Origin of the sequence: Duganella hordei (assembly GCF_040369125.1) — a bacterium.
Taxonomy (GTDB): domain Bacteria; phylum Pseudomonadota; class Gammaproteobacteria; order Burkholderiales; family Burkholderiaceae_D; genus Rugamonas; species Rugamonas hordei.
Genome location: NZ_BPWI01000018.1, coordinates 1 through 99,059, shown reverse-complemented (window position 1 = coordinate 99,059; position 99,059 = coordinate 1). Strand labels below are relative to the sequence as shown.

Below are 99,059 nucleotides of genomic sequence, written 5' to 3'. Positions count from 1 at the left end.
CGCTCCAGGCGCGCCGGCCGGCGGCCCGCGCACCGGCAACGGCGGCGCCCCGCGCTCGGCAGCCCAGCACCGCTCAGGCGGCCGCGGCCGATAAGCTGTTCCAGAAACCACCTTCGGGTGGTTTTTTTTCGTGCCTCACCGGCATCGAATATGGATTACGATAGCAGCTCCGCAATATTTCCACCGGAGCCGCCATGCCCAAGTTCGCCGCCAACCTGTCCATGCTGTACGCCGACGCGCCCTTCCTGGACCGCTTCGCGCTGGCCCATGCATCGGGTTTCGACGCCGTCGAATTCCTCTTCCCCTACGCCTACGAAGCCGAACAGCTGCAGCAACGCCTGCGCCGCCACCAGCTCAAGCTGGTGCTGTTCAATCTGCCTTGCGGCGACTGGAACGCCGGCGACCGCGGCATGGCCTGCGACCCGCGCCGCATCGAGGAATTCCGCGCCGGCGTGCAGTCGGCGCTGGACTACGCGCGCGAACTGGACGTCACGCAGCTGCACTGCATGGCCGGCAAACTGCCGGCCGGACTGGAGCCCGAACGCGCCCGCGCCACCTACGTCGACAACCTGCGCTACGCCGCCGCCCAACTGGCGCCGCACGGCATCAACCTGCTAATCGAGCCGATCAACTACTACGACATCCCCGGCTACTTCCTCAACCACAGCAAACAGGCGCTGGACATCATCGCCGAGACCGGCAGCCCCAACCTGTTCCTGCAGTACGACATCTATCACATGCAGCGCATGGAAGGCGAACTGAGCAATACGATCCGGGCCAACCTGCCGATGATCAAGCACATGCAGATCGCCGACACGCCGGGCCGCCACGAGCCGGGCACCGGCGAGATCAATTACCGCCACCTGTTCCGCCTCATCGACGAGATCGGCTACGACGGCTGGCTGGGCTGCGAATACAACCCAGCCGCCGGCACCGACGCCGGCCTCGGCTGGCGACAAGAACTGAACCGCTGAGCCACCGGTCTGCGCTGGCGCAACACGGAGAGATTCGCCCGCAGCAACAATACCCCTTCACGCCTGGGAGCGCCCATGAAACTGCCTCGTCTGTTCCTGATGCTCGGCCTGTTGGCCATCCTCGCCGGCTGCGCCAGCAGCACGCCACGCATGGCCGAAGTGCGCGAGTTCGCCGCGCAGTCGCCCAAGCTCAACGCCTACCACGAGCTGACCGAGCGCTACCGCAACACCTACCAGCGCGAGCAGCCCTTCCTGTCCGGCAGCGCCGATACCCGCGAACACCTGCTGGACGCCCGCCGCCAGGCCGCCTGCGACGATTTCGTCAAGCTGCAGTACGGCGTGCAGGCGTATCTGCAGGCGCTGGGCAGGCTGGCCGGCGACAGCCAGTACGACCTCGAGGACCAGGTCAAGTCGCTGAGCGGCGGCATCAAGGCCTGGCCCGATTCCGGCCTCGACGACCGCCACGTCAACGCCCTGTCCGGCATCACGCGGCTGGTCACGCGCGCCATCACCCGGCCGATGCAGGAAAACGCCGTGCAGGAGCTGATGCGCGACGGCCAGCAGCCGATGCAGGACCTATTGGACGCCATGCGCACGCTGTTGCGCTTGTACGATAAGACCAGCGACAACGAGGAGAAGATCGTGCTTGGCATGCTGGAAACGGAAATCCCCTTCCTCGATCCCAAGCGCGACCGCCTGCTGCTGGCGTTGGCCAGGTCGCAGCAGCAGGAAAAACGCAACGAATACCGCCTGATCGGCCTGCGCTCCACGCTGGCGCAGAAGAACCTGGCCGCGATCGAGCAAAGCCATCGCGCGCTGCTGAACCAGATCCCGCCGAAATAAGGAGCCGCCATGAGCAACCCACATACCCAGGCCGATATCGAAGCGCTGGCCGACAACCTGTCCGCCTGCGCCGACGCCCTGCACACCCGCCTGATGCGGGCGATCCGCCAGCAGGCCCCGGGCAGCAGCGAGCCGAAGATCACGCAGGCGGCGGCGCAGGCGCTGTTTGACAACGAGGTGACGCTGCGCCAGCGCGCCAACAGCCTGTACCTGGATGCCGCCACGCTGGCCGCAAGCGGGCTCGGCGCTGCCCAGCAGCAGATGCTCGAACTGACCGCCCGCGCCCAGGATCACATCCGCAAGATCGACCGACTGAAGGACCTGGTCGACATCACCGCCGAGCTGCTGGCGCTGGGCGCGGCGGTGGCCGCCGGCAAGCCGGAGCACATCGCCGCGCCGCTGGAAAAAATCAAGCACCACCTGGCGGCGCTGAACGCGCCGCCGCCCTGATCCCGGCCGAACAAAATCGCGCCGCGCCGGTCCAATAACCTAAGGAGCGTGCGGCATGAACGGACTGGACGATGAACAATGGGCGGCCTTGCGCGGACGGCTGGAACAGGCGCGTACCGCACTGCTGAGCCAACTGGCGGATGACCTGGACCGCAACGCCGACGTGCGCGTGCCGCTGCCGCACGAGGCGGAGGCGTCGCCGGCCGACAACGCCAGCCAGCGCACCCTCAACGCGCTGGTGCTCGAGACGGCCGAGCACACCGCGCGCCAGCTCGACATCGTGCGCCACGCGCTGGCCAAGTATGACGACGGCAGCTACGGCCTGTGCGAAAACTGCGGCGAGGAAATCGGCTACTCGCGCCTGAACGCGCGGCCGGAGGCGCGGCTGTGCATCGCCTGCCAGACCCGCCACGAACAGCGCCGCCGCTAGTGCGCCGCTGCTGGTCCTCAATCGCCGCTGGTCCACGGCTGGCTGCGGATCTTGGCCACCTGGCGCTGCGCCAGCAGCCGCCACAGCTGCAGCGCGTCGGCCTGGGCCAGCGAGGTCATGGTGCGCGGGCTGGCCAGCGCGATCTCGCAATCGCGGTCCGACCATTCGGCAAAGCGGATGTCGCCGCCGCTCGACACCTCGACTTCATACATCAAGCCGTCGTCGTAGCCAAAGCGCAGCACCGCGCTGCCGGGAGCGCCATCGGGGGCGGCCGTCTTGCCGCTGTAGACCTCGGCCAGCGCGGCCGCCATCTGGGCTTCGGAAGGCGCCGTCACATCGCGGCCGTCCGGACGAGTAAGCACTACCCACGCCTGTGCCATTGCCGCATCCCCCTATCCAAACGCGTTAGTCCGACGGGTGCTGTTTTTTCGATTGTAGCAACTATCATACCGAAAATTACTTCGGCAACAGGCATAGTCTCGAATATGCAACAACGGCAAGGACGACGGGCTCAGGCCGGCACCGGCAGCGAATTCGGATCGAAGTCGCGCCAGTCGCCGCCGACGATGTCGCCGTCGGCGCGTTCGATGCCCACGGCGCCGAGACGGCGCAGCACTTCCAGCGCCGCCTGCTGCTGGGCGGCATCGGCCACCGCCACCGCGATCATCATGCCCGATTTGCGCGGCGGCACCAGGTTCTCGCCGCCCGCCTCCGCTTCGCCGGCTTCCTTCATTTTCGCAAAGCTGTACAGCGAACCGACATGGGCGCCGACCAGCGCGCCGACCACCGGCCCCAGCGGACCGGTGACGGGAATGGTCGCGCTGCCGATCACGGCGCCGGCCACCGCGCCGGTGGCGCCGCCCTGCACCACGCCCTCGTCGCTTTCCTTGGCGCCCGGCGACTTGTCATGGTCGCCGCCCAGCTCGTACATATCGTGCTGCCCCGGCGGGTTGACGTAGAAAGAGCTGATGCGCTCGGCCGCGAAACCGGCGGCAAGCAAGGCGATGCGCGCATCGGCGATCTGGTCCTGCAACTGCAAATGGCCTGCAATAATCGTAGTCATCGGATACTCCTTTTGGTGCCAGCAATGGCGTTGGCTCCAGTGTGCCGCGCGGCGGCGGCTGATTCCGTACGCTTACGCACCTTGCGGGCGGACAATTTTAATCTTCATGTCCAGTGCGACCGCCTTCGCCATATATAATGATCCGCATCGGGATTTTGCATACAGCCAGCTTCCATAAAGATAGGAACGCAGATGGAGACAGCAGAGCAAGCGAACGAGGTGGCACGGCACGACGCCGGCGCGGCGCTATTCCTGTCCCGCCTCGAACAGGCGTTGCGCCGCGCCGAGCACCATGGCAACGCCGTCGCGCTGCTGTGCATCGGCATCGAGCAGGACGGCCCGCCGGCCGACGACGATCGCGCCTGGACCGGCGCCGTGGCCGAGCGGCTGCAGGCCCACATGCGCGCGCACGACACGCTGGCCCAGCTGGAGCCGGCGCAATTTTTCGTCATCCTCGACGACGTCGAGCGGCTGGCCGACGTCAGCCTGCGCTGTGAAGACCTGCTGGCGGCGCTGGCGCCGGCGCTGCCGTTCAACGGCGGCGAGCGGCGCGCCAAGGCCAGCATCGGCGTCGCCCTGTATCCGCAAGACTGCGCCGACGCCGAGGCGCTGCGGCGCTGCGCCGGCCACGCGCACCAGCTGGCCGTGGCGCGCGGCGGCGGCACCTACCAGTTCCTGTCGGCCGAGATGAACCGGCGCCTGCTCGACCGCATCCACGCCGACGCCGAACTGCGGCTGGCGCTGGCGCGCGACGAGCTGTTGCTGCTGTATCAGCCGCTGGTCGACCTGCAAAGCGGCGCCGTGGCCAGCCTGGAGGCGCTGGTGCGCTGGCAGCATCCCGAGCAGGGCCTGCTGACGGCGCACCGCTTCCTGCCGATGGCCGACGACGCCGGCCTGACGGCGGAGATCGGCCTGTGGGTGTTGCGGCGCGCCTGCCGCGACCTGCGCGCCTGGCGCGACGCCGGCCGGAGCGAGCTGAAGGTGGCGATCAACGTAGCCCCGGCCGATTTCCGCGATCCCCGCTACGGCGCCGCCGTCGGCGCCATGCTCGACGAATACGGCCTGACGCCGGCCTCGCTGACGCTGGAGATCACCGAAAGCGCGCTGACCGAGGCCGGCGCCGGCTGCGACGCCGCGCTGGCCGCCTTCAAGTCGCGCGGCCTGAGCCTGACGCTGGACGACTTCGGCACCGGCCACTCCTCGCTCAGCAACCTGAAGCGCTTCCCGTTCGACGCGCTGAAGATCGACGCCAGCTTCATCCGCCACGTCGTCACCGACACCAGCGACGCCGCCATGTGCCAGACCGTGATCGCCATGGCCCACCACCTGGGCATGCGCGCCGTGGCCGAGGGCGTGGAAACGGAAAGCCAGTGCGAATTCCTGCGCCGTAACATGTGCGACCAGATCCAGGGCTATCTGTTCGCGCCGCCGCAAAGCGCCGCCGAAGTGAGCGCGCTGCTGGCGGCCGGCCATGCGCTGGCGCCGCACCTGCTGCGCCAACAGCAGCAGCGCCGGCGCCGCCTGCTGCTGGTCGACGACGAAGCCAATATCGTCGCCGCGCTCAAGCGGCTGCTGCGTCCCGACCACTACGAAATCTATACCGCCAACGATGGCCCGCAGGGCCTGGCCGTGCTGGCCGAGCACGCGGTCGACGTCATCGTCTCCGACCAGCGCATGCCCGGCATGCTGGGCGCCGACTTCCTGCGCAAGGCCAAGCAGCTGTATCCGGACACGATACGCATCATGCTGTCCGGCTACACGGAGCTGCAGTCGGTGACGGACGCCGTCAACGAGGGCGCGATCTACAAGTTCCTGACCAAGCCGTGGGAGGACGAGCTGCTGCGCGGCCATATCGCCGAAGCCTTCCACCTCAAGGAGATCGCCGACGACAACGAGCGGCTGCACCTCGAGGTGCGCAGCGCCAACCAGGAACTGGCCGCCGCCAACCGCCGCATGGAGCAGCTGCTGCATGAAAAGCAGCGCCAGATCAGCCGCGACGAGATCAGCCTGAGCATCGCGCGCGAGCTGCTGCAGCACCTGCCGCTGCCGGTGATCGGTCTCGACGACGCCGGCATGATCGCCTTCGTCAACGGCGCCGCCGAGCAGCTGTTCCGCCACAGCGGCGCGCTGCTGGGCAACGAGGCCAGCAGCGTGCTGCCGGAACTGTTTCCGCCGCCGGACGCAAGCCAGGCCGGCGCCCGCTATCGTCGCCACGTCGCCCGCATCGACGGCCAGCGCTACGCCGTGGTCATGTATCCGATGGGCGAGCAGTCGGCGTCGCGCGGCAGCCTGATTACACTCAGCCGTCACGAGGAGATCTTATGAACGCCACTACCGCCCACGAAATCGGATTGGACCAGGCCGCCGCCGGCATGACGCTGGCGGCGGCGCTGCTCGACGCCCACGGCGGCGTGCTGCTGCCGCGCGACGCCGCATTGACCGACGCCACGCTGGCGTCGCTGCGCCGCCGCGGCATCGAGCGCTGCGTGGTATGGGCCGAGGCCGAAGCGGAGTCGCCGGCCGACGCGGCGGCGCGCGAGCGCGACCGGGAGCGCCAGTTGCAGCGCCTGGAGCGGCTGTTCCGCCACGGCGGCGACGACGCCAGGCCGGAACTGATGCAGCTGCTGGCCGACTACCGCAGCCGGGAGCAGCCATGACCGGCGTGGACGACGTCATCAAGCGCGTGCGCGACCTGCCGTCGCTGCCGGCGGTGGTGGTCGAGCTGATGGCCAGCGTCGAGCAGGAAGACATCGACACCCATGCGCTGGCCTCCAAGATCACGCTCGACCAGGGCCTGGCGGCCAAGACGCTGCGGCTGGCCAATTCCTCGTTCTACGGCATGCCGGCCAAGGTCACCACCATCCACCAGGCCATCTCGGTGCTGGGCTTCCACAGCATCCGCACGCTGGTGACGGCGTGCTCGGTGACGGCCAGCTTCGCGCCCGGCAAGGACGCCGGCTTCGACCTCGAGGCGTTCTGGCGCCATTCGATCGGCACCGCCGTCTGCGCCCGCGTGCTGGCGCCCTACTTCAAGCTCAACCCGGATACCGCCTTCACCGCCGGCCTGCTGCACGACCTCGGCACGCTGGTGCTGGCCACCGGCTATCCCGACGAATACCGCCAGGTCGGCGCGCACCGCCAGCAGCACGACTGCCAGGCGGCCGAGGCCGAGCAGGCGGTGTTCGGCATCGACCACACGGCCGTCGGCAGCGCGCTGGCGGCGCACTGGAAATTCCCGCTGGCGATACAGCGCGCCGTGGCCGGGCATCACCAGGCCGACGCCGCCGGCGCGGCGGCGACGCCGGCCACCGTGATCTTCCTGGCCAACGTGCTGGCCCATGCGCTCGACCTGTCGGAGCAGGAGGACGACCAGGTGCCGCCGCTGCCGCTGGAGCTGTGGCGCTCGCTGACGCTGAACAAGGCCGACTGGTACACCGTGTTCGAGCGGACCGAGCTGACCTTCCACGACATGTGCCAGGTGTTGACGCCATGAGCCTGACCCACCTGACCGGCGCCGGCGCAGCCGCCGACGACGCCCCCTACCACGCCATCGCGCTGTCGGAATTTTTCGACGGCCACCCGGTGCCCACCTTCGCCATCGACACGCGCCACGTGATCACCCACTGGAACAAGGCCTGCGAGCAGCTGCTGGGCTGGAGCAAGCTCGACATGATAGGCACCGGCAACCACTGGCAGGCCTTCTATCCGCGCCAGCGCCCGCTGCTGGCCGACCTGCTGGTGGCCGGCCGCCTCGACGAGCTCGAGCACCACTATCCGGGCAAGTGCCGGCGCTCGACGCTGATCCCCGGCGCCTGGGAAGCCGAGGACTTCTTCCCCAACATCGGCGCCAGCGGCCACTGGCTGCAGTTCACCGCGGCGCCGCTGCGCGACGGCGACGGCCGCATCGTCGGCGCCATCGAGACGCTGCGCGACGTCACCGAGCGGCGCGTGGCCGAGAACGCGCTGCGCAAGGCGCACGACAACCTCGAGCACGTGGTCGCCAGGCGCACCGCCCAGCTGGCCGAAGTGAACGCCCAGCTGCAGGAGGACATCCAGCGCCGCCACGAGGCCGACGCCGAGCTGCGCCGCCGCAACCTCGAGCTGACCGAGCTCAACGACCAGCTGCAGCGCGCCCAGCAGCAACTGGTGCAGGCCGACAAGCTGGCCTCGATCGGCCAGCTGGCGGCCGGCGTGGCGCACGAGATCAACAATCCGATCGGCTACATCTTTTCCAACTTCAGCACGCTCAACACCTATCTGGAACAGCTGTTCGCCATGCTTGACGCCTATCGCGAGGCCGAGCCCGGGCTGCCGGCCGACAGCGCCGGGCGGCTGCGCGCGCTGCGCGACGAAATCGACCTCGACTTCCTGCGCGGCGACATCCCGGCGCTGATGGCCGAATCGCGCGAGGGCATCGTGCGGGTGCGCCACATCGTCCAGGACCTGAAGGATTTCTCGCGGGTGGACGCCAACCAGGAATGGGTCTGGACCGACCTGCACCGCGGCATCGACTCGACGCTCAACATCGTCAGCAACGAGGTCAAGTACAAGGCCGACGTGGTCAAGGAATATGGCGACCTGCCCGACATCGAGTGCCTGCCGCTGCAGATCAACCAGGTGGTGATGAACCTGATCGTCAACGCCGCCCACGCCATCGGCCCCGAACGCGGCCGCATCACCGTCAGCACCGGCCGCGAGGGCGACGCCATGGTCTGGATCGACATCGCCGACAACGGCAGCGGCATCGCGCCGGAAACGCTGTCGCGCATCTTCGATCCCTTCTTCACCACCAAGGCGGTCGGCAAGGGCACGGGCTTGGGGCTGTCGCTGGCTTATGGTATCGTGCAAAAGCACAGCGGCCGCATCGAGGTCGATACCACCCCCGGCCAGGGCACACGCTTCCGCGTGCTGCTGCCGGTTTGCCACAGCGACAACCCGCCCGCCGAGGCCCACCAGGAGGCGCAGACATGAACCAGCCGGCGCTGCAAGCCATGCCCGAGATCAACAGCGGCGCCACGCTGCTGTGCGTGGACGACGAACCGAACATCCTGTCGGCGCTGCGGCGCCTGTTCCGCGCTCACGGCTACCGCGTGCTGACGGCCGAGAGCGGCGCACTGGGGCTGGAAGTGCTGGAGAAGGAGCAGGTCGACCTGGTCATCTCCGACATGCGCATGCCGGTGATGGACGGCGCCCGCTTCCTGGCCCAGGTGCGCGAGCGCTGGCCCGACACGCTGCGCCTGCTGCTGACCGGCTATTCGGACATCCAGTCGATCCAGGACGCCATCAACTGCGGCGAGATCTACCGCTACATCACCAAGCCGTGGGACGACAACGACATCCTGCTGCTGGTGCGCCACGCGCTGGAGCGGCGCCAGCTCGAGCTCGACAAGCAGCGGCTGGAAGCGCTGGCGCTGCGCCAGAACGAGGAGCTGAAGGCGCTCAACCAGAGCCTGGAAGCCAAGGTCGAGGCGCGCACGCGCCAGCTCAAGGTCGAGGCCGAGGCCACCATCGTCGCCAACGCCAAGCTCAAGAAAAACTTCATCACCACCATCAAGATCTTCTCGACCATGATCGAGCTGCGCGCCCACAACCAGCCCGGCCACGCGCGCCTGGTGGCCGACCTGGCGCGCCGCATCGGCGTGCAGCTGCAGCTCGATGCGCGCGAGGGCCAGGACTTGTTCGTCGCCGCGCTGCTGCACGACATCGGCAAGATCGGCTTCAAGGACGACATGCTGCAGACGCCGCTGACCATGCTGCACGGCGAGGCGCTGGGCCTGTTCCGCAAGCATCCGGCGCGCGCCGCGGAGCTGCTGATGCCGCTGGAGGAATTGCGCGGCAGCGCCGCCATCCTGCGCGCCCAGCTCGAGCGCTTCGACGGCAACGGTTTTCCGGACGGCCTGGCCGGGCTGGAGATCCCGCTGGGCGCGCGCATCCTGGCGCTGGCGGCAGACTACTACAACCTGCAGCAGGGCGCGATGGTGCAGCGCCACCTGCGGCCGGAAGAGGCCAAGTCGCTGATACTCGACGCCGGCGGCAAGCGCTACGATCCGCACGTGGTGGCCGCGTTCCGCCAGGTGATGGACGGCGACGCCGGCGAGAACCTGGGCGGGGTCGAGGTGCTGTCGGGCGAGCTGACGCCGGGCATGGTGCTGGCGCGCGACCTGGTCAGCCGCGACGGCCTGATGCTGCTGTCGACCGACCACGTGCTGGACGCGCGCATGATCCAGCAGGTGCAGGACTTTGAGACCAAAAGCGGCGGCCGCCTGTCGATCTGGGTGCGCAACGCCAGGGAGGCGACGGGATGAATACGGGCACGAACACAGCTAACAGCGCGGGAGTCGGCAAGATCTTGCTGGTGGACGACGACCCCAATGTGCTGAGCGCGCTGCAGCGCGAGCTGCGCCAGCACTTCGGCGCCGACGCGCTGCAGGTCGAGGCCTTCGGCAACCCGTTCGACGCGCTCAACCGCATCTGCGTCTGCGAGTTCGACCTGGTGATCTCGGATTTCACGATGCCGGAAATGAGCGGCGGCGACCTGCTGCGCACGCTCAAGGAAGTGGCGCCTTCGACGGTGCGCATCATGCTGACCGCCTCCACCGCGTTCGACACCGCGCTGACGGCCATCAATCAGGCCGAGGTGTTCCGCTTCGTGCCCAAGCCATGGGAGAGCGAGGAACTGGCGCAGACGGTGCGGCTGGCGCTGGCGCACCGGGCCGCGCTGCTGGCCGCGCCCACGCCGCAGGAGCTGGAGGCGCAGCGGCTGGAGGCCGAGGAGCCGGGCATCCTGGACGTGCGGCGCGACGCCGACGGCGCCATCATCCTTTGACGGCCGAGGGCGGCTGCACCGGCAGGTGCACGGTGAAGCGCGTGCCCTGCCCGACCACCGAGGCGACCTCGATGCGGCCGCCGTGGCGGTTGACGATGCCGTAGGACAGCGACAGCCCGAGTCCGGTGCCGCTGCCGACCGGCTTGGTGGTGAAGAAGGGCTCGAAGATGCGGTTCAGGTTTTCCGGCGCGATGCCGCTGCCGTTGTCGCCGACCTCGACCCAGACCCATTCGCCTCCATCGCCGGCGGCGGTGCCGGTACGGATGGTGATGACGCCCTGCTCGCGCAGCGCATGGGCGGCGTTGACCAGCAGGTTCATGAACACCTGGTTCAGCTGCGACGCCAGGCAGGTCACCGGCGGCAGCACGCCGTACTGCTTGTCGACCCGCGCCTTGTACTTGATCTCGTTGCTGACGATGTTGAGCGTGCTGTCCAGGCCGTGGTGCAGGTCGGCCACCTGCCACTCGGTTTCGCCGACGTGGGAAAAATCCTTCAGCGCCTGGACGATGTCCTTGACCCGCTTCAGGCCGTCCATCGATTCGCGCACCAGGTCGGTGACGTCCTCGCGCAGGAATTCCAGGTCGGCCTTCTTGCGCAGCGCCGCCAGCTGCGCGGCCAGCGCCGGCTGGCCGGCGGCGGCCTTGTCGTACTGGTCGATCACGTCCAGCAAGGTGACGACATAGTTCTTCAGCGAACCCATGTTGGAGTTGACGAAGCCGACCGGATTGTTGATCTCGTGCGCGATGCCGGCCGCCAGCTGGCCGATCGAGGCCATCTTCTCCGACTGCAGCAGCTGTTCATGCGCGCTGCGCAGTTCGCCGATCAGCTGCTGCTGCTCGATGCCCTTGGCCTGCAGCGCCTCCTCCATGTGCTTGCGCGCGGTGATGTCGGTCAGCGAGCCGATCACCTCCAGCGGCGCGCCGTGCTCGTCGCGTATCAGCCGCAGCGTGTCGTGCATCCACAGGTAGCTGCCGTCGTGGCTGCGGAAGCGGTATTCGTAGGCGCGCTGGCCCTCGGTGAACACCAGCGCCAGGCTGGAGAAAATGCTGGGCGCGTCATCCGGGTGGATATGGTCGAACCAGAAGTTCGGATCGGCGGTCATCTGCTCGGGCCGGTAGCCGAGCACGTGGAAGGCGTTGTTGCTGACAAAGGTCATCTTGAAGTCGCCGCTGGGCACGGTGCAATAGATGATGGCCGGGGTATTGTCGATCAAATACTGCAGGCGCACCAGCGGTGAAGCCGCCTCGGCGGGCGGTGGCGCGGACGCGCCCGGCGTATCCGACGAAAAGAATTCGAATTCTTCAAATTGCATATCGATAGCCTCGCTGCGGCGCACACCGCGGATGCGCGCAGCGCGGAGGCTGCGTTCGCGACTTTACCGATTATGCCTGAATTCCGTGGCCGCCAGTGCAAGCGCGCGCCACCGTCGTCACCAGGGCGCGCCGAAGGCGTAGTCGACGGCGGCCGGCAGCGGCTCGGGCGGCGGCGCCTCCATCCAGTCGCGCGGGTCGACGCGGTAGTATTTTTTGAATTCGGCAAACAGCTCGGCGTGGTGCGCGGCCATCTGATAGGGCTTTTCAAAGAAAGTCTCGGTGGCGACAGCGAAGAATTCGGCCGGATTGGTGGCGCCGTAGTGGTCCATCACGCTGTGCTGGCGGTACATGGCGTTGTGCCGCAGGTTGTTGAAATCGCGCGACAGTACCTCCGCCCACTCGCGGTAGCTGCCCGGATTGCCAAGGTAGGGGGCGCCGTTGGCGCGGCCCGATTCGCTGTCGAGCTGATGGGCGAATTCGTGCAGCACGATGTTGTGGCCGCGGCCGGGGCCGTGCGACACATCTTCCCAGGACAGCACCACGCGGCCGTCGTCCCAGGATTCGCCCAGCATGCTCTGGTGCGCCGGCGTGATCACGCCGCCCGGCCCGACCTCGGCGCGCGGCGCGACGAAGGCGCCGGGGTAGACCAGGATGGTGTGCAGCGCCGGATACACCTTGCTGGGCCGGTTCAGCAGCAGCAGGCAGGCCTGGCCGGCGATGGTGACGGCCATTTCATCGGTCACCTCCAGCCCTTCGCAGCCGACGAACTTCTTTTGATGCAGGAATTGCACGACCAGCCGCTGCAACTGCTGCTGCAGCTCGGGCGCCATGCGGCGGTAGGCGGGAATATTGCGCGACAGCACCGCCTGCGCCTCGGCCGGCAGGGGCCGGGCCAGGATGCGCCGCAGGCGCCAGCGTGGGTAGTAGAAAGGCAGCGCGATACCCAGCGCCGTCAGGCCGATCCAGATCAAAGCTTCCATGTGCGGCGAGTCCGTATGATGTCCAGTGCAGGCTAGGTGGGGTGCCTTATGAACATTTCAATATGCAAACAGCCGGGCATGGCCGGCTGTTTATCATACTACTGCATCATACTACTGCGACTGTCGCACTGACGGAAACGCTCAGGCCTGCTCTTCCTTCTGCTGCGATGGTGCCGAGCCGAACAGCGCGGCCACCAGCGGATCGCGCATCACCGGGCCGCGGTTGACGCGGATCGCGTAATGGGTGTCGTCGGCCAGGATGTGGAAGTGGCGGCCGCTGCCGGCCATCGCCTGTTCGCGCAGGCCCGGACGCTCCTTGCGCGGCGGCGCGCCTTCGCGCTTGGGCTGGACGATGGCGGCCAGGAAGGCGCGCACGCGGTCCGGGTCGGGGGTCAGCTGGTAGACCGCCTTGCCCAGATAGGTGGCGGTGCCTTCGACGTAGCGGGCCAGCTCGATCACGCCGGCTTCGCGCAGGTCGCGGATGTATTTGCGGGCGCCGGACGGGGAAAACTTGAGGAACCAGGCGATTTCGTCAGCCAGCATTTCATGCAGCTGCAGTTCGCCTATCAGTTTTTGCATGTTTTCGATGCGGCGCAGAGTGGCCGAGGTCGAGCGTACGCGCTCGATAGAAGCCATCGACAGCGCAGGCTTCCGGTCCAGAGGCGCAGGCGCCGGGCGCTCCACCAGCATCAGCTTGGCGGTGGTGGCCTGCATGTCCGACGAGGCTTTCATCTCGTTCTGAACCAGATGTTGAGGTTGTCTAACTGCATGCATTTGAACACTCCTTATAACAACAATTGCCGAGATTAGTGGCAGCGGATGACGTGGCGCGGTTGAAGTCGCTACAGTCTCTGCATCTGGGCTCAAGAATGCCTTTTCGCAGCGCACCAGTCTGTGCGGCAACGAACATTAGTGGCAGAACTTTGCATTAAAGGTGAGACAAGTGGCGGGGAAGTAAGTTTCACCAAGTTTCAACGAGTGTGACAAATTTGATACAGCACAAGCTTTGGTGCGCTAACGTACAGTGCGCGGGCACGATCTCCCCTACTCTTCGGTCCAACAGCGGTGCTACAACATTGCTGGCAACGAAACACCTATCAACAATCGGGAGCTAACCTGTGAATAAATCTAAGAACATCGCCATCGCCGCCGCAGCCCTCTGCGCGTCGTTCTCCGCCCTGGCTCAGGATGCGGTCATCAACCCATCGTGGTATATCCAGCCCAGCATCAACGCCATGAAGCCCGACTCGGACTTCGGCGTGGACAAGCGCGGCTACGGCGCCGGCCTCAAATTCGGCAAGGCCATCAATGAATTCTGGGACGTCCAGGCCGGCACGACCTATGCCCGTTCCCGTGAAAACGGCCAGCGCTACCAGCAGAACACGCTGGGCGTCGACGGTCTGTACATGTTCTCGCGTAAAACCTTCCGTCCATTCATCCTGGTCGGTATCGGCGCCGAGCGCGACAAGGCCAACCTGATCAATTACGCCGTGGTCAATGGCATTGAACACACCAAGACCTCGCCGTACCTGAGCGCCGGCTTCGGCTTCCAGGCCGACATCAACGAGCGCGTCGCCTTCCAGGCCGACATCCGCAACGTGCACGGCTTCATCCGTGGCAACGACTTCCCTAACAGCAAGAGCAATAACTACTATGCAACCGTCGGCCTGAACATCGCGTTCAACGCGCCGCCGCACGCGGCGCCACCTCCGCCACCGGCACCACCGCCAGCGGTCGAGCCGCCGCCACCGGCGCCCGTGACCCCGCCGCCACCACCGCCACCACCGGCACGCTTTGAAAAAGTGACGATGTCGGCCACCGAGCTGTTCGGCTTTGACAGCGCCAAGCTGAATCCGAACCAGCCCAAGCTGGACGACATCGCCAACGTGCTGAGCACCAACAGCAGCATCGACAACGTGGTCATCACCGGCTACGCCGACCGTCTGGGCAGCGACAAGTACAACCAGAAACTGTCCGAACGCCGCGCCAACGCGGTCAAGGACTACCTGGTCGGCAAAGGCATTGCAGCCAACCGCCTGAACGCGGTGGGCAAGGGCGAAGCCAATCCTATCGTTCAGTGCAACGATAAGAAAATGAAACGTGCGGACCTGATCAAGTGCCTGGAACCTAACCGTCGCGTCGAGGTTGAGCAGATCACCATCGAACGCCGCGTGCAATAAGCTTTGCGCACCAGCCCCGCCACTAACCTGGCGGGGCTTTTTTTTTATGCAAAATAAAAACATCGTCTCGGTACTGAGCTGTACCGTGTCCGAATGGTTTGAACACCGCGCCAGCAGCATGGGCGCGGCGTTGGCGTTTTACACGCTGTTTTCGCTGGCGCCCATCCTGGTGCTGGTGCTGGCCATCGCCGGCTGGTTCTACGGCCCGCAGGCGGCGCAGGGACAACTGTTCGCCGAACTGCGCGGCCTGGTCGGCGCGCAAGGCGCGGAGGCGATCCAGCTGGTGTTGGCCGGCGCCCGCAACAAGGAGGAAGGCCGGCTGGCGACCATGATCGCCGGCGCCCTGCTGCTGTTCGGCGCCACCAGCGTGTTTGCCGAGCTCAAGGCCAGCCTCGACGCCATCTGGCAAGTCCCTCCGCTGACGCGCGGCACCGCCTGGGATGTGATCCGCACCCGCTTGCTGTCGTTCGGCATGATCCTGGTGCTGGCCTTCCTGCTGATGGTGTCGCTGGTGGTCAGCGCGTTGCTGACCTTGCTGGAAAAGTTCTGGGGCAGCCACTGGGGCGACGCCGGCATGGTGTTGTCGGCGCTGAATTACGTCATCGGTTTCGTCGTCATCTCGGCGCTGTTCGGGGCCATCTTCAAGCTGCTGCCGCGCATCAAGCTGTCGTGGCACGACGTGACCATAGGCGCGATGGGCACGGCGGCGCTGTTCAGCCTGGGCAAGTACCTGATCGGCGCCTACATCGGCAACAGCGGCGTCACCAGCAGCTTCGGCGCCGCCGGCTCGATGATCGCGCTGCTGCTGTGGGTCTACTACTCGGCGCAGATCTTCTTCCTCGGCGCCGAATTCGCGCGCCAGTACGCGCTTCAGCTGGGCAGCTTGCGCCGCTGAGGCAGCGACCATGTGCCGGCCCGACGGCTTCGCCGCGCATCGTCATGTCTGCATGTTATATTGAAAGTATTGATACCAAACTCCGCAACAATATGTCGAAACCGATACGCGCGTTCGCCGCCGGCCTGGCGCTGAGCTTGTGCCCCACGCAGGTTCAGGCCGGATGCAGCCGTCCCATCATCGTGCCGCTGGCGCCGGTCGGCATCAGCGTGATCGTCAATGAAGACAAACTCAGCGGCATCTATCCCGAGGTGCTGCGCAAAATCAGCGCCCGCACCGGATGCCAGCTGAAGATGACGGCGGTGCCGCAGGCGCGCCTGGAGGCGATGTTTGAAATGGGAACGGCGGACTTGATGCTGCCCGCCATGGGCACCGCGCACCGCGACCGCTTCGGCGAGTTCGTGCCGCTGGTCGGCGCGCGCGCGATGCTGCTGTCGGTCGACGCCAAACGGCCGGCCGTGGCCGACCTGAAGGCCTTGCTGCAGCGGCGGGAACTGCGCGTGGCGGTGGTGCGCGGCAACGACTACGGCGACGAGTATCGCGCCGCGGTGGCCGAGCTGGAGCGGCAAGGCCGGCTCTTTTACGAGACCGATCCGCTGCAGGTGGCGCGGCTGCTGGACAAGGGCATCGCCGACGTGACCATCCTCACGCCGATGAGCCTGGCGTACGAGATGAAGGAAGACCGGCGGGTGCAGCATCTGCTGGAGCGCCTGCGCATCGAGGAAATGCCCGAGCTGCCGTGGGGCTACAGCGGCGCCTATATCTCGACCAGGTCGCTGTCGCCGCAGGACCAGCGCTATCTGGCGGCCCAGCTGCGCGAAAGCTTCAAGACCGACGCGGTGTGGGCCGAGTACCGCCGCTACTATCCGGCCAACGTGGTGGCCGCCAGCAGAAGGCCGCGCTAGCGCGGGGCGCGGGACAGCCTCACTCGCCCAGCAGCTCGGCCACCACTTCCATGCCCTCGACCCGCTCGGCCACCACCTTGACGATGACGATCAGCGGCACGCCCAGCAGCAGGCCAGCGACGCCCCACAGCCAGCCCCAGAACAGCAGGCTGACGAACACGGCGGCCGCGTTCATGCGGGCGAAGCGGCCCGTCATCCAGGTCGCCACCACGGTGCCGACCAAGGTGGCGATCGCCAGCGACGTGCCCATCACCAGCAGGCTCATCTGCAGCGATTCAAACTGCAGCAAGGCGACGATGCCGGTCGCCAGCATGATCAGCAGGGGGCCGAAGTAAGGCATCACATGCAGCAGCCCGGCGACGATGGCCCAGGCGCCGGCATTCTCCAGGCCGATCCAGCGCAGGGCGCCCCACATCAGCAAGGCCAGCAGGCCGTTGGTGACCAGCAGCATCAGCATGTATTTCTGGATCGACGAGTTGATGTCGTCGAGGATGTGCACGGTGATTTTCTTCTTGCTCAGCGACGGCCCGGTCAGCTTGACCAGCTTGCGCTTGAAGGTGTCGCCCGACAGCAGCAGGAAGAACACCAGGAAGATCACCATCGTCGCCTGGCTGAGAAAGCCCAGCGCGCCCAGCGAACCGGCCCAGATCCAGTCCATGACCGGCAGGGTGCCGCTGTCGGAGGCCGGCGCGGCCCTGCGCGCGGCGCGGCGGTCCTGGGCGCCGGAGGTGGCTTGCTGCAGTTCGGTGGCGACGGCCTGGATGCGCTGTATGGCGCTGGGGCCGTTGTGCATGCGGTCAGACAGCAGCTTCGACAGCTTGTGGCTGGCGCTCGGCAGTTCTTCGACGATGGACTGGAATTCGCCCTGCACCTTGTCGATGATGACCGCCGAGCCGAACAGGATGGCGCCGGTGACCAGCGTGGCGCCGACGATGCGCGGGATGCGGATGCGCTCCAGCCAGCACACCAGTGGGCTGAGCATGTAGGTGATCAGGATGCCGAGTAACAGGGGGACGAGAAAATCGCGCGACCATTGCAGCGCATAGAGAAACGACACGGTGGCGATGACGCCGAGCGCGAGGCCGCGGGCGTGGACATGCAGGGGAATGCGGGTGGTGTCGCCATCGGCGGCCACTGCGTTGATCGGAAGGTCGACTGGCTGCTGGCTCATGATGGCTCACAAAAAACTTCCGGCGCGGCACGCCCGACAGATCGGGCATGGCGCGCCGGCAGGTACTGCTTACTTGACGTGGAGGTCGTTCTTGACAGCGGTCACGCCTTTGACGCCGCGGGCGACTTCGGCCGCCTTGGCGATGTCTTCAGGCTGGGCCACGAAGCCGCTCAGCTGGACCGTGCCCTTGAAGGTCTCGACGTTGATCTCGGTCGATTTCAGGGTAGGCTCGTTGAAGATGCTGGCTTTGACTTTGGTGGTGATGACGGAATCGTCGACATATTCGCCGGTGCCTTCCTTGGTGGAGGTCGATGCGCAACCGGCCGTGGCCAGCAGCGATACGGTGAACAGGGCAGTAGCGATTTTATGTGCGATTTTCATGGCGATTCTCCTTGGAGTGATTAAACAGTGAGTTTGTCAGCCAGCAGTACTGCGAGGTTTCTGCTACCGATGTAGACGTTTTACGCGCCTTCCCCAGTGACATCTGTACGGTACCGTACACACAAATAAAATCACAACAGCGTGGCACATCGCGCTTGGTGCGTAAGCGCACAGACCCTCCAAAGCACGCTGTCTATTCTGAACTTACACTTTTTCGGGAGGACAATATGAAACACTCAACGACCTTGGCAGCACTGGTGATCGCCGGCACAGCGGTCCTCAGCGGCTGCGCCAGCACCAGCCAGGCACCCGCCTCGCAGGGCTATTACCCCAGCCAGGCTGACAACACCACCTACGGCACCATCGATTCGATCCAGGTAGTACAAGCCAAATCCGGCACCAGCGGCGCGGGCGCCGTCACAGGCGGCCTGGTCGGCGCCCTGCTGGGCAACCAGGTGGGCTCGGGCAGCGGCCGCACCGCCGCCACCGTGGCCGGCGCAGTCGGCGGCGCCGTGGTCGGCAACAAGGTGGAAGAAGGCCGCAACCAGCCGCACGAGCAGTACCAGATCAGCGTGCGCATGGATAACGGCGACTACCGCATCATCAACCAGGACAGTGTCTACGACCTGCGCGTGGGCAACCGCGTACGCCTGGTCGACGGCCGACTGTATCGTTATTAATCGCAGCAAGTCAGGTGCATAGGACCAGCACTTTTTTTAAAAAACTCAAAAAGGGGAATACAACATGGGTACCATCATTCTGATTATTCTGGTCCTGGCCTTGATCGGCGCGCTGCCGGCCTGGCCGCACAGCCGCAACTGGGGCTATGCGCCCAGCGGCATCACCGGCCTGATCGTCGTGATCCTGCTGATCATGCTGCTGACCGGCCGGCTGTAAGAGACAACTCAACCGGAGAACCATCATGACTCACTTCCACCGCACCGTCGTTGGCGTGATGATGGCCTGTGCCGCGATGCTGGCACAGGCGCAAAGCAAGACCACGCCGCCGGAAAACATCCAGCTGCAGAAGCAGGAAATGGCCAAGGGCGACCCCGCCCGCTGGTACCAGGACGACGCCAGCGTCACCGCACAGATGCGCACCTTGCGCAAGGAAATCGCGGCCGCGTTTGCCGAGGCGAATGTCGCCTGCAAAAAAGGCCCCGCCAGCGAACGCAATGACTGCCTGAAGGACGCCCGCTCGACCTACAAGCAGGACATGGCGAACGCCGCGCAAATCCGCGCGGAGAATCACTCGCAATAAAAGCCGCCTAGGCGGCCCGCTCCTGGTCGCGCATGTCGCTCCGCGCAGGCGGCAGTTCGTGCACGACCAGCGGCGTATCTTCCGTCACAAAGCTCAGCCAGCCCGCCGCATTCAGCGCGCGCAGCGCGTCCTGATAGCCCTGGTCCCAGCGCCATTCGATCGAGCCCTTGGAGAAGTTGATGTCCTTGGCCGCCATGTTCCAGTCCCGCCCGGCATAGGCCAGCCGCACCACGTGCAGCGTGCTGCCCACGCCCAGCTCGGCCAGGTCCTGCTCGCCCCGCTCGGTCTTGGCCTGCTCCGGCAATGCCGTGTACAGTTCGCGCAGCTTTTGCTGCAGCTTGTGGGTGGCCACGTAGTCGTCCAGGTGGCGCTTGGACCGCGAGGCAAAGGTCACGTCTTTCTGGCGCGTCTGCACTTCGTCCAGCGTGGTCGGCTCCTCGCCGTCGGCGCTCCACAAATCGACCATGAAACACAGCGTGTCGACGTGGTCGCTGTCGTCGAGCACCGTTTCCAGCGGCGTGTTCGAATACAGGCCGCCGTCCCAGTACAGGTCGCCGTCGATGCGCACCGCAGGAAAGCCCGGCGGCAAGGCGCCGCTGGCACGGATGTGATCGGCGTGGATGGTCAGCTGGCGGTTGTCGAAGCTGCGCAGGCTGCCGCAGGTGACCTTGAGCGCGTTGACGGTCAGGCGGATGGCGTCGGGCCCGTTCAAGTAGTTGAAATCGATCAGCCGGTTCAGCGTATCGCCCAGCTCGGCGGTACTGTAAAAGCTGGCCTGCTCGGGATCGACCGCGATGCCGGCGGCGAACGGACTCAACAGGCGCGGGCGGAAGAAGCCCGGCACTCCGCGCAGCACCGTATCCCAGGTCTGCAGCAGGATGTTGGAGCGGCGTTGCGCGTCCGGCACCTGGCGCATGTCGTAGCTGTCGCGATGGGCCACGCCGTCCCAGAATTCCTTCAGCCTGGCCAGCCGCGTTTCATGCGGATTGCCGGCCAGGATGGCGGCGTTGATGGCGCCGATCGAGGTGCCGACCACCCAGTCCGGCGCGAGCCCGTGTTCATGCATCGCCTGGAACACGCCGGCCTGGTAGGCGCCCAGCGCACCACCGCCCTGCAGCACCAGCACGACCCGCAAGCCTGCGGGATTCAATTCGGGAACTTTGCCACTCATCAGCCTACTCCAATAAAAAAACGCCGCATCGGCGGCGTTTGGGATTAATCCGGTTCCTGCTCCGGCGCGGGTTTGCGCCGCAGCAGCCAGGCCACGCCCACGCCAGCCGCCAGCGCGATGCCCAGCGCCGGCTTGACCAGGCGCTTGCGGGCGATAAACGAACCCAGGGTCAGCGCATACGGCATTAAGGTCTTGACGTTGATGCCCTTCAGCCCGCCCGGCTGCAGCAGGCCGCCCAGGCGCGCCTGGGCCATGCCCAGCGCATGCTCGACCGCACCGTGGAACATCGCATCGGGCTGCAGTGCGTTGCCGACCAGCGCCTTCGCGTGCACCACCTTGATCCGATACAGCTCGCCTTCGCGTATCAACCGCTGCTTCTCGGCATTGAACGCCGCCAGTTCCGCTTCTTTGCTCATCTGCTCTCCCGGTTACAACAGCATGTCGCGGTCGGACTTGAGTTCCGCCATGGTTGCCGGCATCGCCAGCTTGCCACTGCGGATCACGCCGCGCGCATACACCACCAGGCCGATGGCGATCAGCAGGAACACGCCGGTCAGGATCGGCAGTATGGTCCAGCCGATCGATTGCCAGGCCAGGTAGGCGACGGTCACCGAGCCCCAGGCCAGCGCGAAGCAGCAGGCCACGACGGCCAGCGCGAACGCCAGCACCAGCCGCAGCAGGTGATTGCGCACCTCCCCCAGTTCCAGCGCGGCCAGCTCCAGCCGCGTCAAAAGCAGGCCGAGGCTGTTGCGGCAGATGTTGCCCAGCGACGCGATCAGCCCCGGCGGGCGGTTCATCTCATCGGACACGATGGATTACTTGCGGCCGATGATCACACCGATCAGCAGGCCGACGCCGGCTGCGGCGGCGATCGAACGCCATGGGTTTTCCTTGACATACACGTCGGCCTGCTTGGCCATTTCCTTGCTGGCGGCCACGGCGCTTTGCTGCGCTTCATGAGCCTTGGCCAGTGCCGTGTCCAGCGCCCGCATGCCGCGGCCGCGCAGTTCTTCGGCCTTTTCGCCGGTCAGGGCGGTGGCGGCGGTAAACAATGCTTGCGCATCTTTAACCAGAGTTTTCACGTCGTTGTTCACGGTACTGATGTTTTGTTCCAGCATGATGAGGCTCCTGTTATGGTTGTGTGAAGTGAAAACTGTACAGCAAAATCACGAATATGCCTTAATCCAGCAAATCGCGCATATCGTCCGCGTGCTCTTCTTCGACGGCCATGATCTTGATCAACAAGTGACGCGTCGTCGGGTCCGTGTCGCCTATCCGTTCCACCATCTGCCGGTAGGACTCGATGGCGACCCGCTCGGCGATCAGATTGGCCTTGACCATCGATTGAACGTCGTCAGATGCATCATACTCGGCATGGCTACGTGCGAGCAATGTTGCCGGATTGAAATCAGGCTGGCCGTTCAACTGAATGATACGCTCAGCCAGCCAGTCCGCGTGTTCCTGTTCCTGGGTAGCGTGCTCCAGGAACTCGGCCTTGGCCGAGCCGTTGGACTTGCCGCTGACCGTGTAGTAGTGGCGCTTGTAGCGCAGGACGCACACCAGCTCGGTCGCCAGCGCGTCGTTGAGCATCTTGATGACGGCGCTGCGGTCGCCCTGGTAGCCGGCCGTGACCGGGCCGTCCTGCAGGTTGCGGGCGGCCGCGCGGATGGCTTCGGTATCGATGCCTGCCGCTGTGGTGGGATTGGATTCAGCCATGATAGTCCTTCCTTGGTGAGAAATTAGTGGCGGTTGGCGATCGGCGCGCCGTTTTGCGACAGCACGATCTCGACCCGGCGGTTCAGCTGGCGGCTGCCGGCGTCGGCATTGCTGGCGACCGGATAGGCTTCGCCGTAGCCGCGGGTGGCGATCTTGTCGGCCTTGACGCCCAGGCCGATCAGCGCGTTACGCACCGATTCGGCGCGGCGCTGCGACAGCTCCAGGTTGTGCGACGAGGTGCCGGTGCTGTCGGTAAACCCTTCGATCAGCACGGCGCTCTGAGGTTCCTGCAGCAGCACGTCGGCCATTTTCTGCGCGGTGCGCATGCCTTCGGCGCTCAGCTCGGCGCGGTCGACGTTGAACAGCACGTCGCTCAGCGTGATGACCAGGCCGCGGTCGGTTTGCTTGGCCTGCAGATCGGCCAGCTGCTGCTGCAGCGCGGCGTTCTTGGCTTGCTCGTCGCGCGCGCTGTTGGACGCGGCGTCGGCCTGCATGCGGGCGGCGTCGGCGTCAGCCTTGGCCTGGTTGGCGGCCGAGGTGGCTTCATTGGCCTGCATCTTGGCCGTGTTGGCTTCGGCGGTGCGCGCTTCCAGGCGGATTTCGTCGCGCTGGCGGCCCGAGTTGGCCACCTCAGCCTCGGCCTGTTTCTGTTTCGCGACTTCGCGCGCGGTGGCGATCTTCTGTTTGGCGATATAGGCCAGCTTGTCGATCTCGTCCAGGCTCTCCTTCTTCGCGGCGGCGGCGTTGGCGCGATCCAGCGCGTCGGTCGCGGCCTTGAACTCCAGCGGCGCGTTGGCGGCCACCGACGGATTGCTTTGCGCGGCCATGAAGTCGCCGCGGGTTTGGTCGAGCAGGCTGGTGGTGGTCGGCGTGGTGCTGCAGGCGGAGAACATGATCGCCATCGCGAACACGGTGGGGACGGCGTACAGTTGTTTCATGCGCAGTGTATTCATGACGTGCTCCTTATTGTTGGGTGGTGGTGCCGGCGCGGTTCAGTTCCTCGCGCAGGGTGCGGATGCTTTGCTGCAGCTCGTCGGCGGCGCTGGTGGCCTTGGCGGAATTGGCCTTGCTCTGCGCCAGCTGCGCGTCGGCCGAGGCCTGCGTGGCCAGGTCCTGCGCCGTCTTGTAATCCTTGGCGGCCAGCGCCTGGTTGGCGCGCATCAGTTTTTCGCGGGCCGATTGCATTTCGGCCGGGGCCAGGTCGGCGGCGCCGGCGCTGGTGGCATTGGCCACGGCGGCGCGCGATACCGCGACGTCGGCGGTGGCGGGGGTTTTCTCGCTGGCGCAGGCGCTCAGGCCCAGTACCGCGGCAATGGTGCACAAGATGGCAAGGCGGTGATGGATGATAGTACTCATTATTGTTCTCCTCAAAAATTCATTCGGTAGGATGATGTTATAAGCTCATGCCTAGCGGCCTTCAGTACGGTGCCGCACATTGAACGTGCGCTGCTCCCCGTACTTGGTACCGCAGCGTACAATCGAGGATTCAGCGCCCACCAGACATTCACATGACACCGCCACGCCTCCGCCGTACCCGTATCGCCCTTGCCGCCGCCGGCGTGCTGGTCGCCGTTCCCGTCGTCGCCGTCATCGTGTTGATGAACTACGACTGGAACCGGGCGCGCCCCTGGCTCAACGACAAGATCGGCGAAGCCATCGACCGTCCGTTCGCCATCCGCGGCGACCTGGCGCTGACATGGCAAAGCCAGGGTCGCGGCGATGCCGACCGCAGCTGGAGCGACTACCTGCCGCTGCCGCACCTGATGGCGCAGGACGTGCACATCGGCAATCCGGCCGGCATGCAGGCGCCGGCGGAAATGGCCGGCGTCGGCCGCTTCGCCTTCTTCATCGAACTGCTGCCGTTGCTGCAGCACCGGATCTCGATCCCGGTGCTGCGCTTCGACCAGCCGGTGGTGCTGCTGCAGCGCGACGCCGATGGCAAGAACAACTGGACCTTCAAGCCGGCCGACAAGCCGTCGCCGTGGCAACTGGATTTGCAGCGCGTGGTGTTCACCAAGGGCACGGTGCACTACATCGACGCCAAGACCCACGTCGACGCGGTCGCCGAGGTCGACACCATCAACGCCGATCCGACCTACGGCGTGTCATGGAAGGTGCGCGGCAAATGGAACGGCCAGAACATCAGCGGCGGCGGCAAGGCCGGCGCGGTGCTGTCGCTGCGGCAGCAGTCCGTGCCCTACCCGCTGGCGGCCAACCTCAACGTCGGCGGCACCAGCATCGCCGTCGAAGGCACGCTGACCAAGCCGTCCGCGCTGGCCGCGATCGACATGCGGCTCAAGATCTCCGGCCCCAGCATGGCGCGCCTGTACGGCCTGACCGGCGTGCTGCTGCCGGAAACCCCGCCGTTCGCCACCGAGGGCCACCTGACCGGCAACCTCGGCGCCCACGCCAGCCACTGGCTGTACGACCGCTTCACCGGCCGCGTCGGCAACTCCGACATCGAGGGCAGGCTGGACTTCAAGACCGGCCAGCCGCGTCCGCTGTTGACGGGCGCCGTGCAATCGAAGCTGCTGCAGTTTTCCGACCTCGGCCCGCTGATCGGCGCCGATTCCAACGCCAGCAAGCAGGCGCGCGGCGTCGAAGCGGTGCAGCCCGGCAACCGGGTGCTGCCGGTGGAGAAGTTCCGCACCGAACGCTGGACCGCGCTCGACGCCGACGTCGGCTTCAAGGCCCAGCGCATCACGCGCGACAAGGACCTGCCGATCGCCAACCTGGACACGATGATCCACATGAAGGACGGCGTGCTGTCGCTGACGCCGATGAACTTCGATGTCGCCGGCGGCCGCTTCACCTCCAACATCAAGCTCGACGGCAGCGGCAGGCTCAATCCGGACGCCATCCGCGCCGAGCTCAAGGCCAGCGCGCGCAAGCTCAAGCTCAAGCAGCTGTTCCCCCGCATCGAAGAGATGCAGGCCACGGTGGGCGAAGTCAATGCCGACCTGTCGCTGTCGGCCACCGGCAATTCCGTGGCCGGGCTGCTGGGCTCGTCCAACGGCGAGCTCAAGGGCGTGATCAACGAAGGCAGCGTCAGCAAGCTGCTGCTGGAGGAAATGGGCCTGAACATCGGCAACGTGGTGCTGACCAAGGTCATCGGCGACAAGCAGGTCAAGCTCAATTGCATGGTCACCGATTTCAGCGTGACCAACGGCCTGATGCGGTCGCGCCTGTTCGTGGTCGACACCTCGGACGCCACCATCAGCGTCGCCGGCACCGTCAACCTCGACAACGAGAAGATGGACTTGACGCTGCGCCCGGACGCCAAGGGTCTGCGCGTGATCTCGCTGCGCGCGCCGATCTATGTGCGCGGCACCTTCAAGGATCCCGACGTCAGCGTCGACAAGGGCGTGCTGGCCTTGCGCGCCGGCGGCGCGCTGGCGCTGGCGGTGATGGCGCCGGTGGCGGCCATCCTGCCGCTGGTCAATGCCGGACCGGGCGAGACCACCGGCTGCGAAGCGCTGCTGGCCCGGCAAGGGGGCAAGCCGGTGGCGCCGCCGCCGGGCCAGACGCTGCGGCAAAAACCGTCAGGCAAGGCGAAAAATTAACTTCCGCTCTGTGTGCGTTGTCGTACGGATCGACTCCGGCTTCTTCCGTAATCTGGCCTCATTGGTGCAGGCGCTACCTGCCGCGCCTTAATCAGCTAGTGAGGAGAACATCATGAAGAACATCAAGCACATCGCATCGACCGCCGCCATCCTGGCGGCCACCCTGGGCCTGAGCGCTTGCGCAGGCATGTCGAATCAGGACAAGAGCACGGCGGTCGGCGCCGGCGTTGGCGCAGTTGCCGGCTCGGTACTGACCGGCGGCAGCGCAGTGGGCACCGTCGGCGGCGCTGCAGTGGGCGGCGTGATCGGCAACCAGGTCAGCAAGCCACCACGTTAAATCCGTAAATCCGGGGTCAGATCTGACAATTGGACACGAGCTCTACCGTAGCAACCGCTACGGTAGAGCTCGTGTCCAATTGTCAGATCTGACCCCGGATTTACAGGAACACGCTGGCCATGCCGATCGCGCCGTTGTCCTTGACCAGCTCGTAGCAGCGGCAGGACACGGCTTCCAGCCCGGCCGAATCGAGGATCTCGATATTACCGCGGCTGTAGGTGATCAGCTTCTGGTTCTGCAGCGCGCTGGCGGCCTTGGTCACGCCGACGCGGCGCACGCCCAGCGCGTGCGCCAGGAACTCATGCGTCAGATGGAATTTTTCCGACTGCAGGCGGTCGCGCGTGATCAGCAGCGAACGCGCCAGCCGCGCCTCCAGCACGTGAAAACGGCTGCACACGGCGATCTGGATCGCCTGCGCCAGCAAGGTGTCGGTGTAGCGGTACAGCAGCCGCTGCAGCGACGCGGTGCGGCGGAACTCGGTACAGAAATCGGCGGCGGCAATGCGGCTGGCGCGGCCGGCGCGCTGCACCACCGCGCGCACCTGGGCCTGCTCGTGGCCGAGCGCCACCGACGCGCCTATCATGCCCTCCTGCCCCACCGAGCCCACCTCCAGCGTCATGCGGCCTTCGGCCACGGCCAGCAGCGAAATCAGGCTGTCGACGGGAAAGTAAATATGGCGGATGGTCTGGCCCGGCTCGTACAACACGTCGCCCACTTCGATCCGCACCGTGTCGCACAAAGCCAGCAGCGTGTGCTGATCGTCCTCCGGCAGGCTGGACAGCAGGCGGTTCAGCACTTGCCTGGACGGTGCATGGTCTTCATCGGACGGAGTGGAGTGAGAGGTATGCATGGGACCAGCGTAATGGCAATGATTTGCTCTGTATGTACGCTGACGCACGGAAGCAGAACATGTCTTGAGGGAAAATCCAGATATTAATCCATCATAAAAAAGGACGCCTCATGGACACCCCAACCCACACCTCCAAACAATCGCTGCACCCTGTCATGGTCATCGCCGCCGTCGCGGTGGTGCTGTTCTGCGGCGTGGGCAGCGCCGCCATCATGGGCTGGCTGCCGACTTCCAGCGCCACCGTGCCCGGCGCCGCGCCGATGCAGGGCCAGCTGTCGTCGGTGCCGCCGCCGGAACAACAACCGCAGCGGCAGCCGCAACAGCAAGCCGGCTATGCCAGCAATCTCAACAACGCCAACAACGCAGCCCCGGCCCAGGGCCAGATGGAGGAACCTGCAGCGCAACACGCGCCCGCCGTGTGCAACAGCTGCGGCGTGGTTGAATCGGTGCGCTCGATTGAACATCGCGGCCAGGGCAGCGGCGTCGGCGCGGCCGGCGGCGCCATCCTCGGCGGCCTGCTGGGCAACCAGGTCGGCAGCGGCCATGGCCGTCAACTGGCCACGGTGGCCGGCGCGGTCGGCGGCGCGGTGGCCGGCAACCAGGTCGAAGGCAATATGAAGACCACGCACAGCTGGGAGATCACCGTGCGCATGGACAACGGCAAGAAGCGCGTGCTGCACCAGTCGTCGCAGCCGCAATGGCGCTCGGGCGATCAGGTCAAAATCGTCAACGGCCAGTTGCGTTCTGTTTAAGTACGACAGCGTACAGAAGGACTGCAGTCGGCAGAAGATAATGAACTCGCATAACAACCTGAGGAGAGAATCATGCTGTATACCATCGCTGTAGTCTTGCTTATCCTGTGGCTGCTGGGCCTGGTCACTTCGTACACCGTAGGCGGCTTTATCCACATCCTGCTGGTAGTTGCTATCATCATGGTGCTGCTGCGCCTGATTAGCGGACGCGGCGTGTAGCGCCTCTCCGCCAGCATCTGAAGCGGCGCTCCACCCGACGGTGGCGCGCCGTTTTTTCATTTTCAGGAGATAACATGAAGCGTGTATTGATTTCGCTGGCCTTGCTGGCCGCGGCCCAGGTCCAGGCCCAAACCCCGGCGCCGACCATCAAGCCCGGCCTGTGGGAATTGAATAACAAGGTCAAGACCGGCAACGCGCAGACCGACCAGGCGATGGGCATGGCGCTCAAGCAGCTGGCCAACATGGCGCCGGAGCAGCGCGCCCAGATCGAGGCGATGATGAAGCAGAACGGCGTCTCGATGCCGCAGTCGGGCAGCGATGGCGGCATGGTGCTGACGGCGTGCGTGACGCCGGAGATGGCGGCGAAGAAGGAACTGCCGCTGAGCCAGAAAGGCAAGTGCACGTCGAAGCAGGAGCCGGTGGCGGGCGGCATGAACATCTCGTTCAGCTGCACCGATCCGGCCTCCAGCGGCCAGGGCACGATACGCTTCAACGGCGACAGCAGCTACACGATGAACATGAACGTCACCACCGCCGCCAGCGGCCAGCCGCAAAACGTCACGGTGGAATCGACCGGGCGCTGGCTCAGCGCCAGCTGCCCGGCCAAGTAACAAAGCTGATTGATTACTGGCTGTCCGAGAACGCCATGTAGCGGTCGCGCGCCAGCGTGGCGATTGGTCCCACCGGCAGGCTGCGTCCTTCGTAGCGGATGCACGGCGTGACCTTGCCGTAGTTGCCGGTGTTGAAGATCTCGACGGCGCTGTCCAGTTCCTCGGGACGCACGGTGCGCTCTTCGACCTGCACGCCCTCCTTCGCCAGCAGCTCGATCACGCGGGCGCGCGTGATGCCGGACAGGAAGGTGCCGTTGGCCACCGGCGTCACCACGCCACCGCCCGGCGTGACCAGGAACAGGTTGGCCGACGCGAACTCGGCCACGTTGCCGGCGCTGTCGCAGACCACGGCGTTGTCGTAGCCGCGCTGCTGCGCTTCGCGGATGGCCTTGGCGGTGTTGGCGTACAAGGCAGAGGCCTTGGCGTCGGTGGGCGCCATCGAAGGCTCCGGCCGCAGCAGCCCCGACAGGCAGGCCGAGAAGCCGGTGAACGGTGGCATCGGCGCGTCGAACAGCGTCAGCGCGAACGCGCTTTTTTCCGCCACCGGGATCAGGAAGCCGTCGGTGCCGAACACCAGCGGCCGCACATACAGCTCGGCATCGGCCGGGAATTTGGCCACGCCCTCGCGCACCAGCGCTTCCATCTCATCCACGCTCAGCGGACAGGCCAGGCCGACGCGCTCGGCGGAATTGATCACGCGCTGCAGGTGCGGGCGCAGATCCGGCAGATGGCCGCGGATCGCGCGGGCGCCATCGAACACGGACGATCCCAGCCATACGCTGTGATCCATCGCGCCATACAGTGGGGTGTTGCCTTCGCTCCAGGCGCCGTTGAAATAGGTCAGATACATGCTCGTTCCTGATGTTAGTGAGTCAGTGGAACGGGCAATTTATCACGTTTGTTCAGAATGCATGTCGCAGGCCGATGTTGATCGCCTTGTCGCCCTGTCCGGCGCTGGTGGCGTTGCCGACCGTGTAGCCGGCGCCGTTGCGGTTCTGAATCCTGGCGAAGGCGGCGTAGAAGTCGGTGCGCTTCGACAGCGCGTAGCTGGCGCCGACGGCGATCTGGTTGGCGTCGCGGTTGGCCAGGCCGCGGTCGTCCTTGTGGATGTACGAGGCCAGCCAGGTGAGCGCGCCCCTGGGCACGGCGATGCCGACAAGCACGTCGCGGCTGTCGTTGGACGGCGTGCTTTGCACCACCGCGCCGTAGGGATTGTTCATGTCCCACGGCGAACTGCCGTCGCCCTTGCTGTGGCCGTACGCGGCGTAGCCGACGAAGCGGCCGAAATTGAAATTGGCCGCCACCAGCGTGTTGCGGGCCGACTGGTCGACCGCCGGCATGGTGCCGGTGGCGTCCAGCAGATTGTCCTTGCGCTGGTGGCTGACGCTGATGTTGGCGGCGCCATGCGCATAGCCGATGGTGGCGCCGTACGCGCGGTTGACCCGGCTGTTGTACGGCGACTCGCCGAAGCTGTAGATCGCCGCCCCGCTCCAGCCGGCCTTGCTGCGCGGCGTCGCATACCTGATGGTGTTGTCGTAGCGCTTGGTGGTGTAGCCGACCAGGTTGGCGGCGCTGCCGGCCATGCCGCCGTGGAAAGGATCGGCCACGTCGGTCAGCGCTTCGTAGACCAGGTTGTACTGGCGGCCCAAGGTGACCATGCCCAGCGGGCCGTCGAGCCCGACATAGGCCTGGCGGCCGAACAGCTTGCCGTTCTGGTCGGAGGCGCCGGTATCGTTGAGTACGCCAGCCTCGAGCGTGTAGACGGCCGCCGTGCCGCCGCCCAGGTCTTCGCGACCGCGCACGCCCAGCCGCGAAGGGGAAGCGATGCCGCTGTCGACCTTGGTCCGCGTGCAGTCGCCATTGCAACCACGCTCGGACACCACGCCGGCGTCCAGCAGCCCGTAGACCTGGACTGAAGACGGCGCCTGCGCCGCCGCGGTCAGGGGCGCGATGACTGCCAGCGTGAACAAGGTGGTTTTCATAATGGCACCATGGTAGGCCACAGCCGGGTCCACCTCTGTGCGTTCGACCACTTTTACACCCATATTTGCAGCTACTTGGTTTATAGTGACATTTCATCATGCGAAAGGCGGACCGCTATGCACACGCAATATGACGACAAACGGTGTTCCCCGGGAGAGGCCATCGAACTGCTGAAGGACGGCGATTTCATCATCGTGCCGTCCGGCGCCGGCGAACCGCCCACGCTGCTGCACGCGCTGTCCGAGCAGCGCACCCGTTTCCGCGACGTCAAGGTCGCGCAGATCCTGGCGATGCGCAAATACGGCTACTTCGATTGCGACACCGTCGAGCACGTGCGCCACGTGGCGCTGTTCTTCGGCGGCGCCTCCCGCTCGGCCGGACAGGCCGGCTGGGCCGACTTCATCCCCGCCTATTTCTCCGAACTGCCAAGCCTGATCGAGCGCGGCATGGTGCCGTCCGACGTGGTGTTCTCGATGGCCTCGCCGATGGACGAGCACGGCAATTTCGCGCTCAGCCTGGGCGCCGACTACACCATGGCGGCGATCCAGAAGGCGCGCGTGGTGGTGCTGGAAGTGAATCCCAACGTGCCGTACGCGCACGGCCAGTGCCACGTCCACATCTCGCAGGTGACGGCGCTGGTGGAGAGCAACGAGCCGGTGATCGAAGTCGGCCTGCCCAAGATCGGGCCGGTGCAGGAAGCCATCGCCGGCTACGTGGCGGAGATGATCGAGGACGGCTCGACCCTGCAGATCGGCTACGGCGGCATTCCCGACGCGGTGGTGATGCAGCTGACCTCCAAGCACGACCTCGGCGTCCACACCGAGATGATAGGCGACGGCATCCTCAAGCTGGTCGAATCGGGCGCCGTCAACAACAGCCGCAAGACCTATTTGCCGAACAAGATGGTGGCCACCTTCGCGCTGGGTTCGCGCAAGCTGTACGACTTCATGCACCGCAATCCGATGCTGGAAATGCACCCGGTCAATTACACCAACGATCCCTACCTGGCCGGCCAGAACAACCAGCTGGTCGCCATCAACGCCAGCCTGCAGGTCGACCTGCTGGGCCAGTGTGGATCGGAAAGCATCGCCCACCTGCCCTATTCCGGCACCGGCGGCCAGGTCGATTTCGTCCGCGCCGCCAACCGTTCGCGCGGCGGCAAGGCCTTCATCGTGCTGCCGTCGACCGCCAAGGAAGGCAGCATCTCGCGCATCGTCTGCACGTTGACGGCGGGCACCCATGTCACCACCGGCAAGAACGACGTCAACTACGTGGTGACCGAATACGGCGTGGCCCAGCTGCGCGGCAAATCCGCCCACCAGCGGGCCGAGGCGCTGATCGCCATCGCCCATCCGGACTTCCGCGCCGAGCTGCGGCAGGCAGCCAAAAAGATCTTGCTCTGTTAAGAGACGAGTTTCCTGTTGGACATTCGTATGTACGGCAGCGTACATACGAATGTCCGACAGCTGGCTATACTGCGTTGCATGATAGATATCCTCGAACGCATCGACGCACAAAGCAGCGATATCGGCCTGATGGTCGCGCTGTTCGACACGCTGCGTCCTCCACGCCCCAGCGACGGCGCGCGCGCCACCGCCAATGTGCGCACGCTGTGCCAGCTGTTGAAGGGCAACCCTGCGCACGCGCTGGCGCTGCGAAATTACGCCCGCACGCTGCTTGCCAGCCGCCGCCATGCCAGCCTGTACACCGAAATCGGCGTGCTGTCGAATGACGGTTTCTTCACCGAGCTGAAGCGCCGTATCGCCTTCCGCATGCTGCCGCCGGCGCTGGGCGACGACTACCTCAGCGACGCGCTCGACCAGGTGGTCTACCGCCGCACCGACCACATCTGGATCGCCGCCGTGCCGGCCGCCGACTGGCTGGCCCTGGTCGACGTGATCGCCATGGCGCATGACGAGGACGAGCCGGACGGCAACCTGATGCTGCCCGGCCTGCTGGAAGCGATACGCACGCTGTCCTACCGCGTGTGCGCCATCGGCCTGGAGCCGAAGCTGACCAACTTCCACACCGAGATGGAGACCTACGAGTCGCCGTTCATGGTGCAGAACTTCGAAGTCAACGCCTACCTCGACAGCTACCAGCGCATGCTGGCCGGCGAAACGGTGGCGCTGGAAGACGCCCGCCACCTGCTGGTGATGCTGGACCAATGCGACGAGGTGATCGCCAGGATCCGCAAGAAGGCGCTGAGCCAGGGCACCAGCATCGCGCTGACCTACCTGCTGGTGGCGCTGACGCAAAGCATAGACCGCCTGCGCAAGCTGCTGTTCCTGGTCGACGTCAGCGGCGAGCTGCCGGCCGCGCCGCAGCTGGAAGCGCAGTTGCCTGTAAACCTGCTGGCCGCGACCCACGTTCCGCATCAGCAGGAAGGCCCGCCGAGTCCGCGCCGCAGCGCCGCCGTGGCGCTGGCGCAGGAACTGATCACCGCGCACAACAACAAATACATGGTGCGCGATCTGCTGGGCGACAATATCGACCTGCTGGCGCGCAACATCACCGACAACGCCAGCCACACCGGCGAGCACTACGTTGCCGACTCGCGCAAGGAATTGCGCGGCATGTTCGTGTCGTCGGCCGGCGCCGGCCTGGTGATCGGCTTCATGGCCTTGTTCAAGATATTGGCCTCGTATCTGCGCGCCGCGCCGCTGGTCGAAACCTTTTTGTTCAGCATGAACTATTCGCTGGGCTTCATGTTCATCCATTTGCTGCATTTCACCGTCGCCACCAAGCAGCCGGCGATGACCGCCTCGCGCATCGCAGCCGGCCTGCAAAGCAAGGACGGCCGCAACATCGACCTCGACAGCATGGCCGAGCTGTGCAGCAAGGTGATACGCACGCAAAACATGGCGGTGCTGGGTAACCTGGCCACCGCCATCCCGACCGCGTGGCTGATCGCCATGGCCTGGCCGTGGCTGACGGGCCACCACCTGGTGTCGCCGGACAAGGCCATGCACCTGCTGCACGATATCGATCCCATCCACGGTCCGACGCTGATCTACGCGGCCATCGCCGGCGTCTGCCTGTTCGTGGCCGGCCTGATCTCGGGTTACTACGACAACAAGGCGCTGTACACGCGCTGGGCCCGGCGCGTCGCGCAGCTGCGCGGCCTGCGCTGGCTGCTGGGGCAGGAGCGGCTGGACCGGCTGGGCGTGTACATGGAGAACAACCTGGGCGGACTGATGGGGAATTTCTTCTTCGGCATCCTGCTCGGCGTGATGCCGCTGCTGGGCTTCCTGCTGGGCATGCCGCTGGATATCCGCCACGTGACGTTCTCATCGGCCAACTTTGCGACAGCCATGGTGGGACTCGACCACAATGTCAGCTGGGAACTTGTGTTGACGTCCGTGGCTGGTTTCCTGGCCATCGGCACGGTCAACCTGCTGGTCAGTTTCGGACTGGCGCTGTGGGTGGCCCTGCGCTCGCGCCAGGTGCATTTCAAGCACGGCTGGCAGCTGCTGAAGGCGCTGGGCCGCAAGTTCCGGCAGGCGCCGGTGTCGTTCTTCTTCGGCTCGGCGGAAGAAGAAGCGGCGCCGCTGGCATTATCCGACGAATCGAAAACCGCTGAAAAGGCTACAAGATGAAATCTGCACGCATGCGTTACTGGCTTCCCCTCGGCCTGATGTGCTGGGGTTTGCTGGGCGCATGCGCCTCGCTGCCGAACGTGACGGCGATGAGCGACAAGCTCGAGCCGGGCGCCGTGCCCAGCGTCAAGGGCGCCAACGGCACGCTGAGCGACGGCCGCGCCAAGGCGCTGCTGGCCAAGCGCTGGCCCAAGGCCACGTTGGACCAGCAGGCGCAGGCCGCGCTGGAGGAAGCCGCCACCGGCGTGCCCCTGATCGCCGGCAACAAATGCACGCTGCTGTTCGACGGCCCGCAAACGATGGCCGAGATGCTCAAGGCCATCAATGCGGCGCGCAACAACATCAACCTGGAAACCTACATCTTCGACCAGGATGAACTGGGCCTGAAGTTCGCCGACGCGCTGATCGACAAGCAGCAGCAAGGCGTGACGGTCAACATCATGTACGACAGCGTGGGCACGCTTGGCGTGCCGGCCGAGTTCTTCGAGCGCATGCGCAAGGCCGGCATCCACCTGATGGAATTCAACCCGGTCAATCCGGCCAAGCTGAACGGCGACAGCTGGAAGGTCAACAACCGCGACCACCGCAAGGTGCTGATCGTCGACGGCAAGATCGCTTTCACGGGCGGCATCAACATCAGCGCCACGTATGCCAAGAGCTCGCTGTTCCGCTCCAAGTCCAGGCCCACCGACAAGTCCGACGTCGGCTGGCGCGACACCCACATCAAGGTCGAAGGTCCGGCGGTGCAGGCGTTCCAGTGGCTGTACGTGCGCCAGTGGGCCACGCAGGACAAGGCCGACCTGCCGGACGCCGACTACTTCCCGCAGCCGGTGATCGCCGGCGACAAGGTGGTGCGCGTGCTGGGCAGCGACCCGGGCAGCCAGTTCGAGATCTACAAGGCCTACAGCCTGGCGTTCCAGGAAGCCAAGAAGAGCATCCACCTCACGTCCGCCTATTTCGTGCCGGACCAGCAGACGGTCGATGCGCTGAAGGCTGCGGCGCAGCGCGGCGTGGACGTGAAGATCGTGCTGCCGGGCGTGTCCGACAGCGGGCTGGTGTTCTACGCCGGCCATGGCTTCTACGACCAGCTGCTGGAGAGCGGCGTGCAGATCTACCAGCTGAAGCTGGCGGTGCTGCACGCGAAGACCGCCGTCATCGACGGCAACTGGTCGACGGTGGGCTCGACCAACATCGACACCCGCAGCTTCCTGCACAACAGCGAGCTGAACGTGGTGGTGCTGGGCGACGCCTTCGGCATCGAAATGGAAAAGGCCTTCCAGGAAGACCTGCGCGACTCGACCCGCATCACGCTGGAAGACTGGCGCCACCGTCCGTGGGCCAGCCGCGTGAAGGAATGGGCCGCCCGCTTGATGGACTACTGGCTCTAAAATACGGGGTCAGATCCTAATGCCGTTAAGTTAAGGCGATATCGCTCATCGTCATTCCCCCCACTGGGGGAAATGACTTCCCGCGAAAGCGAGAATCCATGCAGCGAGTCCGGGGCAAACTCAGTATGGGTTCCCGCTTTCGCGGGAACGACGCGCCTTAACTTAACGGCATTAGGGTCAGATCCGACATTTGGACACGAGCTCTGCCGTACTAGCTGTTACGGCAGAGCTCGTGTCCAAATGTCGGATCTGACCCCGGGTTATGGATTACGATTCGCCGGTGAGGGACCAGACGTCGCCTTCGCGGCGGAAGCGTTCGGTGTGCACCGGCTCGTAACTGGCCGTGCCGGCGATCCAGCTGTAGCGCTCCACCTGCACCATGCCGTGCTCGACGCGGATGACGTTGAAGGAATTCGACTCGCCCCTGCCGCGCGTGGAGGTGGCGGTGCCGGCCTGCACCACCAGCGCCGCGTAGCCGCTGATCTTGTAGCGCTGCGCGCTGTTGCCGGCGTGGCTGGCGTGCAAATGCCCGGCCAGCAACAAATCCACGCCGCACTCGGCAAACGCCCGCATCGCCATCGGCGCGCGGTCGACCAGGTCGTCCTGGTCGAAGTGCTCCGGCAAATCAAACGGGTGGTGGGTGACGACGATGCGCGTCAGGTGCTGATCCACCGCCCCCATGCGCTGGCGGATCTGCGCCACCTGGTCGTGGTTGATGCGCCCATCCTTGAACGTCAGCGAACGCGCGGTATTGATGCCCAGCACGGCGATCTCCTCGTCCACATATTCCGGCGCCAGGTCCAGCGTCACGTAGCGCGTGTATTTGCGCAGCGGCGTCAGGAAGCGGCTGGCGACGTTGTACAGCGGGATGTCGTGATTGCCCGGCACCACGATCTGCGGCCCCGGCAAGGTGTCGAGAAACGCCCGCGCGGCCTTGAACTCCTCGGTCTTGGCGCGCTGCGTCAGGTCGCCCGACACCACCACCACATCCGGCGCCAGCCGCGCGGTCAGCTCTTGCAGCGGCCGCAGCAAATCCTGGTCGACGCGGCCGAAATGCAGGTCGGACAAATGAACGATGGTACGCATGCTGATCTCCTCAGGCGGCCGGAACGATCACGCTCAGGGCCGCCGCCCGTGAACGATAGCACAGCGGCGGCTGCATATGCGTGACCTCGCCGTCGGTGGCCACGCGCAGCCGGTGGTGCCGGGTTTCGATCACCAGTTCCGGCGCCGACAGCACATCGAAGTCGCGCGCCTCCGCCAGCTTGCCGAACAGCGCATGCAGCGCATAGCGCAGCAACCCCAGCCGGGTCGGGTTCTGCGCGACATACAGGCACAGCTTGCCGCTGTCGAGCCGCTCGCGCGCGCCCATGGTCAAGCCCTGCAGGTATTCGTTGTTGCCGATGAAGACGAACGGCGTGCGGCGCAGATGCGCGTCGCCGTTGATTTTCAGCCGCACGCTCATGAACGGAAAACGCCGCAGCGCCGCAAACAGCGCATGGCCGAACGCCAGCCATTTGCCGCGTCCCAGCTTCTTCTGCTGCTGCTCGCGGTCGCGCACGATGTCGGGATACATGCCGAGGCTGGAATTGTTGAGGAAGATGCGGCCGTTGACTTCGCCGACATCGATCTGGCACGCCCTCCCCAGCACCGCATTGGCCACCGCTCCATCCAGGTCCAGCGGAATCTTCAGGTCCTTGGCGAAGTGGTTCAGCGTGCCCAGCGGCAGCACGCCCAGCCGGGTGCGGCTGCCGACCAGCACCGACGCCACCGCGTTGATGGTGCCGTCGCCGCCGCCAGCGACCACCAGCGGCGCGCCGTCGGCCACGGCTTTTTCGGCGCGGGCGATCATCTCGTCGCCGCTCCTGGCCAGCGTGATGTCCGGCGCGACGCCGTGACTGCGGAATTTTTCCTCCAGCGCGGCGGTCCAGCCGCCGCAATAGCCCAGCCCCGCGCTGGCATTAACGATCACCACTATGCTGTCCAGCGCATTCTCCTCGAAACGGTTTATAACGTTTTAGCTTCCCGCCGCCGTCGCAGCGTGGAAATGGCGGTGATGCAGACCGCCAGCCATGCCACGCTCTCGGCCATCGCCGCCAGCACGTCGCTGAGAAAATGGGCGCCCAGGTAGACGCGGCTTAACGCCACCAACAATACCATTGTTACGCAGCCGGCCGCCGTGCCCAAACGCACACTCCAGCCCGACCGCCCCATCATGGCGTAGCTGGCCAGCAAGCCATAGAACAGGGTCGCCGCCGCCGTGTGGCCGCTGGGGAAGCTGTAGGTCATCAGGCTCACCAGCGGGGTGTCGAACACCGGACGGCTGCGCTGGAACACATACTTGAACAGCACGTTCAGCAGCATCCCGCTCGGCACCGACACCAGCAGCGCCAGCAGCCAGTAGCGGGCCTGCGCGCGCCAGAGATACCAGCCCGCCACCGCCACCAGCAACACCATGCCCGCCACGCTGTGCAGCGCCGACACGCCCAGCATCAGGCTGGTGGCCGGCTCCGCCCCGTGCAGGTTGAACCAGTGGGAAATCCGCTGGTCCAGCATGACGATCGATTCCTGCCCCATCACATCCTCGGCCAGGTCGCCGAACACCGAGGCGGCCGCCACCAGCAGCGCCAGCCCCGCCGTCAGGTGCAGGCCGAATTCGCCGCCGGGTGACAGTCTTGCTTCGATGAAACGGATGAGTTTGCTGAAAATTTGGTGCTCCAGCCGGCTTTGCCGATGAAGTTGGGGGAAAAACCACGAAACAACGAATTTACTGTTTATTTACACAGTACCTGTTTATTCATACAGTAGTTATGCTATTCTGAACTCCTCGTTAAACGCTTCTCCCCAAAGGAAATGTCATGACAACAGTAAATAGCAGCTTCGCTTCCCGCTTCGGCATGGAATATATGCCTACCTCGTTCCTGGTGCGCATGGGCAAACGCGAAATGCTGGTGTGCCGCGACTTCCGCAAGCGTTACTACGCTGTGAACCCGATTATCGAGTGCGACACCGGCGTGCAGGCCGGCCATCTGGAGGTGCTGCTGTGCCGCCGCTGGCTGCTGATCCTGTCGAAGGCGCACTAATGGTTGCCGGTGCCAGTTGCCCGATCCAGTCGCAAGACAGGCCGGCAGACGCTGCGACCTCGCTTGCGCTCCTCACCTGGGTTTGGCAACTGGCGAGCCGTCATCAAACAGATTCGCCTCGTACCAAAGCGTCACAAACAGAACCATCACGACCGGACCAATAAACAGTCCAACCAGGCCCAGGGTTTCCACCCCGCCGAGGATACCGAACAGTACGGCCAGGAACGGCAGCCGCGTGGCGTTGCCGATCATCCCTGGCCGTACAAAGTGATCCGCCACAAACAGCACAATGGTGCCCCATACCGCCACCGCGATCGCGGCCGGTGCCGCGCCGTTGAAGGCCAGCATCGCGGCCGCGCTGACGAACGCCAGCGGCGCGCCAAATGGAATGATAGCCAGGATACCCGTCACCGCCGCCCACAGAGCGGGGGACGGGAGACCTGCAATCGCATAGCCGATGCCGATCAACACACCTTCCGCCAAGCCCACCAGCACCAGCCCGTTGACGGTGGCGCGGATCGCGGTCGGGATTTTTTCGGCGTAGCGCGCCCAGCGCTGCTCGCTGAAACAATGGCTGCCGATGGCGGTGATCTGACGGTTCAGCGCTTCGCCATCCTTGTAGAAGAAGAACAGGCACAGGAAGGCCAGGCCGAAGTCGACCAGCCGGTGCATGAAGCCGACGCCGGCCACCTTGATCATGTCGCGCGCCGAATGCAGGCCGTTGATTTCGCGGTCGGACAGCAAATGCGCCAGGCCGTGCGGTTGGCTCAGCGTGGCTTGCCACCAGTCGCTGATCCAATCGCCGACCAGCGGCAAGTGCGCCACGAAAGCCGGCACCGGTATGCCGTCGGTATTGGCGGTGACCAGATAGTTGGCCAGCTCCGGCGCCTGCCGCGCCGCCTGCGTGACACCCAGCAGCACCGGCACGATAAAGGCGGCGGCGCAGATCAAGGTCAGCACGGCGGCGGCCAGCACATCGTGGCGGCCGAAACGGGCGCGCATGCGCTGGTACAGCGGCCACGTCGCCACGCACAGGATGCCGGCCCAGATCAGCGGCAGGAAGAAACGGTGCATGACGAAGGCCGCCAGCGCTATCAAGGTCAGGGAGAATGCCGCACTGAGTAGGTCACGCTGGGTTTCGGTCATCGGAGTATCTCCTGGTAAATATTGGGGCTATGGTAAGCGCATTTCGCGCTGCCGCAAGCGGATTGCTTGCTTTTTAATTATTTTCTAAGCCTTCTCAAGCCTTCTCACACTGCGCCCGCAGGAAGTCCCGCAATTGCAGCACCGTCGGCGTAATGTGCGCGCGGTGCATGCACAGCATGTTCAGCGGCACCGGTTCGCCCAGTATGTCCGGCAGCAGGATGTGCAGCCGTCCGCTGCGGATGTCGTCGGCCAGGTCCAGCCGCGACTTGTTGGCGATGCCCAGTCCCGCCACCGCCCAGCGCCGCACCACGTCGGCATCGTCGGCGCTGCGGTTGCCGTTGACGTGGATCGTTGTCGGCTCGGCCGCGGCATCGCGATAAAAGCTCCATCGGTCATGGATCACCTCGTCCAGCATGAAGCGCAGGCAGTTGTGGCGCAGCAGGTCTTTCAACTCGCTCACTTTGTCGTGCCGCTTGATGTACTCCGGCGACGCCACCAGCACGCGGCGGTTGTCCGGCGCCAGCGGCAAGGCGATCAGGCTGGAATCCTCCTGCCTGCCGTAGCGGATGGCGATATCGACCGGCTGCCGGTACAGGTCGGACACGCGGTCGCTGATGCTGAGCTGGAAACTGACTTGCGGATACTGCGCCTGGAACTGGTCGAGCCAGGCCACCATCATATTGCGGCCCAGGTCGGACGGCAGCGATATCTTCAACATCCCGCCCAGCGTCTGCTGGCCCTGGATCAGCGCGTCGTGGCCCTCCTTCAGCAAACGCAGCGCCTCACGCGCGTGGCGCAGGTAGTGCTCGCCCTCCTCCGTCAGCCGCAAGGAGCGCGTGGTACGGGCGAACAAGCGCAGTCCCAGCTCGCCTTCGAGCCGTTTGACGGCGGCGCTGGCCAGTGCCGGCGATATCTCCAGCTCGCGCGCGGCGGCCGACAAGCTGCCCCGGTCGGCGGTACGCACAAAGACGTTCAAGTCATCTAGCCTCAGCAATTTTCGGCATTCCTTTGAAAGTGTTTCGGTGCGAGGCCTCTTTTTCTTCCCCGCGAATTAAATGATGATACTCCCATACCAACATTACCGGAGCCTTCCATGAAAGCCGTTGCCTACCGCAAGTCCCTCCCCATCACCGACGACGACGCGCTGATCGACATCGAACTGCCCGACCCGCAAGCCACGGGCCGCGACCTGCTGGTGGAAGTCAGGGCGATCTCGGTCAATCCGGTCGACGTCAAGATCCGCGCCAACATGGCGCCGGCCGACGGCGACGCCAAGGTCATCGGTTGGGATGCCGCCGGCGTGGTCAAGGCCGTCGGTCCCGACGTCACGCTGTTCAAGCCGGGCGATGAAGTCTGGTACGCCGGCGCGCTGATGCGGCCCGGCACCAACAGCGAATTGCACCTGGTGGACGAACGCATCGTCGGCCACAAGCCGAAGAAGCTGGACTTCGCCAAGGCCGCCGCCATGCCGCTGACCGCCATCACCGCATGGGAGCTGCTGTTCGAGCGTCTGGAAGTGAGCCGCGACAAGGGCGTGCAGGGCAAGTCGCTGCTGGTGATCGGCGCGGCGGGCGGGGTCGGCTCCATCCTCGTGCAGCTGGCGCGCCAGCTGACCGGGCTGACCGTCATCGCCACCGCATCGCGTCCCGAGACCGTCGAGTGGGTCAAGGAACTGGGCGCGCATCACGTGATCGACCACGGCAAACCGCTGAACGAAGAGATCGCCCGCCTCGGCCTGCCGCCCGTCAGCTATGTCGCCAGCCTGAACCAGACCGACCACCACTGGAACGCGATAGCCGAGCTGGTCGCGCCGCAAGGCAAGGTCGCGCTGATCGACGATCCGGCCGCCATCGACGTGCGCCTGTTGAAGCGCAAAAGCGTTTCGCTGCATTGGGAGTTCATGTTCACGCGCTCGATGTTCGACACGGCGGACATCCAGAAGCAGCATCACCTGCTGAACGACATGGCGCAACTGGTGGACACCGGCGTCATCAAGACCACGCTGGCCGAGCGCTTCGGCAAGATCAACGCCGCCAACCTGAAGCGCGCGCACGCGCTGATCGAAAGCAACCGCTCCAAAGGCAAGATCGTACTGGAAGGCTTTTAAGAAGCCGCCGGCGGCGCTGCGGCCGCACTCAACGCCGCGCGCTCGCGCGCCTGCTGCGCGCGCAGCAGCGCCAACGCCCGGCTGTCGTGATCGGCCAGCTCCTGCTGCATGGTGCTGGCCGACACACACGAGGTCTCCAGGATCAGCAGGAACTGCGCCTGCCGCCGCCGCAAGCCCGGCGAGCGGTAGCCGAGCTGCTCGAACATGCGGCCGATGTCGATGCAGTAGCTGCGCAACTCCCACATCGTTTTCTTGGTGACTTCGATATCGTCGCGCATGCTGAGATCGATGTCGATGAACTCGCCATGGTCCGAAAGATTGCGTATCGCCGGCAACCATTGCTCGAACTTGCCGGCGATGCGTTTGATGCGGACGATTTTCTGGTCCAGCATGCGGCAGTAGTGCCAGCACAGCCAGCACACCGGCAAGCGCGCCAGGAAGCGCGGCAGGCCTGCGGTGCGCAAGGTGGTTTCGAGTTTGCGGACGGCCTCGAGCAAACGGCGCGTGCTGTCGCTGGCGGGCGGAGAAGACATGATGTGCACTCCCGAGAGAATTCAGGAACACAGTAGCCGCCGCATCAAGCATGGCACTTGATGCGGCGTAAAGTCGCGGCAGATTTATCCGGCTTTGCGCAGCATCGCCTTGATGCCGCGAAGTCCCTGACGGATGCGGGCTTCGTTTTCGATCAGCGCGAAGCGCACGTACTCATCGCCGTACTCGCCAAAGCCGATGCCGGGCGACACGCACACCTTGGCCTCGGCCAGCAGCAGCTTGGAAAATTCAAGCGAGCCCAGATGGCGATACGCTTCCGGTATGCGCGCCCAGATGTACATCGACGCCTTCGGCTTGTCGACCGGCCAGCCCGCTTCGCACAAGCCCTTATGCAGCACGTCGCGGCGGCTCTGGTAGACCTGCACGATCTCGCTGACGCAGCTCTGGTCGCCTTCCAGCGCGGCGATCGCCGCCACCTGCACCGGCGTGAAGCTGCCGTAGTCGTGATAGCTCTTGATGCGCGCCAGCGCCGCCACCAGTTCCTTGTTGCCGACCATGAAGCCGATGCGCCAGCCGGCCATGTTGTAGCTCTTCGACATGGTGAAGAATTCCACCGCGACATCGCGCGCGCCTTCCACCTGCATGATCGACGGCGCTTTCCAGCCGTCGAAGGTGATGTCGGCGTAGGCCAGGTCATGCACCACCAGGATGTTGTGCTGGCGCGCCAGCGCCACCACGCGCTCGAAGAATTCCAGCTCCACGCATTGCGCGGTCGGGTTCGACGGGAAGCCCAGGATCATCATCTTCGGCTTCGGGTAGGTCTCGCGCACCGCGCGCTCCAGCTCGTCGAAGAAATCCACGCCGGGCGTCATGCGCACCGAGCGGATATTGGCGCCGGCGATCACCGCGCCCCAGATGTGGATCGGATAGCTGGGGTTCGGCACCAGCACGGTGTCGCCCTGGTCCAGCGTGGCCAGCATCAGGTGCGCCAGGCCTTCCTTGGAGCCGATGGTGACGATGGCCTCCGAGTCCGGATCGAACTCGACTTCGTAGCGGTTCTTGTACCACTTGGTGATCGCGCGGCGCAAGCGGGGTATGCCCTTGGAGGCCGAGTAGCCGTGCGTATCGGGACGCTTGACGGTATCGACCAGCTTGTCGACGATGTGCGACGGCGTGGCGCCATCGGGATTGCCCATCGACATATCGATGATGTCTTCGCCGCGACGGCGCGCCGCCAGCTTGAGCTCGGCGGTGACATTGAAAACGTAGGGAGGCAGGCGATCGATGCGCGAAAAGCTGCGCGGAGTTTGGGTGTCAGTCATGGATGTCTCACGTAAGCGCCCGGAACCGTCCGAGCGACGTCGATGCAATGTTGCATCGGGATCCATACTAGCCGAAGAGTTCAGCTTTTTGCAATACCCTTTTTTATACGCTGGCTTCCTTTTCCTGTTCGCTGAACCACTCGAACAGGATCAGGCCGACGATGGAGGCGATCGGCAGGAAGCACAGCGCCACGATCACCCACAAGACTGCCGAACGGCCGAGGCGCTTGGCGGCCATGCCGATGAAGATCAGGTGCAGCACCAGGCTGACCGCGATGCCGAGGCCGGCGATGATCACCAGCGGCACCGAGTCCTTGATGTATGTATTCAGCGGCGGCAGGAAGGCCGCGACGCAGATCACCCACACCACCAGCGTGACGGCGGCGGCTGCGATCGGTTGTTGGGCGCGTGCTACTTGCATGGGTTCTCCTCCAGTAGGCAAGCATGCTGCCATGAACTGATCACAAATGCAACATGGGGCTATCTGGATGGGGGAAGCTGGATGACGATGGGAGCCGGATTCAGCGCAACGAGGTCAGCGCGGAGGCCACCACGATGCTGGCGATGGCCAGCCATTGCGTCGGCGTCAGGTGTTCGCCCAGCACCGCCATGCCGGCCAGTGCGCTCAGCGCCGGCGCACCGCTGCTGAACATGCTGAAGGTGCGCGACGACAGCGTGCGCATCGACAGCATCTCCAGCGTGTACGGCAAGGCGCTCGACATCACCGCGATCGCCAGTCCGATCAGCATGTACATCGGCGTCAACAATAACGAACCCGCATACCAGGCGCCGACCGGCACGATGAACAGCGACGCCGCCAGCATCGCCCACGCGACCGACTGCCCGCCATGCATGGCCGATACCCGCTTGCCGTAGACGATGTACAAGGCCCAGCACACCGCCGCGCCGGCCGCGTACGCCACGCCAACCGGATTGAGCTGGTCGACATGGCCATGGATCGGCAGCAGGAAATACAGGCCAACGACCGCCAGGCACACCGCCGCGAAATCGCGCGGGCGGCGCGACGACAGCACCGCCACGGTCAGCGGTCCAGCCACCTCGATCGCCACCGCGACACCCAGCGGTATCAAGCTGAAGGAGCGATAGATCAGCAGGTTCATCAGGCCGATGACGCTGCCGTAGATCGCCACGTTGACGCCCTGCCGCCACGTCAGCGGCGTGCGCCACGGACGGAAGATCAGCAGCATCAGCACCGCCGCGATGCCGACGCGATAGGCCACCACGCCTTCGACGCCGATCAGCGGGAACAGGTGCTTGGCGATCGCCGCGCCGAGGTTCAGCGACAGCTGGCTGGCCAGCAGCGCAAACCCGGCCAGCAGCGCGCTGCCGCCGGCATGTTTTTTCTCTTCGATCATCTTATTTTGCCGACAGCCCCAGCTTGAGCGCGACCGGCTTGCCGGCCCCTGCGTCGGTCTTTTCCGGTGCGGCGGCGTGGGCGGCGGCGGAGTCGACACCCTCCTCCTTCAACGCGGCCAGGATCGCGGCGGCGCGCCTGGAGCCCAGCTGCGGCAAGGCGTCCGCCGGCAGCGGCTGGTTTTGCTCCAGGCGTTCCTGCAGCTTGCCGTAGAAGGCGCTGGCGTCCGCCACCTGCGGTTCGCCCTGCACCATCTTGCCCAAGCGCTGCAGCACCGGCAGTTTCTGCTGGGCGCCCGCATCGGCGGCGCCGGCGCTTTCAGCGGCCTTCTTCTGCTTGTCCAACTCGGCGGCGCCGAAGCGCTCGGCGTACAGGTCGCGCAAGGCGCCGCGCACCTTGCGCTGGCCGAGATCCAGCGGGCCGGGCTGCTCGCCCGGCGCCAGCTTGATCTCGGCACGCGTGACGATGGCGCGGCGCACGGCCTGCTCGCGCAAGGCAGCGCCATCGGCGGCCTCGCTGTACTGGCCGGGCACCGACAGTTTCAGCTGGCTTTTCTTCGCCAGGATCTGTGCCACTTGCTTGAGCTTTTCACGCTCCGGCGGCAGCACGGTGTCGCTGCCGGCGTCGAAGTCGATCGATTCCAGCTTGTCGCCGCTGACACCGAACAGATTGCCCAACGCGCGGAACGGCGATGTGACGATCTTGCTCATGATGTTGCCGATCGCCTTCCACACCACGGAGCCGTAGCTGAATTGTGGATCGTTCATATTGCCCGACACGGGCACGCCGAGGTCGATGCGGCCGTTGCTGTCCTTCAGAATCGCCAGCGCCAGCTCCAGCGGCAGCTTGAGCGCGTCCGGACTGTCGATGCGCTCGCCCAAGGTCAGGTTGTCGAGCACGATCTGGTTGTTGCCTTCCAGCTGACTGTTGCGCACCTTGTATTGCAGGTCCAGCGAGATCTTGCCCTGCGCGATCTTGTAGCCGGCGAACTTCATGCTGTAGGGCGAGGCCGACACCATGTCGACGTTCTTGAACACGACGTTGACGTCGGTGTTGTCGGCCGGGACGAACGGGTTCAACTGGCCGCGTATCCGGGCCAGGCCGAACTCGTCGACCCGTCCGTCCAGTTCGATCTGGCTGCGCGCATCGCGCTTGGATGACAGGCCGGTGATCACGCCGCCCAGCTCATAAATCTTGGCGCTGAACTGGGGACGCAAGCTGAGATCGGTGAAGTCCAGCTTGGCGTTCTGGAAGCGCAGGCGGCGCACGCGCACCGGGAACGGTTCGCTGCTTGCCGCGGCGGCCGGCTTGGCCTCCGGCGCCGGCGCCGGCGCCGCGCCCTCCTGCTTCACCAGCAGGCGCGAGGCGTTGAAGCTGCGGTCGTTCTCGATGATCAGCGTCGCATCCGGTTCCACCACGCGCAGCTCGGCGACATCCAGCAGATCCGGCGCCAGGCTGAACGCCAGCTTGTCGGCACGCACCAGTTTCCAGTGCGCGAAGCGGTCGTTGTCTTCCTCGTTCAGCGTCAGGCTGGCGACTTCGAGCGAGCCGTCGTAGCGCATCTTCGGATCGGTCTTGCCGCCGGCGCCCGTATGCAGGCGCCCCTCGCCGGAAATGTTGCCGTCGGCGATCTTCAGCTTCAGGTATTTGGACAGCAGAGGCTGCACCGGCGCGATCGCCAGCTTGCTCAGCTTCAGGTCGGTATCGACGGCGCCGGTGGCTGGCACGAGCTTGCCTTTGGCGGTCAGCTGCCCGCCTTCGCGCAGGCCCACATTGCCATGGAACGCCAGCGGCTTTTTCAGGTCGGTGCTGGCATCGGTCAGCGTCAGGTTGAAGTCTTGCAGGTTGGCCTTGATGCCGCTGCTGGCATCGTCATAGCGGGCGCCGAATTTGGTCAGCTCGACGCTCTTGATGCTGGCCGCCCAGGGCGATTCGGCCTTGGCGGGAGCCGGCGCGGGTGCAGCCGCCTTCGCGGATGAAGCCGCGCCCGAACCCGGCAAGCGGCTCAGGAAGATGAACTGTCCTTTCTTGTCGCGCGACAGGTCGAGCTGGCCGCCGTCGGCGTACCAGCGCCCGAACGTGGCGCGATGTCCGGCCAGGTCGATCGCGCCGTCGTCAAAGCCCAACTGCGTCAGCTTGAACGGCGTCATCGAGCCGCTGGTCAGCGCCAGGTTGTCGACCGAGAACGCGGCATCGGCGATGTTCAGCTTGAGAACGTCGGCGGCCGTTTCGGTTTGCAGCTGCAGGCGCAGCTTCAACTTGTCGGCATTGAATTTCAGCGCCGGGCTGACGGTTTCGTCGATGCCGGCCAGCGCGATGTCGTCCAGCGCGATCTGCTTGAGCTGCACCTTCCAGACCGGCGACGGCTCCGGCTTGGCCGCCGTTGGCGCCGCCGCTGGTGCCGGCGCTGGCTTCGCCGGCACCATCAAGCCCGCCACATCCAGTTCGCCCTTCGCATCGCGGCGCAAGGCCAGCGCGCCGCCATTCACATGCAGGCCGCCGACGACTACGCTGCGCTTCAGCAGATCCACGCCGACGTCGCTGACATCGAACAGCTTCAGCTTCACGAACGCCTCGGCGGCGCCGTCGCGCCTGATCACCAGGTCGTTCAGCGCCAGGCCGGCGCCGGCCAAGCTTGCGTCCAGCTTGCCGTCCTTGTAGGAAAACTTGTACGGCAGCTTGGCCGACAAGCGTCCATCCGCCACCACCACCCGCATGAACGATTTCAGATAAGTCGACACGCCCGGCAAGGCCACATTCTCCAGCGACAGCAAACCGCTGCCGCCGATAGGATTCAGCGCGGCCGTGCCTTTCCAGCGCAGCTTGCCGCCCAGCCCGGCATCGGCGCTCAGCGTGTAGTCGCCGTTTTCGTCCGGCAGCGTGCTCAGGTTGTTGAGCGCGAAGGCGATCGGCGCGTAGGTGTCGCTGTAGCCGGCGTGGCGGTCGTGCATATCGACCTTGCCCTGCTCCAGCGCGAAATGCTCGACGATCAGGCGCGGCATGCCGGAGTCGTTGTCGTCTTTCTTGCGTTTTTCCAGCGTCGCCATGAACTCGGCGATATTGAACTTGCCGTCCGGGGCGATGGCCAGCTGCACGGTCGGCGCGACCACGCGGATGTCGGCAAAGCTCCACGCGCGGCGCAGCACGGAGCGCCACTGCATCTCCACCTCCAGCCCGCCCACGCCGAACAGCGGCGCGCCGTTGGCCTCGGTCAGATGGAAGTCGCGGGCGACGAAGCGCAAGGTGAAAGGATTGAAGCTGACTTCACCGATGGTAGCCTTGCGCTCGAGTTCAGTCTCAACAAACTTTGGAAGCTGGCTCTTGATCACCTGCGGCAGCAACCATCCGCCTGCCAGCGCGTACACGCCCACGGCGCCCGCCACGCCTATGCCCCACCGCTTCCATCGTTTGTTCATTGCCCGCAAAACTTTTCCCCTGAAGATTTAATATTCCACAGGCAACAGTATAGCAAGCCCTTGCAGAGCTCAATTGAAGAGTGAGCAGTACTGCGTGTTGCTTTCGATATTCTGGCCCGGCGTGCCATCGGCGGCGATCACCTTGATCCAGCCGTCCGGCTTGGATGGCTTCGGCTTCTTGCCGCAATTGGTGTGCACCCAATGGATGCCGACGCCGCCATGCGTGTACAGCTGGCCGCAGGCTTCCACCCGGTCGTTGACGCGGATGCCGCTCAGCGAACCCGGCACGGTCTTCTGGTTAGGTTCGAAGCCGCTGGCAAAGACGTTGTCGATGGCGACGTCGTATTCCTTGCCATCCTGGTCGGCTTTCATGCGAATATGCGTGTGCGACAGCTCCACGCCCTTGCGGAACTGCCCGTGAGAGAACTTCGGCGCCTTGACCACCGTGCCGGTACGATAGACGCCGGCGGCGGCGCTGCACATCGCCGCTTCATCGGCGTGGGCGGCCTGCGCGGCGAACGCGGCCATCAGCAAACAACTGAGTAAAATCTGTTTCATGCAAGCTCCTTAACTGTTCGGTTCAATCATCTTACATGATCTCTATTTTTCGCTCCGTGACCTTGGCCGCGCTGCTGGTGGGCTGCGCCGCCGCTCCTCAACGCGGTCCGACCGTCGATGCCGAAATACAGCGTCTGATGACGGCGGCCAAAGTGCCCGGCTTGGCGCTGGCGGTCATCGACCACGGCCAGGTGGTCTACAGCCAGGCCTACGGTTACGCCGACGTGGCGGCCGCAAAGCCGCTGCGCACGGACACCATCATGTACGGCGCCTCGCTGACCAAGGCCGCCTTCGCCTACATGGTGATGCAGCTGGTCGATGAAAACGTGCTGTCGCTCGATGCGGCGCTGCCGGCCCTGCTGAAAAAACCGCTGCCCGACTATCCCGCGTTTGCCGACCTGAAGGACGATCCGCGCTGGCAACAGCTGACGCCGCGCATGCTGCTGTCCCACACCAGCGGCCTGCTGAACTGGCGCTTCATCAACGACAACGGCAAGCTCGATTTCAAATATCCGCCCGGCAGCCGCTACGTGTATTCGGGCGAAGGCTTGCAGATCCTGCAGATCGTGGTCGAGGAGCGTACCGGCACGCCGCTGCAAACCCTGATGCGGCAGCGCGTGTTCGAGCGCTTCGGCATGCGCGACACCAGCATGGTATGGCGCGACGATTTCGCCGGCCGCGAGACCACGCACTACAGCCGCGACGGCACGGTCATCGCGCACAAGCGCCGCAGCGGCGCCCGCGCCGCCGGATCGATGGACACCACGCTCAACGACTACGCCAGCTTCATGGCCGGCGTGCTGCGCGGCGACGGCTTGTCGGCCAAGGCGCGCGCGGAAATGCTGTCGCCGCAATTGGCGATCGTCTCGCCGCAGCAGTTCCCGTCGCACTGGCCGGGCGAGACCACGGTCAATCGCGGCATAGCGCTGTCGATAGGATTGGGCTGGCCGCTGTACAACTCGCCGCTGGGGCCGGCGTTCTTCAAGGAAGGCAACGACGACGGCACCAATAACTTCGCGCTCGGCTTCGTCCGGCCGCAGAGCGGCATCGTCATGCTGAGCAACAGCTCCAACGCAGAACGCATGTTTTTCCCCGCGGTTGAACATGTGTTCGGCAAGACTTGCCTGCCGTGGTTCTGGATGAGCTACATTCCCTACGACCGGCCCGAACTGGCGAGGTCGGGAGCACGCGAACATCCGGTCGTCAGCGCGGGCTGCGAAGGCTAAGGTTCCCCGGGAATCTGCCGTTAATTACAGGTATATTCCCAGCAGGAACTTTTCATCATGAGCGCCACCACCACGGCCATTCCCGCCTACCGGCCATCGGCATCAACCGAAACCACCACGGTGCGTTCGGCCATCATCAAGCAGATCGCGGTGCTGCAGAAACAGGAGGCCAAGCTGGGCGAGGAACTGGCCAAGCTGACCGGCAATCTGAGCACCGGCCAGATCCAGCAAAAGATCGCGCTGATGCAGCAGATCCAATCGATCGAAGACCAGATCAGCGCGCTGCAAACCGCGCTGCTGCAAAAGGAAGCCGATCGTCAGGTCACCGTGACCAGCGCAAGCAACAAAGCGCCGGCGAAAGAAAGCGCCGCAGCCGAGCCGCAGAAAGAGACCGACACCATCGGCACCGTGATCGACACCGTCGCCTGACGCGCTCAGTTCACCGGATTTTTCATCCAGTCCGCCATCAGGTCCACCACTTCTTTTTCCTGGCCGATGAAGCCGTGGTAGTGCATGGCTTCGCAAGGGTCGCCGCTCGGATTGGCCCCACCGGTGACCATCACCAGTTTCTTGACCGGCGCGTTTTTCAAACCCTTCATGATCCAGTCCACTTCGTGCGGCTGGGTAATCACACAGGCATCGCTGGCGTGGTGCACCACCAGCACCGGCAGCTTGAGCGCCGCCAGGTTCTGCGTCGGTACCGCGCCTTGCTTCTTGAACGCGACCACGCTGGAAGTCAACACCAGGCCGGCGATGCCCGCATCCTGCGTACTGCCGATCGCCACATAGGTGGCCGAGATGGTGCCGCGGCTGGTGCCCACCAGCCAGACCGGCGCCGGACTCTTGCTGCGTACAAAATCCAGCGCGGCGCGCACGTCGGCAAGATGTTTTTCGTTGACGCGGTCGCTGTAATCCAGCGCCGGCGTATCGCTGGGCAGGCCGAAGATGGCGACATTAAAGCCGTCCGCCAGGAACAGCGCCACGCTGCGCGCGAGGAAGTTGCGGCTGGTAGGCTTGCCATCGACCACTTTGCCGTAGCCGCCATTGCCGCCGGTGAACAGGAACACGGTGGCCTTGGCGCCCTCCTGCGCTTCCCAGTAGACGCTGGTTTCAACGCCCGGACGGGTTTGCACCTTGAAAGTCTGCCCTTCCGCCTGCACCGCAACGCTGCAGACCGCCAGCACGCATCCCACCACCGAACGGACCCAAGCCATCATCGCGCCTCCGAGAAAAATTGTAAAAATAACACATCAATTAATTACATGGTGTATCTATTAATTTTCCGTTTAGTGGATTTATCAACCTATGCGACATAAGTATAGTGTTTCATCGCTGGCGATTTGGCGCCAGCTCAACGATGAAAGATGAGAACGATGAAACTGATCTATGTTGCCGACCCCATGTGCTCCTGGTGCTACGGCTTTGGCAAGGAAATGACGGCGCTGATGGCGGCGCATCCGGAACTGCCGCTGGAAATCATCGTCGGCGGCGTGCGCGCCGGCGCGACCGATGTGCTCGACAACGCGGGCAAGCAGTTCCGTCTCGGCCACTGGGAGCGGGTGGAACAGAACAGCGGCCTGCCGTTCAACCGTGTAGCCTTCCTCGCGCTGGAGAACTTCGTCTACGATACGGAGCCGATCTGCCGTGCCGTCGTCACGGCGCGCCGGCTCGCGCCCGAGGCGGATTTGCTGGCCGTGTTCCGCGCGCTGCAGCGGGCTTTTTATGTCGACGGACGCGACACCACGGACGGCAGTGTGCTGGCCGGCGCCGGCGCCGCCGCGCTGACGGCGGCAGGACATGCGGTGCAGGATGAGCGGTTCTATAGCGAATGGAATTCCGCCGAAGTAGTGGCCGAGACCGCTGCCGATTTTGCCAGGGCACGGGCCTTGGGTGTACGCAGTTTCCCGGCGCTGCTGCTGGAAACGGACAAGGGAATCTTCCCGGTCAGTCCGGGATATGCCCCTTACCGCGACGTCGAACAGCAGTTGGCCACACTGCTGACCCAGCATTGACCGGCGCTGGCACGGGGGCCTCCGTCCCTGCATGGCTGAAACCTATTGCGGTTTTTCTGGATTAAGCGCTCGCAAGCGCTCGGTAGCATGGCTATTCTGGGCATTGAGTGCCAGCGAACGATTGTAGTTCTGTACGGCCAAGTCATGCTCGCTCGCGGCCTCATATGCCTCGCCCAGACTATCGTACACATTGAAACTGTCCGGATACAGCCGTGTTGCCAGGCGCAGCACCGCTATCGCTTGCGCCTTCTTCCCCACGCTCAGCAAGCCATAACCCCAACTGTTCAAGTCATCTTCCGACGGCTGGGCGATGCCCAGCTGCTTTTTGAGCTGCGCCAGTGTTTCGTCCAGATTTTCAAACCCGCTCTTTTGCGTCTGTTCGCGCAAGCGATAGGCGGCATAGCCGCCGCTGACACTTCTCAATCCGGGTAAAAAATAGCTGGCGACGATATCGATCATTTGCTCAGGTGCGGCGCCGGCAAGGTTGGTTAGTATGACGACCGCCAGATCATTTTCCGGATAAACATAGAACGCGGACCGCATGCCGCCGATGCCGGCTCTCGCCCGATACGCGTTGTCGCGGATAGCGGGCCAACCCAAGGACCATGGGCCGGCCTTGCCGTCGTTGAAGTGACCGCGCTGCCACATCTGCGTCAAGCCTGCGGACGACACCAGCGTACCTTTTTGAAGCGCAATAATCCATCGGGCCAGGTCTTCCGCCGTGCTGTTGATCCCGGCCCCGGTCCTCAAAAATGCGGGAAACTCGTCGGCCACCTGCTTCAGCGTCTTGCCGTCCGCATCGAATCTGTACGACGGCGCCTTGTCCGGAATAACGTCAAACATGTCGCCGAATCCGGTTTGCCGCATGCCCACCGCATCGAATTGCCGGGTCTGTATGAACCGCGTGAAGGGCTGGCCGCTCAGTTGATCGATGATTTTGCCGAGCAGCAGATAATTGGTCTGGTTGTAGCTATACCGTTCTCCAGGCGCGAAATCCATCGGCATGGTCTGCACCTGCCGCCATGCCGCGTCCGGACCGCCGCCAGTTGCCAGCCGCGAAGTCTGCTGGCTGATGATGTCGGGAAGGCCCGACGTATGATTCAGCAATTGGGTGATCGTCACCGCCTGCCAAGGCACCGGCAAGTCGCTGAGATACCGCGACACCGGCGCCGCCAGGTCCAGCTTCCCTTGCTCCACCAATTGCATGATCGCGACACCGGTAAAGGATTTAGTCGCGGAGTTGATGGAGAAAACACTGCGCGAGGTCACCGGTATGGAATGAGGCAATTCCGCCAAGCCGAAAGACTTCAGCATGACGATCTTGCCGCCTTTAACCACGGCAAGCTGCAAGCCCGGTATGCGCCGCTCGCGCATTTGTCCTTGCAGGTAGCGGCTGACTTGATCCTCTAGCGACTGCCCCGTCTCGGCAGCTCCGGCGGCGGCGGCCCCTCCCAGCGATGCGATAACGAAAACCGCAACACTCAAGAAGCCTTGTATCATTCTTTTCATGGAAATCCTCTTTCGCCTATGACATTTTTGTCAGCGTCGACGCGAGTGTAAATTAAGTAGAACAAAATATCTACTTAAACATCGAACAGCAGTTGAGCGGATGCTTTCTTCGCTAAGACTGCCGTTTCGTTATCGCCGGTCTCGATCGTTTTCTTCAGGAGAGTGATATGAAATACCAGGGAAGCTGCCACTGCGGTAATGTGAAGTTCGAGGCCGAAGGCGAGATCGCTTCGGCTATGTCGTGCAACTGCTCGATGTGCCAGCGCAAGGGTTCGCTGATGTGGTTCATTCCGCGCGACGCCATGCATTTGCTGACGCCGGAGGAAAACGCCAGCACCTACCTGTTCAACAAGCACCTGATCAAGCACCGCTTCTGCCCGGTCTGCGGCACGGCGCCGTACAGCGAAGGCACAGCGCCGAACGGCGACGCCATGGCCGCGATCAATATTCGCTGCATCGATGGTATCGACCTGGAGGCCATCCCGGTCCACCACTACGACGGCCGCTCGCTGTAAATAGAAAGCAAAAAACGGGAAGCCTTCGTCGGGTGGTCCTCTGATAATCGGTCATCGATTATCAGAGGACAAACACATGAGCAGCATCGCCTACACCGTTCAACCGTTATCGGCGGAATTCTCGTCGCGCGTCCGCAAGCAGGGCTTGGACGATCAGCAGCAAGCTGTGGAATACCATATCGCACAAGGAGGAGAGCCCTGCCGCGACGTGCTGCGCCGGGCCATGCCAGGTGAACGCCTGATATTGGTCAGCCACAGCCCCTTCCACCGCGCCGGTCCGTATCGCGAATATGGGCCTGTGTTCATGCTGGCGGACTCCGAAGCGCCGCCGGTGTTGACGGCGTTGCCCATCACGGGAGAGATGCCCTATCTCGGCCAACAGTTTGTGTTGCGCGCCTACTCGGTGGACGAACGCATCGTCGATGCCGCTGTGGTTACGGCAACGGATGCCGAAGCACAGCTGCAGGTTTTTCTGGCGCGGGAAGATGTGAGTGCAGTCTTCGTACGCTTTGCTGCCTACGGATGTTATGCCTGCCGTGTAGTCAGGGACAATTGATCGGCTAGCGGCCGACCGGGACGGACTTTCGCGCCGATAGCTAATATTTGAAGATTACCCGCGTGACAGGTCTATGGCAAATACGCGTACTGCAAGTGCTGACACTGGGCGATAAGGTGTGGTTCTTGGCTTATCTGCGGAACGTAAAAATGGTAAGGAACGCGCGCCTTCGGCGCGCGAGGCTGGGCGCAAAGCGCCCAGCAGTTGGACGATTCGGAGCGGGATGGCCCTGCAGGGCCATGCCCTTCGAATCTCACACTCCGCCAAGAAATAAATAAACCGCCAGATGGCGGTTTATTTTGTTTCTTGGCGGAAGCGGTGTCCGTAGGACTCTCCTATGGGAATTGGCTTAATTCTTGACTCTACCCCCGCTTTTACCCCCGTCGCCTTGTCCGCACGAGCCGAAATATTGAAACGGCTCTACAAGCCGCTGTGGCGCCATAGCACTCAGCAAGTTACAGGTGTTAAGAGCTCAAAACGCCCTTACCGATTTGGTGATCAGTATTAGTCAATCCGAAAGAAGGTTGGCTCAGAATACGAGGTGATTAGTAGGCGCGATCAGGCTTGGTGCCGCTCCGAGATGAATTATTGTTGCGCGGTATTGGGGGCAAGGCCGCGGGTAGTCGGGTCGCAGGGCCTTCTTGCGTGTGCCGGGCAGCGACTCCCTGGCACTCTGAAATGATTGACGAGATGGCACGTTTTCAATATCCAGTCAAATTGCATGTAGAGAAGTCGCGAGCCGTACATAGCATCGTGTCAAGGTTCGCAACTGTAGCGGAAGCTGTCGTCCAATGCGCGTGGCAACACTAGCGTATGGAATTGGCGTGCGCTTGCGTCGGCGCACAACGTGGCGCGTGCCGTAGGATTGCTGCTGTAGGACGCAGCATATTCCGCATTGAACACTGGCTTGCCGTTAGCGATGAAAACCTGATAGCCATCGCATTCGGCATATTCATGGCACTGTTCGTTGACGGCGAAATCGAAATCGCCGACAAGGTCGCTTAATTGTCCGGTATCGTTTTTCAATGCGACGGTCAATCCTCGATTGTGGGCTTCGCTTGCCAGGAAGCGGTTGTAATCGAGTTGCGTAGCGGCGGTAAGGGGGAAGCCACTGTTGTTCGCATAGCCGTCCACATTGTCCGGCTCGACGCCATTACACCCCTTGGTAACCGCCAGATCTAACCGTATCTGCATGATCCGCCGCACATTGGCGGAGCGCGCGTCGAGCCAACGTTCCCCCGCCCATCCGCTCAAGGCATTGCCCATGTCGGATGCCTGGAAACTGGAAAAATCGGAGCGCCAGTCCTCCGAGCTGCCAGCAGAAAAATAGCAGACTACCTTTCTTCCGCTGGCTCGTAATGCCTGGATGGTGGCAACCGGTGTGTCGAACAGGTCGATGTCATATACCGCTACTGCATAGGAAGTATTAGCCGTTCCTTTCAACTGCCACTGCCAGGTATTGGTCAGAGCTGGCTTCCAGTAGGACGATGGCAAGGTTGAAGAGGTAGCGGTGCTCGTGTTACCAGCACTTGTATTGCTGTTGTTGACGTTATTGGTGGCTGTGCCTCCACCACCGCATCCGGATATGGATGCCGACAGCAGGATCGCCGATGTGAACACGGCCGATCGTTTGCCAAGGGCTGCATATTGATCATCAGAGTTTCTGATAAACGCGAACATAATCGACCTCCATCTGTACAGGAAAAATGCTGTTGTCCACCGTGCCACCCATATCGCTGCCGATCGCCAAGTTCAGCAACAGGTATTGCGGATTGTCGAAGGGCCAACTTGCGCTCCGACTGACATTTTCGCCGCTTCCGCCACCGCCGCCGCAAGAGAACAGGCTGAAGATGCCTATCGACAGCAGGAATCGAACACGTGGTCGCATCTATTTATCCCCGGGAACAACGGGGCCAATTGTTGCATAGCTCGCTTACAGCAAGCTTGCTTGGCGAAACCGGCACCGCCATCGCTCCGCGCGGACGCAGCGCCACTGCAAGCAACGCGAACCAGGACCGTCGCCAATTGACATGCTCGCTTGAGCCCTGATGCGGACAGGGAAAAATGGGGCGCCACAGCAGCAAGGGCCCGTCTACTGTCGTGCCTGACTCATTGCCGGCCAGGTCCGCACTGCCGGTCGTTGCACTGCGGGCCGGATCGCGCGGGCGCCGGCGATACAATTCCGGCGTCTCCTGACGAATGCCTGGTACGCGCATCGACGCGATCTTTACCCTGCATGCGCAGATAACTGCCGTCGCCGGCCAGCTTCTCTATCACTTTCAGAACTGTCTTTCCATCATCGGAAGTTCGGAGCTTGTGTGTAAGAAACATCCCTGCCGCAACCGAATCTAACCCCTTCAGCTCGGAGAATTCCAGCTGGTCCAATAGCGCCATTTTTTCTGCGGCGTCTAAAAAGTTCGAGCTTGGAATTAATACGGCATGCATTCTTCCGGCAACAAGCTTACGCGCAAGCATGTCCGGATCATTGTCTTTCCACGCCCGCTTATTCAGCATCAGACGTTCGATCAACAAATCGTAACTCGGCCCGTAGTGGTAGCCGCGCACGGTATCGAGCGTCACTGAGCTGTCGATCAGTTCCTCCACAGAGCGCAACTTGATTCCAAGCGCACGCAGCGAGATCAGCATCGGCTTAACAAAATGGGTCTGGACAAATTCACCCGACCCGAGGTCGACGTCGAAACGCGTCACGGACGGGATGACATCCACGTCCCCCGAGCGGAACATGGCAAACGCGCGGGCACGCGAGACGACAAGATACTTAAAGCGGCATCCCGACCCGTGCGCGACCGCGTCGAGAAAATCGCGCGTGGTGCCGCTAATCTCGCCGGTCGGCGATATGGTCACATCGCGCCCAATCGGGCTCACCGCCACCCGGATGGCACGGACGCACCCGGTCAATTGCGTTGCTGGCGCAGCGTGAACCGGTGCGTGCGTCATTGCGATGCCGATCGCGAGAAGCGGCACACGGCACGCAGATGCGAAGACCGTCAGGCGACTACTACCCGCCTCGCTCTCAAGAATATCCATCGCTGCCACCTCACCTTCAAGCGCGCATCAACTGCAACGCCGCGACCGTCGTGGCCGATACGACTTGCGGCTCCAGAACGGCCGCGTCGTATTTTGCGAACAAGGGCTTGTTGATATTTCCCTCGGCGGTGTAATTCACCAAATAATTGCGTATTCCCGCCCAATCTCCTGTCGATGCAGGAACCGTCTGCGCGTTCACGCAGGCCGAAACACTACCATTTAAAACCAAAAGCAGTAAAGCTGCCACATTTCGGCTGTTACTCCATCTATGCAATTTCATGATCACCTCAAGAAAAGTCGGTTTGATTTTTTACTTCGAACAAGGGGGCGCCCCAGCATCGCCAGCGGCCGCCCCACAAAATAAATCGGCTCATTTTCAGAACCGGGTGCTATCGGGCATGGCCCGTGTCTCTAGAACTTCGCGCTCAGCCCGGCGACATATGTGCGGCCCCAGGTTTCAAAGCCATATATTGCATCCGGGCGTCCCAGTGCAGACCGCGTTACCGCATTCGACAGATTTTTTCCTTCAACGAAGACGGTCATGTTCTTCGCGAATTCATACGAGGCCGACGCGGTCACCCACAGGACCGGCGCAACCACGTTGGGGAAGCCCGCGACTGCATTGGACGTCTGCGTATAGCGGCCCGTATAGTCGAAGGAAATCTGGGCATTGATGCCGCGCGCCTCGTAAAGAAGGGCAAGCGACGACGCTGCCGGCGCCACGCCTTCCAGCTGGCCCGTATAGATCCCTTTCGAATAGGCCTTGGTGTTGGTTTTCGTGAACTTGGCATTGACGCCGAAACCGTTGGCGAAGAAGTGCTGCACCCCGAGTTCCAGTCCCATGACCTTGGCGTTGTCGCCGTTGACCGGGTGGGTCACCGAGTACAAGTAGCCAGGGACGCCGATGTCGACATTCGCATCGGTTTGGTAAGTGATGAAATTCTTAACCTGCTTTGCGAACAGGGCTGCCGAGAGCATCGATTTTGGCTGGAAATACCACTCGACCGACAGATCCTGCTGGACTGCTTCGGTCGGCTTCAACTTCGGGTCGCCCGTCACGCTGATTTCGTACCTCCGGGTCAGCGTATTGTCCGTTTGTGTCGGCGCCAGCTTGTCCAGCGATGGACGTGCCATCACCTTTGCGACCGCTACGCGCACCGCCAGATTCGGCTCCACCATATAGGTCAGGTTGGCCGACGGCAGCAGCTTGGTGTAGGAACCGTCTTCAGACACGGGAGAAGCGGCGCTGTACGTCACAGTCGGGCTGCTGGTGGCGACGTCTGGGGTCGGATCGACGATCGACACGATGCGATTGATCGCGCTCTTGGACGTGGTCGCGGTATGCACCAAGCGCGCACCGACGTTGCCCGACCATTTATCTCCCGAAAGGTCGAACTGCGCATAAGCAGACGAGGTCTTCTCCGTCACGTCATAGGATTGGATCGGATCGAGAACCGGCTGCGACTTGCTGGAATCGAAGATCTTTCCCGTAGGCAGACCATCGGCGCCGAGCTTCGGCTTGCCGTCGAGCCCCTTGAGGCCGGCGAAATAGGCCGGCACATCGAATTTGATGAACGTGGTCGGGAAATTTCCACCGGCGTCACGCATATAATTCGGGACCGTCATGGCACTGACGACATTCGCCCCCATCGACGCGAATGTGGTGCCGTACATGCCGCAATACTGGCACGAACCACCCGTCTGATCGTTGCCGATGAAGTTGCGCACCTTCGCACGCGACGTGCCGTTGAGACCGAAATTCAAGCCGTCCACATGCCAATCGCCGCTCAGCGCCAGGCGCCCTTCAAGCGATGCGCCGGAGATCTTATCCTTGACGTTGGTGCCGGACAGCCCGGCATAGTGCGGACCATAATCGGCATTGCCCAACTGACCGGCCGCCAGCGCGGTGGCCAGATCGCGCCCATCGGCCAACTGCACCCGGATATCCGGCAATGCGTTGTTGTTTGCGCTCCAGAAGCCGGTATTGTGGCCGGCGATGCCGGCGACGACGAAGGAATCCTTGCCACCCGAATTGCGGACCGACGTCGAACGGTACACATCGCCGACCAGTCGGAGATCGTTCGTCACGCGCCAGTCGCCCTTCCACCCGACCTGCTTGGTGTCCACGACCCGATCGGCCGTGATATTGGCCACTTCCGGAATCAAATCCTTCACCGTCATCTTCGTGACCAGGTGATCATGGATGACGACATCGGACCAGCGACCGGCAGTGCTCTTAACGTAGTAAGCCTGGTTGTAGCCGACTTGCGGCGAGTCGAGACGGGTGGCCACGAAATCGGCCGCCATCTTGAAGTTACTCGACGGCTTCCACTCGAACACGCCTGAAATCGCTGCACGCTCTTTTTTCTCGAACACGGAACCGAACGCAATGCAGCACGACGCCAGCAAATGACTCTCGTCCGGACCGATCGTGCCGTCGCCATTGGCGTCGAAGCTGCCGGGTGAATTCGCATCGAATGCGTTGTAACTCATCGAGTCAGTGCGCACTTCCCTGTTCGAATAGACGGCGCCCAGCATCACGCCCATCGTATTGTCGGCGAAGGTCTTGCTAAATACGCCAGAGAGCTTCTTGCCGTTCTTGCGCGACAGATCGTTGTGATCGCCCTCGACCCGAACCGAGCCGTGCATGCCGGGGAAATCCAGCGGCCGCGCCGAGCGCAGGTTGACTGAACCGCCAATGCTGCCCTCGATCTGGGATGCCTGCGCCGACTTCATCACGTCGGCACCGGAAATTACTTCCGACGGCAAGACGTCGAACGCGAAATCGCGGCCGTCGCCGTCGGTGGCGAGGATGCGATTGTTCAAGGTAACGATGTTGTAACCGGATCCGAGTCCGCGCACGTTGATGTACTGGCCCTCGCCACCCTTGGTGCGGGAAATCGAAATGCCGGAAATGTGCGCGAGAGAGTCGGCAACGTTGTCATCCGGAAAACGGCCCAACTCTGTGGCAGAGATCGAATCCTGGATGATCGCAGAATTGCGCTTCAAGTCGAGCGACTTGGCCAGCGCGGCCCGGGTGCCGGACACGTTGACGGTGATCAGCGGCCCTTGGCCGGCCGTTGCCTGTTGGGTCTGGTCGGCATCCGCTTTCCCGGCCACTGACGCGACCGGGACAGCCTCTTGCGCAAACGCGGCACCTAACATGGCCAGCTCGATCGCTACCGCAATGACTGTCTTCTTGAAATGCCTATTGATACTGTGCTTCATGATATCCCCTAATTATTTATTGATGTTTTGGCGCTACTAAGTTCATCATATTTCAGCACTTTCGCAATTGCAAGAAGATTTCGAAATCTTATGTTGTATTTCGATTACTTACGAATTGTGAAAACACGCTCGGCACACAATTGACGTCGCCCGGTGCCGGCATCGCCCAGCGGAGACAGGCGACCCCGTACCGCACCGCCAAATTGAAACAGAGGCGGACTTTCGTTAAATCGAAAAACGAAACGGAGACGGGGCCCTGGGCGCGCCCTTGCCGCCTGCGGCAGCATTGAAGGTTTGATGGTGCATGGTCAGCAGCGAGCAATGAGGCTACCGGCATGGGGGCACAGCGCACCCGCAGTCTGGCGCGGAAAGCGGCTGAGCGCACGCAAGCCTGCCTGGCGCGGCGGCGGCGCGCCTCGCCAGGCCCATGCCGGTGATTAACTGAAAGTATTGATAATGAAGCTTACATTTTCCTTACGCTACGAAAGTCCTCAGTATCGAAAGCATACGAAAAGCCGGGCGCCGGTCCGGCGAGCAGCCCATCATCGAAGGCGTACCGCCTCGATCAACAGCGCGTGCGCGAACGAAACGACAATCCGGTTCTTTGCCGCACTGACCTGCCCCAGAGCGACGTCGTTGACATAGTCGCGCAGCGCATAGCTTCCCTCTGACAGGCCGCGGATGTCGAGCTGGCCGGACCAATGCGTCGCGAAAAATGCAAAGTACAGCGTGCCGCCCGCTTCGATCACGTGCGCTTCCGGCTTGTCGAAACCGATGTCGTACAGCTCGCCGCGATAGATCCCTTTTGACAGCATCTTGTCGTTATAAATGGCGATCCACTTTCGCCACGCGGCCTCCTTGGCCGGCGTCAGCACGAAATTCCTGCCCGGCTGGGCGTCGGCCGGCCACGTGAATTTGGTCGACAGCACGGCACCGACGCCCAGACTGGAGGCGAAATCGTCGCCATGGTCGCTCAATTCGACATGGTCGCCCGCGTATGGCGCCGATGGCCCCATCAGCGCCTTGATGGTCTTGCCCTTGTGCCGTACCTGCCATGAAGACAATGGATCGGACGCAGGCGCCTGGTTCATATATGGCATGTTGTGGAAGGCGTAAGCGGTACCGCAGGGGCATAGTTCCATCACGGCATGCGGATTGACTTCCAGCGCCGTATCATAGATCGCCTTCCAGAAATCCGACAGCTTCTCCACCGACTCTTCCGGCCGCGCATGGTGATGCGCCGGGTTGTAGCACGGCGCCACGCCGTTCAGATGCTGCCCATCGAGCTTGATGCCTTGATAGCCCCATTCGCCTAGTATCTTGCGCACCATGTCTTTGGTGACGTCAATGGTCTTCGCGTACGCCGGACACAGGTAAAAGCTGTTCCACCACGTGATCATCTGGGGCGCGCCGTCCTTGTCGAGCAGCAGCATGTCCGTGTGATCATGCAACAGGTCGGTGCCGGGCGCGACCGCAAGCGGGGTGAACCACAGGCGCGGCTTCAAGCCCGCATCCTTGACCGACCTGACAAGCGCGCGCATGTCCTCTTCGCCGCGCGGAAACTTCTTGCGGTCGATCTTCCAGTCGCCCTCGCTGGTTTGCCAGCCATCGTCGAGCACGGCCCACTCCAGTCCGATGTCCTTGGCTTTTTGGAGCGTGCCCTCCATCAAGGCTACCGTAAAGTCACGCTCATAGCCCCAGGCGCACCAAATTGGCTGGTACGACTCTGCCGGGATGTCCGGGGCTTGCAGGCCGCGCTCGGCCATCACGCGCCGATAGCGGTCGAGCGCAGCAAAATAGTCGCCCGTATGCAATGCCAGGAAGGTATCGAACGTACTCAGCTGCTCGCCCGGCAGCAGCGTCACGGCCCGCTCGTACTCGACTGCAAGCTCGGCGCCTCCGGCGACCGCGCGCACCGGCAAGGCAACCAGCTTGGGAACGGTCTCGAGATGGCCGACGGCCAGTCCGCATTCCCGATGCCAGACGTCGGCGGCAGGCGTCCCGCCGCCGTAATCGGAAGCATTCATCCCCATGAAATTACGCTGGAAAAATCCCGCTTTCAGCGGCTGCACCCAGTCGCGCCGGTCGGCATGGCTGGCCCCGGAAAACGTCCAGAATGCAGCTTGGCCGTGTCCAGCCGGCTTCAACGTATGCGCACTGTTGGTCCAGGCCTCGACCGCGACCGGCTGCGCCCCCTGGTTCCGATACGCCACCTTCAGGACGGCAAAACCCGGATGGCGCGCGAAGAAACTCAGCTGCACGGTCTTTTCGATGCCGTTGTGCGCCAATCCGGTCAGACGATGACGCACGCCAGGGCCGTGCTGGCCGTCCACGGTGTCGACCGCCTGCCCGCTCAGCGCAAAGTCGAGCAATTGTACGGCGCCGGCCAGGCGCAGCTGCTCGCTTGGTCCGAATCCTGTCACCGCTGCGGGGCGCGCCCCGCGTTTCGAGATCACGCGGCAATGCATGCGCTCGTCGAATTCGAGCGCCATGGCCGCATCGCCGATGCGTGCGACGTGGCGCCCCTGCGGCGCGGCCGGGGCCGCCGCCGCGCCGCCCAGCTGCGCCTCGAGGGCCGTGCCGGCCAACAGTTGGAGCAGCGTGCGGCGCCGAATACCATGCCCATCGTTCATAGCAAATCCTCGTCAAGATGTCATCAAAATAGCGCGCACGCAGGTGCCGCCCTAAAGTAGTACGCACATCACACGCCTGAACCGTCGTCACGGACCATGGCACGCGCAAGGCGGCTGCAGCGTGCAGCCCGGTTCACACGAGCACGACGTCGACCCCGCGTTCACGCAGCGCGGCCACCATGTCCGGATTGGCGCCGGTATCGGTGATGATCTGGTCGATCTGCTCAATCTTGGCGATCATGGACAGGTTGCGCCGCCCGATCTTCGAGCCGTCTCCCACCGCCACCACGCGCCGCGCCACCGCGATCATCTGGCTGTTGAGGCGCGCTTCGAGCAAGTGCGGCGTCATCACGCCGATCTCCGGATCCAGGCCATCGAAGCCGAGGAACAATATATCCGCATGCAATCCCTGCAAAGCGAGCTCGGCCTGCGGGCCGCACAGCGAGTACGAACTGGGCCGCAATACCCCCCCCAGCATGATCAGCGTCACATGCGGTGCGTTGGCGAGCAAGACGGCAATATTCAAGGCATTCGTAATGACGTTGATCGACTGCAATTTCAAGGCCCGAATCTGCTTGGCGATCTCTGCCGTCGTCGACCCCGAATCGAGCACCACCGTCTGCCCTTCGCCGATGAGCTTGACCGCCGCCGCCGCGATGCGCATCTTTTCCGCGCGGTGCAGCGTCTGCTTGATACTTACCGGCATATCTTCTTCTACCCGCTGTGCCAGTGCGCCGCCCCGGGTCCTGACCACGGCCCCGATCTCGGCCAGTGCATTCAGGTCGTTCCGAATCGTCACCAATGAAATATCAAACATCAAGGACAGTTGCTCGACCGTCATCCGCTCGCGTGTTTCCACCAATTCACGGATACGCCGCCGCCGCTCCTCGACCAGCAAATCTTTTTCCTGGCCCGCGATTGCAGGTTGCGTTTCTTCGCTTGCTGAAACTTTCGATGTCGACTTCTCGATTTTCTTCATTCTTGATCTTTCCTCAGGGCGGACGGTTCCGCGCCAATTTCATGAATCCGCTGTCGAATGACAACGGGGACCGCACGACGGTCGCACCGCAAGGATGATACAGGATTGCCCCGGCGGCGCAGCGATTGCGAAAGCAATCTCCATGAAACGAAAGAATCAAAACCGGCGTCAGCGGTCCGGTTTTCGCGCCGCAGCGAGCAGCGCCTTCTGCGGCCCCCATGCCTGCGGATATTGCTTGCGCGCGTTCAGATAGAACAGCTTGTCGACGACCGGCTTGGGCAAGGCCAGACCCTGCACCGGCGCGTCGAGCTCGGATACCGTCATCATCTCGGCGGTATTGAAGTAGCGCCAGTCTTTGAGCCAGACCTTGTGAACCGCGGCCACGAAATCCGCGTCGGCCTGGGCCGCCGATTGCGCCATGTCGGAGCCGTACATGATGCGGTCCTGATACTTGATGAAAAAGCTGCGCACATGCTCACGCGCGCGGTTCGACTGGTATTGCAGCTGCCCGACCCGGGCCGCCAAGTCGACGTTGGCGCCGGGGTTGCGGTCGAGAAAATGGGCCAGAACGTCCACATCCCACTCGAGCGAGGCCAGGTGCACGCCGACGAAGCGCATGCCCGGGTGCTTTGCAAGCATGGCATCGCGCGCCGCCATCTGCTGTTCGTAGCTCGGCATTTCGGGATGCAGATACATATGATATTGCGGGTGCGCACGGAAGTAGTCGCGGTCGTTGTTGACCGTCATCCGGTCCAGCGCAAGCCAGCAGTTCTTGGGCTCGCCCTGATGCCCGAGCAAGGTCTGATGGTGCCGTTCCAGGTAGGCAAACAGCGGGTCGAAGCGTGCGTCGTCGATCATCACCAGCTTGCCGTCGGCGCCCTTGAGCTCCATGCCGATGTTCTTCCACAATTTGATGCCGACCGCGCCATCGGCGAAGGCGGCGTCGACATCGCGCAACATCGTGGCGCGCCAGCCCGGCTGCCCGAAACCCTGAGTCGACACGGTCGCGGCGAAAGCCACGTCTTGTGGGAATGCGTGGTGGAGCGCCGTCGCAACGCGTTGCTGCAGCGCCACGGGCGGAAAATCCCGGTAGTCGACATTGATCGTCAGTACCTTGAACCGGTCCCTGTGTGCCAAGGCCATGAAGGCGCTGGCACCGCTGTGCAGATGCATATGAGCGTCGATTTTTTGAACAGCATAGAAATCCCTCATCGTGTAATTGTCCGCGCCGACAGCATTCAACGGCAGCGCCAGCAGCGAAGCCAGTCCAAGGACGCGCATGGTAAATGTCATAGGTATTCCTGTTCAAATCAACTGCGGTTGGGATGGGGCCGGGATACTTGTGCCGATTCGACTGCAAGACGCGCCAGCGCATCCGGGCCAAGCGGCATCATTGCGCAGCGCGCCGCATACAGTGCCGCGCCCAGGGCGGGCGAAAATGCAGGGGGGCTCAACTGGTAGCGCGCGCCCCTCGCCGAAAGCGCCATCTTGAACGGCACCAGCAGCAATTCCTCGCTGTCGAACACGCCCCCCGAATATGACACGCGCGTGGTCTCGCCGCGCGGCACATGGAGCGCATTCCACACCGCGTCAACCAGCTCAACGAGCTCCCCGGCAGCGGCGCCGAAAATCGTGCGCGCCTGCCAATCGCCGCCCAGTGCAGCTTCGCTGACCAGGCGGGCAAGTTGCGCCACCTGACTGCGCTCGCTGTTCATAGTGCCGTACACCTCACCGCACAGATCGAGGTCGTCCGCCAGCGCGAATTGTCGACGGAACAATTCATACAACAGGGTGCGGCTGGCGCGCCCATCGCTCATGCGCGCGTACAGAGTCAGGCCGGCGCGTCCTATCCAATAGGCCGAACCCTCATCGCCGAACAATTCGCCCCAGCCGCCTGCCCGCGCGCCCAGTCCGCCCGATTCGCCGTAGGCCATGGAACCGGTTCCCGCGATCACGCTGATGCCATCCTCGCACCCAAGCGAGCCGGCCCAGCTGCAAATCATATCGTTGCCGCAACGATAGCGTGCATGGCCGAGTATTGCGCCGGGCAGGGCGTCAAGCGTACCTTGCAGCGCGCTGTCTTCACCGTAGGCCGGCAAACCGAGGAACACGAAATCGAGCGCATCGCGATCCACGCCAGCCGCGGCGAGCACGGCGGCGCTACCCTTGGCCAGATTCGCCGCGACGCCGTCGAGTCCGACTTGAAGGTGGTAAAGACTACCCTCGCTGTGCACGCCCAGAATGCGGCCAGCTGCATCGATCAAGACGAACTCGGTTTTTGTTCCGCCGCCATCAATCCCGAGGAACATAAGCGCCCTCACTTTCGTATGGATAAATCGTCACACCGCTAACGACGCGGTTGACGGTACCGGACACGCTCGGGGTATCGGGACGGATACCGAGCGCGAGCGATTGCAGGAAGGCGAACATTTGGCCGAACACAATCAACGGCAACGCCAGCTCGACGTCGCTGGCCGCGCTCACATGACGCAACAAGAAACTGTCGTCGCACTCGCGCAGGTCATCGCGCGCGCTCAGCGCCAGCACCTGGCCGGCGCGGCGGTCTGCCCTCAATTCGCTCAGCAGATCGAGATCGTAGCGACGTGCCAGCGGGTCGTTCGACAGCATGACCACGACCAGCGTGGAGGCATCGATAATGCACTTGGGACCGTGCCGGAAGCCGAGCGTCGAATCGAACAACGCGACGACCTGGCCGTCGCTCAACTCGAGCAGCTTGAGTGCGGCCTCGCGCGCCAATCCCTTCAGTTCGTTGCTGCCGAGGTAGACCACGCGCTGGAATCGCCGGGCCACCAAAGCATGGAGCAGCGGGAGTGCGCGTCCGATCATGTCGGTGACACAGGCTTGCAGCGCCGATGCCGCTTGGGCGCCATCCTCGATCACGCCGAACGCGAGCGCCGCCGCCAGCAGCATCGAGGTAAAGCTGGTCGTCATCGCAAAAGCACGGTCGTGGGTCTCGTCCGGCAGCAGCACCGCCAGCGCATGTGACTGACCCTGCGTCAGCCGGTACAGCATGCCGTCCGCATTGCAAGTAAACACCAGGTGGTAGATCTGCGTGACGCACTGATCGGCCAGCTTGACTGCAGCCACGCTCTCCGGGCTGCTGCCCGAGCGCGCGAACGACACCAGCAGCGTCGGCACATTTTCTTGGAAGAAGCGCTCCGGCCCGGACACCAGGTCCGTGGTCGGCACCGCCTCGACACGCAAGCCGGTCTGCTTGAGCATGGCCGGCGCCAGACAGTCGCCGATAAAGGCAGAACTGCCGGCGCCGGTCAGCACGATGCGCAACCCCGGCAGCGCCAGCAGCGGCGCCAAGAATTGCGCCACTGCGCCCCGGCGCCAATCGGTCAAGTTTTCTATTTTCCCCCACACGATGGGCTGCTGCAGGATTTCGCCCGCAGTCAGCCGCCCGCCTCGTGCGGCCAGGTCGGCGGGATCGATTCCCAGGATGTCGCGGTTTGTATCTAGCATGCTTCCAGCTCCATTGAAACCGCGTTCGCGGTACAGGCGTTCATATACTGGCGCAGCACAGTCGCTACGCCCTCTCTCAGCAAGTCGCGCGGCGCATTGTGCAGACGGCCGTCGCGCACGGCCCGGTATTGATCCGGCATGTATTGACTCAGCAGCGACAACGGCGGCGGCGCCTGCTCCAGGTTGGCCAGCAGCAGCGCCTGCGCTTGCTGGATGGCCGGATGCGGCCAATAGTAGCGAATGCGATCGCTCAGGCTGAACTGCTGATCGAAACGCTCCCTGCTTGGATCGCAATAGTATTTGCGCCAGGATTCCGGCTGCGCCTGCATCACGCCCAGCACCACGTTCTTGAAGTCGGCGCCCCGGCCCGGCCCGAGCATTTCGCGCTCGATGTCGGCCAGCGCCCACAGCGTTTCACGCAGCGCAAACGTGACGCCCGGCCCCACTTTCAGGATCGCGAAATGGTCGCGCACCAGCGCGCGCAGGTTGCGGGTGGTCTGATAGTCGGTCGAATGCGCTTCGTACACCAAGGTCGGCTCCGATTCGATGAATCGGCTCAATTGAATGGCGCGCTCCGGACGGTAGTCGATCACCTTGTCGTGGTCGAATTCGACGCCTGGCTGCACCACCAGTCCGATCACACGCGGCCACACCGCATCCAGGCCGGCGAGCGCGAACGCCGCGCGGTGCGCGGCGATGGTCGCCGCTGCCGCGCTCGGAGTGGTCAGCGCCAGTTCCTGCAAATCCTCATGCGCGCCGCCCGGCACCGGCACTTCGGTGCCGACCACATACACGGGGGCTGCGCCGCCGCGGCGATGCCACGCGCGCTCGGCCACGGCGCACAAACGCGCGGCGCGCTCGGCGACGACCGTGTCCGGCAGCTGCGCAGGATCGCCGGAGCACGACATCGAGCAATCAAGATGGATTTTCCGAAAGCCCGCCGCCACATACGCGTCGATCAGCACCTCGGACTTGCCCATGGCGATGGCGGCAGGCTCGCCCTGCCAGCAATTGGGCCCCAAGTGGTCGCCGCCAAGCAGCACGCGCTCCGCCGGGAAGCCGACCACGGCTGCGATGCCGAGCACGAAATCGCGAAAACCGGTCGGCGTCATGCCGGTGTATCCGCCGTACTGGTTGACCTGGTTGGAAGTCGCCTCGATCAATACCGGCGCGCCGCAGTCAGCGCCCACCCTCAGCGCCGCCTCGATCACGAGCGGATGCGCGGAGCACACCGAGTAAATGCCCAAGCCCTCTCCTGCCTTGTGGCGCCGTACCAGCTCCAATAGTTCTTTCACAATAGACTCCAAATCGAATGAATTAAACGTACATCAAGCTGCGACTGGCTCTTCGGGTTGCAGCGCGAGGAATAGCGCGGCCGCCAATGACAGGCCGATACCAGCCAGTTTGTAGCCATTCGGCATGGTCGCAACCCAGGCCATCGAAATGATCGTCGTCAGTAGCGGCGCTCCCGCGTTGACGAGCGGCGACACCACCATCGCCTTGCCATAGCGAAAGGCATACACCAGCGTCAGCGCTCCTATTGCATTGAGCAACTGCGTCGCGCCGGCCAGATAAGGTCCGTCGAGTCCGTAATTGATTGGCCGCGAGAAATCGGTCATATATAGCGCGATGGGAACGAACAGCAGGCCGCTGACGGTCATATAAAAGAAAATGCTTTCGGCGTTCATCGTTGCATTAGCCAACTTGATGAAATAGGCCTGCAATCCCCACGCCGCGAGCACGCCGATGGCCAGCAAGAACCAGGAACCATAGACATGCGCGCCCTGTCCCGGCGCGTAATCGAACAGCGGCAGGGCACAAATCGCCAGCGCGATGCCGACCACACCCATGGCGCCGGTACGCTCACCTAGAAAGGCATAGGACAGTGCAATGGTGATCACTGGCGACATCGAAATGATCGGAAAGATCAGATAGGTTGGCCCCTCCTTGACTGCATAGAACAGGACCATCTGCCCGCCTGCGCCAAGGGCGCCAATTGCCAGACCGAGCAGGCACGAACGCGCGTCCCACCTGAGGCGCCAGCCTGTGCGCGCCATGACGAATACGGCGGGAGGCACCATCGATATGGCCCATACGACGTAGACCAACGTTTCCGGAAATCCGTTCTGACCCGGAAAGCCCGCAAATGCCCCCCAGACCCCCCACAAGAATGTGGTGATCAGGGTATATGTCAACCAATTCGTCATCTTCATTATTCCCTCCTGCAATTGTGAGACTTGCATCGTTAGACGTAACGTCCCGGCCAGAACTTGATTGCATCACCACTTGCAACAATGCGCCAGGGTCATGCGATCGACAAAGCACATCTTTGGACACCTTTTCGAAATCACTTTCGCAAACGATTCATTGCTATATATAAACGCAATGCCGCCGACCTGGGAAAGACGCAGTTTTCATAGAAGAAGAATGGCAAAAGCAAGTGCATGGCGCTATGTTAGTTGAACGAAATGAAAATAACAAGTAACTTTCGATACCTTTCGCAAAATAAAGCGAATACGCGCATTTGGAAAAAAGGCCAGGCCGCCACACTCCGAACAGAAAATCGCGCTACTGATCATCGGCTTGAAACTCGCCCCCGAAGAGAAGGACTGTTTCATTTCGTTTGCAAACTCTCCAGCTAGTACGACACACGACGAAGTTCGTTCAAGATAAACGCAAGCGCAGCAGGTCAGACTGTAGCCGCGGCCCGGCGCTCGTGCCTGGACTGCGCACGATAGTTGCACTGCGACATCGCCGGCGGGCTAGAACGCACTACTGCTCCCTTACCGCTGGTTGCCCACGCGGCCTAGCCCCAAAAAAGAGAATCGGCCTGCCCCAATGCGCAGCAAACATTAATATCTGGGCGAAGGGTCAGGCGCGCGAATCCCAGAGTGATGGAATGCTCCAGAATGGCATGTATTCGTGTCATCCGACGAACAATGAGAAAACACCGTGGATTGCTGGCGACGAGGCAAAGGCGAGTGGTAAATACCAAGCGACCTCACTACACTGCTTGCGAAGTGCCAGCGGCGGAAGTGCAAGTACTCTGGCGACTTGGACATCTAATAGGGCGGCCGTGGAAGCCCGGCGCTCACACCGAATTTGGCGAAGCACATGCCCACGAACAATGAGGGCAATGCCGCCAGTGACGCTGACCGCAGTGGTGGAGACGATGATTGAATACCTGATTCAGGATCCGCCCGACGCAGAAAAACATTGCATGGCTGGGTTCGATTCCTTTTGGCGAATGATTGCCTGATTCTTGACCGGCGTTTGACTGGCTGGACACACTTAGAGGGCCTACCGGCTTCGATTACGGGGCGATGGCGAAGCAGGTCACCGAAGGGCTATCGCTCGCCAGCCTGATGATTCTGGCGACGGGCTGCGACGCAGTCCTAGAGCAGAAGGCGTGTCGCGTGTTCGCCCCTCGGGGCGCCCTGATGCTGGGGACCGCGCGCACCAAGGATGAGGTTACGGCGGCATGCGCGACGTTTCCCGCTAGCGGGCTCTGAGGCCCTTCGTCGGTGCGACGGCGCGTCACGGCGGTTACGGCAGACGGTCACCGGCTCGACGCCATCATCTGCAACGCGGGCATAATGATGCTGCCGAAGGTCGAGAATTTGCACGGCTATGAGCTGCGGTTCTTCACCAACCACATCGGACGCTTCATGCTGGTAACGGGTCTGCTCGAGCAGCTTAACGACGAGGCCAGGTAGTGATGCTCAGCAGTAAGGGCACCGGAGAGAGTACCAGCCGTTGACGGCCTGCGCTCAGTCGAAGATCCCCAACCTGCTCTTCGCCAGAGAACTGCAGCGGCGATTCGCCGACACAAAGAAGACCGCCTACGCGGTGCACCGCGGCGTAGTCGATACCAACCGCGCCCGCAATCTGGGGCCGGTGCACAGTCGGGTGCTTGCGGCCATCGGCCCCTATGAAGGGTGGTTGTCGCATGCCACACCTTAGCGTAGCGATGGCGTTTTCCGTACAATTTACCCACCTTTGCTGGCAACACGCTACAGCAACGAAATCATCGCCGCCCAGCGCCGGGAGCCATGCCGCACGTCTATGGCAACGGGGCTGTGTGTGAATCGGAGAGAAGCCAGTCCAAATCCGTTCGCGCATGATCTCCCGGGTCAAACAACGGGAATGTAACCGAGCCTTACAACTGATACAGCTTCTGCATAGTTGTGTCGTTCTGTAGACCTTAAGATGAAATCTCGCAACGCAACGAGGAGAATTTCATGGAATACCAAACCGCTCCAACAACATCCCGACCCCACCCACTGATGCTCGGCGCGGCAACCTCCGTCATTCTCGTCAGTTTGCTCGGCGCCGCGGCGATTGCTGGGATTCTACCGACGTCCCATGCCAGCGTTCTACCGCAAACCGGTACCTATCCCGAGCTTGCGCCTGTCGCGATACGTAGCAATGCCCCGATCCGATACATGACGCCGGACGGACAGATGCTGGAGGCGGTGCCCGCCGGTCAATTACTCGCTCCCGTTCAGCCTGCGAGCCCTGTGCATGTTGCACAGGCTTACCAACCGGCGCCAGTGGTCCACCATAAGGTCGCTCATCATTATGCGCAGTCTAACTACAGCCAATCCGCACGCAGTTATGAACAGCCCAACAGAAATCAACCGCATCCGATTCGAACTTATGTGAGCGACATGCATCCTGTTGGCACAGGCGTAGGTGCTGTCATTGGTGGCTTGCTGGGGAACCAGGTCGGGGGCGGGAACGGCAAGAAAATTGCCACAGTTGCCGGTGTCCTGCTCGGCGGATATGCGGGCAATGAAGTGGCCCACAATCGCAATCCACTGCCGTGGTAACGAAACGAGGAACCATCATGGTTACCAAGACCTTGAGCTGGGTTATTTTCCTTGCTATGCCGATGCTTGCAAATGCCGCCGAGTACCGGATAGTTGAACGTCCACGTCAACAATGCTGGAACGAGCAGGTGGCGGTGCGCTCGTCCGGATCAGGGTATGGCGGCGCCGTGATCGGCGGGATTGCAGGAGGTCTGCTCGGAAATCGGATTGGCAAAGGCAACGGGCGGGCGGTTGCCACCGCCATTGGTGCGGCAACCGGTGCTGTTGCCGGCGATCGAATAGGCGACCGTTACCCTGCGTCCCCATCATATCAAACGGTTGAGCGCTGCAAAACCGTGGTCGATCATGTTCGCGTTCCGGTCTTCTATGAGACCGAACCCGTGTATGGGCCAGTTGCGGTCTATCACTACCGGGAGTACTACGTTGCGGATCAGCCCAAATGGCGCAGGCATTCAAAGCATCACCGGGACGATGACGATGATGATGATGATGACGATGAGGATCACGGACGTGGCCGTCACCACGATGATGATTAATTTCTACAATTCAAACCCCATCCGCGAGACGACAGTATGAACAAATTATATGCAATGGTGGCGCTTTCAACGGCCGTGCTGACTGGCTGCGGAGGCGGCGGCGACTACGGGGCGGAAATCGACGTGCCGCAGACGCCTGTCGCTCAACCCATCTACGAATATTTGCGTTACCCCACAATATCCGGCCTGGAATTCTTCAATAGCGTGAATCCGGCGATTTCCCACTTGACCGACGCACGCGGAACGTATTTTGGCTATGCCGGAGGCGACACGGTCACGTTCATTCTGGGCGACATCGTGCTATTTGCGATGCCCGGTTATTTGGCGCTACCCTACGGATCGCTTTACGACGGCGCAGCCTATTCAGATTCGCTATTGCGCAACGATACGGCCGTCGAAAATCTGATGGCATTCCTGATGACGGTTGACGATGATGGCGACTATCGGAATGGCATTCAAATTGCTCCGACCGTGCGTATAGCTGCGCGTGGACTGCATATTAATTTTAACCAAACGGTGGCTGCGTTCTATTCCGATCCGGCGGTGCAATATGCGGTGTCCGTACTTTCCGGAAATACCCTGTATGGTACCCGTATCCTTCCTTCGCCGGCGCAAGCGCAGTATGCACTGCGCACTCCGTAGAGGTGCAGATAGGTTAGCTCCCAAGCGTTTGGGCCGGCTCCCGCGTAGGCACACGTACTGGATCTGGCCTACGTCGCTCCAGCTGCCGGCAAGGCGCTGGCTTGGAGAAGCTGGGCGCCACTTAACGTGAAAGAGATGAGGCCGCAGGCGTAGCAACGCTTCTGAATCAATGAGCATTCGCTCGCCCTGTGCGGCGATTGCGCTGTGTGTGCCAGCGAGCCGTGGCGTGACCGCCGGCCATCAAGACGGGGCGTCGATTTGCGATTGAAGGTAGTTGGGCAGGCCCACCTTGTCGATCATGTCGATCTGGGTTTCCAGCCAGTCGATATGTTTTTCGGTGTCCTCAAGGATATCGTGCAACAGGTCGCGCGACACGTAATCTCCGACCAACTCGCAGGCTGCGATGCCTTCTTTGACGGTCTTCTGGGCCGTCAGTTCCAGCTTCAAATCGCATTCCAGCATCTCGGGCGTGGACTCGCCGATCTTCATCGCTGTCCGGGCGGCCACACGCTAAGGTTAAGTCCCAAGCCGGTTGATGGCGGCAAGGATTGCCAGAAGTACCGCGGTCAGTTCTGGCCCCGATGCCCCGCCATTTTCCGCGTACAGGCGGCGCTGGGATTCGCCCAGGCGCCGCAATTCGTGAATGATGTGCTGGTCGCCCACCGCCCGCGTTTCGCGCGCCAGGGCGCAGCTGCGCAGGTAGTCGGGGACGGTCTTGACGACGGCGGCAGCGCGGGCCTGCAGGTCGCTTAACTCCTCGGGCGAAACGCGAACCATGACCAGTTTGCTCTTGCGGCGCTGCTCGATCTTGGCCATGGTCGCATGCTCCTTCTTTAGGCTGTTCCGGGTCTCGGGGCGGAGCCCTGAGCAGGGAGGTAGGCAGGCGTAGGGAGTGCAACGACTGGAGCTTGCCGGTTGCTAGATCGCCGCGAGCGGCGGTATAGCAAACCCTACCCTGTCCCTTCTAAAGAGGCCAAGATCGAGCACAAGTTTGCTGCCCTATCGTGCAAAGATGCGAATCATTTTGTGACAGTTGTGAAATCACTTTCGTGCACGACTGTGAACCACCTTTGTACACGCTTGCGAACCACTTTCGTGCACGAATGCGAACCATCTTCGTACACGGCCACGAACCAATTTTGTGCACGAATGCGAACCTTTTTTTACAGCGTGAGGACCACTTCGCGCACTTATGCGAACCACCTTTGTACACGCCTGCGAACTACTTCGTGCACATAAGCGAACCGTTTTTGTACACCCCTGCGAACTACTTCGTGCACATAAGCGAACCGTTTTTGTACACGCCTTCGAACCGCCTTTGTACACGCCTGCGAACACATTCACGCTCGAATATGAAGCACTTTTGTACACGCCTGTGAACCGCTTTCGTGCACGACTGCGACCCACATTTGTGCACATCTGCGAATCACCATTATGCACGGCTGAAATCTACCCTTTTTGCGCGGCCGCGACGATATTGCAATCACACACGGCTTGCGTGCATAGCAGCTCTGTGACTGCGCATCGGGAAAATGTGCCTTGGAGGGCATCCAACTCGCTGGACCATGCAGTCGACCGGCAACGTTCGCTCCGTAGGACCCGAGCCAAAAACATGATGAAATTCAGCGAAATCGCATGCGAATCAATCCCGCAGTCGAATTTCCCCTCGACAAACTTGACCCTGCACAACACATGAATTCCACAGACGTTCAAATTAGTCATTTCCATTGCTGAGCGGATCTGCTGGCTGCGCTTTCTGATTCATTTCTTCGTGTTCCGCATCAAAACGAGATGTGGTTTCGCCTTGGGAGTTCCATACATGGATATGAACGACCTACCCATCGACTTGGGCAGCTTGACCGACGCGAACCGGCCCATTCGCATGCGCCTGACGAACGAAAAAGGCGTCGTTGATGATGTCCTTCTGCTCAAGCATGTAAGCGGAGTGGAAGCGATTTGCGGCGGGATCGAGTACTCCTTGCTGTGCGTGTCCACCAAAGCGGGCATGCCGCTCAAGCAGTTCCTGGCCAACCCTGTCGAACTACAGTTCGTGACCGATTCCGGCGGCTTGCGATCAGTGTGCGGCATCGTAAGCGGTGTCATTGAAGGCCAGGGCGACGGCGGCTTGGCCACCTACCAGTTGATCGTGCAAGATGCCTTTTCTCTGCTTGAGAAGACGTGCAATACCCGCGTCTTTCTCAATGCCAGTGAAGTCGATATCACCAACATCGTGTTACGGGAATGGCGCGAAGCCAATCCGGTCGCCGCGCGTGCATTCAATTTCGACCTGGGCCATCTGAGGAGTTACCCGACGCGCAAATTCACGCTGCAGTACAACGAATCGAGCGCAGCATTTCTGCGCCGCTTATGGAAACGGCGCGGCATCGCATGGTTCATTCAACCCGGTGCGGCCACGGACAGGGGAAGCGGCGAGACACCCGTTCATACCCTGGTTCTATTCGACGACCCGATGTCACTCAAGGAAAACGCGGCAGGCACCGTTCGTTTTCACCGTGACGCCGGAACTGAAAAGCGCGACAGCATCACCAACTGGCAGGCGGTGCGTAACCTCACCGCCGGAAATATCAGTCGCCGTAGCTTGGACTATGCACAAGCATGGTCAATGGGAAGTGAGTACATCAGCCGCAACGACCAAGGCCCCCTTGGCAATCAATTCGCCGCCAGTCTTGATGATTATTTGATTGATGTACCACACGCGGGCGATAGTAAAGACGACTACTGCAACCTGGCCGCGCTGCGCATGCAGCGCCAAGAGTATGAATCCAAATTATTTCAGGGCGAAGGCAGCGACCGCAACATGTGCTGCGGCCAATGGAATGCCATCACTGGCCACCCCGAGATCGATTCCCACCCAGCCAATGAACGGGAGTTTGTCATCACGGAGCTGCGCATCGAGGCCGAAAATAATCTGCCGAAAACGCTCGACGACCGTGTGCGCCGACTGTTTTCGCTGAACCACTGGCGTAGCGAAAGCGAAGGTCTCGAAGAAGCCAGTGCCGAACGGGATGTACGCTATACCAACCGTTTTACCTGCGTGCGGCGCGGCATACCCATCGTGCCCGCTTACGATCCGCGTATCGATCTGCCGCGCACCGGTGTGCAAACCGCGACCGTTGTCGGGCCGGTCAACGAAGAAATTCATTGCGATGAAATGGGCCGTATCAAAGTGCGCTTTGCGGCATGTCGCCCGAAGGACCACGAACACGCACAAGGCGCGGGGGCATCTGACACTGACCGCGACTCACCCTGGCTGCGCCCGGCCGGCATCTGGGCGGGTAATCGCTACGGCATGATCTCCCTGCCCCGCGTAGGCGATGAAGTTCTCCTCATCTTCCTGGGCGGCGACCCGGACAAGCCGATTATCATCGGCAGCGTCCATAACGCCAAACGGCCCGCGCCGTCCTTCAGTCACACCAGCATACTGCCGGGAGATAAATATTTGTCCGGTATGGTGACTTGCGAAGGCAAAGGTCAACGCGCCAATCAGTTGCGTATGGACGACACGCCGGGGCAGATCAGCGTGCAACTGGCCAGCGAACACGGTCAGAGCCAGCTCAACGTTGGCTTTCTGACCCATCCCCGGCGCGACAGCAAGGCAGCCCCGCGCGGTGAAGGGTTCGAACTGGCTACCAATGAAAGCGGGGCCATCCGCACCGCCAAGTCGCTGCTGATCTCCGCCTGGAAGCGCCTGGACGCCTGCGCCAACCAGCTAAGTTGTGAAGAACACCTGGCGTTGATGCAGGACTGTCTCGACCTATTCAAATCACTGGGCCAGTACGCCGCCGAACATCAGGGGCTGTCGCTTGATCCGGCGCCACAGGCGGAGCTAAAGGGCGATGTTGGCGCTGCCGCCGGTGGCAGCAACGTCGATCCGAAAAGCGAGGACGGCAAACCCACGTTGAGCATTACTGCTCCGTCCGGTATTGCGTTCAGCACGCCGAAAACCATGGTCAGTTACGCCGGCGTCAACGTCGATACAGTCGCGCAGCAGCACATGCAACTGACCAGCGGCCAGCGTTTCAACCTGAACGCCGGCAAGGGCATTTCACTGTTCTCGCATCATGACGGCATCAAGGCTATCGCGCATAACGGCAAACTGACCATGCAGAGCCAACACGACGACACCGAAATCAATTCAGCGAAGAACGTCACCATCACCGCCACCGATGGCGTCATTTCTCTGGTGGGAAAGGAGATTCGCCTGGTTGCCGAGGATGGATCGTTCACCAAGATTGGCGGTGGCATTACCAACGGGACCAACGGCGACATCAAGAATCTGGCTGCAAACTTTCCGTTCGGCGGCCCGGCCACCATGCACGCCGAAGTGCCCTCTTTCGGCGGCGGCACCCCGGACCAGAAGTTCATTCTCAAATACGGGCAACACACGGAAGGGGCGATTATCGCGCCCAACAGGGGCTATGAAATCGACATGAACGACGGCAGCACTGTGAAAGGAATTGCCGACCCGTTGGGCAAGACAAGCCTGCTCGAGCGCGACGCAATGCATATCGCAAGAATCCGCATTTTGACGGACAAGAAATAGCTCCCACTAATATTGCCATCAGGGTATCGGAATGGGCATATACGAAAAGGTGCAGTACGTCGTTGGCAAGGACACGAGCGTACTGCAATGCGGCCGATTATCGGACAAGACGGTCAACGTGCGGCCTAACCTGCCGGGCAACGTCATCGTCATCCACGGCGTTAATGACGTCGGCACCGCCTACAACGCGGTGGAACAGGGCCTTTGCCAAGGCTTGAAGAAGCGGATCGGTTGGGACTATGTCGCCGGCACCTACCGGATGCCGACCTCCAAGGACAAGGACGAAGTGCTCGCGGACCCAGACGACGTATTCTTCAAGCGCAAGATAGACGACAAGACCGACAGTCCCATCATCCCATTCTACTGGGGATTCCGCGAAGAGACGCCGATGGCCGGCAGCTTGCGGGGCCAGCGCATCGACCGCAACAAGAACCGCCTGGATAAGGACCTCTCGAAGGGAGGCGGCCCGTTCGCTAACGCTACCTCCACCCTGCCCGACATGTGGGGGCAAGGCAAGTCGAGCGCGAGCGGCATGCTGGACTTCGTGCAGCGCGATGCGACCCATCCGGTCCTGGATAACCCCGGCCATTTGTACATGATCCTGGCGGCCAAGCGTCTGGCCGCACTGATCAGCATGATCCGCGACTATGACGAGGACGAGGCCGTAACGCTGGTCGCCCACAGTCAAGGTTGCATGGTATCTCTGCTGGCACAGGCATTTCTACTCGATGACAGCCTGCGTCCGGCCGACACCCTGATACTCAATAATCCGCCATACAGCCTGGTCGACGAGATTCCAACAACGACCAGCTTGGTCGAAGGCACGTCGGGAGAGGACACCCCGATGCACGGTCACTACGGGGCCCTCAAAGGACGACAAACGCTGCACGCGCGCCTGACCACGCTGGTCAATATTGTGCATGGCGTCGTCAGCAAGAAGCACGCCACGCCCGCCTTTACGTCGCTGAACGATCATGGCGTCCACCACGGCATGGTGAGCGGCCTGTGGAAAGCGTCTGCCGACCGAGACAATCGCGGCAAGGTATATCTGTATTTTTGTCCAGAAGACATGACAGTGGCCTTGAACAACGTTCAAGGCATCGGATGGCAAGGCATACCCGACTATCAGCATGGTAAGCAGGTCGGGCAAATTCCGGTGATGAAGACCGGTAGTCGTGAATTCGGTCCCTATGACACCGGTCGAAAGCAAGCGGGTCTGCTCAATATCATGCGCCAGCCGTTCAAGGAGCTGACCGCGCATAACGCGAAAGACGCAGGATTCTATCAACGAGTCTTCACGAACAAATTGCGCCCCACGCTGGAAGCAGGGACGCCAGTGCTGATCGGACAGGCCAAGCCGCATGATTTTGAAATCGTCATCAAGGGCGAGGACGATCAGGGACACACGGAAATCAGCGACCCATTGAGCAATCATTATGTCCGCGCCCATTTCCAAATGCCGGACACTCCGTGGTTCGGCACGGTCTCCACACAAGAAGCGCGCGTCAACATCCGCAGTATCAACGGCGAGCCGCTGCCCGTTGCAGTAAAGGCGAGCTTGAACGAAGGTGCCAGACCGGACGCAAAAGGCCGCCCGGGTGCAAGCGAGGATGTCGACCCGATCGACGCCGCCATCGCGATCACTAGCGACTACGGCATGAGCAACGACACGGTTTGGGAACTTCATCCCGACCCAAGCGGGCATCACCCGCCACCCGGAAAAACGCGCGTGGTTTCGAGCTTGAATACGGCCGTGTACGCCGGTTCCGTGATGATGATCACTAACAAGGTCCAGAAGATGCAAACGCTTCTGAACATAGGCAAGCCAGATGGCCAGATCTGCAAGGTATGGCAAGTGTTCGATTGCATGGGTGACGCGGCCAAACCGGCCTATACGGGGAAGGTAATGGTATCGCGCTCCAAAACGCCGGATGAGGAACGCCTGCGCTGGCAAAAGGAGTCCGGCGCACGGTCGTTTCACGGCGCGATCTTCGGCGGCGCCGCCAACCATCGGCAAGTCACCGCTTTCGACATTGCTATCGGCGGGGGCAAAGCGGCTACCGATCCGCTGTTTTTCAAATACCTGTGTGCGGTGGCTGATTGGCGATTAAAACAAGACAAGGCATCAAGGCCGAGAGCATCCATCTTGCAGTGGGACGACTTCATCGCCAAATACACGGTCTACTGGAAAGACGAACCACAATGGCGAAAGGACCTCATCGAAGGTAACGCGATCTACTATAGTTCGGGCACCATTCCGGCATGTGTGCCGACTCTCGATGGCATGCCATCGCCCCTCGTGTGCGAAACGTTGGAGCTTGCATCACTTAAACCGCGTGATGAGACCGCACCTGCGCCAATGTCACATGCCAAGACGGGCAAGGGAGGTATATGAAAGACGCCGCGACCATGCAGCCGCCAAAGCTGTGGAAGTACATGCTGGGCACGATCACCGCTATTCTAATTCTGATCCCACTGTGGGCGATCTTCGTCATGGTGGTTGTGCAGCCCGAAAGCCTTATGACGAAGGAGCATACGATGGGCAGTCGAATACTGTGGTGGGTGGCGGGGCCAGTGGTGGCGGTTGGATTACTTGCCGGTTCGCGTTGGATGATGGCGTCAAGAACTGCACATGCGGAACAACAGCACGTGCAAGTCCAGACGAAACAGGTTGTTGCAACTGATCAATCTAGGCGGGAATACGTGCTGGAAGTGATCGGCCTCGGCGCGACGCTGGACAAGTACCGGCAAGGCGCACTTTGGGACGCACTGCAAAAAGGGAATCCATACGTGTCGATTCGCGAACAGGACATAAAAAAATATCCCTGGAGCGATACGGACAAAGCCGGAATCTCGGGCAGTCGTGGTGGGGACTCGCTAGAGAACGGCGCGCAATACACGCCAATGTATTTTGGAGTACCGGTGTTTAACGCCGAACCCCCTGTTCACAATTCAAGGGCTGACACTGCGGATGGCCCGCTCGTCGGTTTGGCGGGCAGTGCAGTGTCTTCCGGCATGGCTTGGCATCTATTCGTTGTCGGACCGCGACGATTCGATGAGCATCCCGACCGCATTTTGGAAGACGTTTTCGCGTTTTTCGACGCCAATCCAGATGTACCTTATGTTGTCCTCAATTCGGATGATGGTATGTATTCACGCAATGCCTATCGTCCTGTCGGCTCCCCCGAATTGCTCAAGGATGGCTACTACATTCCCGAAATGCCAGATACCTCGACGTTGTTGGTACTGGCGCGCCGTGAACGGGTCGACGCGGTCCGTCCGTTCGTATGGGACGATCCAGACAATAATTTTGTGCAGAACAAGTTTCGCATGATGTACTACGATCTCGTAAAAACCATTCCTTTCCCCGGTCGGGTTGTCACCCGCACACCGGCGCAAGCGGCGTCCGACCCCGCCGGCAATCCAGCGAACGACGGTCATGAACGCCAACCATTGGTCGCCGAATGGCTTGAAGGCGCCGCGGCTTTTGCCCAACGTCCCGACATCCGTGGCACAGGCCACGTCAGTCTGGTCAACGCTGTCAAAAGCCACTGGGAGCACCGGCCGCCCAAGGAATGGAAGCCGACACCATGGTTCCCGATTCCTTGGAACAAGGAGCAATTAGCGACCTTCGACAGATTGCCCACGCTCGGCTTCATCCATCGCCCCACCTTCGTCAAGTTCACCGATGAACACGGCAAGCCATTGACCCGCCGAGACGAACGCGACAAGGTACTGCAGGCTGGCTGGCAAGCTGCACTACTGACTCTCCCCGAGACGGAGCGGGCAAAGGCACCCGCCCTCATCGTCGCAGCGACTGGTGACGACGCCAACCAAATCACCTTGCTACACAACACCTTGAACGCCCAGGCCGCACACGGCGGGCCGGAAATCGACACCGGCAAATCCAGCCAGTTTATCGACACCGACAAACGTCTGGGCAACACAGGGGCGACCACGCTGTTCATGCAGATGGCAATCGGAGTGATGGGAAGCTACCGCAATGGCGGCATCAGCGCGGCGGTCAATCTGCGCGACACGAACGAGGCATCTATTGTCTTCATCAGCCCGCCATCCGACGATAAGCGCAAGACCCAACAGCACCCTCGTGGCGGCGACGTGTTCAGGCACCATGGCAGCCCAGCGGTTGACCCGGACAACTACCAGCAACAATAATCGCACCGACCACGACGGAAGGAAGCGCCATGAATGCTAACGCGGACCCGGTAACAAGAAAGATCCGCCTACACGAGGGCATGCAGTTCAAGCTGGATTCAGGAGTCTATTCGCCGCACACGCTATTCGCATTGACAGGGGCGTGTTCGTCCATGCTGGGCGGCAAACCGGTGCATTGCGCCGGCTTTCTGCCAGGCGTATCCCTACTCGTTCATGTCCTGCAACCTGCTGATCTGGACGGCCTTGACGCCCAAATGCGTTCGCTGTGGTCAAAGGCGCAGCTTCCCATCAAAGACTGGATCGAATTCGCCGAACGACTTCCCTGCCTGAGGGTTCCGGTCGATGGCGCCAGGATCACGCTGGCATTGGACAGGCTGCTCACCTTGGAAAAGGGCGTGGTGCAGTTTGACGCGTCGTTGCGCCACGCGGCCAACATCTCTGACTGAGGAAACAGCATGCGAAAAGTTATCCGTTTGAACGATCCCACCAGCCACGGCGGCAAAGTGTCGAGCGTCGCCGCCACCCACTTTACTGTCGGAGGCATCGCGGTCGCCCGAATTGGGGACAAGATCACTTGTCCGCTACATGGCGACGGCACAATCACCGAAGGCGATCCGCACCACACCATCGACGGTATCCGCGTCGCCTACGAAGGTCACAAGGCGAGTTGCGGCGCTACGCTGCAATCGACCGTGCCGAACTTCGGTCGAATTTGAAGCGCTGTCGTGTGAACGAATACAATTTATATAATTTATCTCGTTCCGCTCATTGCCTCGTGTTTCTTCGCGTGCGTGAGGCGGCTATACAGCGCAAAAATCGGCCCAGGCCTGCATCAACAGCACCCGCTTCTCAAGCAGGTCCCCGCGTCGATACGCGGCCTCCACCTTGTCCGGCAGGCTGTGCGCCAATGCATGCTCACAAACTTCCCGCGAAAACGAATTTCCCGCCGCTTCAGCACACCAGTCACGAAAGCTCGAACGAAAACCGTGCACCGTGATATCCCCTCGCCCCATGCGCCGTAAAACAAGCGTCATGCTCATATCGGACAAAGGCGTCTCCTTATCACGCCCAGGAAAAACAACGTCTCCTGTACGCTCCAGTGACCGCAGAAGGGCCATAGCGCCAGTCGAGAGAGGAATGCGATGTTCCTTCCCCGCCTTCATGCGTTCAGCCGGAATCGTCCACAGCTTCGCCTTCAGATCAATCTCGGCCCACGTCGCACCACGCAGCTCGCCGGATCGACACGCCGTCAGAATCGCAAACTCAATCGCGCGTGCGGACACGCCCTCGCGTTCGCGCAGCAGCTTCATGAAAGCGCCAATCTCAGTCCAGGGAAGTGCAGGATGGTTCTTCACCGGCGCGATCTTGTTCGGATTGGCCAGCAGGTTATCCAGGTGCCCGCGCCAGCGCGCCGGATTCTCGCCCTGTCTGAACTTGCTGACCGTCGCCCAGTCCAGAATGCATTCGATGCGTCCGCGCAGTCGCACCGCAGTCTCCGTCTTCTTGCGCCAGATAGGACTGAGCACCTTCACCACCAGGTCCGTATCGACTTCGGCCACCGGCAGCGCGCCGATCAACGGACTTGCGTAAGTCGCTATCGTGTTCTCCCATTGCGCGGCATGCTTGGCGTTCTTCCAGCTGCCGCGATGTGCATCGATGTAGGCCGCAGCGCACTGATCGAACGTGGTGCGCTTGGCCTGCGCCACCACATGCGCCGACCTGGAAGCGCGAAGTTCGGCCAACGGATTCTTACCATCGAGGAGCATCAACCTGCATTGCTTGGCGCGTTGGCGAGCCGCCGCAAGATCGATCGAGATCAAGGACCCAAGTCCCATCTCGTGCTCTTTGCCGGCCACCGCAAACCGAAAAATCCAGCTCTTGGTATGCGTGCGCGACACCTGCAGATAGAGACCTCCACCGTCGCCATGGTAGCCAGGTTTATCAAGCGCTTTGACCGCGAGCGCCGACAGCTTGTTGATCTTGGTAGTCACATCTACCCCCGCCTCTACCCCCGTCCTATAGCTAGATCATAGCGCACAAACCTGAACAGTCAAGGACATCGAATTTGAGATTTCTCCTATGAGAAGACGAAAAAAAGCCCCAACTTGTGGGGCTTGATGTTCAATATCTGGCGGAAGCGGTGAGATTCGAACTCACGAACAGTTTAACCCGTCGCCAGTTTTCAAGACTGGTGCCTTCAACCACTCGGCCACGCTTCCTAAGTGTGCGACATTATACAGATTTCACCCCGATAATGGCCGTTTTCATCACGCGGCCCTGCTGGATTGCCCCGGTGTCCAGTTTTCGCGCAGCGCCTGCTCGAATTCTTCCGCTCCCAACGGACGCGAGAACAGATAGCCCTGCACCTCGTCGCAGCCCGAATTTTTCAGGAACGCCAGCTGCTCGACCGTCTCCACGCCTTCGGCGATCACCTTGTGCTTGAGCTGCTGCGCGATGCTGATGATGGTGTTGGCGATCGCGCAATCGTTGGCGTCGCTCGGGATGCCGATCGTGAACGAGCGGTCGATCTTCAAGGTGTCGATCGGGAAGCGCTTCAGATAGGACAGCGACGAATACCCGGTACCGAAATCGTCCAGCGACAAGGTCACGCCCATCGCCGTGATCAGGTCCATGATGCCGATCACGCGGTCGATGTTGTGCATCAGCGTGCTCTCGGTGATTTCCAGTTCCAGCCACGACGGCTCCAGCCCGTAGCGGTTCAGCGTGTCCAGCACCCGCCCCGGCAAGGTCGAGGTGAACTCGCGCGCCGACACGTTGACCGCCAGCCGTATCGGCGGCAATCCCACGTCCTTCCACACCTTGGCCTGCGCGCAGGCCGCCTCCAGCACCCATTCGCCGACCTGCACCACCAGCCCGGTGGCCTCGGCCAGCGGGATGAATTCGGCCGGCGGCACCAGCCCGCGTTCCGGATGGCGCCAGCGCACCAGCGCTTCGGCGCCGATGATCTTGCCGCTGGTGATGGAGAACTTCGGCTGGTAATGCAGCAGCAGTTCGCCGTTGCCCAGCGCATGCCGCAGGCCCGATTCGATGCGCATGCGTTCCTGCATGCCCTGGTTCATGTCCTGGCTGTAGAAGGCGACGTGGTCGCCCTCGGCTCCGCCCTCCTGCTTGGCGCGGTACATGGCGATGTCGGCCAGCCGCAGCAGGGTTTCGGCGTCGCCGCCGTCCTGCGGATAGACGCTGATGCCGATGCTGCCGCCCACGCGCAGGTCGTGGCCGTCGATGAGGATGGGGGTGTTCAGCGTGGCCAGCAGTTTTTGCGCGACCATGCTGGCTTCGAAGTGCTGCCCCAGCTCGAACAGGCCGACCGCGAATTCGTCGCCGCCCAGCCGCGCCACCAGGTCCTGGTCGCGCAGCACGGCGCGGAAGCGGCGCGCCACTTCGCGCAGCAGCTCGTCGCCGATCCTGCGGCCCAGGGTGTCGTTGATCAGCTTGAAGCGGTTGAGGTCGATGAATAGCACGCAGCCGCTCAGCTTGCTGCGCTGGGCCACCGTCAGCGCCTGGTCGACCAGCTTGGTCAGCAGCGAGCGGTTCGGCAGGTCGGTCAGCGCGTCGTAGTAGGCCAGGTGGTGGATGCGCTCTTCCGCCATCTTGCGTTCGGTGATGTCGGTCAGGTAGGCGATCAGGCCGATCGAGCGGTCGTTGATGTCGCACAGCGGGGACAGCGACAGGCTGGCCCAGAACACTTCGCCGGATTTCTTCTTGCGCCGCACTTCCATCAGCCGGCCGCCCTGCGCCAGGAAGGCGTCGTCGAAGCTCTCGTCCTCGTCGTCGTACAGGAACAGGATGTTGCGGCCCAGCGCTTCGACCGCGGTGTAGCCGAACAGCCGTTCGGCGCCCTTGTTCCAGCTGATGATGAAGCCGTTCATGTCCATCGTCAGCACCGACTCGTGGATGTGGTCGAGGATCTGCGCCTGGTGCTGCAGCTGCGCTTCCACCTGCACGTAGGCGTGCGTCGAGCGCTGCGCCAGCGAATGCACCTGCAGCACGCTGGCCGCCAGCGAAGCCAGGCTGGCCAGGTGCTGGCGGTCGATGTCGGTGTAGTGCTGCTGGCGGCCGGAGACGACGAAGCGGCCGAAGTACTGGCCTTCGAAGACGATGTCCTGCGTCAGGCTCTGCACGGCGTCGTCGTTGGCAGCCAGCACCTCCTCCACCGGCGGATGCAGCAGCATGGCGTGGGTGTCGGCCGGCAGGAAGTCGCCCAGCGGACTGTTCATCACGCTGCGCACGATGCGTCCCAGTTCCTCGTTCAATGCGGTGCCCCGCAAGCGCAGCACCGCGTCGCACAAGGCCGCGCTGTTGCTGAGGAAGTCGGAGACGGGGTGCGCGAGCATGGTTTATATATTCCTGCTCACCTGGATCGCCCAGTGGTAAGCCTGCAGTTGCGCGCCCCAATAGGTCTCGTGATCGATGCCGGCCTTGGCCAGGCCGGCGCCGTCGTGTTTTTCCACCAGGCTGAGCAGCTCGCCCAGCGGGCCGCCGCGGTCCAGCAGCGCCATCACCACGTCCAGGTCCAGGCTCAGCGCGGCGACGATTTCCGTCATCGGCATGCCCAGCAGCACGTCCAGCAGCGAGAACACGCCGGCCACGAAGGCCATGTCCTGCTGATCGCGGTCCCAGCCCAGCGCCTTGCTCAGCGCTTCCATGTGCGCCGCCCGCACCGCCGCCAGCGGCAGCAGCGGATTGGTCATGCCGTCGTCCTGCTGGCGCGCGTACAGCAGCAGTTGCAGCCAGCGCTGCAGCTGGCGCCGGCCCAGCACGTTGATGGCCTGGCCGAAGCTGTGGATCGGCGAACTGAGCGCGAACGCGGCCGAGTTCACCAGTTTCAATAAATGGTAGGACAGCGCCGGATCCTGCTTCAGCAGCACTTCCAGTTCGCGCGAGTCGGCGTCGCGGGCCAGCAGGCCCAGCAGCGCCAGCAGGCGCTTGCGCGAGGTGCCGTCGCCGGCGTTCATGTCGTGCGGCGGATGCATGGCGAAGTCGCCCGTGAACCAGCTGAAGCCGGCCGCGGCGCATTCGGCGATGCGCTGTTCGCTGCCCATGCCGGTCGCCAGGTGCGGCCCCGGCTGGCCCACCAGCGCCAGCACCGGCGGCAGGGTCAGCGATGCGTCGTAGGCCAGCGACTTGGCGCCGCACAGGGTGGCGCCCATGCCGGCCACGCCGTCGACCATGATGCGGTAGCCGGCGTCGGCATAGCCGGCCAGTTTCTTTTGCACGGCCGCGTCGGCGCAGGCGTCGGCCGGCACGCGCAGGATCACGTGGCTGGCCGGCAGCGACTCCAGCTGGGACAGTTCCAGCTGCAGCGGATGGGGAACGGGGAGGATGCAGTCCAGCGGCGCCAGCGCGGCATACACGTCCGGCGTCTTGAGCAGGGTCAGCGCCGCCTGGAGGGGATCGCCGGACTCGGGAGACAATTCAAAAGCCAGCGCCACCCACTCATTATGAGCGTTGGACACCGCTTGCAGTTTCACCAGTGGAAACAGGCTGGATTCAGGCGCAGACATCAATATCTCATTGAGGGTAGTGCGCGCAATCTTAGATCACCCATTGACTTAAAGCAACCAAATACCATGTTGATAGTAACGTGATTAGCAATATGACCAGTATAGGACCAATTTACTGCGCGCGAAACATTTTCTTTTGCATAACGACAGTTACGATTACGTAACCGGCACAGGAATATAGCAGATATTGCCGAGCGAACACGCACTGTTAAAAATTGCTCACTGGTATGGCAAGTGGCACCCGGTTTTACTGGGCGTGCTGGACCGCGAAACGTATCAATTCGGCCTGCCCTTCGATGCCCAGCTTGCGCTTGATGTTGAGCCGGTGGGTTTCCACGGTGCGCACGCTGAGGTCGAGCGCGCGGGCGATCTGCTTGTTCGATTCGCCGTTGGCGATGTGGCGCAGCACCTCGTGCTCGCGCGAGGTCAGCTGGTTGTCCTGGTTCTGCGGCTGGGCCAGCTGGCGGGCCAGCGCGGCGCTGTAATAGATGCCGCCGGACATGACCGTCTCGATCGCCACCACGATATCCTTGCCCGGCGCATCCTTGAGCACATAGCCGCGCGCGCCGGCCTGGATCGCCTGCGACACGTACTCGAGCTTGTCGTGCATCGACAGGATCAGCACGGCGATGCGCGGGAACGCCTGCTTGAACTGGGCCGTCGCCTCGATGCCGTTGGTGCCGCGCATATTAATATCCATCAGCACCAGGTCGATGTCGCACTGGGCCGCCTGCTCCAGCGCCTCGGCCGCGCCGCCCGCCTCGGCCACCACCTGGAACTGCGGCATCGCCTCGAGCCGCGCGCGCAGGCCGTCGCGCACCAGCGGGTGGTCGTCGACCAGCAGGATTTTGATTGTAGCTGTCATCGTGTTCTGCTCTTTAACTGTTCTAACTGTTGTTGCCGGCAAACGCCGTGACCACCGTGCCGTCGGCCGATGACTGGATCCCGAAGCGGCCGCCGATGGCGTCCATGCGCTCCATCATATTGCGCAATCCGATTCCGCGCTGGGGATGCAGCGCGATGCCCTCGGCGTCGAAGCCGGCGCCGTCGTCGCGGATGGTCAGCGTGACGCCGCCCGCCCCGCCCGCGAGGCCGATCTCGATATGGCCGGCGCCGGCGTGGCGCTCGATATTGGTCAGCGCCTCCTGCGCCAGGCGGAACAGCACGGTGTTGGCGACGTCGGGCAACTCATCGGTGCTGCCGGATGCTGTGAAGTGTACCGGGGTTCCGCTGCTGAGGGTGTACTCCTGGCCCAGATGGTGCAGCGCCGCAGCCAGCCCGAGGTCGTCGAGGATGGCCGGCCGCAGGTTGTGCGAGATGCGCCGCACCTCGCCCATCACGTTGCTGAGCTGGTCCGCCGCATGCTCGAACACCTTCTGCGCCGCCTGCAGCTGGTCCGGCTGGTCCGATGCCAGGCTGTTGTTGAGCCGAATGATGCCGGCCTCGATCTGCAGCTTGATCGACACCAGCCACTGGCTGATGCCGTCATGCAAATCGCGCGACAGCCGCGCCCGCTCCTCCTCCTGCGACTCGACCACGCGCTGGGCCAGCACCTTGAGCTTGGCGTCGGCCACGCGCAGTTCGCTGATGTTCAGCGCCAGCCCGGAACTGGCCACCGCCACCGACGCGGCGATGGCGATCGCCGCGATCCACAGCATGGTGTTGTGGATGTTGCCGGACTGCTGGACGTCGACCTGGGCCAGCGCCCGGTCGACATCGTCCAGATAGATGCCGGTGCCCATCATCCAGCCCCATTTCGGCATGGCGATCACATAGCCGAGCTTGGCGACCGGCTTGCGGGTGGACGGCTTGACCCACATGTAGCGCTCCAGCCCGCCACCCGCGCGGGCCCGCCGCAGCAGGTTCTGGATGGTTGGCTGGCCCTGCTCGTCGCGCAGCTCGAACAGGTTCTGGCCCACCAGCTCCGGCTGGCGCGGATGCATCAGCGTATTGCCCTGCATGTCGTAGAGGAAGAAATAACCGTCGTCGCCGTAGCTGAGCGAGGCCAGGATGCGCTTGGCCTCGTTCTTGGTGGCATCGTCGTCGCGGCCCGACTCGTACAGGCTGGCGATCGAGTGCGAAGCCAGCGCGACGTAGTGCTTGAGCTCGGCCTCCTTGCTGCTCAGATAGGCTTGCTGGATGGTGGCGTGCTGCTGGCGCGCCAGCAGTTCCGACTGGTGGCGGACGGCGAAGGCGATCGCGCACAGCGCCAGGATCAGCGGCGTGATCGCCAGGAAAATAACTTTTTGCCGCAGTTTCATGGCTTTGTCTCGTAATTATTCTGTAGGCGCGATTCTACGCCCCCGGCGCGGCCGCCAGCCTACGTAGTGATACCGAGCGATAGTGCGTATTGGTGCGCTTGTACGGGTTATCAGCTTCCTGAATACTGATCATAAGCTGCCAAGATGCCATCGGAGCAGCGCCTGACCACCTTGGAGGAAGCATGAAAACATCAACACATCCCCTGGCCGGCAAGCTGGGCTGGGCCGCCCTGTCGCTATGCGGCGCGGCCGCGCTGGGCGTCATCGCCCTCAAGCGTGGCGAAGCGATCAGCGCCATCTGGATCGTCATCGCCGCCGTCTGCGTCTACCTGATCGCCTACCGCTTCTACAGCCTGTTCATCGCCGACAAGGTGCTGGGCCTGGACAGCAAGCGCATGACCCCGGCCACCCGGCTGAACGACGGCCTCGACCACGTGCCGACCAACAAATATGTGCTGTTCGGCCACCACTTCGCCGCCATCGCCGGCGCCGGCCCGCTGGTCGGCCCGGTGCTGGCCGCGCAGATGGGCTACCTGCCCGGCATGCTGTGGATACTGGCCGGCGTGGTGTTTGCCGGCGCCGTGCAGGACTTCATCGTGCTGTTCATCTCGATGCGCCGCGACGGCCGCTCGCTGGGCGACCTGATCAAGTCCGAACTGGGCCAGATCCCCGGCATGATCGCGCTGCTGGGCACCTTCATGATCATGGTCATCATCCTGGCGGTGCTGGCGCTGATCGTGGTCAAGGCGCTGACCGGCTCGCCGTGGGGCAGCTTCACCGTGATGGCGACCATTCCCATCGCGCTGTTCATGGGCGTGTACACGCGCTACATCCGCGTCGGCCGCATCGGCGAGGTGTCGATCATCGGCTTCGTGCTGCTGATGGCGGCCATCTTCGGCGGCCAGCTGGTGCAGGAAAACGCCGCGTTGGCGCCGATGTTCACCTTCACCGGCACCGAGCTGACCTGGATGCTGATCGGCTACGGCTTCATCGCCTCGGTGCTGCCGGTGTGGCTGCTGCTGGCGCCGCGCGACTACCTGTCGACCTTCCTCAAGATCGGCACCATCGTCGGCCTGGCGCTGGGCATCGTCGTGGTCGCGCCCTACCTGAAGATGCCTGCCATGACCAAGTTCATCGACGGCACCGGACCGGTCTGGGCCGGCTCGCTGTTCCCCTTCCTGTTCATTACCATCGCCTGCGGCGCCGTGTCCGGCTTCCACGCGCTGATCTCGTCGGGCACCACGCCGAAGATGATCGAGAATGAAAGCCACGCCCGCTTCATCGGCTACGGCGCGATGCTGATGGAATCGTTTGTCGCCATCATGGCGCTGGTGGCCGCCTCGACCATCGAGCCGGGCGTCTACTTCGCCATGAACAGCCCGGCCGCGCTGCTGGGCACCACGGCAGAGTCCGCCGCACACGCGGTGTCGCAGATGGGCTTCTACATCACGCCGGAAATGCTGACCCAGACCGCCAAGGACGTCGGCGAAGCGTCGATCATCTCGCGCGCCGGCGGCGCCCCGACCCTGGCCGTGGGCATGGCGCAGATCCTGTCGGGCGTGATCGGCGGCAAGGTCATGATGGCGTTCTGGTACCACTTCGCGATTTTGTTCGAAGCGCTGTTCATCCTGACGGCGGTGGACGCCGGCACCCGCGCCGGCCGCTTCATGCTGCAGGACTTGCTGGGCGCGTTCGTGCCTTCGATGAAGCAGACCGACAACGTGTTCGCCAACCTGACCGCGACCGGCCTGTGCGTGGCGGCCTGGGGCTACTTCCTGTACCAGGGCGTGGTCGATCCGCTGGGCGGCATCAACACCCTGTGGCCGCTGTTCGGCATCGCCAACCAGATGCTGGCGGCGATCGCGCTGATCCTCGGCACCTGCGTGCTGTTCAAGATGAAGCGCGCCAAGTACGCGTGGGTGACGATGGTGCCGACCGCGTGGTTGCTGCTGTGCACGCTGACGGCCGGCTTCCAGAAGATCTTCGACGCCAATCCCAAGGTCGGTTTCCTGGCGCACGCCGCCAAGTACCGCGCCGCGTTCGACGACGGCAAGCTGCTGGCGCCGGCCAAGTCGGTGGCGCAGATGCAGCAGGTGATCTTCAACGACTACCTGGACGCGTCGCTGGCCGGCTTCTTCGTGATCGTCGTGCTGAGCGTGCTGGTGTTCGGCATCCGCACCGTGCTGGTGGCGCGCGCCGCGTCGCAGCCGACCGCCAAGGAAAGCCCGGTGGTCTTGATCCCGACGGTGCAGTGATGTTGGGCGAAATCGCCAAGGCGGGCCGCTATCTCGGACAAAGCATGCGTCTGATGATGGGCCTGCCGGAATACGACACCTACGTCACGCACCGGGAAGCCACGCACCCGGGAGAGCCGATGATGACGTACGAGGAATTCTTCCGCGAACGCCAGGAAGCCCGCTACGGCGGAGCAGGCAAGCGCGGCGGTTGCTGCTAATAACCTGGGGACAGTTCAAACTGTCCCCGTTTTTTTTCGTTCGGCGGGAACTTTACAGCGTCCCCATGTGTCAAAACCTGTTGAGCCGCGTAGTCGGCAGTTTCCGGGAGACACATGTCACGCACGTTTTCTTATCAGCAGGCATTTGCCCGCAACATCGGCTGGGTCACGCAGGCTGAACAATCTATTCTCCAGGGCAAGCGCATCGCCATCGCCGGCATGGGTGGCGTCGGCGGCGTGCATCTGCTGACTTTGGCACGCCTGGGCGTCGGCACCTTCCACATCGCCGACTTCGACACCTTCGACATCGCCAACTTCAACCGCCAGGTCGGCGCCACCATGTCGACGCTGGGCCAGCCCAAGGTCGAGGTGCTGGCCAACATGGCGCGCGACATCAATCCGCAGCTGCACATCACGCGCTTCCCCGGCGGCGTCAACGACCACAATATGTCCGCCTTCCTCGAAGGCGTGGACTTGTACGTCGACGGCCTCGATTTCTTTGCCTTCGGCGCGCGCCAGGCCACCTTTGCCGCCTGCGCGCGGCTGCGCATACCGGCCGTCACCGCCGCGCCGCTGGGCATGGGCACGGCGGTGCTGACCTTTATGCCGGGTAAGATGACGTTCGAGGAATACTTCGGCTGGGGCGACCTGCCCGACGAGGAAAAGGCGCTGCGCTTCCTGATCGGCCTGGCGCCGGCCGGCCTGCATGGCGGCTACCTGGTCGATCCGTCCGCCATCAACCTGAAGGAGCGGCGCGGGCCGTCGACCATCATGGGCTGCGAGCTGTGCGCCGGCGCCGCCGCCACCGAGGCGCTGAAGATCCTGCTGAACCGCGGGCCGATATTGGCGGCGCCGCACGGTTATCATTTCGATGCCTATCGCAACAAGCTGGTGCGCACCTGGCGTCCCGGCGGCAACCGCCATCCGCTGCAGCGGCTGGCCATGATGCTGGTGAAGCGGCGCCGGCGCGGAGAGCAATCATGAGCAAGATGGAGCAGCACCTGGACGCCACGCTGGAACAAATCCTCGAACTGGCGCGCTGGGCGCCCAGCGGCGACAACACCCAGCCGTGGCGCTTTGAAATCCTCGACGCCCGCCGCCTGGTGGTGCACGGCCACGACACCCGCGACCATTGCGTCTACGACCTCGACGGCCATCCCAGCCAGATGTCGATCGGCGCGCTGCTGGAAACCATGGCCATCGCGGCCAGCGGCCACCAGCTGGAGATGCGCGCCACGCGCAACGAGCGCGCGCCCGACGCCCGCCCCACCATCGACGTCGAATTCGTGCCGGCGCCTGCGCTCGAGCCCGATCCGCTGGCCGACTTCATCCTGCCGCGCAGCGTGCAGCGCCGCCCGCTGAGCCGGCGTCCGCTGACGGCGCAGGAAAAAGCCGCGCTGGCTGCCGCGCTGCCGTCCGGCTACCGCGTGCACTGGCTCGAGGGACGCCAGCGCCTGGCGGCGGCGCGGCTGATGTTCCGCAACGCCAAGCTGCGCCTGACGATGCCCGAGGCCTGGCAGGTGCACAAGTCGGTCATCGAATGGAACGCCCGCTTCAGCGAGGACCGCATCCCCGACCAGGCGCTCGGCGTCGATGCCGTCACCGCCAAGCTGATGCGCTGGATCATGCAGCGCTGGCAACGCGTGGAATTCTTCAACACCTGGCTGGCCGGCACGGTGGCGCCGCGCCTGCAGATGGATTTGATCCCCGGCCTGGCCTGCGCCGCCCATTTCGTGCTGGCGGCGCCGCGCCGGCCGCAGCGCATGGACGACTACCTGGCGGCCGGGCGCGCCATGCAGCGCTTCTGGCTGACCGCCACCGCGCTGGGCCTGCAGCTGCAGCCGGAACTGACGCCGCTGATCTTCGCCCGCTACGTGCGCGACGGCCGCGTCTTCTCCAGCGCACGCGGCATGCAGCAGAGCGCGGCCGACCTGGCCCGGCAGGCCGCCGCGCTGGTCGGCGAGCAGGTATGGGAGGCGGCGGTGTTCATGGGCCGCATCGGCGCCGGCGAGGCGGCGCAGGCGCGCTCGCTGCGGCGGCCGCTGCGCGAACTGATCGTCGGCCCGGAGCGGGGCCGCTGAGGCGCCGCTCCGTTTTTTTATTCCTTGCTCCCCCCTTCGCCGGCGGCACGCGCCAGTACCTTCCTGAACCGCTCGCCGATGTCGTAGCTGCCGAACAGCGACGCCATCCGGCCGGCCGCCGCGCGCGCGGCCGGCTCGTCCACCAGTTCCATCACCCTGGTGCGCAGTTGCTCCTCGTTCAAGCGGTCCGAACGCAGCAAGACGCCGGCGCCGGCCGACACCACGCCGTGCATATTCAGGTACTGATCCAGGTTGCCGGCGATGCCCAGCACCGGCACCCCGGCCGCCAGCGCCTGCTGGCTGGTCGGGCTGCCGCCGTTGCAGATCACCAGCCGCGCGCGCCGCGCCGCCTCCTCGCCCGGCAGATAGTCGGCCGCGCGCGCGTTGTCCGGCAGCGGGCCGGGATCGACCTGGCCGGCGGTGGCGGCGATCACCTGCACCGGCATCGGCGCCAGCGCGCGCAGTATCTGCGGCAGCAACGCGCCCTGGCCCGAACTGCCCAGCGTCAGGTAGATGACGGGCGGCTCGGCCGCCATCGCGTCCCACCACGCCGGCAAGGGCGTCGGCGGCGACCAGGTGACCGGCCCCAGATAGGAGTGAGTGTCGGGCAAGTCGTGCGCGGGGAACATTTCCGGGATGTCCGAGTACAGCACGTAGTCGGCGTCGGTGTAGATGCGGCGCAGGTCGTGACCCAGCGACGGCAGGCGGTAGCTGCGCCGCACCTGGTTCAGCGGCATGCTGTGCAGCGCGAAAGCCAGCGGCTGCACCAGCCGGAACAGCGGATCCGCCAGCGCGATCGGCAACGCCCGCGCCAGCCCGATCGCCGGCACCTGGTAGTGCTGGCGCACGTACGGACTCCAGTAGGCATTGATCAGCGCCACGTACGGCACTCCGGCCCGGCGCGCGCTGACCGACAGCGACAGCCGGAAGTCGCCCACCACCACATCCGGCCGCACCGCCTGCAACACGCGCAAGTCGTCCTGCACGTACTGCTGCAAGGTGGCGGCGTCGTACACCGGCCGGCCGGCCGCCAGTGCCGCCAGGAAACGCTCGCTGGAGATGCTGTGCACCGTCCAGCTGCTCAGGTTGCTGCCCTTGAAGAACATTTCATAGCCGGCCGCGCAGGCGAAATGCACATCGTAATACCGCCGGTCCAGCGTTTGCGCCAGCGCCAACGGTCGTCCGACATGGGCGAGCGTGACCGCTTCGGCCAAAAACAGGATTTTTTTTCGTTCCATGCCCCTAGCTTGGGGGGCGTGGGAGGCTATTGTTTGAGAATCCTCAAAAGTGCGGGCCTTAGATACAGATCAACGTCGCAGGCAGGCGGAGGATATATTTTTCCTACTGGCACTTAGTGTTCTGTTTGCTGCGTCGACGATTCGGCGTTCACCGTTTGCAACCACCTAAGCAATGTTCAATTTCGAACGTTCCGGTCTGAGCCAGAAACTGACCATCATCTCGGTGCTGTCGACCGGCAGCGCGTTGATGCTGGTGTTCATCGCCTTTGCCGCGACCGCGGTGCTGAGCCGCACCGACGACGAGCGCAAGCAGCTGGCTTCGCTGGCCGGGGTAATCGGCAACAACAGCGTGGCGGCGCTGCGCAGCGCCGACCGCAGGCAGGCCGGGCAAACCCTGGCCACGCTGGGCGTGGCGGACGACGTCCGGCAGGCGGCGCTGTACGACAGCGAGGGCCGGCCGCTGGCCCGCTACATGGCCGCCGGCCTGTCCCCCGCCACCGAGGCGGCGCCACCCCTGCCTCCCCCTGCTCCTGCCCCGGTTGCCGGCGCCGACGTGAGCAGCGTGCGCGGCGGCACCTGGTGGGCGCCGACGCTGCGCCTGTACCGCCCGCTGCACGGCAAGGAAGACGAGCTGATCGGCACGGTGATGATCGAAGTCGCGCAAACCCGGATGTGGCTGGACATCCTGAAGAATATGGCGGCGGCGGCCGTCGCCGCCATCCTGTCGTTCATGATGGCGCTGCTGACGGCGGCGCGCTTCCGGGGCAGCATCGCCGAACCGGTCGCCAAGCTGATCACGGCGGCCCAGCAGGTCAGCCGCGGCCAGGCCACGGCGCGCATCGTCCACCAGCGCAGCGACGAGCTGGGCGCGCTGACCGACAGCTTCAACGACATGCTGGCCCAGGTCGAGGCGCGCGACGTCGCGCTGGCCGACTACCGCGAGCAACTGGAGCGCCAGGTCGGCGTGCGCACCGAGCAGCTGGAAAAGGCCAAGAACGCGGCCGAGGCCGCCAGCCAGGCCAAGAGCGCCTTCCTCGCCACCATGAGCCATGAGATCCGCACGCCGATGAACGGCGTGCTGGGCATGACCGAGCTGCTGCTGGCCACGCGCCTGACCGAGCAGCAGCGCCACTACACCAGCATGGTCAAGCGTTCGGGCGAGCACTTGCTGGTGATCATCAACGACATCCTGGACTTCTCCAAGATCGAGGCCGGCAAGCTGACCGTTGAATACATCCATTTCAATTTCCGCGAATTGCTCGACGATATAGACAACGTCTTCTCGCCGCAGGCGCAGGTCAAGGGCATCCGGCTGGAGCTGGCGGTGTCCAACGACATCCCGATCGCCATCTGCGGCGACCCCAGCCGGCTGCGCCAGGTCATCTTCAATCTGCTGGGCAATGCCATCAAGTTCACCGAAAGCGGCAAGATCACGGTCAAGGTCGCCGTGACGCAGGAGGATGCGCAAACCGTCGGCCTGCGTTTCGAGGTGCACGACACCGGCATCGGCGTCTCCAGCGACGCCCGCGCGCGCATCTTCGACTCGTTCTCGCAGGCCGACGGCTCGACCACCCGCAAGCACGGCGGCACCGGCCTCGGCCTGGCGATCTCCAAGCAACTGGTCGAGCTGATGGGCGGCACGATCGGCGTCGATCATGCGCCAACGCAAGGATCGATATTTTGGTTTGCCGTAAATTTCGACAAGCGCCGGGTTGAAGTCGATGACCCGTCCTTCCATCACACCACCCAGGAATGCCGCGTTTTGATTGTCGATGAGAACCCCACCAGCCGGACCGAGCTGGAACAATTGCTGCGCCGCTGGCATATCGCCGGCACCAGCGCGACCGCCCACACCGCCTTGCCTGCCCTGCGCCAGGCGGCGGCCGACGGCCGGCCCTACAACGTGGCGCTGCTGGACATGGAGCTGCCGCGCACCAGCGGCCTGGCGCTGGCGGCCGCGATCCGCGCCGCCGTCGATGCCGAGCCCGATCTGCCCAGCCCACGGTTGTTGCTGTTGAGCACGGATCGCAACGCCGCCGACAGCGTGCAGCGGCGCCAGGCCGGCGTCGCCTTCCAGCTGGTCAAGCCGCCGCGCGAGTCGGACCTCTACGATTGCCTGCTGCCGCCGGCCCGCCCGGCCGACGCCGGTCCGGCTCGCGCGGTGCCGCAGGCGGACCGCAGCGGGGCTGACGCC

The 99,059-nt window shown here is 63.2% G+C and carries 92 protein-coding genes, 1 tRNA gene and 2 pseudogenes; 44 read left to right on the top strand and 51 right to left on the bottom strand.

The window, feature by feature from the left end:
- Positions 1-194: 194 nt before the first annotated feature.
- From otnI to ABWW33_RS28225, 4 genes are all read left to right on the top strand, one after another.
- Complete coding sequence (otnI, locus tag ABWW33_RS28240) at positions 195-974, top strand: 2-oxo-tetronate isomerase (protein WP_353404753.1); 780 nt, start codon at positions 195-197, stop codon at positions 972-974.
- 75 nt (positions 975-1,049) lie between these two features.
- The gene (locus ABWW33_RS28235) at positions 1,050-1,817 is read left to right on the top strand and encodes a hypothetical protein (protein WP_353404752.1); all 768 of its coding nucleotides are present in this window, start codon (positions 1,050-1,052) and stop codon (positions 1,815-1,817) included.
- 9 nt (positions 1,818-1,826) lie between these two features.
- Positions 1,827-2,267, top strand: a complete 441-nt coding sequence (locus ABWW33_RS28230) for a hypothetical protein (protein ID WP_353404751.1) — start codon at positions 1,827-1,829, stop codon at positions 2,265-2,267.
- Between the two features lie 55 nt (positions 2,268-2,322).
- Positions 2,323-2,697 carry a TraR/DksA family transcriptional regulator gene (locus ABWW33_RS28225; protein WP_176653652.1) on the top strand — a complete coding sequence of 125 codons (375 nt, stop codon included), beginning with the start codon at positions 2,323-2,325 and terminating at the stop codon, positions 2,695-2,697.
- Positions 2,698-2,714: 17 nt separating this feature from the next.
- Here ABWW33_RS28225 and ABWW33_RS28220 read toward each other — a convergent pair whose 3' ends face one another.
- Entirely contained in the window at positions 2,715-3,077 is a 363-nt protein-coding gene (locus ABWW33_RS28220) for a hypothetical protein (protein ID WP_353404750.1), read from the bottom strand.
- A gap of 131 nt (positions 3,078-3,208) precedes the next feature.
- A pseudogene (locus ABWW33_RS33155) lies at positions 3,209-3,556 on the bottom strand (glycine zipper domain-containing protein); the annotation flags it as partial.
- Positions 3,557-3,952: 396 nt separating this feature from the next.
- Between ABWW33_RS33155 and ABWW33_RS28210 the strand changes: the two are divergent.
- Genes ABWW33_RS28210 through ABWW33_RS28185 form a run of 6 tightly spaced genes read left to right on the top strand, consistent with a single transcriptional unit; the run spans position 3,953 to position 10,586 of the window.
- Positions 3,953-6,085, top strand: coding sequence for an EAL domain-containing protein (locus ABWW33_RS28210; RefSeq protein WP_353404749.1), 2,133 nt, complete (start codon positions 3,953-3,955; stop codon positions 6,083-6,085).
- Positions 6,082-6,417 carry a hypothetical protein gene (locus tag ABWW33_RS28205; RefSeq protein WP_176653648.1) on the top strand — a complete coding sequence of 112 codons (336 nt, stop codon included), beginning with the start codon at positions 6,082-6,084 and terminating at the stop codon, positions 6,415-6,417. Before ABWW33_RS28210 ends, ABWW33_RS28205 begins: the two co-directional genes overlap by 4 nt.
- Complete coding sequence (locus ABWW33_RS28200; protein ID WP_353404748.1) at positions 6,414-7,253, top strand: HDOD domain-containing protein; 840 nt, start codon at positions 6,414-6,416, stop codon at positions 7,251-7,253. The genes ABWW33_RS28205 and ABWW33_RS28200 overlap by 4 nt, the downstream gene beginning before the upstream one ends.
- Positions 7,250-8,731, top strand: a complete 1,482-nt coding sequence (locus ABWW33_RS28195; RefSeq protein WP_353404746.1) for a PAS domain-containing sensor histidine kinase — start codon at positions 7,250-7,252, stop codon at positions 8,729-8,731. The genes ABWW33_RS28200 and ABWW33_RS28195 overlap by 4 nt, the downstream gene beginning before the upstream one ends.
- Positions 8,728-10,065 (top strand): response regulator c-di-GMP phosphodiesterase, NosR family, encoded by a 1,338-nt coding sequence (nosR, locus tag ABWW33_RS28190; protein WP_353404744.1) that lies wholly within the window; start codon positions 8,728-8,730, stop codon positions 10,063-10,065. The genes ABWW33_RS28195 and nosR overlap by 4 nt, the downstream gene beginning before the upstream one ends.
- The gene (locus ABWW33_RS28185; protein ID WP_176653644.1) at positions 10,062-10,586 is read left to right on the top strand and encodes a response regulator; all 525 of its coding nucleotides are present in this window, start codon (positions 10,062-10,064) and stop codon (positions 10,584-10,586) included. Before nosR ends, ABWW33_RS28185 begins: the two co-directional genes overlap by 4 nt.
- On the opposite strand, the gene ABWW33_RS28180 is transcribed toward ABWW33_RS28185, so the two are convergent.
- The 3 genes from ABWW33_RS28180 to ABWW33_RS28170 all read right to left on the bottom strand — a co-directional run bounded on the left by ABWW33_RS28180 (position 10,576) and on the right by ABWW33_RS28170 (position 13,653).
- On the bottom strand, positions 10,576-11,898 hold the full coding sequence (locus ABWW33_RS28180) for an ATP-binding protein (protein ID WP_176653643.1): 1,323 nt from the start codon (positions 11,896-11,898) through the stop codon (positions 10,576-10,578). The two genes, ABWW33_RS28185 and ABWW33_RS28180, sit on opposite strands and share 11 nt — an antisense overlap.
- Positions 11,899-12,015: 117 nt before the next feature.
- Positions 12,016-12,879 (bottom strand): M90 family metallopeptidase, encoded by an 864-nt coding sequence (locus ABWW33_RS28175; RefSeq protein ID WP_176653642.1) that lies wholly within the window; start codon positions 12,877-12,879, stop codon positions 12,016-12,018.
- Between the two features lie 141 nt (positions 12,880-13,020).
- The gene (locus ABWW33_RS28170; RefSeq protein WP_413448110.1) at positions 13,021-13,653 is read right to left on the bottom strand and encodes a winged helix-turn-helix domain-containing protein; all 633 of its coding nucleotides are present in this window, start codon (positions 13,651-13,653) and stop codon (positions 13,021-13,023) included.
- Positions 13,654-13,997: 344 nt separating this feature from the next.
- On the opposite strand from ABWW33_RS28170, the gene ABWW33_RS28165 reads away from it, so the two are divergent.
- The 3 genes from ABWW33_RS28165 (at position 13,998) to ABWW33_RS28155 (ending at position 16,859) form a co-directional block, all read left to right on the top strand.
- A complete protein-coding gene (locus ABWW33_RS28165; RefSeq protein WP_176653641.1) occupies positions 13,998-15,059 on the top strand; it encodes an OmpA family protein in 1,062 nt (353 codons plus the stop codon).
- A 46-nt stretch (positions 15,060-15,105) separates the two neighbouring features.
- On the top strand, positions 15,106-15,954 hold the full coding sequence (locus ABWW33_RS28160) for a YihY/virulence factor BrkB family protein (RefSeq protein ID WP_176653640.1): 849 nt from the start codon (positions 15,106-15,108) through the stop codon (positions 15,952-15,954).
- 92 nt (positions 15,955-16,046) lie between these two features.
- The gene (locus tag ABWW33_RS28155; RefSeq protein ID WP_353404743.1) at positions 16,047-16,859 is read left to right on the top strand and encodes a substrate-binding periplasmic protein; all 813 of its coding nucleotides are present in this window, start codon (positions 16,047-16,049) and stop codon (positions 16,857-16,859) included.
- Positions 16,860-16,878: 19 nt separating this feature from the next.
- Here ABWW33_RS28155 and ABWW33_RS28150 read toward each other — a convergent pair whose 3' ends face one another.
- The gene (locus ABWW33_RS28150; protein WP_353404742.1) at positions 16,879-18,030 is read right to left on the bottom strand and encodes an AI-2E family transporter; all 1,152 of its coding nucleotides are present in this window, start codon (positions 18,028-18,030) and stop codon (positions 16,879-16,881) included.
- Between the two features lie 69 nt (positions 18,031-18,099).
- Positions 18,100-18,411, bottom strand: a complete 312-nt coding sequence (locus ABWW33_RS28145) for a BON domain-containing protein (RefSeq protein ID WP_176653637.1) — start codon at positions 18,409-18,411, stop codon at positions 18,100-18,102.
- A 227-nt stretch (positions 18,412-18,638) separates the two neighbouring features.
- On the opposite strand from ABWW33_RS28145, the gene ABWW33_RS28140 reads away from it, so the two are divergent.
- The 3 genes from ABWW33_RS28140 (at position 18,639) to ABWW33_RS28130 (ending at position 19,672) form a co-directional block, all read left to right on the top strand.
- The gene (locus ABWW33_RS28140) at positions 18,639-19,091 is read left to right on the top strand and encodes an outer membrane lipoprotein (RefSeq protein ID WP_176653636.1); all 453 of its coding nucleotides are present in this window, start codon (positions 18,639-18,641) and stop codon (positions 19,089-19,091) included.
- Between the two features lie 64 nt (positions 19,092-19,155).
- The gene (locus ABWW33_RS28135; protein WP_176653635.1) at positions 19,156-19,308 is read left to right on the top strand and encodes a DUF3309 domain-containing protein; all 153 of its coding nucleotides are present in this window, start codon (positions 19,156-19,158) and stop codon (positions 19,306-19,308) included.
- Between the two features lie 25 nt (positions 19,309-19,333).
- Positions 19,334-19,672 carry a hypothetical protein gene (locus tag ABWW33_RS28130; RefSeq protein WP_353404741.1) on the top strand — a complete coding sequence of 113 codons (339 nt, stop codon included), beginning with the start codon at positions 19,334-19,336 and terminating at the stop codon, positions 19,670-19,672.
- A 7-nt stretch (positions 19,673-19,679) separates the two neighbouring features.
- Here ABWW33_RS28130 and ABWW33_RS28125 read toward each other — a convergent pair whose 3' ends face one another.
- The 7 genes from ABWW33_RS28125 to ABWW33_RS28095 all read right to left on the bottom strand — a co-directional run bounded on the left by ABWW33_RS28125 (position 19,680) and on the right by ABWW33_RS28095 (position 23,915).
- Positions 19,680-20,843, bottom strand: coding sequence for a patatin-like phospholipase family protein (locus ABWW33_RS28125; RefSeq protein WP_353404740.1), 1,164 nt, complete (start codon positions 20,841-20,843; stop codon positions 19,680-19,682).
- 44 nt (positions 20,844-20,887) lie between these two features.
- The gene (locus ABWW33_RS28120) at positions 20,888-21,259 is read right to left on the bottom strand and encodes a hypothetical protein (protein ID WP_353404739.1); all 372 of its coding nucleotides are present in this window, start codon (positions 21,257-21,259) and stop codon (positions 20,888-20,890) included.
- A 12-nt stretch (positions 21,260-21,271) separates the two neighbouring features.
- Positions 21,272-21,640, bottom strand: coding sequence for a phage holin family protein (locus ABWW33_RS28115; protein WP_353404755.1), 369 nt, complete (start codon positions 21,638-21,640; stop codon positions 21,272-21,274).
- A gap of 18 nt (positions 21,641-21,658) precedes the next feature.
- On the bottom strand, positions 21,659-21,961 hold the full coding sequence (locus ABWW33_RS28110) for an ElaB/YgaM/YqjD family protein (protein WP_008446875.1): 303 nt from the start codon (positions 21,959-21,961) through the stop codon (positions 21,659-21,661).
- A gap of 61 nt (positions 21,962-22,022) precedes the next feature.
- Positions 22,023-22,559: a ferritin-like domain-containing protein gene (locus ABWW33_RS28105; RefSeq protein ID WP_176653631.1), complete on the bottom strand. Its 537-nt coding sequence runs from the start codon at positions 22,557-22,559 to the stop codon at positions 22,023-22,025.
- Positions 22,560-22,582: 23 nt separating this feature from the next.
- On the bottom strand, positions 22,583-23,512 hold the full coding sequence (locus tag ABWW33_RS28100; RefSeq protein ID WP_353404737.1) for an OmpA family protein: 930 nt from the start codon (positions 23,510-23,512) through the stop codon (positions 22,583-22,585).
- Between the two features lie 10 nt (positions 23,513-23,522).
- Complete coding sequence (locus tag ABWW33_RS28095; protein ID WP_176653629.1) at positions 23,523-23,915, bottom strand: DUF4398 domain-containing protein; 393 nt, start codon at positions 23,913-23,915, stop codon at positions 23,523-23,525.
- Positions 23,916-24,067: 152 nt separating this feature from the next.
- On the opposite strand from ABWW33_RS28095, the gene ABWW33_RS28090 reads away from it, so the two are divergent.
- Complete coding sequence (locus ABWW33_RS28090; RefSeq protein WP_353404735.1) at positions 24,068-26,122, top strand: AsmA family protein; 2,055 nt, start codon at positions 24,068-24,070, stop codon at positions 26,120-26,122.
- Positions 26,123-26,234: 112 nt separating this feature from the next.
- The gene (locus tag ABWW33_RS28085; protein ID WP_176653627.1) at positions 26,235-26,459 is read left to right on the top strand and encodes a YMGG-like glycine zipper-containing protein; all 225 of its coding nucleotides are present in this window, start codon (positions 26,235-26,237) and stop codon (positions 26,457-26,459) included.
- A gap of 100 nt (positions 26,460-26,559) precedes the next feature.
- Here ABWW33_RS28085 and ABWW33_RS28080 read toward each other — a convergent pair whose 3' ends face one another.
- The gene (locus tag ABWW33_RS28080) at positions 26,560-27,309 is read right to left on the bottom strand and encodes a Crp/Fnr family transcriptional regulator (RefSeq protein ID WP_176653626.1); all 750 of its coding nucleotides are present in this window, start codon (positions 27,307-27,309) and stop codon (positions 26,560-26,562) included.
- 110 nt (positions 27,310-27,419) lie between these two features.
- On the opposite strand from ABWW33_RS28080, the gene ABWW33_RS28075 reads away from it, so the two are divergent.
- From ABWW33_RS28075 to ABWW33_RS28065, 3 genes are all read left to right on the top strand, one after another.
- Complete coding sequence (locus tag ABWW33_RS28075) at positions 27,420-28,061, top strand: glycine zipper 2TM domain-containing protein (protein WP_176653625.1); 642 nt, start codon at positions 27,420-27,422, stop codon at positions 28,059-28,061.
- Positions 28,062-28,133: 72 nt separating this feature from the next.
- Positions 28,134-28,280 carry a lmo0937 family membrane protein gene (locus ABWW33_RS28070; RefSeq protein ID WP_020705825.1) on the top strand — a complete coding sequence of 49 codons (147 nt, stop codon included), beginning with the start codon at positions 28,134-28,136 and terminating at the stop codon, positions 28,278-28,280.
- A gap of 74 nt (positions 28,281-28,354) precedes the next feature.
- The gene (locus ABWW33_RS28065; RefSeq protein ID WP_353404733.1) at positions 28,355-28,891 is read left to right on the top strand and encodes a DUF3617 domain-containing protein; all 537 of its coding nucleotides are present in this window, start codon (positions 28,355-28,357) and stop codon (positions 28,889-28,891) included.
- 13 nt (positions 28,892-28,904) lie between these two features.
- Here the strand turns inward: ABWW33_RS28065 and ABWW33_RS28060 are convergent, their stop codons facing one another.
- Positions 28,905-29,741, bottom strand: a complete 837-nt coding sequence (locus ABWW33_RS28060; RefSeq protein ID WP_176653623.1) for a branched-chain amino acid aminotransferase — start codon at positions 29,739-29,741, stop codon at positions 28,905-28,907.
- 52 nt (positions 29,742-29,793) lie between these two features.
- Positions 29,794-30,873: a porin gene (locus ABWW33_RS28055; RefSeq protein WP_176653622.1), complete on the bottom strand. Its 1,080-nt coding sequence runs from the start codon at positions 30,871-30,873 to the stop codon at positions 29,794-29,796.
- Between the two features lie 90 nt (positions 30,874-30,963).
- Here ABWW33_RS28055 and ABWW33_RS28050 point away from each other — a divergent pair, with 90 nt between their 5' ends.
- The 3 genes from ABWW33_RS28050 (at position 30,964) to cls (ending at position 35,861) form a co-directional block, all read left to right on the top strand.
- The gene (locus ABWW33_RS28050) at positions 30,964-32,280 is read left to right on the top strand and encodes an acetyl-CoA hydrolase/transferase family protein (RefSeq protein WP_510182395.1); all 1,317 of its coding nucleotides are present in this window, start codon (positions 30,964-30,966) and stop codon (positions 32,278-32,280) included.
- A gap of 78 nt (positions 32,281-32,358) precedes the next feature.
- On the top strand, positions 32,359-34,473 hold the full coding sequence (locus ABWW33_RS28045; RefSeq protein WP_353404731.1) for a site-specific recombinase: 2,115 nt from the start codon (positions 32,359-32,361) through the stop codon (positions 34,471-34,473).
- Positions 34,470-35,861, top strand: coding sequence for a cardiolipin synthase (cls, locus tag ABWW33_RS28040; RefSeq protein WP_353404729.1), 1,392 nt, complete (start codon positions 34,470-34,472; stop codon positions 35,859-35,861). Before ABWW33_RS28045 ends, cls begins: the two co-directional genes overlap by 4 nt.
- Before the next feature lie 267 nt (positions 35,862-36,128).
- Here the strand turns inward: cls and ABWW33_RS28035 are convergent, their stop codons facing one another.
- From ABWW33_RS28035 to ABWW33_RS28025, 3 genes are read right to left on the bottom strand one after another with little or no spacing between them, the layout of a single operon-like run.
- On the bottom strand, positions 36,129-36,947 hold the full coding sequence (locus tag ABWW33_RS28035; RefSeq protein WP_353404728.1) for a metallophosphoesterase family protein: 819 nt from the start codon (positions 36,945-36,947) through the stop codon (positions 36,129-36,131).
- Positions 36,948-36,957: 10 nt separating this feature from the next.
- Positions 36,958-37,836 (bottom strand): diacylglycerol/lipid kinase family protein, encoded by an 879-nt coding sequence (locus tag ABWW33_RS28030; protein WP_353404727.1) that lies wholly within the window; start codon positions 37,834-37,836, stop codon positions 36,958-36,960.
- Between the two features lie 32 nt (positions 37,837-37,868).
- On the bottom strand, positions 37,869-38,480 hold the full coding sequence (locus tag ABWW33_RS28025) for a phosphatase PAP2 family protein (protein WP_353404726.1): 612 nt from the start codon (positions 38,478-38,480) through the stop codon (positions 37,869-37,871).
- A gap of 239 nt (positions 38,481-38,719) precedes the next feature.
- On the opposite strand from ABWW33_RS28025, the gene ABWW33_RS28020 reads away from it, so the two are divergent.
- The gene (locus ABWW33_RS28020) at positions 38,720-38,944 is read left to right on the top strand and encodes a hypothetical protein (RefSeq protein ID WP_176653617.1); all 225 of its coding nucleotides are present in this window, start codon (positions 38,720-38,722) and stop codon (positions 38,942-38,944) included.
- Between the two features lie 72 nt (positions 38,945-39,016).
- Here the strand turns inward: ABWW33_RS28020 and ABWW33_RS28015 are convergent, their stop codons facing one another.
- Both ABWW33_RS28015 and ABWW33_RS28010 read right to left on the bottom strand, forming a co-directional pair.
- The gene (locus ABWW33_RS28015; protein ID WP_353404725.1) at positions 39,017-40,090 is read right to left on the bottom strand and encodes an AI-2E family transporter; all 1,074 of its coding nucleotides are present in this window, start codon (positions 40,088-40,090) and stop codon (positions 39,017-39,019) included.
- A 94-nt stretch (positions 40,091-40,184) separates the two neighbouring features.
- Positions 40,185-41,084 carry a LysR family transcriptional regulator gene (locus ABWW33_RS28010; protein ID WP_353404723.1) on the bottom strand — a complete coding sequence of 300 codons (900 nt, stop codon included), beginning with the start codon at positions 41,082-41,084 and terminating at the stop codon, positions 40,185-40,187.
- Between the two features lie 99 nt (positions 41,085-41,183).
- On the opposite strand from ABWW33_RS28010, the gene ABWW33_RS28005 reads away from it, so the two are divergent.
- A complete protein-coding gene (locus ABWW33_RS28005; RefSeq protein WP_353404722.1) occupies positions 41,184-42,197 on the top strand; it encodes a zinc-binding alcohol dehydrogenase family protein in 1,014 nt (337 codons plus the stop codon).
- On the opposite strand, the gene ABWW33_RS28000 is transcribed toward ABWW33_RS28005, so the two are convergent.
- The 6 genes from ABWW33_RS28000 to ABWW33_RS27975 form a co-directional block, all read right to left on the bottom strand.
- Positions 42,194-42,730: a hypothetical protein gene (locus ABWW33_RS28000; RefSeq protein ID WP_353404721.1), complete on the bottom strand. Its 537-nt coding sequence runs from the start codon at positions 42,728-42,730 to the stop codon at positions 42,194-42,196. The genes ABWW33_RS28005 and ABWW33_RS28000 overlap by 4 nt on opposite strands.
- An 84-nt stretch (positions 42,731-42,814) precedes the next feature.
- Complete coding sequence (gene alaC / locus ABWW33_RS27995; protein ID WP_353404720.1) at positions 42,815-44,011, bottom strand: alanine transaminase; 1,197 nt, start codon at positions 44,009-44,011, stop codon at positions 42,815-42,817.
- Between the two features lie 103 nt (positions 44,012-44,114).
- A complete protein-coding gene (locus ABWW33_RS27990) occupies positions 44,115-44,432 on the bottom strand; it encodes a hypothetical protein (RefSeq protein WP_176653610.1) in 318 nt (105 codons plus the stop codon).
- 100 nt (positions 44,433-44,532) lie between these two features.
- Entirely contained in the window at positions 44,533-45,387 is an 855-nt protein-coding gene (locus ABWW33_RS27985) for an EamA family transporter (RefSeq protein ID WP_353404719.1), read from the bottom strand.
- Position 45,388: 1 nt separating this feature from the next.
- Entirely contained in the window at positions 45,389-48,802 is a 3,414-nt protein-coding gene (locus tag ABWW33_RS27980; protein WP_353404718.1) for a DUF748 domain-containing protein, read from the bottom strand.
- Positions 48,803-48,871: 69 nt separating this feature from the next.
- Positions 48,872-49,360, bottom strand: coding sequence for a hypothetical protein (locus ABWW33_RS27975; protein ID WP_176653607.1), 489 nt, complete (start codon positions 49,358-49,360; stop codon positions 48,872-48,874).
- 35 nt (positions 49,361-49,395) lie between these two features.
- Here ABWW33_RS27975 and ABWW33_RS27970 point away from each other — a divergent pair, with 35 nt between their 5' ends.
- Positions 49,396-50,586 carry a serine hydrolase domain-containing protein gene (locus ABWW33_RS27970; RefSeq protein WP_353404717.1) on the top strand — a complete coding sequence of 397 codons (1,191 nt, stop codon included), beginning with the start codon at positions 49,396-49,398 and terminating at the stop codon, positions 50,584-50,586.
- A gap of 57 nt (positions 50,587-50,643) precedes the next feature.
- On the top strand, positions 50,644-51,015 hold the full coding sequence (locus ABWW33_RS27965; protein WP_353404716.1) for a hypothetical protein: 372 nt from the start codon (positions 50,644-50,646) through the stop codon (positions 51,013-51,015).
- A 5-nt stretch (positions 51,016-51,020) separates the two neighbouring features.
- Here ABWW33_RS27965 and ABWW33_RS27960 read toward each other — a convergent pair whose 3' ends face one another.
- Positions 51,021-51,803: an alpha/beta hydrolase gene (locus tag ABWW33_RS27960; RefSeq protein WP_353404714.1), complete on the bottom strand. Its 783-nt coding sequence runs from the start codon at positions 51,801-51,803 to the stop codon at positions 51,021-51,023.
- A gap of 156 nt (positions 51,804-51,959) precedes the next feature.
- Between ABWW33_RS27960 and ABWW33_RS27955 the strand changes: the two genes are divergently transcribed.
- The gene (locus tag ABWW33_RS27955) at positions 51,960-52,598 is read left to right on the top strand and encodes a DsbA family protein (protein ID WP_353404713.1); all 639 of its coding nucleotides are present in this window, start codon (positions 51,960-51,962) and stop codon (positions 52,596-52,598) included.
- Positions 52,599-52,640: 42 nt separating this feature from the next.
- Here ABWW33_RS27955 and ABWW33_RS27950 read toward each other — a convergent pair whose 3' ends face one another.
- Positions 52,641-54,107 (bottom strand): serine hydrolase domain-containing protein, encoded by a 1,467-nt coding sequence (locus tag ABWW33_RS27950; RefSeq protein WP_176653603.1) that lies wholly within the window; start codon positions 54,105-54,107, stop codon positions 52,641-52,643.
- 167 nt (positions 54,108-54,274) lie between these two features.
- Here ABWW33_RS27950 and ABWW33_RS27945 point away from each other — a divergent pair, with 167 nt between their 5' ends.
- Positions 54,275-54,622, top strand: a complete 348-nt coding sequence (locus ABWW33_RS27945; RefSeq protein WP_353404712.1) for a GFA family protein — start codon at positions 54,275-54,277, stop codon at positions 54,620-54,622.
- 76 nt (positions 54,623-54,698) lie between these two features.
- Entirely contained in the window at positions 54,699-55,178 is a 480-nt protein-coding gene (locus ABWW33_RS27940) for a DUF1203 domain-containing protein (RefSeq protein ID WP_353404710.1), read from the top strand.
- 756 nt (positions 55,179-55,934) lie between these two features.
- On the opposite strand, the gene ABWW33_RS27935 is transcribed toward ABWW33_RS27940, so the two are convergent.
- The 12 genes from ABWW33_RS27935 to ABWW33_RS27880 form a co-directional block, all read right to left on the bottom strand.
- Positions 55,935-56,858: an endo alpha-1,4 polygalactosaminidase gene (locus tag ABWW33_RS27935; RefSeq protein WP_353404708.1), complete on the bottom strand. Its 924-nt coding sequence runs from the start codon at positions 56,856-56,858 to the stop codon at positions 55,935-55,937.
- A complete protein-coding gene (locus ABWW33_RS27930; RefSeq protein WP_353404707.1) occupies positions 56,833-57,066 on the bottom strand; it encodes a glycoside hydrolase family 16 protein in 234 nt (77 codons plus the stop codon). The genes ABWW33_RS27935 and ABWW33_RS27930 overlap by 26 nt, the downstream gene beginning before the upstream one ends.
- Positions 57,067-57,287: 221 nt before the next feature.
- A complete protein-coding gene (locus ABWW33_RS27925; RefSeq protein WP_353404706.1) occupies positions 57,288-58,226 on the bottom strand; it encodes a transporter substrate-binding domain-containing protein in 939 nt (312 codons plus the stop codon).
- Between the two features lie 16 nt (positions 58,227-58,242).
- Positions 58,243-58,506: a hypothetical protein gene (locus ABWW33_RS27920; protein WP_353404705.1), complete on the bottom strand. Its 264-nt coding sequence runs from the start codon at positions 58,504-58,506 to the stop codon at positions 58,243-58,245.
- Positions 58,507-58,637: 131 nt separating this feature from the next.
- The gene (locus ABWW33_RS27915) at positions 58,638-61,454 is read right to left on the bottom strand and encodes a TonB-dependent receptor (RefSeq protein ID WP_353404704.1); all 2,817 of its coding nucleotides are present in this window, start codon (positions 61,452-61,454) and stop codon (positions 58,638-58,640) included.
- 542 nt (positions 61,455-61,996) lie between these two features.
- The gene (locus ABWW33_RS27910) at positions 61,997-64,087 is read right to left on the bottom strand and encodes a glycoside hydrolase family 36 protein (protein ID WP_353404703.1); all 2,091 of its coding nucleotides are present in this window, start codon (positions 64,085-64,087) and stop codon (positions 61,997-61,999) included.
- Positions 64,088-64,220: 133 nt separating this feature from the next.
- Complete coding sequence (locus ABWW33_RS27905) at positions 64,221-65,066, bottom strand: DeoR/GlpR family DNA-binding transcription regulator (protein WP_353404702.1); 846 nt, start codon at positions 65,064-65,066, stop codon at positions 64,221-64,223.
- A gap of 168 nt (positions 65,067-65,234) precedes the next feature.
- Positions 65,235-66,359, bottom strand: a complete 1,125-nt coding sequence (locus tag ABWW33_RS27900; protein WP_353404701.1) for an amidohydrolase family protein — start codon at positions 66,357-66,359, stop codon at positions 65,235-65,237.
- A gap of 17 nt (positions 66,360-66,376) precedes the next feature.
- Complete coding sequence (locus tag ABWW33_RS27895) at positions 66,377-67,375, bottom strand: N-acetylglucosamine kinase (protein WP_353404700.1); 999 nt, start codon at positions 67,373-67,375, stop codon at positions 66,377-66,379.
- A complete protein-coding gene (locus tag ABWW33_RS27890; protein WP_353404699.1) occupies positions 67,359-68,555 on the bottom strand; it encodes an SIS domain-containing protein in 1,197 nt (398 codons plus the stop codon). Before ABWW33_RS27890 ends, ABWW33_RS27895 begins: the two co-directional genes overlap by 17 nt.
- Complete coding sequence (locus ABWW33_RS27885; protein WP_353404698.1) at positions 68,549-69,850, bottom strand: D-tagatose-bisphosphate aldolase, class II, non-catalytic subunit; 1,302 nt, start codon at positions 69,848-69,850, stop codon at positions 68,549-68,551. The genes ABWW33_RS27890 and ABWW33_RS27885 overlap by 7 nt, the downstream gene beginning before the upstream one ends.
- Before the next feature lie 33 nt (positions 69,851-69,883).
- Positions 69,884-70,768 (bottom strand): EamA family transporter, encoded by an 885-nt coding sequence (locus tag ABWW33_RS27880; protein ID WP_353404697.1) that lies wholly within the window; start codon positions 70,766-70,768, stop codon positions 69,884-69,886.
- A 2,028-nt stretch (positions 70,769-72,796) separates the two neighbouring features.
- On the opposite strand from ABWW33_RS27880, the gene ABWW33_RS27875 reads away from it, so the two are divergent.
- The 3 genes from ABWW33_RS27875 to ABWW33_RS27865 are packed head-to-tail and all read left to right on the top strand — an operon-like array spanning position 72,797 to position 74,565.
- Positions 72,797-73,387, top strand: coding sequence for a glycine zipper 2TM domain-containing protein (locus ABWW33_RS27875; RefSeq protein WP_353404696.1), 591 nt, complete (start codon positions 72,797-72,799; stop codon positions 73,385-73,387).
- A gap of 17 nt (positions 73,388-73,404) precedes the next feature.
- The gene (locus tag ABWW33_RS27870; protein ID WP_353404695.1) at positions 73,405-73,923 is read left to right on the top strand and encodes a glycine zipper 2TM domain-containing protein; all 519 of its coding nucleotides are present in this window, start codon (positions 73,405-73,407) and stop codon (positions 73,921-73,923) included.
- Between the two features lie 36 nt (positions 73,924-73,959).
- Positions 73,960-74,565 (top strand): hypothetical protein, encoded by a 606-nt coding sequence (locus tag ABWW33_RS27865; RefSeq protein ID WP_353404694.1) that lies wholly within the window; start codon positions 73,960-73,962, stop codon positions 74,563-74,565.
- Between the two features lie 240 nt (positions 74,566-74,805).
- On the opposite strand, the pseudogene ABWW33_RS27860 reads toward ABWW33_RS27865, so the two are convergent.
- Positions 74,806-75,048: pseudogene (locus ABWW33_RS27860) on the bottom strand (ferritin-like domain-containing protein); the annotation flags it as partial.
- Between the two features lie 33 nt (positions 75,049-75,081).
- Positions 75,082-75,381 carry a plasmid mobilization protein MobA gene (gene mobA / locus ABWW33_RS27855; RefSeq protein ID WP_353404692.1) on the bottom strand — a complete coding sequence of 100 codons (300 nt, stop codon included), beginning with the start codon at positions 75,379-75,381 and terminating at the stop codon, positions 75,082-75,084.
- Positions 75,382-76,384: 1,003 nt separating this feature from the next.
- Here mobA and ABWW33_RS27850 point away from each other — a divergent pair.
- The 5 genes from ABWW33_RS27850 to ABWW33_RS27830 are packed head-to-tail and all read left to right on the top strand — an operon-like array spanning position 76,385 to position 84,021.
- The gene (locus ABWW33_RS27850; RefSeq protein ID WP_353404690.1) at positions 76,385-79,129 is read left to right on the top strand and encodes a type VI secretion system Vgr family protein; all 2,745 of its coding nucleotides are present in this window, start codon (positions 76,385-76,387) and stop codon (positions 79,127-79,129) included.
- Positions 79,130-79,160: 31 nt separating this feature from the next.
- Entirely contained in the window at positions 79,161-81,524 is a 2,364-nt protein-coding gene (locus tag ABWW33_RS27845; protein ID WP_353404689.1) for a Tle3 family T6SS lipase effector, read from the top strand.
- Positions 81,521-83,305, top strand: a complete 1,785-nt coding sequence (locus tag ABWW33_RS27840) for a type VI lipase adapter Tla3 domain-containing protein (RefSeq protein WP_353404688.1) — start codon at positions 81,521-81,523, stop codon at positions 83,303-83,305. The genes ABWW33_RS27845 and ABWW33_RS27840 overlap by 4 nt, the downstream gene beginning before the upstream one ends.
- Positions 83,306-83,334: 29 nt before the next feature.
- Positions 83,335-83,751 (top strand): hypothetical protein, encoded by a 417-nt coding sequence (locus ABWW33_RS27835; protein WP_353404687.1) that lies wholly within the window; start codon positions 83,335-83,337, stop codon positions 83,749-83,751.
- A gap of 9 nt (positions 83,752-83,760) precedes the next feature.
- Positions 83,761-84,021, top strand: coding sequence for a PAAR domain-containing protein (locus ABWW33_RS27830; protein ID WP_353404686.1), 261 nt, complete (start codon positions 83,761-83,763; stop codon positions 84,019-84,021).
- An 84-nt stretch (positions 84,022-84,105) separates the two neighbouring features.
- Here ABWW33_RS27830 and ABWW33_RS27825 read toward each other — a convergent pair whose 3' ends face one another.
- From ABWW33_RS27825 to ABWW33_RS27800, 6 genes are all read right to left on the bottom strand, one after another.
- A complete protein-coding gene (locus ABWW33_RS27825) occupies positions 84,106-85,296 on the bottom strand; it encodes a tyrosine-type recombinase/integrase (protein WP_353404685.1) in 1,191 nt (396 codons plus the stop codon).
- Positions 85,297-85,434: 138 nt separating this feature from the next.
- A tRNA-Ser gene (locus ABWW33_RS27820) sits at positions 85,435-85,524 on the bottom strand.
- Positions 85,525-85,572: 48 nt separating this feature from the next.
- Positions 85,573-87,660 carry a putative bifunctional diguanylate cyclase/phosphodiesterase gene (locus ABWW33_RS27815; protein WP_353404684.1) on the bottom strand — a complete coding sequence of 696 codons (2,088 nt, stop codon included), beginning with the start codon at positions 87,658-87,660 and terminating at the stop codon, positions 85,573-85,575.
- A gap of 3 nt (positions 87,661-87,663) precedes the next feature.
- Positions 87,664-88,830, bottom strand: coding sequence for an EAL and HDOD domain-containing protein (locus ABWW33_RS27810; RefSeq protein ID WP_176653597.1), 1,167 nt, complete (start codon positions 88,828-88,830; stop codon positions 87,664-87,666).
- A 247-nt stretch (positions 88,831-89,077) separates the two neighbouring features.
- On the bottom strand, positions 89,078-89,695 hold the full coding sequence (locus tag ABWW33_RS27805) for a response regulator (RefSeq protein WP_176653596.1): 618 nt from the start codon (positions 89,693-89,695) through the stop codon (positions 89,078-89,080).
- A 22-nt stretch (positions 89,696-89,717) separates the two neighbouring features.
- Positions 89,718-91,091: a cache domain-containing protein gene (locus ABWW33_RS27800; RefSeq protein ID WP_353404683.1), complete on the bottom strand. Its 1,374-nt coding sequence runs from the start codon at positions 91,089-91,091 to the stop codon at positions 89,718-89,720.
- A gap of 182 nt (positions 91,092-91,273) precedes the next feature.
- Here ABWW33_RS27800 and ABWW33_RS27795 point away from each other — a divergent pair, with 182 nt between their 5' ends.
- From ABWW33_RS27795 to ABWW33_RS27780, 4 genes are all read left to right on the top strand, one after another.
- Positions 91,274-93,346: a carbon starvation CstA family protein gene (locus ABWW33_RS27795; protein WP_176653594.1), complete on the top strand. Its 2,073-nt coding sequence runs from the start codon at positions 91,274-91,276 to the stop codon at positions 93,344-93,346.
- On the top strand, positions 93,346-93,546 hold the full coding sequence (locus ABWW33_RS27790; RefSeq protein ID WP_176653593.1) for a YbdD/YjiX family protein: 201 nt from the start codon (positions 93,346-93,348) through the stop codon (positions 93,544-93,546). The genes ABWW33_RS27795 and ABWW33_RS27790 overlap by 1 nt, the downstream gene beginning before the upstream one ends.
- A 114-nt stretch (positions 93,547-93,660) precedes the next feature.
- Positions 93,661-94,530, top strand: coding sequence for a ThiF family adenylyltransferase (locus tag ABWW33_RS27785; protein WP_353404682.1), 870 nt, complete (start codon positions 93,661-93,663; stop codon positions 94,528-94,530).
- The gene (locus ABWW33_RS27780) at positions 94,527-95,627 is read left to right on the top strand and encodes a nitroreductase family protein (RefSeq protein WP_353404681.1); all 1,101 of its coding nucleotides are present in this window, start codon (positions 94,527-94,529) and stop codon (positions 95,625-95,627) included. The genes ABWW33_RS27785 and ABWW33_RS27780 overlap by 4 nt, the downstream gene beginning before the upstream one ends.
- A 17-nt stretch (positions 95,628-95,644) precedes the next feature.
- On the opposite strand, the gene ABWW33_RS27775 is transcribed toward ABWW33_RS27780, so the two are convergent.
- Entirely contained in the window at positions 95,645-96,865 is a 1,221-nt protein-coding gene (locus tag ABWW33_RS27775; RefSeq protein WP_353404680.1) for a glycosyltransferase, read from the bottom strand.
- Positions 96,866-97,037: 172 nt separating this feature from the next.
- Between ABWW33_RS27775 and ABWW33_RS27770 the strand changes: the two genes are divergently transcribed.
- Positions 97,038-99,059: ATP-binding protein (locus tag ABWW33_RS27770; protein WP_353404679.1), on the top strand; the 2,022-nt coding region annotated here is incomplete at its 3' end.

What these genes read in the sequence shown, in the direction of transcription:
- otnI (WP_353404753.1), top strand. Translation starts at nt 195, where the DNA reads ATGCCCAAGTTCGCCGCCAACCTGTCCATGCTGTACGCCGACGCGCCC.
- ABWW33_RS28235 (WP_353404752.1), top strand. Translation starts at nt 1,050, where the DNA reads ATGAAACTGCCTCGTCTGTTCCTGATGCTCGGCCTGTTGGCCATCCTC.
- ABWW33_RS28230 (WP_353404751.1), top strand. Translation starts at nt 1,827, where the DNA reads ATGAGCAACCCACATACCCAGGCCGATATCGAAGCGCTGGCCGACAAC.
- ABWW33_RS28225 (WP_176653652.1), top strand. Translation starts at nt 2,323, where the DNA reads ATGAACGGACTGGACGATGAACAATGGGCGGCCTTGCGCGGACGGCTG.
- ABWW33_RS28220 (WP_353404750.1), bottom strand. Translation starts at nt 3,077, where the DNA reads ATGGCACAGGCGTGGGTAGTGCTTACTCGTCCGGACGGCCGCGATGTG.
- ABWW33_RS28210 (WP_353404749.1), top strand. Translation starts at nt 3,953, where the DNA reads ATGGAGACAGCAGAGCAAGCGAACGAGGTGGCACGGCACGACGCCGGC.
- ABWW33_RS28205 (WP_176653648.1), top strand. Translation starts at nt 6,082, where the DNA reads ATGAACGCCACTACCGCCCACGAAATCGGATTGGACCAGGCCGCCGCC.
- ABWW33_RS28200 (WP_353404748.1), top strand. Translation starts at nt 6,414, where the DNA reads ATGACCGGCGTGGACGACGTCATCAAGCGCGTGCGCGACCTGCCGTCG.
- ABWW33_RS28195 (WP_353404746.1), top strand. Translation starts at nt 7,250, where the DNA reads ATGAGCCTGACCCACCTGACCGGCGCCGGCGCAGCCGCCGACGACGCC.
- nosR (WP_353404744.1), top strand. Translation starts at nt 8,728, where the DNA reads ATGAACCAGCCGGCGCTGCAAGCCATGCCCGAGATCAACAGCGGCGCC.
- ABWW33_RS28185 (WP_176653644.1), top strand. Translation starts at nt 10,062, where the DNA reads ATGAATACGGGCACGAACACAGCTAACAGCGCGGGAGTCGGCAAGATC.
- ABWW33_RS28180 (WP_176653643.1), bottom strand. Translation starts at nt 11,898, where the DNA reads ATGCAATTTGAAGAATTCGAATTCTTTTCGTCGGATACGCCGGGCGCG.
- ABWW33_RS28175 (WP_176653642.1), bottom strand. Translation starts at nt 12,879, where the DNA reads ATGGAAGCTTTGATCTGGATCGGCCTGACGGCGCTGGGTATCGCGCTG.
- ABWW33_RS28170 (WP_413448110.1), bottom strand. Translation starts at nt 13,653, where the DNA reads ATGCATGCAGTTAGACAACCTCAACATCTGGTTCAGAACGAGATGAAA.
- ABWW33_RS28160 (WP_176653640.1), top strand. Translation starts at nt 15,106, where the DNA reads ATGCAAAATAAAAACATCGTCTCGGTACTGAGCTGTACCGTGTCCGAA.
- ABWW33_RS28155 (WP_353404743.1), top strand. Translation starts at nt 16,047, where the DNA reads ATGTCGAAACCGATACGCGCGTTCGCCGCCGGCCTGGCGCTGAGCTTG.
- ABWW33_RS28150 (WP_353404742.1), bottom strand. Translation starts at nt 18,030, where the DNA reads ATGAGCCAGCAGCCAGTCGACCTTCCGATCAACGCAGTGGCCGCCGAT.
- ABWW33_RS28145 (WP_176653637.1), bottom strand. Translation starts at nt 18,411, where the DNA reads ATGAAAATCGCACATAAAATCGCTACTGCCCTGTTCACCGTATCGCTG.
- ABWW33_RS28140 (WP_176653636.1), top strand. Translation starts at nt 18,639, where the DNA reads ATGAAACACTCAACGACCTTGGCAGCACTGGTGATCGCCGGCACAGCG.
- ABWW33_RS28135 (WP_176653635.1), top strand. Translation starts at nt 19,156, where the DNA reads ATGGGTACCATCATTCTGATTATTCTGGTCCTGGCCTTGATCGGCGCG.
- ABWW33_RS28130 (WP_353404741.1), top strand. Translation starts at nt 19,334, where the DNA reads ATGACTCACTTCCACCGCACCGTCGTTGGCGTGATGATGGCCTGTGCC.
- ABWW33_RS28125 (WP_353404740.1), bottom strand. Translation starts at nt 20,843, where the DNA reads ATGAGTGGCAAAGTTCCCGAATTGAATCCCGCAGGCTTGCGGGTCGTG.
- ABWW33_RS28120 (WP_353404739.1), bottom strand. Translation starts at nt 21,259, where the DNA reads ATGAGCAAAGAAGCGGAACTGGCGGCGTTCAATGCCGAGAAGCAGCGG.
- ABWW33_RS28115 (WP_353404755.1), bottom strand. Translation starts at nt 21,640, where the DNA reads ATGAACCGCCCGCCGGGGCTGATCGCGTCGCTGGGCAACATCTGCCGC.
- ABWW33_RS28110 (WP_008446875.1), bottom strand. Translation starts at nt 21,961, where the DNA reads ATGCTGGAACAAAACATCAGTACCGTGAACAACGACGTGAAAACTCTG.
- ABWW33_RS28105 (WP_176653631.1), bottom strand. Translation starts at nt 22,559, where the DNA reads ATGGCTGAATCCAATCCCACCACAGCGGCAGGCATCGATACCGAAGCC.
- ABWW33_RS28100 (WP_353404737.1), bottom strand. Translation starts at nt 23,512, where the DNA reads ATGAATACACTGCGCATGAAACAACTGTACGCCGTCCCCACCGTGTTC.
- ABWW33_RS28095 (WP_176653629.1), bottom strand. Translation starts at nt 23,915, where the DNA reads ATGAGTACTATCATCCATCACCGCCTTGCCATCTTGTGCACCATTGCC.
- ABWW33_RS28090 (WP_353404735.1), top strand. Translation starts at nt 24,068, where the DNA reads ATGACACCGCCACGCCTCCGCCGTACCCGTATCGCCCTTGCCGCCGCC.
- ABWW33_RS28085 (WP_176653627.1), top strand. Translation starts at nt 26,235, where the DNA reads ATGAAGAACATCAAGCACATCGCATCGACCGCCGCCATCCTGGCGGCC.
- ABWW33_RS28080 (WP_176653626.1), bottom strand. Translation starts at nt 27,309, where the DNA reads ATGCATACCTCTCACTCCACTCCGTCCGATGAAGACCATGCACCGTCC.
- ABWW33_RS28075 (WP_176653625.1), top strand. Translation starts at nt 27,420, where the DNA reads ATGGACACCCCAACCCACACCTCCAAACAATCGCTGCACCCTGTCATG.
- ABWW33_RS28070 (WP_020705825.1), top strand. Translation starts at nt 28,134, where the DNA reads ATGCTGTATACCATCGCTGTAGTCTTGCTTATCCTGTGGCTGCTGGGC.
- ABWW33_RS28065 (WP_353404733.1), top strand. Translation starts at nt 28,355, where the DNA reads ATGAAGCGTGTATTGATTTCGCTGGCCTTGCTGGCCGCGGCCCAGGTC.
- ABWW33_RS28060 (WP_176653623.1), bottom strand. Translation starts at nt 29,741, where the DNA reads ATGTATCTGACCTATTTCAACGGCGCCTGGAGCGAAGGCAACACCCCA.
- ABWW33_RS28055 (WP_176653622.1), bottom strand. Translation starts at nt 30,873, where the DNA reads ATGAAAACCACCTTGTTCACGCTGGCAGTCATCGCGCCCCTGACCGCG.
- ABWW33_RS28045 (WP_353404731.1), top strand. Translation starts at nt 32,359, where the DNA reads ATGATAGATATCCTCGAACGCATCGACGCACAAAGCAGCGATATCGGC.
- cls (WP_353404729.1), top strand. Translation starts at nt 34,470, where the DNA reads ATGAAATCTGCACGCATGCGTTACTGGCTTCCCCTCGGCCTGATGTGC.
- ABWW33_RS28035 (WP_353404728.1), bottom strand. Translation starts at nt 36,947, where the DNA reads ATGCGTACCATCGTTCATTTGTCCGACCTGCATTTCGGCCGCGTCGAC.
- ABWW33_RS28020 (WP_176653617.1), top strand. Translation starts at nt 38,720, where the DNA reads ATGACAACAGTAAATAGCAGCTTCGCTTCCCGCTTCGGCATGGAATAT.
- ABWW33_RS28015 (WP_353404725.1), bottom strand. Translation starts at nt 40,090, where the DNA reads ATGACCGAAACCCAGCGTGACCTACTCAGTGCGGCATTCTCCCTGACC.
- ABWW33_RS28005 (WP_353404722.1), top strand. Translation starts at nt 41,184, where the DNA reads ATGAAAGCCGTTGCCTACCGCAAGTCCCTCCCCATCACCGACGACGAC.
- ABWW33_RS28000 (WP_353404721.1), bottom strand. Translation starts at nt 42,730, where the DNA reads ATGTCTTCTCCGCCCGCCAGCGACAGCACGCGCCGTTTGCTCGAGGCC.
- alaC (WP_353404720.1), bottom strand. Translation starts at nt 44,011, where the DNA reads ATGACTGACACCCAAACTCCGCGCAGCTTTTCGCGCATCGATCGCCTG.
- ABWW33_RS27990 (WP_176653610.1), bottom strand. Translation starts at nt 44,432, where the DNA reads ATGCAAGTAGCACGCGCCCAACAACCGATCGCAGCCGCCGCCGTCACG.
- ABWW33_RS27985 (WP_353404719.1), bottom strand. Translation starts at nt 45,387, where the DNA reads ATGATCGAAGAGAAAAAACATGCCGGCGGCAGCGCGCTGCTGGCCGGG.
- ABWW33_RS27980 (WP_353404718.1), bottom strand. Translation starts at nt 48,802, where the DNA reads ATGAACAAACGATGGAAGCGGTGGGGCATAGGCGTGGCGGGCGCCGTG.
- ABWW33_RS27975 (WP_176653607.1), bottom strand. Translation starts at nt 49,360, where the DNA reads ATGAAACAGATTTTACTCAGTTGTTTGCTGATGGCCGCGTTCGCCGCG.
- ABWW33_RS27970 (WP_353404717.1), top strand. Translation starts at nt 49,396, where the DNA reads ATGATCTCTATTTTTCGCTCCGTGACCTTGGCCGCGCTGCTGGTGGGC.
- ABWW33_RS27965 (WP_353404716.1), top strand. Translation starts at nt 50,644, where the DNA reads ATGAGCGCCACCACCACGGCCATTCCCGCCTACCGGCCATCGGCATCA.
- ABWW33_RS27960 (WP_353404714.1), bottom strand. Translation starts at nt 51,803, where the DNA reads ATGATGGCTTGGGTCCGTTCGGTGGTGGGATGCGTGCTGGCGGTCTGC.
- ABWW33_RS27955 (WP_353404713.1), top strand. Translation starts at nt 51,960, where the DNA reads ATGAAACTGATCTATGTTGCCGACCCCATGTGCTCCTGGTGCTACGGC.
- ABWW33_RS27950 (WP_176653603.1), bottom strand. Translation starts at nt 54,107, where the DNA reads ATGAAAAGAATGATACAAGGCTTCTTGAGTGTTGCGGTTTTCGTTATC.
- ABWW33_RS27945 (WP_353404712.1), top strand. Translation starts at nt 54,275, where the DNA reads ATGAAATACCAGGGAAGCTGCCACTGCGGTAATGTGAAGTTCGAGGCC.
- ABWW33_RS27940 (WP_353404710.1), top strand. Translation starts at nt 54,699, where the DNA reads ATGAGCAGCATCGCCTACACCGTTCAACCGTTATCGGCGGAATTCTCG.
- ABWW33_RS27935 (WP_353404708.1), bottom strand. Translation starts at nt 56,858, where the DNA reads ATGTTCGCGTTTATCAGAAACTCTGATGATCAATATGCAGCCCTTGGC.
- ABWW33_RS27930 (WP_353404707.1), bottom strand. Translation starts at nt 57,066, where the DNA reads ATGCGACCACGTGTTCGATTCCTGCTGTCGATAGGCATCTTCAGCCTG.
- ABWW33_RS27925 (WP_353404706.1), bottom strand. Translation starts at nt 58,226, where the DNA reads ATGGATATTCTTGAGAGCGAGGCGGGTAGTAGTCGCCTGACGGTCTTC.
- ABWW33_RS27920 (WP_353404705.1), bottom strand. Translation starts at nt 58,506, where the DNA reads ATGAAATTGCATAGATGGAGTAACAGCCGAAATGTGGCAGCTTTACTG.
- ABWW33_RS27915 (WP_353404704.1), bottom strand. Translation starts at nt 61,454, where the DNA reads ATGAAGCACAGTATCAATAGGCATTTCAAGAAGACAGTCATTGCGGTA.
- ABWW33_RS27910 (WP_353404703.1), bottom strand. Translation starts at nt 64,087, where the DNA reads ATGAACGATGGGCATGGTATTCGGCGCCGCACGCTGCTCCAACTGTTG.
- ABWW33_RS27905 (WP_353404702.1), bottom strand. Translation starts at nt 65,066, where the DNA reads ATGAAGAAAATCGAGAAGTCGACATCGAAAGTTTCAGCAAGCGAAGAA.
- ABWW33_RS27900 (WP_353404701.1), bottom strand. Translation starts at nt 66,359, where the DNA reads ATGACATTTACCATGCGCGTCCTTGGACTGGCTTCGCTGCTGGCGCTG.
- ABWW33_RS27895 (WP_353404700.1), bottom strand. Translation starts at nt 67,375, where the DNA reads ATGTTCCTCGGGATTGATGGCGGCGGAACAAAAACCGAGTTCGTCTTG.
- ABWW33_RS27890 (WP_353404699.1), bottom strand. Translation starts at nt 68,555, where the DNA reads ATGCTAGATACAAACCGCGACATCCTGGGAATCGATCCCGCCGACCTG.
- ABWW33_RS27880 (WP_353404697.1), bottom strand. Translation starts at nt 70,768, where the DNA reads ATGAAGATGACGAATTGGTTGACATATACCCTGATCACCACATTCTTG.
- ABWW33_RS27875 (WP_353404696.1), top strand. Translation starts at nt 72,797, where the DNA reads ATGGAATACCAAACCGCTCCAACAACATCCCGACCCCACCCACTGATG.
- ABWW33_RS27870 (WP_353404695.1), top strand. Translation starts at nt 73,405, where the DNA reads ATGGTTACCAAGACCTTGAGCTGGGTTATTTTCCTTGCTATGCCGATG.
- ABWW33_RS27865 (WP_353404694.1), top strand. Translation starts at nt 73,960, where the DNA reads ATGAACAAATTATATGCAATGGTGGCGCTTTCAACGGCCGTGCTGACT.
- mobA (WP_353404692.1), bottom strand. Translation starts at nt 75,381, where the DNA reads ATGGCCAAGATCGAGCAGCGCCGCAAGAGCAAACTGGTCATGGTTCGC.
- ABWW33_RS27850 (WP_353404690.1), top strand. Translation starts at nt 76,385, where the DNA reads ATGGATATGAACGACCTACCCATCGACTTGGGCAGCTTGACCGACGCG.
- ABWW33_RS27845 (WP_353404689.1), top strand. Translation starts at nt 79,161, where the DNA reads ATGGGCATATACGAAAAGGTGCAGTACGTCGTTGGCAAGGACACGAGC.
- ABWW33_RS27840 (WP_353404688.1), top strand. Translation starts at nt 81,521, where the DNA reads ATGAAAGACGCCGCGACCATGCAGCCGCCAAAGCTGTGGAAGTACATG.
- ABWW33_RS27835 (WP_353404687.1), top strand. Translation starts at nt 83,335, where the DNA reads ATGAATGCTAACGCGGACCCGGTAACAAGAAAGATCCGCCTACACGAG.
- ABWW33_RS27830 (WP_353404686.1), top strand. Translation starts at nt 83,761, where the DNA reads ATGCGAAAAGTTATCCGTTTGAACGATCCCACCAGCCACGGCGGCAAA.
- ABWW33_RS27815 (WP_353404684.1), bottom strand. Translation starts at nt 87,660, where the DNA reads ATGCTCGCGCACCCCGTCTCCGACTTCCTCAGCAACAGCGCGGCCTTG.
- ABWW33_RS27810 (WP_176653597.1), bottom strand. Translation starts at nt 88,830, where the DNA reads ATGTCTGCGCCTGAATCCAGCCTGTTTCCACTGGTGAAACTGCAAGCG.
- ABWW33_RS27805 (WP_176653596.1), bottom strand. Translation starts at nt 89,695, where the DNA reads ATGACAGCTACAATCAAAATCCTGCTGGTCGACGACCACCCGCTGGTG.
- ABWW33_RS27800 (WP_353404683.1), bottom strand. Translation starts at nt 91,091, where the DNA reads ATGAAACTGCGGCAAAAAGTTATTTTCCTGGCGATCACGCCGCTGATC.
- ABWW33_RS27795 (WP_176653594.1), top strand. Translation starts at nt 91,274, where the DNA reads ATGAAAACATCAACACATCCCCTGGCCGGCAAGCTGGGCTGGGCCGCC.
- ABWW33_RS27790 (WP_176653593.1), top strand. Translation starts at nt 93,346, where the DNA reads ATGTTGGGCGAAATCGCCAAGGCGGGCCGCTATCTCGGACAAAGCATG.
- ABWW33_RS27785 (WP_353404682.1), top strand. Translation starts at nt 93,661, where the DNA reads ATGTCACGCACGTTTTCTTATCAGCAGGCATTTGCCCGCAACATCGGC.
- ABWW33_RS27780 (WP_353404681.1), top strand. Translation starts at nt 94,527, where the DNA reads ATGAGCAAGATGGAGCAGCACCTGGACGCCACGCTGGAACAAATCCTC.
- ABWW33_RS27775 (WP_353404680.1), bottom strand. Translation starts at nt 96,865, where the DNA reads ATGGAACGAAAAAAAATCCTGTTTTTGGCCGAAGCGGTCACGCTCGCC.